This is a genomic window from Paenibacillus silviterrae, assembly GCF_030167925.1.
GTDB lineage: Bacteria > Bacillota > Bacilli > Paenibacillales > NBRC-103111 > Paenibacillus_G > Paenibacillus_G silviterrae.
The window spans coordinates 2,941,248-3,056,590 of the sequence record NZ_JASKUT010000001.1 but is presented as its reverse complement, the minus strand read 5'-3'; the positions used below and the strand labels follow the sequence as shown (position 1 = coordinate 3,056,590).

The window sequence follows — 115,343 nt, the reverse complement described above, 5'->3', positions numbered from 1 at the left end:
GTTACTACTTATCCGCGATGGGATTACGATTGGAGCGGGACATTGTTCGCACCGGCTTGGACGGGCGGCGGACAGATACCTGGCGGCGGAACGCAGACTCCGGGAGGCGGAACGCAAACACCCGGCGGAGGTACACAGACCCCGGGCGGTCAGCGGCCACCTGGGGGCGGCGTGCCGCAGATTCCCACCGGTGCAGGCGGGGGTTGGTCCGGCGGAATGGGCTCCAATCCGGCGGCTCCTGCCGCAGAGGGCACGAGCTTGATCCTCAAGCCTGATGACGGGGTAACCCAAACAACGTCAGGTAATAAGGTGACAGTAAGGTTGGATGAAGGGAAAATCGCAGCTCTACTGAAAGACCAACCGAAGCTGCAAATTCTGGAGCTGCAGGTGGAGGACGGCAAGCAGCTGACCCTGCAGCTGACCGGAGCGATCGCCGAACAAATGCAGGAGCGGGAGGTGCTGCTGCGAGTCGTAGGGAACGGCGGTGTGCTGACCATCCCTCTCCACAAGATAAACCGGGGGCAGGAGGTTCAGGTTGAAATCCTCGCGGACAGCGATGTGTTCCCGCCTCCGCAAGGCTTCACTAGGCCCGGCTCCTCCTGGCAACTGCGGGTTCGGGACGGTCAGGCCAAGCTGTCCGTCGCAGCCGAGCTGCGTTTGCCGTCGGGCGTGTCCGGTGCTCAGCTTTACCGGTACGACGAGGAAGAGCGGCGCTGGGTGCCGGTATTTGCGGAGGTTCGCCAAGAGAAGCTGCATTTCAACATGCTTCCTAATACCGTATATTCCATCCTTAAGCCGGGTCGAACCTTTAGCGATATTCAGTCGCATTGGGCTAAGCATGAGATTGAGCTGCTTGCCGGGAGAGGCATATTGAACGGTACCGGGCCGTCGAGCTTCGATCCCGATCAACATGTGAATAGGGCGGAGTTCGCCGCTATGCTGCTACGGATCCTCATGAAGGGGGAGAAGCAGCAGGAGGACCTTCCCGTTGCCTTTCAGGATGTCAAACCATCGGATTGGTTCTTCGAGGAAATCCGTTTCGGATATGTGAAAAAGCTGGTGGATGGTGTGGAGGCCGAGCGATTTGCCCCGAATGAGCCGATGACCCGCGAGCAAATGTTCGTCATAGCCGCGAGGGTGTACGATGCAAGCAGGAAGGGCCAGGGGCTGTCAGAGCAGGAAGCGTCCGGTCTTCTCTCTCCCCTCCGGGACCGTGAGCGCATCAGCTCGTGGGCAAGCATGGGCATAGCCCGGGCGCTGCAGCTGAAGCTCGCTCAAGGCAAGGCGGATCAGATGATCGAGCCTGCGGCCGGAGGAACGAGAGCCGAGGCCGCCGTCATCACCGAGCGATTGCTCCGAAAGCTGGAATCGCCTTAACATCAGAGCTCCCCGCCTCCGGCGTAGTCATATTGCTGCCGCGGTGCGGGGAGCTTTTTTGGATTATTAAAGAGGTACGGCAGATTGAAGCGCCGAGAGACCCGAAAAGGGCGCTTCATCGTAGCAGGGAGCGGAACTCTCCTCGTGAATTTCTCGCATCGGCACGTATTGCCTAAATGATACAAATTGTATAATATTATCTTGTATACAAATTGTATCATACAAAAGGAGGGACGTGTCCGTGCGTTTACTGTTAGGTGAGTTTCTGCTCTACAGTGCGAATTATTTAGTGAACAAGCTGCCCTTTCACAAGCTCAGATACTTGTTCTACACCAAACTCTTCAACCTGACCGTCAGCTCATCTGCTGCCGTTCATATGGGGCTTAAGCTGATGATCCGCGGAGGAGTCCGTATAGGAGAGCATTCGGTCGTTAACAGGGACTGTCTATTGGATGGCAGAGGGAAGCTTGTCATCGGCCGTAATGTGAGCATCTCCCCGGAGGTCATGGTCCTCACGGCAGAGCATGAGGTGAACGCGCATGACTTTGCCGGGGTGGAGCAGCCCGTTGTGATTGAAGACTATGTCTGGATCGGCAGCCGGGCGGTCATCCTGCCCGGGGTTACTCTCGGGGAAGGGGCGGTGGTAGCTGCGGGCGCTGTCGTGACGAAGGATGTCCCGGCCTACTCGATCGTCGGCGGGGTGCCGGCCAAGCAGCTCGGAACGAGAAGCAGAGAGCTCGCGTACACGTTAAGCTATCAAAGATGGTTTCACTGACCCGGGAGGTCAGGAAACCATCTGCTCATAGAGCTTGATGTGTGCATCGATAGAGCGCTCCCAGGTATAGGCCCGGGCAAGCTCGCGGCCTCTGACCCGCAGCTCTTGTCTTTCCGTTTCGTCCAGCTGCAGCACCCACTGCAGGGCGGCGGCGATTTCCTTGACGCTCGACGGCTCGACAAGCTGGGAATAGCCGCTCGAAATCTCTTTCATGGCTGTATTGCCGGAGGTAATAATCGGGGTGCCTGTCGATGCGGCCTCAATGATCGGAAGTCCGAAGCCCTCCCACAGGGATGGGTAGAGCAGCCCGGTGCTTTTGCTGTAGATAACCCTCAGGTCTTCATCACCGGCTCCGCTAATGATGTGCACTTGAACTCCGAGCTTCTCTGCGTACTGCACCAGCTCGCGCGCGTAGGGGGTTGCATCTCCTGCAATGACCAGCGGCAGCTTTACCGTCATGGCGGATAAAGCTTGGATGGCGCGGTCCATATTCTTACGGGCGGTGAGTGCGCCGACGAAGAGCCAATATGCCTCGGGCAGCGGCTGCGGCAGGCTGCGCTCGGGAAGACCCACCTGCAGGAACAAAGGATCCACGCCGTGAGGAATCACATGGATATTTTCCGCAGGGTAGTTGAAGAAACGGATGACATCCTGCCTCACGGTTTCGGTAGGCGTTATAATTCTGCTGCTTCTTCGTATCGCCAGCTCGGCCGTTTCAATAAATCCGGGCGCTAAGCCGTAAGGCGTTTTGTCGATGCGCCAGCCCACGTCATGTACGGTCAGCACGGTCCTGGTTCCCCGTTTTACTTGACTATATTGATAATTAGGCTCATGAACGACATCCGAGCTGCCGAAGAGCAAGGCATCCCCTGCCGGCATTTTGCGGACAAGCTCCTGCAGTCTGCCTTTCAACGGGTGGGTGCGATAATGAACGCCGAGCTTATCGAAGTTTGGGATCGACTTTAAATTCCGTGCGGCAACCGTATATTCAAAATCCGGGCTCCGCTCCTGCACTCCCTTGGCAAGAGCACGTATGTACCGGGAGATGCCGGAGCTGCTGTTGGCGCTCTCCCCAAATAAAATTATTTTTTTCATAAACCATTCTCCTTATCATCATGATTGATTAGCTCGAAACATATTGTACCACATAAAGGATACAAAGTGTAGCATATTTAAGCCGGAAAGGTAACGGTGATACAAGTGCCGCTGAAAGCGATGAAGCAAGCATATAAGCTTTTTCTTACAAAAAAACGGTTCCCCGGAAGTCTGGTCGAAACCCATCTTATTGACGGTGATGTGCAGATTGCCGAGGGCTGCTACGTGGGCAAGGAGTCCCAGCTGATGAGCGGAGTGTCGCTTGGGGCGCATACGATTGTGGAGAAAGACGTTTTCCTGGGCGAAAAGGTGTCGGTTGGCAGCCACGTCCGTCTATTCAAGCATGTAACGGCGGATCGCGAGGTCAGCATCGGCGACCACACCTATGTGACCTTAAACGGCTATCTGTTCTCAGGACAAATCGGCAAATACTGCTCGATCGGTCCGAATTGCATGATCGGCATGCCGGAGCATCCGCTGCATTATGTATCTACTTCTCCGGCTACCTACGGACCCGGCAACAGACTGCAGCTGCAGTCGCTGTGGAACGATGTATCCCGTCCGCCGAAGATCGGAAACGACGTGTGGATCGGGATTAATGCAACGATTTTGCAGGGTGTCACGGTGGGGGATGGGGCCATTATCGCTGCGGGCTCGGTCGTGACGAAGGATGTGCCGCCCTATGCCATCGTCGGAGGAATCCCGGCCAAGGTGCTCAAGTATCGGTTCGGAGAGGAGCAGATCGATTTCCTGCTGCGCTGGAGATGGTGGGATCTGTCCCGGGAGGAGCTGCTGCAGCATCAGAAGCTGTTTGCCGCCAAGGAGGCTTGGTATGAGGAAGCAAAAATGATTTTGTGAATTATGATACAGTTTGGAGTATAAATCGACATTTTTAAAAAAATGCCCTTGACATGATACAAATCGTAACGTAAAGTAAGAAATGTCAAAGGATACATAACGTATCGGAACAGGAGGACGGCAATGGAGTTCAAAGAATACTTATGCGTCATTAAGAAGCGGTTCTGGCTCATTCTCATTTGTGTCGTGATTTCCACCATATGTACGGCGGCCTTCAGTAGTTACAATTATGTTCCCACATATCAGGCATCCACCAAGCTTATCATCAATAAGACCGTAGAGCTGGATCAGTTCGGTAAGGAAATGATCGATTTCGGCGCGATCGGCTTCAATATGTCGCTCATCAATACATACACCGAGATTATGAAAACCCCCGCTATCATGAACCGTGTGGTTCAGCGATACCCGGATCTGCAAGTCAGCGCGGAACAGCTCATCACCATGGTGAAAATCGGACAATTAAACGGAACTCAAGTGATGACACTGACAGTAGAGGACCGGACATATGAACGGGCGGTGAAAATCGTCAACGCGGTAACCGAGGTGTTTCAAAGTGAAATCCCCAAAATCATGAAGGTGGATAATATTTCACTGCTGAATATGGCGCAGTTAAAGGAGAATCCTCAGCCGATCAATCAGAGAACGAATATTTCGCTCATCATCGGTTTCGTCATATCGCTTATTATTTCTGTCGGGCTGGCCTTCCTGCTGGAGTTCATGGACGACACCTTGAAGAAGGAAGCGGAGCTTAAGCAGCTGTTCGGAGTGCCGGTGCTGGCCAGCGTCCCCAAGCTGAAGAAGGTGCAGCTCCAGCAAACAAGTATGAAGCAGAGGCGAAGCCAGATAGGAGAGGTGGCCAATGTCACAGGCAAGTAATCGGGTCCTGCCGCAGCAGGGAGCACTGCTCCATGAGGAATTCCTGACGCTGCGGGTGAATATTGAATTCGCCACGGCTGGAGAGAGCGTACAAACGATCGCTTTCACCTCCAGCAGACGCGGGGAGGGACGCTCCACCAATGCCAGGCAGCTGGCCGTAGCCTTCGCGAGCTCCGGGAAGCGGACGGTGCTCGTAGATGCCGATCTTAGGGTGTCCACACCCTATGGCGACTTCGGCAGGGAAGCTTCGGGCGGCCTCAGCGCCTATCTGTCAAACACTTGTGAGCTAGAACAGGCGATTGAGCCTACGGCAGTGAACGGGCTCGACATCATCAAGTCGGGACCTATTGCGCAGAACGCTTCGGAGCTTCTGGCTTCTACCCGAATGGAGCAGCTGCTGGCTCAGCTGAAGCAGTCGTATGATATGGTCATCGTGGACGGACCGCCGCTAAGCTTCATCGACGGCAAGGTGCTGGCGGCCAAATGCGACGGTGTCGTGCTGGTGCTGGAATTCGGCCGTGTCACGAGAGCCACAGCCAAGCAAATTCAGGAGCAGCTGACGCAAATTCACGCAAGGCTGCTCGGTACCGTACTGAACAAATCGAAGGAAACGGTGTAATGCCCTTGGGCATCATCACAGGTAATGTCTACTGCACCTGTATCACTGTAGGCACTCGGCCATGCTGTGGGTTTCATGACCTTAGACATTCATTGTCGAGGGTGTGGCGTGAGGATGGGTTCAATGCCCAGTCAGAAAACATAAAAATTCTACTTATACTGTTTTACCCGGGTACGTCCCTGATAAGACAGTATAGTTAGCATTTTTATAACATCGGAATTTATTAGTTTTGAGCGGAGCTCAAGTATTCTGATGTTTCAAAAAAAGCTTCATTATAAGCACGAATGTACTTCCTTGAGATGGCTTCGATAGAAGCTTTTCTTATTCTACCAGACCATATCTTATTCAATCGCGGAGGGACCGTAACCATGAAAAAAGTAAAAAAAGCGATTATTCCGGCCGCAGGACTCGGAACCCGGTTCTTGCCGGCCACAAAGGCTATGCCCAAGGAGATGCTCCCGATTATCGACAAGCCGACCATTCAGTACATCGTCGAGGAAGCGGTAGCGTCGGGGATCGAAGACATTATTATTGTCACGGGGAAAGGCAAACGCGCCATCGAGGATCATTTTGACCATGCCTTCGAGCTGGAGAGCAACTTGGCGGAGAAGGGTAAGCTCAGGCTGCTGGAGGAGGTGCAGCGCCCTTCGAAGGTAGAGATTCATTACATCCGGCAGAAGGAGCCCCGCGGTCTCGGGCATGCCGTCTGGTGCGCGAGAAGATTCATTGGTAACGAGCCGTTTGCCGTGCTGCTCGGTGACGACATTGTCCAGGCGGAGAAGCCGTGCCTGAAGCAGCTGATGGAGCAGTATGAGAACACGGGCTCGTCCATCATCGGCGTACAGCCTGTGCCGGACGCGGAGACGCACCGTTACGGGATCATTGAGCCAAGAGGGATGGACGGCAGACTGTACCAGGTTCGCAGCTTTGTGGAGAAGCCGAAGCCGGGTTTTGCTCCATCGAACCTTGCTATCATGGGAAGATACATATTAACACCGGAGATCATGCAAATTCTGGAACAGCAGGAGACCGGCGCCGGGGGAGAGGTACAGCTGACGGATGCGATCCAAAAGCTGAATCAGCTTCAGGAGGTCTATGCGTACTACTTCCAGGGAAAAAGGTACGATGTAGGGGAGAAACTGGGCTTCATTACAACGACCCTCGATTTTGCATTGCGGGATGAAGAGCTGGGGGTACCGCTCAGACTCGCCATGGAGCAGCTCATGAAGCAGCGGCAAATGCAGCAGGTTATCGGGTAAAGGAGCAAGGAGAACGGGACCATGGACGAATGGAGTCGCGACGTAAAAGTACTCAAGACGGCAGCTTACCATCCGGGAGCGGAAGCACAGGTCATATTCATGGGCCGGCCGGAGCAGCAGAAGGCGTATTTATGGATCAAACGAATATTGGATATCGTAGGGGCCTTCATAGGGCTCCTTCTTCTTTGTCCCCTTATGCTCATTGTGGCGATCCTGCTGAAGCTGGAAAGTCCGATGGGAAGTATTTTTTTCAGCCAAACACGTGTGGGCAAGGACGGAGCCGAATTTACCATGTTTAAATTCCGTTCCATGGTTCCCGATGCCGAGCGACATTTGAAAGACCTGCTCGAGAAAAATGAGATTCAAGGCGCCATGTTTAAAATCAAGGACGACCCCCGGATCACCAAGGTAGGCCGGTGGATCCGCAGAACGAGCATCGACGAGCTGCCCCAGCTGTGGAACGTGCTTCGTGGCGATATGAGCCTGGTCGGACCGAGACCCGCGCTTCCCCGTGAAGTGGCCCAGTACACCGGCTACCATAGGCAGCGACTTGCGGTAACTCCCGGCTGTACCGGTTTGTGGCAAGTGAGCGGACGCAATGGGCTAACCTTTGATGAAATGGTGTTTCTCGACCTGTATTACATTCGGAATCGAAGCATCTGGTTCGACACTAAGCTTGTGCTTCGGACGGTCTGGATCATTTTCTTTCCTAATAATGCTTATTAAGAGCTGGAAACAGGAGACGAACGTTATGAATATTGCGGTTGTCGGAACAGGATATGTAGGCTTGACCACAGCGGTTACCCTGGCTTACTTGGGTCATCGTGTTACGGCGGTTGATGTCAATGCCGAGAAAATCGATCGATTGAGGGCAGGGCAGCTGCCGATCTATGAGCCGGGCTTAAAGGAGCTGCTCGACGCTTCCGGGGAGCGCTTGACGTTTACTACATCCTATGCGGAAGCACTCCTTGAAGCAGATGTCGTCTTCGTTGCCGTCGGAACGCCTTCCCAGGAGGATGGCTCGCCTGACCTGACGTATCTGAATGCCAGCCTCGAGGAGATGCTGGTCTATTTGCGCCACAAAGAAACGACTACGCTGCTTGTCACTAAGAGCACGGTGCCCGTAGGCACGGGAGACCGGATGGAAGAGCGCATTAGGCGGGAGGGTCTTGACGGCAAGGTCACCGTGGCCTCCAATCCGGAATTTCTCCGTCAAGGGCAAGCCGTCGCCGATACGCTGTACCCCGAACGGATCGTAGTCGGGGGGAACGAAACCGCTTGGCAGATCATGCGGGAGGTCTATTCCGCTATTGTCGCACAGAGCTTCTCGATGCCTGCTCTTGTACAGAAGCCTGCCAGGAGGGCCGTCATTTCTTACATCGAAGTGGGGCGAAGAAGCGCGGAGCTGTCCAAATACGCAGCGAATGCCTTCCTTGCGATGAAGATCAGCTTCATCAACGAGATCGCCAATGTGTGTGAACGAGTCGGTGCCGACGTGGAGCAGGTGGCCGATATTATCGGCAAGGATACCCGAATAGGCTCCTCCTTCCTGCGCGCAGGAATAGGCTATGGAGGGAGCTGCTTCCCTAAGGACACGAATGCGCTTCATTATATGGCAGGCACGAACGGATATGATTTCAAGCTGCTGTCGGCGGTCATTGAAGTGAACAATGCCCAGAAGCTTCATCTTGTACATAAGGCCAAAGAAAGATTGGGTACGCTTTACGGCAAGAAGCTCGCTGTGCTGGGACTGACCTTCAAGCCGGGGACGGACGACTTGCGCGAATCTCCCAGCTTGGCCATCATAGAGGCGTTGGCCGGTGAAGGGGCACGGGTGTTCGTGCACGATCCGATCGCGCTTGAGAAAGCGGCCGGTCTTGTGCCGGAGGGTGTGCAGCTGGCAGCTCAGGTAGGCGACGCCCTCGCCGGTGCGGAGGCGGCGCTGCTGATCACCGAATGGGCGGAGTATGTCAATCTGGATCCGGCTTATCTCCGGTCCGTCATGCTGCGGCCTCTTCTGCTGGATGGTAGGAATGCCTGGAACGTAGATAAGCGGACACTGCTGGAATACGACGGGATCGGGACGCTGACGGCTTCGCCGGCCCGTCTTCAGCAGCCGGTCCGATAAGAAGGGATAATCAGGAATGAGGAAAACACGCTTGCGAACGTATCGGAAGGCGCTTCGGCAGCCTAAGCCCTCCCGAATGAAGCTGCTCGCTGTAACGACCGCTTGTCTGGTCATCATAGCCGGGTGTCAGCAAATCGATACGCTCTTGGGTACGGAAACGCCTGTCACCGCCCAAGAGCAGGTGAAGCTTGTTACCACGGAGAAGCTCACACGGCAGAAGATCGGGGATACGCCCGAGGTAGCCGCCGATGTCATGTCCTCTGTGCAGGCCGATATCGTTGCTTCGACCGGCGGGATCGTCGAGCAGATTTATAAGAAGCGGGGAGAATCGGTAAGCAAGGGGGACTTGATCGTAAAGCTCAGCTCTCCAGCCCTTCAGATGCAGCGGGAACGGGCTGCCTTGGCTGTACTGAGCGCGAAGGATGCACTCGATCAAGCGAAGCGTGCTGATGCGGAAGCACGCTCAGAGCAGGCGGCGGGCGTGCTGAAGCAGGAGACCGAGCTGGACCGGCTGACGAAGCAGTACAACCGCACGCGCAACAGCTACGACGCCGGCATTGCTACGAAGGCGCAGCTGGAGCAGGCGAAAGCGGAGCTTCAGGCCCATCAGCTCGAGATGGAGATTGCTAAGAAGAAGCAGCAGGCCTCCGGCGAGTCGAAGTCGCTGACCAGTCTGGAGGTGCAGCTGAGGAATGCCGAGCTGACGCTTCAGCAGGCGGAGGAAGCGATCGGTGCGCTTGAGGTGCGCGCTGCCATCAGCGGCGTTCTTGCAGAGCTGGACCTGGAAGCAGGTATGCAGCTTCAGCCCGAAGTGAAGATCGGGCACATCCTGCTGCTGGACCGTCTCAAGATTAAAGCATCCTTAAATGAGGCGGCTGCGAAGCAGGTAGCCGGCAAGACGGAGCTGTCTTATTATGTGGCCGGGGAAACGGCACCATATAAAGGCAGAGTTTCCTATCTTGCCTCCTTCTTCAATCCGCAAACCAAAGGGTATGAATTGAATGTCGAGGTTGACAATGCGAGCGGTCACCTGAAGCCGGGCATGAAGGTGCGGCTGCAGCTCGCCAGTGAGGCGGATCAAATGGTTCTTACCGTTCCCACGTACAGCGTGATCAAGGAAGGCGACCAGTTCTACGTGTTCGTCTTGAATGGCGGCGTAGCGGAGAAGCGCAAGGTAACCCTCGGTCGGATTAATGAGCCGAATCAAGAGGTGCTTTCGGGGGTACGGGAGAACGAGCTTCTCATTACCACCGGACATTCCCAGCTGACGGACCGGGAGAAGGTTCGGACGGCGGAACCGGAAGCAACGAAGCAGGGGGAGAAACAGTGAGGAATTCATGGTATCGAAATGTGACAGCAGCGCTAGTGGCCGGCTCCTTGCTGGTAGCCGCCGTGCATCCGATGAATGCCGTGCTTGGGGAGAACGCGGCCGTTGCTCAAGGCGCCTCCTTTCAGCTGACGGAAACGGTGGTTGCAGAGGTCAAGAGTGTGGTAAACGAACGAACGGCGGACGGCATGAGGCTAGGGGCTGTCGTGAAGCTGTCCAATCAGGGTAAGCAGCTTACGCGAGTTCCGGACTACGAGGTAAGGCTGCGGTCGAAGGACGGCGTGGAATACATCCTCCAGCCGAGCACGCTGAACCCGACAGCGATTCAGCCGCTGGAATCGGTTGAGCTGCAATATATGATGATGGTAGAGACAACCTCGCTCATATCGTTAGACTATCTTGCGTGGGTGGATTCCGATTGGGACGTGTATCCCAAGGTAGAGAAGGAGAAGCTGCGGATTCCGATCGAAACGAAGGTTTGGACCGGTCTAAGCGAAAGCAACCGGGGGGAAGCATCGGCCTATCCTTGGGGTAAGCCGTTTGCGCTGCCTGAGCTGGCGGACGGCCTGCTCTTTACCCCGATCGGCAGCTATCGTCAGGTCGGTACGCAAGGGCCTGTTACCATCATCAGCCTGTTGGTGGAAAATACGGGCTCTCAGGAAGTCACCCTGCCCAAGCTGCTGCTGGACGGCCGTGCAGGCTCCAAGGTGTACAAAGGTGCCCGGGCGGGCAAAACGCCCGAGCGGCTGGCGCCACAGGGCAAGCAGTATCTGTATTTTGCCATACCTGCAGAGGGTAACGTAGAGCTGGAGAGTGCGGCTGTGCTGACGGAAAATACGTTTCAGTCCGGCGCACAGAAAACCATAACCTACCAAGTGGGATGGCTCACGCTGCAGCTGCCCAAGGCAGAGAGCACGGCGGCATGGTTCGGACGGCTGCCGTCCTATGGCTTGAATCAGCCGATTTTCCTGGACCTGATGCATTCCCTCATTCATCCGAACGTTGAGATGTCCCTGGTGGAGATGCACCTGCTAGAAGAACGGGGCAAAAACTATAAGGCGGTTAATGCCAAGCTTAAATTAACCAATAAGGGAGACAGCCCGCTCCCGCTGCCTTCCTTCCGGGCGGAGCTCGTCAATACGCAGGGGCTGAGCTATACGGGCAACCGGGTCGGGACCACCGCGGAAACGCTGCTGCCGCAGTTCGGATACATCATGAACTATACCTTCGTCATTCCTGCGGAAGAGACGGGGGAAAACCTGGCTCTGCGCATCCTGGATACGAAAGCAGTGGAGCCTTACAGCCTGCCGGTGGGAGGCTTCCGTGCCAAGGTTCAGCAAGGAGGTCTGAACGAGGATTTCGATCTGTATCCATTCCGAATCCGGCTGAAGGATTATTATCTGCAAAGCACCTTTAACACAGGTGTGTTTACCTTAACCATGAAGGCGAAGCTGAATTTAGAGCTGGAGCAGGAGGAGCGGGTGCTGGCCGACCAGGGCTTATCCCATCTGAAGCTGGAGCTTACGGATGCTACAGGCAAAATCATCGGCTCCGGAAGTCTTCCCCTGACAGGGGAGAACCGCATCAGAAACGGTGAGAACATCATCAAGCTCGGTGAGATCGATCATTCGAGCAGCGGTTTGACTCTCCATATCTATGAAGCGGTGGAAACGCCGTTCGGCGAAGCGCTGCGGCTGCTGCGGGTATTGAAGCAATAACGGGAAGCGAGAAATGGAAAGGAGCATCGGCATGCGGATTTTGGCGGTCAGCCACCCTTGTGTCACCGATGTAAACCAGCAATTCTATGCCGAGCTGGAGGCGCTTGGGCATCAAGTACATATTATTATGCCGTCCAACTTCCGGACGGAATATTCCGGGGAGGCGGTTCAAGTCGTGAGATGGCCCGCCTATACGGGGGGGATGGAGACTAGAAGGGTAGGCTTTCCCAAGAGCATCCCCCTTCATTATTATCAATCCAGCCTCAAGCAGGCCATTGAACGCTACCGGCCGGATGTGCTGTTTGTGGAGGAGGAGCCTTATTCGGTGAGCGCTTGGCAGGCTTACTTCGCCTCCCGCCGACTTTCGGTCAAACGAGTCATCTATTCGGCGCAAAATATTATGAAGAATTACCCGGAGCCTTTTCGCTCGATGGAGCGTTACGTGCTCTCCCGTTCGGACATGGCGGCGGTGGTCAGCCGGGAAGTCGGTGAAGTGCTGCAAAACAAGGGCTTTCAAGGAGAGCTGCTGCCCTTTCCGCTTGGCGTGGACACGATGCAATTCCGTCCCATCCCAGAAGAGGGCAAAAAGCTGCGCGAGGAGCTGGGGCTTGGAAACAGCTTTGTCGTTGGTTATGTCGGCCGTTTCGTGGAGGAGAAGGGGATGCATACCCTCATGGATGCATTGCCTCATCTTGCGGGCAGCCGCTTCAAGCTGCTGATGGTCGGGAACGGACCTATGCTCGGAGAGCTTCGTCAGGCTCAGGAGCGGTATCCTGAGCTGCTGTATATCGCCGATCAGGTTACGCACCGGGACGTACATCGATGGATGAACGCTATGGATGTACTGACGCTTCCGTCGCTTACCATGCCGAATTGGAAGGAGCAGTTCGGCCGGGTTATCGTCGAAGCGATGGCCTGCGGAGTGCCCGTACTGGGCAGCGACAGCGGCGAGATCCCCGTGCTCATAGGCGAGACAGGCGGAGGCTGGACCTTTCCGGAGGGAAATACGGCCGCCTTCGTGCAGTCTTTATGGCACATCTCGGGCAAGCCGGACGAATATAAGGCCAGGTCGTCGAACGGTTACGCCGCGGTTCACGAGCGTTTCAGCAAGCGTGCGTTAGCCAAGGCGTTCGTGGAGCGGCTCGAAGCGCTGCTCCAGCCTCACGAGCGGAGGAACGCCCAATGACCTATCGACCGACGATTGTGATCGCGGCTCACGATGTGGGCGGCCGAGGCGGGATGGAGCTCCATCTCGAGGAGATGATTACGCGGCTCAAGAGAGAGGCGCAGGTGATCGTCGTTGCGGCCTCGATGCAGCTAAAGGACAGCGAGGGCGTTCGGTTCATTCGCATACCGGTGATGGATCGTCCGGCACCGCTGAAGATCGCGCTTTTTAGCATTTTGGCATCGCTGCGGCTGTTGTTCCTTAAGAGGGACCTGCTTCATACGACAGGTGCCATCGTGTTTAACAAGGCGGATGTTTCGACGGTACACTTTTGCCATGCAGGCTTCCTCAAGGAAACGGGCGATACGCGCTCTAAGGAGAACGGCTCGTTTCTGCGAAGGCTGAACAGCAGCTTGGCCTCTAAGCTGAGCTTATGGATGGAGAAGCGGATTTACAGGCCGGACCGCACGCGCAAGCTTGTTGCGGTGTCGGGACGGGTACGGTCCGAGCTGCTGGCGGATTTTCCTTACGAAGCCGGAGATATCGAAGTCATCCCGAACGGAGTGAGCATGGATATCTTTCATCCGTATGAGCCGACGGAGAAGCGGGATGCCCGCTTGCGGCTCGGTTTGCCCGAGCAGGGACGGCTGCTGTTGTTCATGGGCGGGGATTGGCCCCGCAAAGGATTGGATCTTGTGCTGAAGGCGTTCACGGAGGTCGCGGACGCTTATCCGACAACCCGGCTTCTGATCGTAGGCAAGGGAGAGAAGGCTCCCTATGAGGAGCTGATCGAAGCGCGGCATAAGGAGCTGGTCGTCTTCGCCGGCAAGCAGCCGCACCCCCAGGATTGGTTCGGCGTCTGCGATGTATTTGCGTTTCCGACCAGCTATGAAACCTTCTCCCTTGTCGTTCACGAAGCGGCTGCGGCCGGGCTTACGATCGTGACCACCCGGGTTGGAGGTGTGGAGGATCTGATCGAGCACAAGGTGAACGGCATGCTTGTGAACCGGGACGCCGCCTCGGTCAGAGCTGCGCTGCTTGAGGTGCTGGCGGAAGCCGAAGCCGGAGAGCTGCCTTACGGCAGAGAAGCAAGGCGGAAGGTGGAGTGCCTGACGTGGGACAACACCTATCGAAGAATGCTCGGACTCTACAGCGGTTTGCTGCAGATTCCGCTGCAAGAAGCTACAGGAAGTAGGGGCCTGGAAATTGAGCACACTCGTTCGTAGGGCACAGGAGCATCAGGCGGTTCGCTGGGTAGGAACGGCACTGCTGTTTATCGTGGCCGGTGTTGCTGCGGGCATTCTGATCACCGTGCCGGGCATGCTGAGGCTGCTGATCTTTGCAGCGCTCTTTTTGTTGATGATGGCTTTGAACGCCAAAAATCCGCGTGTGGTGCTCATGCTGCTGATTTTGTATTTGCCGTGCATGAGCTTTCTGCGGAGGCTGCTTATTCCCCTTTCCGGGTGGAGCTCCTTCGACCCGCTTGTCATCTTACCGTCGCTGGTTGTGCTGTTGATCGGAGCCGGCTGGTTCTACAGGATTTACTTCATGAGAGACCTGCATTTTGACGATTCCCGCATGTTTCGGTTGGTTCGCTGGTTTCTGCTCATTCATGTGTTCCAGGTGTTCAATCCGCTGCAAGGCGGCTTGCTGACAGGCTTTGGCGGCGTCATGTTTTACATAACGCCGTTATTTTGGATGCTGCTGAGCCGTCATTACTTCGATGAGCGCTGGATGAAAGCCATTCTCGCGTCCGTCATGGTGATCGGCGTGCTTGGAGGCTTGTACGGGCTGAAGCAAACGTACTTCGGCTTTTTTCCCTTTGAGGACGATTGGGTACGAATCTCCGGGTATGCCGCCTTAATGGTCGGCAGCGGGTCGCGTTCGTTCTCCTTCTTCACGAGTGCTGCGGAATACGCCCAATATGTCGTCATCGCGATTATCATCGCATGGGTATATACGCTGCGCGGGGGTTGGATGCTGAAGGCGGTGAGTCTTCTTCTGCTCGCCGTGTTATGGTTTGCTTTATTCATGATTTCCAGCCGCGGACCTGTGGTAACGGCTTCCGTCGCTATGGTCATACTGGCCGTCTTCAACAGCCGGAGCTTGGCAACGCGTCTTATGGTCACATTGATCTCCATGGCTATGCTGGTTGCCGTATACGTAGGCATTACGAATATTAACCCCGGCAGCAACGCTTTAATCGCTCATCAGGTGAACGGTCTCGCGAACCCGATGGATGAGGAGCATTCCACGCTGGGCCTGCATTTTGCCATGTTTGCCTTCGGCATGCTCGAGGGCGTGAAGCAGCCCTTGGGCAGAGGACTCGGCAGCACCACGCTGGCCGGAGCCAAATTCGCGAACACGGGAGCGAACTCCGAGGTGGATATCAGCAACATGATGATATCCGACGGACTCATCGGCGGAACGATCTATCTTCTGCTCGTGCTGCGAACGCTGCGAGTGGCTTTTGCCTATAAGAACACGAATACAACCGGGATGATCATGCTCGGCATCCTGATCGCCACGCTGGGCTCCTGGTCGATCGGGGGCAATTATTCCACTTGCGCCTTGATTTGGATCGTCATCGGGTATTTGGATAAGGTCACTCGGGAGCATCCATTAAATCGTATAAAGGAGTCCACCGCATGACGAAAGCAAGAAAACTGTTAATCATCAGCCCGGTTGCCGAACGAGGCGGAGCGGAGAGGGTGATGGAGGACATATTGAAGCATTTGGACCGGGATCAGTATACTCCGATCGTTGTCTTCTTCCAGGAGGGTACTCTGGCACAGGAATTCAGCAAGCAGGGCATCCCTACGTATGTTCTGGAGGCCGGACAGCTGCGTAACCTGTGGAAGTATACGCTCGTCGTGAGACAGCTGAAGCAGCTGATAGCCAAAGAGGGCATCGATGCGGTGATCAGCTGGATGCCGAAGGCACACCTGTACGCCAGTCTCGCCGGAGCTTTATCCGGAGTCACTGTCATTTGGTGGCAGCACTCGATTCCGGATCACCACTGGATGGACCGGTTGGCCTCCAAGCTGCCCGCCGCAGGCGTCATTTGTCCTTCCATGAATTCGCAGAAGGCCCAGGAAAAGCTGACGCGTAAGCCTGTGCTGCTCAATTACCTCGGGGTGGATCTGGAGCAGTTTAACGCCGATTCCGATGAGGGCTCGGCCGTAAGGAAGCAATACGGGATCACGCCCGAAGCGAAGGTCTTCACCTTCATCGGCCGGCTGCAGCGCTGGAAACGGCCCGATGTCGTCATCAAGGCGTTTCAGCGTATCCAGCGAGTCGACCGGGATGCGTATCTGTTTATCCTGGGGGGAGTGCTGTACGGTCTGGATGAGGACTACGAGCAGGAGCTGCGAAGCTTGGCTGCCGAGTGCAGCGATCCGTCGCGTATCATCTTCCTGGGACATCAGCAGAATGTCATGCCGTTCCTGTCCGCAACGGATGTGGTGGTGCATGCCTCAATGCTGGAGCCGTTCGGAATGGTTGTGGCGGAATCGATGGCCATGGGGAAGGCGGTCGTAGCCGTAGGGCGGGGAGGCCCAAGCGAGGTGATAGCGAGCGGTCGCAACGGACTTTTGTATGACGGCTCGGAGCAGGAGCTCGCAAGCGTCCTGGAGAGCATTGTAAGCGGGCGGGTGAATGTGCAGGAGCTCTCCCGTGAAGCTAGAAGAACCGTGCAGGAGCGGTTCACGGTGAAGCATATGACAAGTGCGTTCGAGTCCAACCTACGCAGGCTGCTGCCAGCCGGAGACGGAGTGTTCCGCTAGATGAAACGGTTATTTCTCTCAGGTCTTGCCATCAATCTGCTGGTCATGGTGGTGAATTTCGCCACCGGCTTGCTTAGCGCACGCTACTTAGGCCCGGAAGGAAGAGGCGTGCTCGCCATCGCCATCCGCTGGAGCACCTTGTTCTCCATGCTGTTTACGATCGGGCTTCCGGGGGCTGTCATCTATTTGGGCAAGCAATTCCCGGAGAAGCAGCGGGAGGTGCTCGGAGGGTATATTGTGGTCGGAACAGCCGTCGGACTGCTCGGGCTGCTGCTAGGGGAGCTGCTGCTGCCGGTATTGCTGGGGAATCAGCCGGAGCACGTCACTTTTCTGGCGAAGATCGCCATGATCGGCGTCCCGCTGGGAGTGCTGGCGGACGGGTTCATCGGCACCCTGCAGACGCTGAACCAGTTCCGCCGTGTCATGCTGCTGCGCGTGCTGAATCCGCTGGGCTCGGCCGCCATCATCGGCATATTGCTCCTGCTCGGGCAGTATACGGTCGGCGCCTTTATTGCCGTAAGTCTGCTCTGGTCCGCAGTCATTTTTGCGCTTCCCGTTCTCTGGGTGTTCGGGAGCCTTCGGCCGCGGTTTTCCGATGTCTGGGAGAATACGAAGCAGTTGTTTGCCAAGGGTCTGCAGATTTACGCCGGCTCGTTGGTGTCCACCTTCGGAGGCAATTTGGATCAACTGGTTATGTCCTTCTTTCTAACGACCTACGTGCTGGGGCTGTATTCGGTCTCCGCCAGCATCGGAACGATTTTGCCGTCCGTGGTCATCGGTGCGATCGGAATCTATCTGTTTCCGAAGCTGATGGATATGCCGAAGGAGGCAAGGCAGCGACAGGTCGAGAAGACGCACAGCCTTCTGCTGTACGGTACCGGCTTGCTGGCCGTGCTGGGCATCGCGCTGCTGCCGTTCGTGCTGCCGCTGTTTTATGGTGAGGAGTATCGAAGCGCGGTGTTGATGGGGCAAATATTGCTCGCAGCCGCACCGTTTCAAGTGGTGTATATGGTACTCATTAACTTCACCTCGACGGAAGGCAAATTTCATATCGCCACCTTGTGTGAGCTGCTGGGAATGTCGGCGGGGCTTGGTGCGATGCTGCTTCTGCTGGAGAGTCTGCACGGGACGGGAGCGGCGATCGGCGTACTATCGGCAGCCATGCTGAAGTGGTCGTACATAACGTACCGGGCATCCCGCATGGGTTTGAGCTTCTCCGCTTTGCTGCACCCCGATAAAGAGTCTATGCTCGATTTGCTCGGCAAGGCGAGAGCGCGCATCACGAGAAGCAGACGCAAGCGGTTCGAGCTGGGCGGGTAATATGTTCAAAAATGACGCCATAAGAAAGGATCAAGAACGGATGAAGACGCTGCTGATTGTCACCAGATATTATCTCCCGGTGCAGAATGGATTGTCGCATCATACCGAACTGGTGGCTGAGCTGCTATGCGGGGTGAGCTCGGTTCACGTGTTGTGTGAGGGAGGCCAAACAGACCGTCCCGCGGATAAAGAGGCCCATGCTAACGTAAAGGTTCACACCTACCCGCACGCGTCTTCAATGATACACTATGTAACTAAACTCTGTGATCAAGTGAAGCCTGATGTCGTTTTGTTTCAATATGTGCCTCATATGTGGGGGAGAGCGGGACTCGCGCCGATGCCTTCCCTGCTGCCTTTATGGATCCGTCTTCGTTATGGCGTTCCGACCGTCGCTTTCTTGCATGAGTTATATGTAGATTTCGGCTGGAGGCCGAAGCAAGCGCTGCTTGCACTCTGCCACCGGCTCCAAATGCTTTTGATCGGCTCGGCAAGCCGGACACTGATCGTGACCAACGCCCGGCGTGAAGCGCAGCTGCGGGCGTGGAGGCGCAAGCTTGTGCGAATCCCTGCAGGCAATGTCAGCGGCCGCAAGCCGGAAGAGCTTCGCCGAGAAAGATACCCTTATCCTTATATCACCTGGTATGGCACGTTATCCTTCGATCAGCGGCTTGACTGCTGCCTCGAGGCGTTTGCCAAGCTGGCGGCTACGCACAGGGAGCTGCGGCTCCTGCTTGTAGGAGGCTTTGATGTGAACGCACCGACGATGGCGGCATTGCTCGCCAAGGCCGAAGCGTACGGCATACGCGAACGGGTCATTCCGTTGGGCTACATGGAGGATGACGAGCTGAGCGATATTTTATCCGGCAGTAGGGCGAATTTGTTTCTGGCTGCATCCGGCCCCTCGGGGCGACGCGGTGTCATGGCAGCCTATTTGCGAAGCGGAACGCCGATTATCTCGATTACAGGACACGAAACAGACCCCGAATTTCATAACCATGACAATATTCTTTTGGTGCCGGATTACGATACCAGAGCGCTGAAAGCTGCTATAGAGCTAGTACTGGCCAACGGGGAGGTTGGAGCCAAGCTAACCCAAGGCGCTAAGCGATTGTTCGGCGAGATGTACTCGGATGAAGCGATTGCCGCCAAGCTGAGCCGGGTCTTATTCAGTTGAAGAAACACCTTGAACTGAAGCAAATAGCGTACCAAACACTTCCGCTATTTCGAGTAATACCGACTAAACGGGCTATTAACGCACCAAAATGTTCTCTTAATAGATCAAATCCTTATCCCTTTGGAGAAAATTTCGAAGATAGCGTACCTTTCTATTCCTTTGTTTCTGGAAAATAATGGTACCTATTCTAAATAAGGTAACAACAAGGTTCACTATGAAGGTTACAGAATTATCTTTACGTTGGGAGGGAGAACGAGCATGCGATGCCTGCAAATTGTAGAATCGTATTCCTCGGCAGGCGGAATGGAGCGCTTCGTCTATAACTTTACGAGGCTGTGGGAGGAGCAGGGAGGCGAGTCGCTGATCGCCGGCTTCGAGATTGAAGGGCTGCAGCATTGGGGCAACGCCAAGATCAGCTCCGTTGTACTGCCCGAGCAGATAGAGGCTTGGGTAGAGGCGGCTAACGCCTACAGCCCCGACCTGATCGTTTGGCACATCCAAGGCCCCAGAAGCGCAGCGGTGATCAAAAGGCTCTCGCAAAGCTATCCGGTCTCGGCTACGATTCACGGCGTGATGTGCCCATCCGGCTCACGGCTGTGCCGGGACCGAGACGAGATTTGCTATCAAGCGTCCGGCGCCTCCTGCTATTCGCGCTGGTATTTGCGCAAGTGCGGCACCAGCGCTTCGCCGTTCGCAGCCTATCAGGCGGTGAAGGAGCACAAGCAGGTCATGGAGGCGCTGAAGCGCTGTGAGCGGGTGTATGCCGTCAGTCAGGCCATTCGCGGATTCTTATCCATCGAAGGGGTGTCGACGGACCGGATCACCGTGTTCGACAATACGCTGGGCGGCTTGAAGCAGCTGCCGGCCCTGCAGCTGCCGGCAGCGCGGGGCAAGCTGAGTCTGCTGTACGTTGGCCGCCTCGTGTACGCTAAAGGGGTCCAGTATTTGCTGCGGGCGGTTCGTCACCTGGTCGATCGGGGGCTGGAAGTGGAGTGCGTGATCGCCGGAGAGGGCTGGTATGAACCTGCGCTGAGACAGCTGGCTGAGGAGCTGAAGCTCCCCGAACAACTGGTGCATTTTGCCGGTAAGGTACCGGGTCAGGTGATCGATCGTTACTATGCGGAAGCGGATGTAGTGATTGTTCCGTCGGTATGGCCGGATCCGTCGCCGCTCGTTGTGCCGGAGGCACGCAAGCTGGGGAAGCCGGTCATTGTGTTCGAGGCAGGGGGACTGCCCGAGTGGGCCGAATTTATGGACGGCGTGCTGATTGCAGAGCATGGGCGACCGGACAGTCTGGCGGATACGATTCTTAAGGTTTACTCAAAGGCTGACATCAACCGGAGCAGAACGAAGCAAACCCAGCAGCGTGTCGACTTGATCTCTGCGATGCGCAGCAGTGTGGGAGTACTTACATAAACTCATGAATGAAGGTGTGGTCACGTGTCATCCATCGTGCTGGGGTGCTCCAGCGGCTTCGGGCAAGGCGGGCTGGGGAAGCACCTGGAATTTATATATCAATCGGCGGCATTGCAGGGGAAGGAAGCGGCTGTATATTGCCGGGATGGGGTTCAAAGTACGGGCTTCGTACCGATTCCCGGGCCGGCATGGGAGCGATGGATAACGTATACGCCGATCCGCTGGCTTCCTTCCTGGCACGTTTATGAAGCTGGGCTTCAGTTTGATAAAAGGGTCGAGGCGCAGCTTCCGGCCCGGCCGCTCGTGTATCATGGGTTCCCCGGCTTTGCTGAGCATACCTTCGACAAGGTTCGCAGGAATGGCGGAATTACGGTGCTCGAAGCGGCTACGACCCATGTCGGCGAGCTGTATCCCAGTGTAAGTCAGGAGCACCGCAGCTACCGGATGGGCGGCTCCCCGTTCTCCGCAAGCTGGGTTCGCAAGGTGCTCAGGGAGTATGGGCTCGCGGACCGGATTACCGTCGCATCCCGGCTGCAATGGGAGACCTTCGTCCGGCATGGCGTCCCGGAAAGCAAGCTGGTGCTTGTGCCGCTGGGTGTCGATACCCGGATGTTCTCTCCTGCGCATGAGCAAGCCAGCAGGAAGCCTTATGTACCTATGGATACATTTCGTATCATACAGCTCGGGCAGGTCTCGCTGCTCAAGGGCTTTCCCTATCTGTTAGAGGCTATGGTTCAGCTTCGGGACCCTAAGCTCGAGCTTGTCCTCTATGGTGGCGTCGGATGGAGAGCCGTACGAAAACTAATCGAGCAATACCGCAGCCGCGGCCTGAACATCCGATTGGGCTCCGGCAACCCGCTGCCGGCTCTCCGGGAGGCGCACCTGTGTGTGCATTCCTCGATTAGCGACGGCTTCGGGTTGGCCCCGCTGGAGGCGATGTCGGTCGGGCTTCCGACCATCGTGACGGACGGTACGGGGATGAAGGACGTGATTCGCCATGGCGAGAACGGCTTCATCGTACCGAAGCGAAGCTCTGAAGCGATAGCGGAGTGCATCGCACGGCTGAAGGCCGATAATGCTCTAAGGCTGCAGGTTGGCGAAGAGGCACGCAAGGCCGCATTGGAATACGACATCACGCTGATGACACAACAGTACGGCGAGAGGCTTTTGCCCGTCTGGGAATCGGTAGGTTGAACAATCCTTAAGGAGACGGTGATATGGATTCAAGCGTCAGCAGGGGGAGCGCCCGAATACCTTGGGTGGATCAGGCCAAGGGATGGGGCATTATTCTGGTCATTATCGCACATACACAGCTGGATCAGGGGTGGGTCGGCAAATACATCAACTCGTTTCATATGCCGCTTTTCTTTCTGTTATCCGGCTATTTATTTTCCCTTGATAAATATACAGGCTTCGGGGCATTTGTTCGGAAAAAGACGCAGACGCTGCTCATTCCTTACTTCGGCTTAGCTGCGCTGTCCTATCTCTACTTTCTCTTTCGCTTCCAATTCGGTGATCCGGACTACTACAAGGATTTGGATATAACCAGGCAGCTTCTCGGCGTATTTTATTCGGCAGGCACGAGAGAATGGATGGATTTCAATCTGCCGCTGTGGTTCCTCACTTGTTTGTTTGTGGTCGAGCTGCTGTTCTATTCGCTTCGGCGGTTCGTAAAGAAGACGCCGCACCTGGCTATAACGCTGCTGCTGCTCTCCTTCATCGGTTATGCGGACGGACTATGGAATCCGGTCAAGCTGCCCTGGGGGATGGACGTGGCGGTGACGGCGGTCGTTTTCTACGGTCTGGGTTATTTGCTGAAAAACGGCATTACCGCCCTAGTAGGTATGCCCGTATATGCAAGGCTGATCATCGCTGCCGTCATGATCGGGGTGAATGTGACGTTCATTCAGATGAGGGTGAACCTCAACATGAAGGTGCATGGAGATTACTTGAATTTCTACGTGTGTGCAATAGCCGGAATGACGGCCTGTCTGCTGCTGTCCAGCATATTCCGCTCATCCGCCGTCGCTTTTCTCGGAAGAAACGCGCTTGTCTTGCTAGCCGTTCATATGCCGCTTCTGAATATCGCATCGAAGATCAATACCCGTCTCGGGCTCCTTGCTCCGTTCGGCATATATGCGAATGAGCTTGCCGAGGCGCTGATCACCATTCTTTTGCTCGTACCTGTCATTTATTTCATGAATACCTTCACACCGTTTCTGCTTGGCAAAGGATGGAGCAGGGCCAGTAAGAATAATCTGGAAAAAAGGGTGATTGTATCATGAAAACGATCCTGGTAACGGGTGCCGGCGGTTATGTCGGCTCTACCTTGGTTCCGATGCTTCTCGGCAAAGGCTATAAAGTGAAAGCGGTCGACCGGTATTTCTTCGGCAGGGATAAGCTGGAGGAGCACGAGCATCTCACGATCATTAAAGAAGATACCCGCAGATTAAGCGAGCGTCACTTTGAGGGTGTGGATGCCGTTATCGATTTGGTCGCGATCTCGAACGATCCGAGCGGAGAATTGTTCCCGGTAGCAACCTATGAAATCAACCATATGTCGAGGCTCAGCACCGCCCGAATCGCCAAGCGCATGGGCGTGCAGAGGTACATTCTGCCTTCCTCCTGCAGCATCTACGGCTTTCAGGACGGCGATACGATGGTGGACGAACAGGCGGCCACCAATCCGCTGACCGTTTATGCGAAGGCCAACGAGCGGGCGGAGCAGGATATCCTTCCGTTAGCGGACGCCGATTTCACGGTGGTGGTGCTGCGCCAGGCTACCGTTTACGGGTATTCGCCGAGGATGCGGTTTGATTTGGCCATCAACTCGATGACGATCGGCGCGTGGGAGAACGGCGTCATTCCGCTCAACCGCTCCGGCACCCAGTGGCGACCGGTCGTTCATGTGAAGGATACGGCGGATGTGATGTGTCTGATGCTGGAGGCGGAGCAAAGGCTGATTAACGGAAATATCTTTAATGTAGGCTCCAACAACGGAAACTACCAATTGGGCAAGCTCGCGGAGGAAATCGCCGGCGCACTCCCGGTTCCGGTAAGCATTGAGTGGTACGGGGATCCGGATCACCGCTCTTATCGGGTGAACTTCGATAAGCTCGAGCGAACGCTTCAATGGAAGGCCCAAAGGACCGTCTCCGACGGCGTCAGGGAAATCTACGATGCTTTGTTCCTGGATAAAATCAGCAAGCAGGAGCAGACCATCACGCTGAAGTGGTATCAAGAGCTCATCAAATGGCACAAAATCGTGAAGGAATGTGAAATGTACGGCGGTATCGTGGAAATTTAACCGTTCAAATAATGATCGAGGGTGGGATTTACGTCATGTGCGGAATCGTAGGAGGCATCAATTACAGCTTACAGACCCTATTCAAAGGCTTGCAGCTCATGGAGCATCGCGGACCGGACGATTACGGCTTGGAGGAGGTGGCCCCGGGCCTGATCTTCGGACACCGGAGGCTGTCGATCGTCGATCTCAGCCGTAACGGAAGGCAGCCGATGCAGACGGAGGACGGTCTTGTCTCCATCACATTTAATGGAGAAATTTATAACTTTCCGGAGCTCAAAAAGGAGCTGGCCTCCCGTTACCCATTCCGTTCCACCACCGATACGGAGGTGCTCTTGTACGGATATGCGGAATGGGGAATGGAGGGGCTTCTCCGGCGCGCGCAGGGGATGTTTGCTTTTGCCTTGTACGATCACCGCACAGAGACGCTCTATCTCGCCCGGGACCGCTTCGGCAAGAAGCCGCTCTTCTATGCCAAGGACAACGGCAGGCTGCTGTTCTCCTCCACGCTTCCGAGCCTGCTCGGCTGTCTCGGACGCGTACCGGAAATCAACCCGCATGCGTTGGACGATTACCTAACGTATATGTGCGTGCCTGGGGAGAAGACGATTTTCCAGGACGTTCACAAGCTGCCTCCCGCCAGCTATTTGACCTATAAGAACGGTACCCAAAACATCCGCTCCTACTGGAACCTGTCCTTCGCGAGCAAGGTGAGCATGTCGGAGGAGGAGGTGCTGGATGAGCTGGATCGATTGATGCGCACGGCGGTAAGACGCCGCATGATCAGCGATGTGCCGCTCGGCGCGTTCCTGAGCGGCGGGGTCGACTCCAGCCTGGTCGTCGGCGTGATGGCGTCGTTGTCGGATAAGCCGGTGAAGACGATCACGATGGGCTTCAACGAGTCGCAATTCGACGAGCGGGCCCATGCCCGCGTAGTCAGCGAGCGCTGGGGCACCGTACATCATGAGGAGGTCATTCAGCCGCAGACCTCGGCCATTTTGCCGGAGCTGATCTTTCATGCAGGGGAGCCGCTTGCCGATTCCTCGATGCTGCCGACGTATTACGTCGCTAAGCTGGCGCGTAAGCATCTGACCGTGGTGCTGAACGGTGACGGCGGCGACGAGCTGTTCGCCGGTTACGCGCGCCCGATGGTCGAACGGCTGGCGGCGCCTTACCGCAGCTTCGTTCCCGCGCCGATCCGCCGGCAGCTTCACGCGCTGCTGGAGGGCGGCGGCAAGCCGCGGCTGCGATCGCTTAGCGCGATCAAGCAGGTGATCGGGGCCGGGGCGCGTTCGGCGCGGGAGTCGTTCGTCTTCGACCGGGCTTTGCGGTCCAGCCGCAGCGAGCTGTATACGGCGGAGTTCCGCAGCCAGCTGGCCGGTTATCATCCCGACCAGGTGTACCAGGCGGTATGGGACCGGGCCGACGCGAAGGACAACGTAGATCAAGCGATGTACGGCGACCTGATGACGTATTTGCCCGATGAGCTGCTCGTGAAGATGGATACGATGACGATGGCGAATTCGCTCGAAGCGAGATCCCCGCTGCTAGATACGGAGCTTGCCGAGTTCTCCGCACAGATCCCATCGGCGCTGAAGACCAAAAATCTGCAAACGAAGTATTTGCTGAAGAAGCTGTCGGAGCGGTATGTGCCGAGGGAGGTGCTCTACCGGCCGAAGAAGGGCTTCAATATGCCGATGTCGGACTGGGTGCGCGGCGAGTTGAACAGCCTGGTACGGGAGACGCTGCTGTCGGAACGAGCCAGCAGAAGAGGCTACTTCAACCGCGCGGTCATTCGCAGATGGCTCGAGGAGCATGAACGGGGAGCGGCGGATCACGGTCAGAAGCTGTGGTCGCTCTTTATTCTGGAGCTGTGGTTCCTGATGTTCGTGGACGGCAAGCTGAAGCGCTCGGACGCGCTGATCTCGGAGAAACCGCTGCTGGTGTAATCAAGAGCAGGATGCAGGAGAGGAACAAGCCATGAAAATATTAGCGACTGGCATGGAATGGTTCGAGCATATTCCCGGCGGGCTGAATCAATATTATGCCGATTACCTGAAGGCGATGACGGACTGCGGACATCAGATGGAGGGACTGTTGACGGGAGAGGGCAGAACGCTGCCGCCTGCGCCGGACTACATTCGTGACGTAATGTCGAGAGAGGCGAAGCTGACGACGTTCAGCCGGATACAAGCGTTCTACCGCACGGGGAAGGAGCGCACGACCCTTTTCCAGCCGCAGGTGTTTAACCCGCATTTTGCGTTGTACGCTTCGCTCTTATCCAGATCGGTCATACCGGGCCATATCCCGATTGTGACCCACTTCCACGGACCGTGGGCGCACGAATCGCTCGTTGAGGACGGGAGCCATGCCAAGCTGAAGAACTACGTTCGGTTCACGGTCAAAAAGCGCATCGAGCAGGCTGCCTACCGCCGCTCGGACGCTTTTATCGTGCTGAGCGAGTACTTCCGGGGCATCCTCGCAGGGGAGTTCGGCATCGACCGAAGCCGCATCCATGTCATACCGGGCGCAGCCGATACCGAACGCTTCCGGCCGGCCCGGGACCGCGAAGGCTTGAGACGCCGCATGGGCTTGTCTCCCGACGCCCGTGTCCTCTTCAGCGCCCGCCGTCTCGTCCGCCGCATGGGCATCGATCACCTGATCCGCGCGATGCGCGAGGTGTGCGCTGCGGTTCCCGAGGCGGTGCTGATGGTTGCCGGGGCGGGACCGCTCGAGGAGGAGCTCCGGAGCCTCATAGCCGAGCAAGGCTTACAGCGAAGCGTACGGCTGCTGGGCCGTGTGTCGAACGAGGAACTTGTCGAGTGGTATCAGGCGGCGGATTTCAGTGTCGTGCCGACGGTCGCGCTAGAGGGCTTCGGTCTGGTCACGACGGAGGCGCTCTCGTGCGGTACTCCCGTGCTTGGGACACCCTACGGCGGAACCAAGGAAATCCTGGAGGGGCTGTCCGGTCAGCTGCTGTTCCGTGATCATTCGCCGGAGGCGATAGCCCATAAGCTCGTCTCCGTGTTAACGGGCGATTGCCCGGTGCCTTCGAGAGAAGCGTGTCGTGAGTATGTCCTGCAGCACTACACCTGGCCGCGCATTGCCGCGAGCGTAACGCAGGTGTTCGAGCAGGCAATCCTATTGCGAAAGGAATATGCAGGCTATGAAGGTAGCGTTCTATAACCATACCAGCACGGTAAGCGGTGCGGAGATCAGCCTTTTGCTTACGGCACGCAATATGGTCAAGGTCGAGCCGGTCATCTTCGCTCCGGAGGGGGAGCTGCTGCAGCGGGCCCGGGAGTCGGGGGTGCAGGCGGTGGCTATTCCGAGCTACCGCGCCCGGCTGTCGAAGAACCCGATTAAGCTCCTGTTTCACGTGCTCGGGATGCTGTGGGCCGGCTTGCAGCTCGCCTTCATCATGCGGAAGCACAAGGTGGAGCTGATCCACGCCAACTCGCTGCGGGCCGGCATTATGGCCGCGATGTCCGTCTGGCTGCACCGTTGTCCCCTCATCTGGCACGTACGCGATATTCCGCCGGCCGGGCTGATCGGCAAAGCCATCAACCGGCTGGCGCAGTTGACCGTCACGGCCATGATCGGCATCTCGAACCCGGTGCTGAACGGCTTCGACCGCAGCAGGCTCGAGGACCGGATGTTCCTTGTCCATAACGGGGTGGAGCTGCAGGAGCTGACCGATATGGAGCGCCGCCGGTACCGCAAGCAGCTGCGCGAGGAGCTGCAGACGCCGATGAAGAGCAAGGTGATGATCATTGTCGGACAGATCACCCCATGGAAGCGCCAATCCGATGCCGTATATGCAACCAAGCAGCTGCTGGAGCAGGGCCAGGATGTGTATTTGTGGGTTGTGGGAGAAGCGAAGTTTCGTAAGGAAAACACGGATTACTACCATGCCTTGCGCAGGCTGGCCCAGGATCTGGATATGGAGGACCGGGTCCGCTTTACCGGCTTCCGCAAGGATGTGACGGAGATCTGCTGTGCGGCGGATCTCCTTTTATTATGCTCGGACAACGAGCCGTTCGGGCGCGTGATCATCGAAGCGATGGCGCAATCGGTACCGGTGGTCGCTACCGACGCCGGTGGCGTGCCGGAGATCATCGACGATGAGTATTGCGGCTTGTTATATGAGGTGGGCGATATCGACGGGCTTGCGCGCTGCGCAGGCCAGCTGCTTCGGAGCAACGAGCTTCGTCAGCGAATGGGCAGCCTCGCGAAGGAACGGGCGAAGGAACGATTCACGATTCAAAGCACGGTAGCCAAGGTAGAGAGCGTCTACCAAGCGATTACGGCGACCGCCGGTCGGTACCCCATCTCGCTGGAGGGTAAGGGAAAGGAGATTTCATGAATGAGCCGTCGTCTTAAGGTGGCGATTGTCCATGATTATTTGAATCAGATGGGAGGCGCCGAGCGCGTCGTAGGGGTGCTGCACCGGATGTTTCCCGAAGCGCCGATCTACACGACGATCGCCGACCGACAGAAGCTGCTTCCGGAGCTGCAGGGTGCGGACATCCGCACGACCTGGATGCAGCGCATCCCCGGAATATTGAAGCGGTTCAAGCACTTCTTCTGGCTGTATCCGTTCGGCGTCGGCTCGATGGACCTGGGCGGCTACGACCTGGTGATCAGCTCCAGCAGCGCCTACGCCAAAGGGATTTCGGTGAAGGGAAAGACGATTCATATTTGCTACTGTCATACGCCGATGCGGTTTGCTTGGGATTTCGCCGCCTACATGGAGGGGACGGACACGCCTTCCGCGCTCAAGGCGGCCGCACGGCTGCTAACGGGCCCGCTCCGGTGGTGGGATCGTACCACCTCCAATCGGGTTCATCAGCTGGTAGCCAATTCTACGATCGTGCAGGAGCGAATCCGCAAGCATTACGGCCGGGTCGCTCCGGTGATCTATCCTCCGGTGAACATCTCCCGGTTCGAGGTGTCCGGAGAGAAGCCCGGCGATTATCTCCTTGTCGTATCGAGGCTCGTTTCGTATAAGCGGATCGACTTAGCTGTAGAAGCCTGCACTCGTCTCGGCAAGCGGCTGATCGTTATCGGGGACGGGCCGGATCGTGCAAGGCTGCAATCTTTGGCAGGCCCGACGGTGGAATTCATGGGACGGCTTCCGGACGAGGAGGTCGTGTACTATATGCAGCATTGCGAGGCGTTCCTGTTTCCCGGGCTGGAGGATTTCGGCATCACGCCGCTCGAGATCAATGCCTGCGGCCGCCCCGTGATCGCTTATCAGGGGGGAGGGGCGCTCGATACCATCGTCCCAAGCTTGAACGGCTTATTTTTCCTTGAGCAGACGGCCTCCTCCTTGGAGAACGCAATAAGAGCTTTGCAGAAGATCGTTTGGGATTCCGCCGAAATCCGCCGACATGCGGAACGATTCAGCGAGGAGGTCTTCGTCCGGCGGATGACCTCCATCATCGAGGAGCAGCTCAGCTCCCGCGACGAAGCGGTCAGCCCGATTTTTCCACCCATGGTACATAAGAAAAAAGGAGCGGTGTTATGAAGCTGGTATTATTATCCGGAGGCTCAGGCAAGCGGCTGTGGCCCTTGTCCAATGATATGCGATCCAAGCAGTTTCTGAAGGTGTTACGGGGGAAGCACGGCCGGCTGGAGTCTATGGTGCAGCGCGTGTGGGGGCAGCTGAGCGATGCGGGGCTCGCCCGGGACGCTTATATTGCTACCGGCAGGGGGCAGGCCGACATGCTGCAGAGTCAAATCGGCAGTGAGGTGCCTGTCATCATCGAGCCGGATCGGCGGGATACGTTTCCGGCCATTGCACTCGCTGCCACCTATCTGTACTCCATGGAGGGCGTGAGCTTAAACGAGGTCATTACCATTTTGCCGGTAGATCCCTATGTGGAGGACTCCTTTTTCGAAAAAATGAAGGATTTGGAGCAAATCATCCGGGATACCGGGGCGGAAGTAGCGCTGATGGGAGTAAGGCCGACCTGTCCGTCGGAGAAATACGGCTATATCGTACCGGAGGAAGGAGCTGTTCGGGATGCGGCTTGGAAACGGGTGAGCCATTTTGCCGAGAAGCCTTGCGAGGAGAAGGCGGAGAAGCTGATCGGGCAGCAGGCGTTATGGAACTGCGGCGTATTCGCCTTCAAGCTGGATTATCTCATTAATCTGTTGATAGCCAAGGGATTGCCGATTCAGTACGAGGCCATGGCCAAGGTGTATGACAGTCTGCCGTCGATCAGCTTCGACTATGAGGTGCTGGAAAAGGCAAAGCGGCTTGTAGTCACTGCGTATGAGGGCTGCTGGAAGGATCTCGGCACCTGGAATACCTTGACGGAAGAGGTGCAGGTGGACGTGATCGGCAAAGGGACTATCAGCTCCGATTCGCATGGGACTCATGTGATTAATGAGCTCGACATTCCCGTAGCGGTGCTCGGCGTGTCGAACGTCATCGTTTCCGTTAGCCCTGACGGGATTCTGGTGTCCGATAAGCATGCGAGTCCAAGAGTGAAGGAGCTGATCAAGAACCTCGATCAGCGTCCGATGTACGAGGAGCGCCGCTGGGGCTCCTACCGGGTGCTGGACTACAAGCGTTTTCCTGACGGTCAGGAGGTGCTGACCAAGCGCATCGTCATCTCGGCAGGACGGAATTTGAGCTACCAGCTGCATGAGAAGCGAAGCGAGGTGTGGACCGTCATTTCCGGGTATGGGCAGGTTGTGCTGAACGAGCGGATTCATCCGGTTCGAGCGGGCGACGTGCTCAAGATTCCCGTAGGCACAAGGCATAGCATTCGAGCTACGGAGGACCTGGAGATCATTGAGGTGCAGTCCGGGAGCGAGCTGACGGAGGAGGACATTGTCCGGCTCAGCAGCTCATGGGATGAAATCATCCTGATGCTGCCTTAGATCGGAGCGGAAGCTCGGAATAGGAGATGAGCCAGATTGAAGCGATGAAGTACCCGATCAAATGGGGGATCCGTTATGGAGACCGCACATACTTGGAAGTATACGGAAAAAAGAGGGCTTATGACCTTCTATACAGTCTAAGCAGCTGCGTGAACGGACTTACGGTCGTGCCGCTGCATCCGAAGAAAAAATGGAACAAATACAGCAGGAAGTGAGACTCGCATGAGAAAAATACGCTATGCTCTACCGCTGCTTTGCTGGGTGCTTTTGCTTGCTGTGTTATCCTCACAATCGTATCATAAACAAACGATTATTCCTTATCTGAAGGAAAAGGTGACGAAGCAGGAGCTTAGCGCGAATGTACCCGATCTTCGCTTCCGCTATGGAAGGGATATGATTCTGGCCAAGCAGTCGCCCTATGAGTTCCTAGAATTCGTCTTTCGCAAGGCGGCTCATCTGTTCGTCTATGCCATGCTGGGAGGCTTAGGGTACATCGCGCTGCTTCCCTATCGGCTGCCCAAGGGACTGCGATTTCTGCTCGCCTTCCTGCTTGTGGCGTTTCCGGCCTTCCTGGATGAGCTGAACCAGACTCACAGCACTATGCGTAAAGGGACGCTGCAGGATGTTGGTCTGGACTGCGTAGGAGGACTCATCGGGCTGTTGTTATGTAAGTCGGCGGCACTGTTGTGGCGGAGGACAAAAAGCAAGGCCGTCTCCTCCTAGGGGACGACCGGACGCTTTTTGGAAGCAGTAAATAATATTTAATGAGAATCGACACATTCAACTGAAACTTTTTCCATTCGACATACACAAAACTACAACGTGGAACCGCGAGAACGGTTATAATGTGATTTATTCTTACATATATAAAGGAAGATTGCCGTTGACCTTATTGCTTCTTCTTGCGCTGCTACTTGCCTCTCTCGTCGTCTATTGCCTGTTCATCCTCCCGACCCAATGGCTGAAGATCGAGCGTGTCCGTCATCCGTTGAACCTGCAATTGACCATTCTGCAGATCAGCGACCTGCATGTGGAAATGCTCAGAGTTTCGCCTGAACGCCTGCTGAAGCTCATTCACAAGGAAACACCCGACTTGATTGTTCTTACCGGTGATTTTACCCGCAAAGAGCGTTACCTCCCGCGAGTAGAGCAGTTCTTGACACGGCTCAAAGCATGCGGAATTCCCATGTATGCCGTACTCGGCAACCATGATTATAAAATGAACGATGTTCGTATGCTGCTTCGGCTGCTTGCCCGGCTGGACATTCGCGTGCTGCGGAACGAATCGCTTCAGATGGATGGCTTCCAGCTGGTGGGCATCGACGATTACGGCAGCGGCCACAGTCGTTTACCGGCTGCGTTTCGCAAGGTAAAGCCGAATGTGCCCGCCATCATCCTGACCCATGATCCGAACGTAGTTTGCGAGCTGAGAAAGCCATACAGCTACTTGATGTCAGGTCATTTGCACGGCAAGCAGTTCAACCTGCCCTTTTTCTTTGCAATCAAACGGAAAGGAGCTCTGCCTTCGAAAGGAATTTACAAGGGGCTTCATCAGGGGGACTTCGGGACCTTTTATATTTCGAAGGGAATCGGTCAGGCGGGATTGAATTGCAGATTCATGGTAAGAAGTGAAGTAACACTTCATTATCTTTAAGAAGAATTTATTGTAACTTAGCTGTATTCGACAAAACGAACGGGAATAACTGACAGTCTTTTCCACCATCTTTATATATAATACATACGGAATGAGTAAGTATTCGCCAGAGTAAAGGATGGAGAGTGCAAAATGATGGAAGTTTCAAAAAAGACGATCGATATTCGCAATATATTGACAGGTCTTAACATCAGCATGGAGAAGCTTCTTGAATCGGATGTACTGGATCAACACAGGATCGAGAACCGGATGGCTTACTCTTCCGCAGAATTGTCCCCTCCGTACGAATCCGAGACCTCCTCAGCCGTACCCTCCTGACGAATTCGGTAACGTTCCGTTCCCCGCACAGGCGGTTTACTTCGAATTCAAAGAACGCTCCGCACGAATGAAAGCGATGAAACGTTTGGTTTCTTCCGGCGTCAGGACGTATCCGTCAATCTTCAAGTTCAATTTCTCCATGATCGCCTCGTCGGAAAGCTCCAAATCGTTGACAAAGCCGAGCACATCCTTATCCAAACTGCTGCCTGTTTCGTCGCTGCGCCCCATTAAATAATCAATCGATACTCCAAAAAAATCGGCGATTTTCCGAATCGTATCATAGTCCGGCTCTCTGCGATTATTCTCGTAATGAGATAAGGCAGCACGAGTAATTCCAACTTTGCTCGCCAGTTCCTCTTGTGTCAGCTTTCTGTCATCCCGCAGGCTCGCGATGCGATGTCCGTATTTCATCTGATCCAAATCCTCCCGTGTTAGCTGACTAGTAATGGAAATATTATACCTTATGAAAGTCCTACACGTAAAACAACTTATTGATACAGTTCGTATAATATTAATTGTTTTATGGGGTAGTCAACCGAATTTTCACTTGATATAGTAACAATATGTATAATTTATATGGTTAAAAATGTAAGATATGTTAGATCATATAGGTCCTACTTCCCAAATCTAAAGGCTTCCGGTAGGCTCTCTTTCATTAATTACCCTCTATTTCTTATTGCGAAACAATATATTTTTGATACAAAAAGTATCTTTTTCTTTGGTATATTTTCGTGTCGTTACGGTTACTTTTCGCGCTATCCTTCCTTGCGTTATACTGGAATGAGTGTTCATTCTTAGGAATTGCGGAGGGGAAACGATTGGATACCGTTACACATACGTTATTCGGCTTAACCTTATATGGAGCTGTCGATAAAAGCCGAATGTCCAGGAAGGAAAAGCAATCCTTGCTCTTCACTGCGCTCGCGGGCTCGCAAATTCCCGATATTGACGTGATCTCCGCTTGGTGGGATACGGCAGGGAGATATCAAATGTGGCACCGCGGACTAACCCATTCCGTGTTTCTGGTGCCGGTGTGGGCTGCGCTACTGTCCGGATTGTCTCATCTCTTCTGGAGAACGGGGATGCGGCGTTGGTTTTTGTTCACGATGCTGGCTGTATTCATTCACGACTCCAGCGATCTGTTCAATGCCTGGGGAACAGGCTATTTCGAGCCGTTGTCAACCATGAGAATTACCTTTGGAACGATTCCAATAGTCGATTTGGTATTCTGGGCGCTGATGCTGGGCGGATTGCTTGTCGTTCGCTTCGGACGCGGACGCATGAAATCTCATCAGGTATATCGCGCTGTATGGGGGCTCATGCTGCTGCACGTTGTGCTGCAGTCGGTTCAAGGCTCTGTGCTCTACGAGCAGGCCAAGGGCCAGTATGAGCAGGTTGCGCTGTCTGCCGATTTTGTTCCGGGCGTGTTCACGGTGGTAGGGAAGAGCGGGGAGCAGGTGGTCCTGTCGAAGGGGTCGGTCTGGAGCAAGCCGCAGCCTGTAGCCGAGCTGAAGTCAGCAGAGAACGCGGAGCTGGGGCCGCTATTTGCGCACAATCCTAAGGCGGCTACACTTCTCGAGTGGTCCCCGTTTGTAGTCATCGTAGATGACGAGCAGCGGCTCGGTCTGTACGACCCGCGATTTTACCGTAACGGAGAGTCGTTCTTGTTCGAATATATGAAGAAATCAAACTAGACTGACCAGATAATATTTACTTAGAAATGACGTTCGTTATTTCTTTTGAGCTTACATGGCCGGGAAGGGTTCATTCTTGCCGGTCTATTTGTCCTTTTTTTGCTCCGTAGTCACCACATTAAGCGAATTATGGGCAAGCGAAAGCCACCCTCTCTCTAGGTTACTTTTGGTAAGCCACGAATCAGGAACCCCTGGTTATTTTTCATTGCCTAAACAAGTTCTCCAATTCGACCAACTAAGCCATGAGACGGGAAAACACCCTTGGATTGCCGGCTGGCTGGCGGGCGGGCCAAATGCAACGGATAACGAAATGACCCCCCTTTATCCAGTCATCTTCAATTGCAGGATTGCCCGGACGCATACCTAATACGAATGTTGTTATTTTGGCTGTAGAAATGATCCAATCTCATCCTGCCGAGCAGGGCGAGTGTGTCTACGTACTGGCAAACCAGGGAGAACGACAATTTCAGCATAGCTTCAGCTGCTCTTCAGCGTATTTTCAGGTAAGCCGCTTACTATTGTAGGGGGAATTTCCTACAGATGGGAGTGGTAGTGTTGAAACGTCTGATGCTGATCACGCTGGTGACCATCTTTTGTATGTGTACCGCACTGCAGTCCAATAGGGCTGCGGCTGAGCCGCCGCAATGGACGCAGCATCGAATGATCGCCCATGCCATGGGTGGGATTAGCGGGGCTGAATATACGAATTCCTATGAAGCCTTCGTAGTCAATTACGAGAAGGGACATCGGGTGTTTGAAGTCGATCTGATTTTGACGGGGGACGGAAAGCTGGCCGCCAGACACGACTGGCTTCCCTATACGGCCGATCTTCTGAAGCAGAGTCTGCCGGAAGACCGAATCGGAGAATCGCTTAATCTAAGGGAGTTCAAAAGCGCCCAAATTTTGGAGAAATATAAACCGCTGTCGTTTCGGGATGTAGCCAAATTAATGCAGCAGTACCCGGATATATATATTGTTACCGATACGAAGGAAACGGACGTTGCGCTGGTCCGCAAGCAATTTGAATATATCAGGCAGATTGCCAATGAAGTGGAGCCATCCATTTTGGAGCGGTTGATCCCGGAGATCTATACTCCCCAGATGTATGATGCCGTGATGGAGATTTATGCTTTTCCGAACCTGCTGTACTCGCTCTATTTAAGTGATGAGCCGGTAGCGCAGACGGTACAATTCGTAACCGATCATCAGATTCGGACAGTAGCCATGCCTGTGGAGCGAGTCTCCCTCATTCCGGAGCTGGCCTCCGCTCTGCACAAGGCCGGAGTGAAAATATACACTCACACCGTAAACAGCCAGGAAGAGATTCAAACGCTAAGCGAGAAGGGCGTTTACGGCGTGTACACGGACTTCTTGCCGAACCGAAGCCGGTATTTTACGGGGGCCGTTCAAGCGTTGTCGTCCATAGAATCGGAGACATCCGAGTTTGCGGATTTCTGGAAGGATAGCCGGATGTTTATCATGGTATTTTTGCTGATGCTGGCATTCTTCATGTACCGCAACCGGCAGATGGAAAGGCTCCACTGAAACGCGAACACAGCATAAATCGTATATATCCTTAACGAATTCATGTTGTGGGGTGAGCTATGGCGGCGATAGGAGTTCTGCTTGTTCTAATTGGGCTGCTCATGATGGTCAAACCGTCAGTCCTGTGGGCTGTTACGGAAAGCTGGAAGTCCGGTGATGCCACGGAGCCTTCTGTTTTGTATTTGTGGTCTACCCGACTGGGTGGGGCGTTAATGACCGTAGCTGGCGCAGCGGCAGTCGCTGCCGGGCTCTTGGAATAAGGAGGAGCTGCGTGAATTGGATAGCCAAACAGCCCTACTATAAGGTGGAGAGGAAAGTGGAGGGCTCCGAGCAAACCACGGTCACCGATCATCGTGAAATGGTTCTATATCCCGATAAGCTCGTAACTCGGAACCGGGCTTTTCCTGTTGCGGAAGTGTTCGACGCCTCCTACCGGCATATGGGTGGAACGGACGGGATGTTATATTTATACACGAGCCAAGGCGTATTCTCCTATACGTTGAAGGATCGTCCGGACGCCTTCATTGCTGCATTCAAACAATTAAAAACGCAATGGTAAGGTACGATGGCAGCCCTAGGGCTGCTTTTTCTGCTGGCCTGCTTGCAATAGCGCGAACGGTCGAAACAGGGTAAAATGAAAGGGAGTCTGGGTTAGAGGCTGCAGATTGCAGCCGTACTGCCAATTCACATTATTATGAAGCAGCATGGGGGATCGAATGAAGCATTTATCTGAAGCGCGAAAAGAGCAGCTGGAGTATACCGGCATTACGGACGAAGATTTATCACTTTTGCAAAAGCAAGAACCGGTATTCCAAGCGGTGGTTGACAAGCTGGTGGACGAGCTGTATGACCGAATCATGAAGAAGCCGCAGCTAAGGCAAATTATAGAAAAGCACAGCACAGTAGATCGGCTGAAGGAAACCCAGCGGTGGTACTTTTTATCGCTAACGGCGGGAATCATTGATGAGGAGTTTATTAACAAGCGGATCTTTATCGGGCAAGTCCATTCCCGGATCGGGCTGGACACGCAATGGTACTTAGGGACTTATATGCTGTACTTGGAATTGGCTACGCGATATTTCAAGCAGGCGGCACCGGAGGCTTGGCTGCAGATCATTCACTCGCTGACCAAAATGTTCAATCTGGACTCCCAGCTTGTGCTTGAGGCTTATGAAATAGAAGAGAAGAAGAAGATTCAAACCCTGGCCGATGACCAAGCCCGCTTGCTTAAGGGGATCAACGCAGCCGTACAGGATCTTGCTTCGATGATGGTGCAGCTGAGCAGCAGCAGCCAGTCCGTAGCCGATTCCGCCATCCGGACCGCCGAATCGCAGGAAATTGCCAACGGCATGGTACATTCGCTGTCGAAGGAAGTTGATCACATTGAAGAGATGGGTACGCTGATTAAGGAAATTTCGGATCAGACGCACCTTCTCGGCTTAAACGCTGCAATTGAAGCGGCAAGGGCCGGTGAACAGGGCCGCGGCTTTCAGGTGGTCGCCAACGAAGTGCGCAAGCTTGCCGGGGGCTCCAAGGAAGCGCTCTCTCAAATACAAGAGAAGGTTAGCGTGATCTCTAAGCTCCTTAAGGAAGTTGAGCGCGAATCGGAGAAGACCACGGCGCAATCGCAGACACAGGCAGCCAGTGCGGAGGAGCTTTCTTCTTTTGTTCAAATGATCGAGAAGGTAACTGCCGACCTAGAGCAGCTGCAATAAAGATAAGCCGCCCCCCGAACGTATCGGCAGGGCGGCTTCGGTATGTTACTTGGCTATAATGGTGTAACGTCCGGAGCCCACCTCGAGCTCAACCTGATTGTTCAAGGTGTTAACGCTAAGTACGCCATCGGCTTCAGATGCACTTCGCCCGTTCACCGGAGGGATTTGACTTTCGGTAGACGTCAATCGAATGAGGGCGGTAGTATTGGCAGGGACTTCGAAAGAGTAGGTTATGGAGCCGTCCTCCGCTTTGCTCCATTCGCTGCGAATGGCTCCGTAAAAGCAATCCAAGGCTGCCCGGGCATACGTTAGTCCGGAGTTCGGGTTCGGCTGAAGCACGATCCTTTTGTAGCCGGGGAGCCTCTCATCCAGCTCAATTCCGCATACGACGCGGTACAGCCAGTCTCCGATCGCCCCATAAGCATAATGATTGTAGGAATTCATGTTGTCGCTCCAGAAAGAACCGTCCTCCTTGATTCCGTCCCAATGCTCCCAGATGGTGGTAGCTCCCTGACGCACCGTATACAGCCAAGACGGATAATCCTCCTGCTGCATCAGCTTGACGGCCAGCTCGTGATATCCGTTTGAAGACAAAACATTGCAGAGATAAGGCGTTCCGACGAAGCCTGTAGTCAGATGCACCTTCTGCTCCTCCACATAGGAGGCCAGTGTTGCCGCCAACCGGGCTTTCGTTTCCCCCTGCACCAGATCGAACATCAGCGCAAGGACGTGGGAGGTCTGGGTATGTCCAGCCAATCGACCGTTCGGCGTAATGAATTCACGGGCGAATTCCTCGACGATGCGTTCATGAAGCTTGCCGTATTGCTCAGCCTCCTGCTCATAGCCCAGTACGGCCGCAGTCTTGGCTACAAGAGAGGTGGAGTAGGCATAGAACGCTGTAGCTATGAGGTCCTTCGGCGTCGCCCCGATATAGCTGTTCTCTTTGGCGTCCAGGCCTAACCAATCCCCGAAGTGGAAGCCTGTGTTCCATAACAGCTCGTTATCCCCCTGGCTTCGAATGTATTCCACCCAGCTCTTCATGCTGTCATACTGCTCTTCAAGAATTCTCCGATCCCCGTAGCATAAGTAGATCGTCCACGGACAGATGACCGCTGCGTCCCCCCACGCGGCAGAGGAATGGGAGGTTTCTCCCAGTACGTTAGGAATGACGAAGGGAACTCCGCCATCCGGCCGTTGGTCGGCCTTCAGATCCTTAAGCCACTTGGTGAAGAAAGGGGCGACTCCATAGTTGAAGGCAGCCGTTCTGATAAACACTTGGGCGTCTCCGGTCCAGCCAAGACGCTCGTCACGCTGAGGGCAATCGGTAGGGACATCGAGGAAGTTGCCCCGCTGGCCCCAGACAATGTTGCTTTGCAGCTTGTTGATCAGCTCATTTGAGCATTCGAAGAAGCCTGCGGGCTCCATGTCCGTATGGATGACGCTGCCGACGAACCGTTCCGGATCGATCGGCTCGGGGAAGCCCTCCAGCTTGACATACCGGAAGCCTTGGAAGGAAAAGGAAGGTTCGTAGGTTTCCTCTGCGCCTCCCTTACACATATAAGTTACGGTTTGCTTCGCACTGCGCAGATTGCCCGTATAGAAATTACCTTCCTTGTCTAAGACCTCGGCGTGTTGGAGGATAACCTTTGTTCCCGCAGGAGCCTCAACGGTAAAACGCATGCGTCCGACCATGTTCTGGCCCATATCCAGTACGGTCTCGCCGTTAGGAGTGCGAAGCACCGCAACAGGCTTCAGCTGTCCGGTAACCCGAATCCGCTCGCTTTGCTCTCCGACCAGCTGATCCTTCGGATGAGATACTGAAGCCACGGACGCCCAACGCTTCTCATCGAAGCCGGGCAAGCTCCAGCCGGGATGCTCCAGCCTGGCATCGTATGATTCGCCGTGGTACAGCTCCGACATCAGAATCGGTCCCGCAGCCGCGCGCCAGGAGGCATCGCTTACGAGCATTTCCTGCGATCCGTCCTCGTACCAGACCTGCAGCTGGAGCAGCAGCGCACGTGTGTCCCCGAAGAGCTCCGACTTTCCCTGCCAGCCCAAATTCCCCTTATACCAGCCGTTAGCCAATGTTGCTCCGATGGCATTCGTTTCCTTCAACTGATCTGTGACGTCATAAGCCTGCACCTGAAGCCGATGGCGATAGCTGGTCCAGCCCGGGGTGAAAAGGCTATCGCCGACCTTGGCTCCGTTCAGCTGCAGCTCGTAGAGGCCAAGGCTCGTGGCGAACAAGGCTGCGCGGCGAATGCCCGGCTGTAAGGCAAATTCCTTGCGCAGCAGGAAGGCCGCTTCGGATTTCGGATCGAGAGCCGCCGGGTCCGGCGTAATCCATTCGGCTTGCCAATCCTCCGGAGTTAACAGCCCCATCTCCCAGTGGGCGACTTCGCTCCAGTCTGTGGAATGATGCGAGCGGTCCCATACCTGTACCCGATAGTAATATCTTGTCATGGCTTCAAGCGGTTCTCCCGCATATTCCACATGAACGCTTTGGTCTGAAGCGACGACGCCGCTGTCCCATACGAGGGACGACGGAGCGAAGCCGGCATCCTCCTTTGACACCTGAATGCGATAAGCTCCTTGCAGCACATGGAAAAGGTCGGATGAGAGCTTCCAACTAAAGCGCGGCGCTTTTACCGTCACCCCTAACGGGTTTTGCAGATACTCGCAGCGAAGGCCAACAACATGTAAGGTACTCATGGTTTCATTCCTCCCGGTATGATGGATATTCGTAAGATTACCTTCATTGTAAGCGGTTTGAAGCATTCGAAGAGGGGGTGAAACGGACATTCCTATAGGCCACTATGGACAATAATAGGGGAAATGCTCTACGATAAGGAAAAGATCCATGCTGGCAGGAGGCGGTGAGGTTGGGGATTAAGCGCAAGGTGGAGGAGCTTCAGGGGACGTCTTTATTCTCGCCGGGGGTTTCGTTGTACGTAAACCGCGCACTGGAAACGTTCCAGCTGACGGAGCACCGGCATGACTTCATCGAGCTGACCTACGTCAGTGAAGGCTCGGGAACCCACTATATCGGCGGTGAAGTGATCCCGGTCACGCAGGGGGATGTATTTTTTATCCCGGTTGGTGTGTCCCACGTATTTCGTCCGTCTACGCCGGAGCGGGATAAAAAGCTGGTCGTCTATAACTGTGTTTTCCCGCCGGAATATGTGAAGCAGCTGCAGTCGATGTTCCCTGATGCGGAGAGACTGCTGGCTGTCTATGCGGAGCCGTCTTCCTCGTGGCGGCAGGCTCGCGACCCCGGCGAGTTTCACGGCTGGTTCAAGGAGCTGTACCGGGAATATGCAGCCATGCTCCCCGGCGGCAAGGCGGTGCTGACATCCATTGTGCTTCGCATCTTGATCGGATTTCATCGGCTTCAGCATTCAGCGGAGGGACCGGCGGCTTCCTCAGGCTGGTACCCTTTGGATCAGGCTATAGCTTACATTGACTCGAATTATGCGGGGGATGTGACATTGAAGGAGCTTGCGTCCCAGATGAAGCTGAGCGAGCGGCAATTCAGCCGCTTATTTCTGAAGCAGACCGGTATGAACTATTCCACGTATTTGCAAAATGTCCGCATGGACGCAGCCTGCCGCTTGCTCCGGTCGTCCGACCGCAGCATTCGGGATATTTCGTCCGCCGTAGGCTATGCGGATTTGAAGTTTTTTCACAGGCTGTTCAAGCGGAAAACAGGGGTAACGCCGACAAGTTACCGCAAGAAATGAAACAAAGGACCTGACAGCGCCGATTCAAAGGCCGTCAGGTCCTTCTCTGTTAAGGACTCAAGAAATTTTGCGTGTAGTAAATGTGCATGTCGCCGCCGAAGTATACACCGACGCCAAGCCGCTGATTATCGCTTAGAAGATTCACCCGATGGCCTTCGGAGTTCATCCAGCCATGGTGCGCCTGAATGGCGCTTTGCTGTCCCGCTGCGATGTTCTCTGCCGCCGAACGGTACTCGATACCGTCCCGGTCCATCCGGTCGAAGGGGCTCAGCCCTTGCAGATTCGTATGGTCGAAGTAGCCCTTTGCCGCCATGTCCTGGCTGTGCTTGCGGGCGGTCGCTGCGGCGGCATCATCCCAGACGAAGGCCGGTAGACCGAGCTTCACCCGGTGTGCATTGGCAAGGTCCAAGCTTTGGCGCTCGAAGGCGGAAGCAAGCTCGCTGCTGCCTTTCGGGTAGAAGGCTTTGAGCGATTGCTCGGTTCCCTTTTCAACCACCTGGATGCCTGTCACCGTTTGATCCTTATGAAGATCATAGAAGAACGTTACATAAGCCCCGTCCGCCTCGTAGGTGGCATATTCCCCGCCGCTTTTTCCATAATTGATGATGAATTGCGTATTCCCCTTCAGAATGAACTTCAGCGGAGTGCCGTAGGACTGCGTCACCTCGGCCTTGCCCGAGCCGTCCTTAATGCCGCGATCGGTCGACCAATTGCTCGAAGGCGTATACAGGGCGACAACTTTGCCTCCCTCGCTTACCCCGATCTGCGCGTAGGAAGCGTAATCCTGATTGTAAATGTACCAGGTCATGCCCGGATACTCTGCGGCGTCCTTCCGTGCAGGCTGACCGAGGCGGGCAATGACGGTATCCGCGGAATCTCCGATCGCAATTCCCTTAACCGTAACCGAAGCTTTGGTCGATGCCGGCTCTGTCGGAGGTGCGGAAGTCGCGGGCACTGTGCCTGACCCCGCCGGACTTTGGCCCGGAAGCAGATGAAACTGCTTCTGCTTCAGGTTGCTGATGAACTGTACGGCCTCCGCACGAGTAAGCTTGTCCGCCGCTTCGTAGCCTTCGACGGTTGCTGCCGACTTGCCTTGGGACAAGCCCTGCTCAAGCAGGAAGCGCACGGAATCGCTGACGTTAAGCTGCGTTCCCTTCTGTGAGGCGGCAATCACCCGGGCGACCTCACCGCGGTTATACTTGGCCCGGTCGGTGGAGCGGATCACAGGCCAACGGTGCGCGTCAGCGAAGCTGTAGTAAGGCTCGTACCAAGAGGCGCCGTTTTGGGCCTCGGGGAGCTTAGCCTCCGGGTAGGCACGCAGCAGCATAGCCAAAAATTCCGGCTCCGATACCGCTTGGTCCGGACGGAACGTAGCATCCTCGTAGCCGTCCACAATATGCTGATCCACCGCCCAGCCGATCGCCGGAGCGGCCCAGTGCTTCGCCGTGTCCGTAAAGCTGCCTGCAGCGGCCGCATCTTGAGGTGCGGCACAGGCCAGGGAGGATATCCCCATAACGATGGGGAGCGCGTAAGTGAGAAGTCGTTTCATGTGATGCCTCCTCGTATATTCGTAGTAGGGTGAAAAAATCACTTTACAACTGTGAGCTTTTGCCGAACCCACTCAATTAGAGTGAAAAAATCGCTTTACAGGGTACTCTTCCTGCAAGAAGGAGCACCAACGAACGTTGTTGCGATAAAAAATCACGTTACCTTTGTGACCCCGGTCCGGATCCTCGCTGTTAGATCAAAAAATCACTTTAACAAAATGCCAGCAAACACGGTTACCTCCCGATAATCTTCGTATCTATTTCATGATATGGGTCCCACACGCGCTTGTCTATGACAAATTTTGACATAATTGATTAAGGCGAAGTCATATTTTCAATGCAAAGGGTATATATCTGTAAGAACCGACGCCGCATAAAGGAGGTACCCGAATGATTCGGTTCAGGAAGGTAAACAAGCACTACGGCGCGTTTCATGTACTTAAGGACATTGACCTATCGGTGAAGCAAGGGGAGGTCGTGGTCGTAATCGGACCTTCCGGCTCGGGCAAAAGCACCCTGCTTCGCTGCATCAACCGGCTCGAGACGGTTACGGACGGCGAGCTGAACGTGCTGGGGGTGGAAGTGAACGACAGGAAGACCGATATGAACAAGCTTCGCCGGGAGATCGGCATGGTGTTCCAGCACTTCAACCTGTATCCTCACATGACGGTGCTTCAGAACATTACCCTCGCTCCGATCAAGGTGGGCGGCATTCCGCGCGAGGAGGCCGAGAAGACCGCCTTGTATTTTTTGAAAAAGGTAGGCATCCCGGAGAAGGCGGATTCCTATCCCTCGGAGCTGTCCGGGGGGCAGCAGCAGCGGGTGGCGATAGCCCGCGGACTTGCCATGAAGCCGAAGATCATGCTGTTCGACGAGCCGACGTCGGCACTCGACCCGGAGATGATCGGCGAGGTGCTGGACGTCATGCGCAGCCTGGCCAAGGAGGGCATGACGATGGTCGTTGTCACTCACGAGATGGGCTTTGCCCGTGAGGTGGCGGACCGGGTGATCTTCATGGACCAGGGGCAGATCGTGGAGGAAGGGCCTCCGTCGGAATTTTTCACGAGACCTGCAGAAGAGCGGGCGAGACTGTTCCTGAGCCGGCTGCTTCAGCACTAAACCAAAGGAGAGGGGATAGATAACGATGGTCAAAAGGATACAGACTTGGTGGAAGGCAGGCTTAGCTCTACTGGTGGCATTGTCCGTATTAGCGGGCTGTGCCGGCGGCAAGGAAACCCAGCCGGGAGCTACGCCCGTGCAGGGAGCGGCGCCGGGCAAGACGCTCGAGGAGATTAAAAAGCGCGGCAAGCTGGTCGTCGGAGTCAAACACGATACGAAGCTGTTCGGCCTGAAGGATCCGGCGACGGGGAAGGTGGAGGGCTTCGATATCGACATAGCCAAGGCGCTCGCGAAGAAGATTCTGGGTGATGAGAATAAGCTGGAGCTGAAGGAAGTGACGTCGAAGACGCGCATTCCGATGCTGAAGAACGGGGAGATCGACATGATCATCGCCACCATGACGATTTCCGAGGAACGCAAGCAGGAGGTCGATTTCTCCGATGTGTATTTTAAGGCGGGGCAGTCGCTGCTGGTAAAGAAAGGAAGCAAAATCCAGTCCATCGCCGACTTGACCAAAGGGACGAAGGTGCTCGCCGTGAAGGGCTCCACCTCCGCAGCGAACATCCGCGCGAAGGCGCCGGAGGCAACGACGCTGGAATTCGAGAACTATCAGGAAGCATTTACGGCGCTCAAAGCGGGGCAGGGGGATGCGCTGACCACGGATAACGCGATATTGTACGGCATGACGAAGCAGGATCCGAACTATCAGCTGGTCGGGGGCACGTTTACGGATGAGCCTTACGGGATGGCCATTCGCAAGGGAGATTCGGAGTTCGTACGCTTCGTGAATACGTTCCTGAAGGACATGAAGGCCAGCGGAGAATACGATAAGACGTACGAGAAGTGGATCGGCGAGAAGCCAAGCAAATAACGAAGGTTCTTCGGGTCTACGAAGGAGGTGATCATGCGGGTGAAATGGGACATCATGGTTAAATACTGGGATACGTATTTGCTGGGCTTCGGCAACACCGTTCAAACGAGCTTGATCGCCCTGGCGGCCAGCTTCGTTCTCGGCACCGTGATCGCTGTGCTCCGCATCGCTCCGTTGAAGCCGCTCCAGTGGCTTAGCACCGCGTACGTCGAATTTATCCGCAACATTCCGCTGCTGCTCATCGTGATGCTGTTTTTCTTAGGCTCTCCTGCGCTGGGGATCCCGCTCGACGGCTTTGCGGCAGGCACCATCGGGCTTACCGTGTATACCTCCGCGTTTATCGCGGAGGCGGTAAGAGCCGGCATTCAGTCCGTGCCGAGGGGGCAGACGGAGGCGGCCCGGGCCTCGGGCCTGACCTACATTCAGACCATGCGTTATGTCGTGCTTCCGCAGGCCATCAAGATTGTGATCCCGCCGATCGGCAACCAGTTTCTGAACCTGGTCAAAAACTCCTCCGTTCTGGGCGTCGTTGCAGGACTCGATCTGATGTATTACGCGGACATCATCTCATCAAAGTCGTTCGTGACGTTCGAGGTTTATATTTTTGTGGCGATGTTTTATCTGGTGCTCACAATCCCGCTGAGTATCGGCGTAAGGTATTTGGAGAAGCGGCTGGCCGGACCGGCTTAACGGAAAACGGATACACGGAAGGAAAGGGGGGCTTGGGATGGAACACCTGCTTGAGGCGTATTCTCCGGCTAATCTTCGATTTCTGCTGGAAGGCTTATGGATGACGCTGACGGTGGCAGCGGCGGCGATTGTCGCCAGCTTCTTCATCGGGGCGCTGATCGGGACCCTCCGGTTTGCCAAGGTTCCCGTCGTTTCCCCAGTGCTTGCCGTTTTGGTGGAGGTCGTGCGGAATTTGCCGCTGCTGCTGATTATTTTCTTTACGAAGTTCGCCCTGCCGGAGATAGGGATCAAACTGGATCTCGTGACCGGCGTCATTGTCGCCCTTACAGTGTTCGAGGCGGCCATGGTGTCCGAAATCGTGCGCAGCGGGCTTATGTCGATCGACAAGGGGCAGCTGGAAGCGGCTCGTTCGTCAGGACTGTCCTACGTGCAGGCACTGCGCTATGTGCTGCTTCCCCAAGCGCTGCGCCGGATGGTGCCGCCGATGGTGAGCCAGTTCATCTCGCTGCTCAAGGACACCTCTCTGGCCGTCGTGGTATCACTGCCGGAGCTGATGCATAACGCGCAGATCATTTCCGGGCAAAATATCAACTTCGTTATCCCGATTTTGCTCCTCGCCGCACTCATCTACTTCGTCGTGAATTATTCGTTGTCGCTGGTGGCGGGAAGGCTGGAGGCGAGGCAAGTATAGCGGGCCATCGGGCTTGCAAACGGCAGCGCACATAACAAAGGCTGAACCCCGGACAGCCAATCCGGGTGTTCAGCCTTGTTTGGTCATGTATGGTTAGCGCTTTTCGTTGTTGTCGCAAGCTTCCGCTTGACTTGCGGACACCGTGTCCTCCGCCAGCTTGTCGCCGAACTGATCCAGACGGGACGGCTCGCTGGCCGGTCCGTCGTTCTTGGGCTTGTTATTTCTGCCTGACATGGAAATCACCTCCCGGATTATAGGTTGCCATCATCGGGAGGAGAATATCCATTACGCAGCCGCAGAGGTATGGGCTTGCCTGTTCGAGAGCAGCAGCCACAGGGCGAAGCCGAGCAGAAGCAGGGCAGCCGTCCAAGAGGCATACGCGACGATCGGATCGAGCCGCAGGTTCGCTGCTCCGATGGCAATGAAGGCCCAGACAAAGACCAGTACGTACGCCGGATCGTGATAACGGGAGCCGATCAGCAGTGCGAGAACCGCGGCCACAGCGAGCAGGATGACCGTCCAGACTGTACCGGACCAGCCAAAGCCGTTCCAGCCCGCTGCGGACAAGGCAACCGTACTATTGACGATCGTCGCCACCGAGATCCAGCCCAAGTAAACGCTGAACGGCAGCTGGACAAGCAGCCGGATCACGGGATCGCCGGATATGCCTTGGGGCCGTGTGCCGAGATAGCAGCCGATCAGGGAGAAGAGCAGACCGAGCATAGCGAACACGGACGCGGCAATCTGCAGCTGGTGCCAAAGCAGCAGCCAGCCGATGTTGAAGAAGCAGCTGATCAGGAACCAAGGGTTCGCTCCCAGCACCTCCGGACGGCTGCGTCTTGCGGAGAAGCTTGCACCCAGCCGTAGGCGATCAAGAGAGCATAGATCAGGCCCCAGATCGAAAAGGCATACGGGGCCGGTGTGATCTGCACGGGAAACATAGCGGATATTTCTCCCGTCGTCCTGCCTCCAAGCGGAAGCGCATTCGCAAGTCCGTTCATCACAAGCACGGCAGCCAGCCCTAATAGGTTGAGCCACCGGAATATACCGGCAGTCATGTAACATTCCTCCCCGGAACCGTATGGAAAGTATAGAGTGAATCGGACAACTCCACTACGCTCAGTATATGTTACGGCAGAGAGCGCCATGCTGCTTTGGTTCAGGGGTACTAAAGAAACATAGTACTGTTTCCCGTTTGGCAGTGATGCTACATTGATCTTACACGCTACGATAAAGAATGGAGGCTCCTACGATGAAAATATCCCGAACCTTCACCTTCTGGCTTCTGCTGTTCTCTTCGCTGATTTGTCTCAACCACCTGACGGGCCATGATGACAAAAATATTCCCATTTTCATGACGAACCCTTTAAATATGGCGCTGGAAGGAACAGTCGCAAGGCTGCATGAGACTATGGGGAATGAAGAAGCTTGGCATGCCCTGCTGTATGCTTTGCATTTGGGGTTCTGGTTCGCGGCGGGTCTGCTCGTTGATCTGATCGCCATCAAGGTGAGAGCGGCCAAAAAATAGCCCCACCCGGCGACTGCGCCGAATGGGGCTATGTATGGGTTTATGCTCTCCGGCGGTTCAAGTGAATGAACGTAATCGCCAGTGCGAGCACAAGCACGGTGCCTTTGATGATATCGAAGGCATAGTAAGGCAGGTTGAGCATCGTCAGGCCGTTCAGCAGAACGCCGATCAGCACCGCTCCGAAGAACGTTCCGATCACGTTCGGCTTGCCGGCGCCGAGGACGGAGAAGCCGACGAACACGGCGGCGACCGCCTCCATGAGAAGCGGAGCGCCGGCGTCGATCTGGCCGGAGCCGACCCGTGCGGCGAACAAGATTCCGCCAACCGCAGCGAAGATCCCGGACAGCACATACGCTATCGTTCGAACCTTGTTGACCTGAATCCCTGAGAGACGCGCCGCCTCCTGGTTGCCGCCGGTTACGTACAGCTGGCGGCCGAAGCGGGTATAGGTCAGGAAAATATGCACGGCCACGACCGCAACGATCATTAGGACGACCGGTACAGGCAGGCCTAGCAGCTCTCCCTTGCCGATCCAGAGGAACGACTCGGTGAATTTGCCGGGGGCTTTCGTCCCGTCGGTCATTTGCATGTTGTTATAGATGGAGAAGCCCTTCGTATACGTCTTATGAACGCCACCGATGATATACATGACGGCCAGTGTGGCGAGCAGATCGGGTATACGCACCTTCACGATAAGGAAAGCGTTCAGCAAACCGATAACGATACCGATGAGCAGCGGAACCGTCAATACCACGATAAGAGGCAGCTGGTACCAAACCATCATCGTCGCCACCACCACCGTCGTTAGAGAGACGGTAGAGCCAACCGACAGGTCGAAGCCGTCGACGATCTGAGAGAACGTCACTCCAATCGCGACGAACGTAACGATAGAAATGGAACGCAATATGTCCGCCAAATTATCGTACGAAAGAAAGTGCTCATTAAGCAGGGTAAATGCAACAAAAACAGCGGCGATAATGACCAAAGCACCGTATTTATAGGAATAGTCCAGAAACTTGTCTTTCATGACGAATCACACAGCCTCCCCGCTGCTGGCATAATACAAAATCAGCTCCTGCGTCGCTTCCTCACGAGTCAGCTCCTTCACAATCCTGCCGTAGCTCATGACAAGAATCCGGTCCGCAATGCCAAGAATTTCTGCAATTTCACAGGAAAAATAAACAATGCCCTTGCCTTCCTGAGCGAGCCTGCCGATCAGGCGGAAAATATCGCTCTTCGCCCCGACATCGACGCCCTTGGTCGGCTCATCGAACAAATATACCTGCGCGTTCGTCGGCAGCCACTTGCCCACCGCCACCTTCTGCTGATTGCCGCCGCTCAAGTACTTCACAAGCTGCAGCGCATTCGTCGGCTGAATGCCGAGCTCGCGAATGCGCTCCTCCGCATTCGCCGCCTCCCGGCGGCGGCTCACGAAGCTGAGCTTGCTCAGCTGCTTCAGCAGCGGCAGCGCCAGGTTCGCCTTCACCGACTGCTCCACGAGGATGCCCTGCTTGCGGCGTTCCTCCGGAACGAGCGCAAGCCCGGCATTCACGGCGTCGGAAGGCTCACGCAGCTGCAGCCGCTGCCCGCTGAGCCGCAGCTCGCCCGCGTCCAGCCGGTCCGCGCCGAACAGCACGCGCGACAGCTCCGTCTTGCCGGCGCCGACCAGGCCTACGACGCCGACGATCTCGCCGCGCCGCACGGTCAGGTCCACGCCGCGCACCTTCGTGCCGCTGGTCAGCCCGCGAGCCTCCAGCAGCGGCTCGCCGATCGTTGCCGCCGCCTTCGGGAATTCCTCCTCGAACGGCTTGCCCAGCATTTCCTCCACGACGGCCTTCGCGTCGGTGTCCGCGGCGGGCTTCGTCGAGATGCGCCGCCCGTCTCGCATGACCGTGATGCGGTCGCAGATGCGGAACACCTCGGACAGCCGGTGGGAGATGAAGACGCAGCCGACGCCTTCGGCCTTCAAGCGCTCGAGAATGCGGAACAGCTGCTCGGTTTCCTCGCCGGACAGCGGAGCGGTCGGCTCGTCAAAAATGATCAGCCGAGCCTTCTGCACCAGCGCCCGGGCGATCAGCACCAGCTGCTTCTGAGCAATGGTCAGCTCCGCGGCCGGCCGGTCGACATCGAAGCCGCCGAGGCCGATTCCCTCCAGCGCTCGAGCGGCTTCCTGCTTGAGCCCTCGCCACTGAATCCAGCCGCTGCCGGAGGTAAGCTTGTCGAGCATGATGTTCTCCGCTACCGACAAAGTAGGAACGAGCGCGGTATCCACCTCCTGATAAACGCACTGGATTCCGCTGCGAATGGCATCGAGCGGGCTGCCGATCGACAGCTCCTGCCCCTCCAGCAGGATCCGGCCCCCATCCGGCCGGTAAGCGCCGGACAAAATCTTCATCAGCGTGCTCTTCCCGGCGCCGTTCGCTCCGAGGAGCGCGTGGATCTCGCCCCGACGGACCTCAAAGTCCACCTCCTGCAGGGCACGCACGCCTGGGAACGATTTCACAATCGCCTTCATTTGCAAAAGAGATGCGGCATCTGCATTCTTCATTAACGTTCCTCGCTCCTTCGCCCATAATCTGAAAATCCCACCGGCAGCATAGCGCCGATGGGATCATAACTCAAATTTACTTCTGCACAGGCTTCTCGGCTTGCTTCAACCAATCGGTATAGCCCTGCTGGCTGTTACCCCAGCCCTTCACATGCTCGCTAAGCTGAGCAGTGGAGATTTGCGTTTGCGGCAGCTGGTCGCGGGAAACGAATACCGGATCCAGTACAACCTTCTCAGGCGTTTGCTCGCCCTTGATCTTTTGGTAAGCGTAGCGCACTTGAATGCGGCCGATGTCTTTCGGATCTACGGCAGCGGAAGCGATCCAAGGGTTTTTCGGATTTTGGATCATTTGCAGATCCTCATCGCTCATGTCGATGCCGTATACTTTAATTTCCGTACGGCCTGCTTGCTCGATCGCGCGGGCAGCGCCCTTGGCGAATTCATCCCAGGAAGCCCAAACGGCAGCGATATCGCCTTTGTTCGGATACTTCTTCAGGATCGCTTCCATTTGCGCTTGCGTGTCCAGCGCCGTGTTCTGGGAAGCGGCACCGAAAGCGGCGATTTCTTTAATGTCCTTGTTCTTTTCAAGGAAAGACTTGTAAGCAATTTGACGACGCTCCATCGGGGCGAAGCCGGCAACCCAGATCTTCACGATGTTTCCTTTACCGCCGATATCCTTGGCAAGACGATCCAGCGTCAGTTCCGCCATCTTCTGGTCACCTTGCTCCAATACGGTAACGCCCGGAACCTTGAGGTCCGCATCGAAGGCAACAACCGGAATCTTACGCTCGATCGCTTTCTTCACACCTGCATCCAGCGCTTCAGCCGTACCGTGGTCGATGAGAATCGCGTCGAATTTCTGGTTAATGGCGGCATCCAGGTTGGAGGACATCTTGGCGAGGTCGCCGTCCGCTGTAAATACAGTGACTTTCCCGCCCAGCTTTTCCGTCTGCTCCTTCACGCCCTCAATGTATTGCGCGGAGAAGGTACCGAGGTTAATCTGCATAATGAGTGCGATCTTCTTACCGTCAAGACTTGCAGCTCCACCTGCCGCGGCATTGCCCTCCGGCTTACTTGCTTGCTCTGTCGTTGCCGGCTTGGCGCCGCAGGCGAGCAGTCCGATGGACAGCACCAGCACGAGAAGCATGACAACGGATTGTTTCCACTTGCTCATAATAAATAATTCCTCCCCTATGTATATGTTTCTGATAAACCCAATGGGTTTACTTGGTTATCCGTATTCTACCACCGTTCATGGGAAGCGGTCAATATGTATGTAAGATTTTTCAAGGAAATTCGTCATTGATCGACAAATCTATGGAATAATTGTACATTTTATCACAAGGGTAAATAAATGAAAATAGCCCTCCGGTATCCAAAGTTTGGATTCGCGGAGAGCTTCTGTTATATATGCCTTAGACTACAATGGTTTAACGAATCAGGAAGCCTAACGCTACTACGGCCACCGATATATAATGCAGCAAATCAAGCCAAGGCTTACGCAGCTTCTGCATGCAAGTAAACGCACGGTAACCGGAACGGGCAATAATCAAAATCAAAGCAATCTGAATTAAGGATTGGGGCATTCGGCATCCCTCCAATTAGATAAATGAATCGGCGTATTTCTAATTGTATGCCCGGATTTGCCGCTCATACCGATTTTATTCGCCGGAGCTGCAACCTTTGACGAGGTGCCGGCGTCATGAAGGTAACTCCGGAGTACTTCCCATTTTCGTGATAAAGGTGATGATGATCCTAATGAAAAAAGTAGTAACTCTTCTTACGACGGCTGCGCTGTTATGCTCTGTAACGGCCGGCTCGGTGTTTGCTTTTAACGACATAGACAGCCCTGAGCAGAAGGAATCGATTATGACCTTGAAATCCCGCGGGATCGTAAGCGGCGTCGATGCGGAGAGATTCGCTCCAAAGAACAAGATCAGCTTCGCTCAAAGCATACAGCTGCTGGTGAAGGGTCTGGACCTGAATATCGATAACATCCGGTTTATTAAGAAGCCTGAAGCCTCCGACTATTTTACGACGGTCGCCAATGACGCTTGGTATGCCGAAGCTTTTATCATTGCTCATCTTAATGGTTTGTCGATTCCGAAGGATGTGGATCCGAACGGCACCATTACGAGAGAGCAGTTTGCGCACCTGCTGATTCAGGCTATCGATACGAAGGGAAGCTTCCCGGTGATCAAGATGCTTATCAACCTGAAGGATGCCGATCAGGTGGATCCTCAATATAACTACAGCCTGCAGCGGCTGTTCCTGCACAAGCTCTCGACGCCGATAGATGGAATGGCGTATCCGAAGCGCGAGATCACCCGCGGCGAAGCGGCCGTATGGGTGCACAATGCGATCAAGTTCGTGGAATCCCACACCGAGAAGCCTGCCCCGGCGGAAGAGGTTCAGGTTACCGTGGAGAAGGTGAGCGAGGAGGTCAATAAGGTGACGCTCTCCCGCGGGGAGAAGCCGAGCTCAGGATATGCCATCGCCATTACCGGCATTCGCTTCGAGGGCGACAAGGCCTATGTGCAGTATGCCGTGACGGATCCGAAGCCGGACATGAGCTATTTGACCGTCATTACGGAGCCTAAGGCCGTAACGTACGTCTCAACCAAGTATCAACCGGTGGCAGAGCCGGTAAAATAACAGGCTTAACGCGGCCCGACAGCCTGCACCTTTACGCTCGGTGCATACTGCCGGGCTTTTTTATCATTTTGGCTAGGGTGGGGGAGAAGAGATATAATAGGAGTAAGCATGGAGATTAAGCGGAAGGTTGTGGTCAGAGGATGGACAAGCGATATGCCGATGTAAACGGAGCGAGGCTTGCTTATTATGAAGCGGGAAGCGGACAGCCGGTTGTGCTGCTGCACGGATTTTGCGGCAGCTCGGCGTATTGGGACGAGGTCGTGCCGCTGCTGCAGACAGAGCTTCGGGTGATTGTTCCCGACCTGAGGGGGCACGGGGCTTCCTCGGCTCCCGATACGAGTTCCTCTATGGAGGAGATGGCTGCGGACATTGCAGGATTGCTTGACACGCTGGCGCTGAAGCAGGCGAGTGTCTTAGGGCATTCGCTGGGAGGTTATATTACGCTGGCTCTTGCGGAGCAACATGCCGATCGGCTGACGGCCTTCGGATTGGTGCATTCCACCGCGTTCCCCGATGATGAGAAGGGCAAGGAAGGCCGATTGAAGGGAATGCAAACGATAGGGGAGCAGGGACTGCCTGTGTTCTTGGAGGGTCTGATTCCCCGGCTGTTCGCTCCTAAGCATGTGGAGTCGATGCCGGAGGCTGTGACCAAAGCGCGGCAGATCGGTCTCGGGACTTCCCCCGGCGGGGCGATTCGGACGCTGGAGGGCATGCGAACGCGACCTGACCGGAACCAGGTGCTGTCCGAGGCGAAGGTGCCGGTCCTGCTGGTAGCCGGGGAGGAAGACCAGATCGTGGCTCCGGCTCGAACGTTCTCCGCGTCAGGAGGACACATCCGTCAGGCGCTCATCGCAGGAGCCGGCCATATGAGCATGATGGAAGCGCCGCGGCAGCTGGCGGACGAGATTCTGGCATTCTTCAAGGGCCAGGCGTAGCAGGAGCACGGAGCGGGCGGGTGCTGCCGGGCTTTGGTGCATCATGGTAATTAAGCTATAACGTATTGGGTAATGGAGTTGAAAGCTGCATTTTGCAGAATGGTGTTCAAAGTTTTGGGGGCTGGATACGGGGGAGGCCATAGGGTGTCGCCGTGTGCTTAAACAGACGAAACGGCCAAAAACGCCTGCTGTAACGTTGTGAAATCACCTTAACTTGCCAAACGTGAGTTCGATTAGGCCAGTAGGTGAAAAAATAACGTGGCACCCTATGCCTGTCAAGGTCAGGAAACGGTCGCTGTAACGTTATAAAATCACCTTAACTTGCCAAACATGAGTTCAACTAGGCCAGTAAGGTGCAAAAATAACGTTACCTGGCACCCTATGCCTATCAAGGTCAGGAAACGGTCGCTGTAACGTTGTGAAATCACTTTAATTTGCCAAACGTGAGTTCGACTAGGCCAGTAAGGTGAAAAAATAACGTTACCGCGCGTCCGGTGCCTATCACGGCCGGGAATATTGGGCCAGTAACAACAAAAGTTGCTTAATGGATGTTGACGCTGCTCCAAAAAATGTCTCCGGCCTCTAATTGAGCCTCGAAACGTGCATAATTGGTTGGAAAGACTAATGTTTAGCCATCACTCCCATGCTTAAAAGACCTAGCCGCACCTCGCAGGCTAGGTTTTTCATATTGCGGCATTCTTTCTCAAGGCGAAATATGTATTTCTCGATTAGACTCGGGAGCTTTCATCGAAATTCCTTCGCTATCGTCCAAATTGACGCAAAATGACCCGTAAGAAGCGAAAAAGTTCACAAATGTAGGCCGTACATTCCCGTTCCATCCCCTTATCGCCGGGGAAGACCCGGACGGTTCCTTGTGATTGCTCGTTATTGCTTTATAATGATATATAAGCGATACGACTCTGTATGGCTATCTAAACATACTTCAAGGAGGTGTACCTATTCGCTCAAGAGGAGTGGATAGGAAACTAATTGGGTGATCCTTTACCTGCCTTATGGAACATTGCATTAATACTTGCTTTGGTGCTTGTGAACGGTTTCTTTGTCGCCGCGGAATTCGCGATGGTGAAGGTCCGCAATACCCGGATCGAAGCATTGGTTCTGGAAGGCAACAACAGCGCGAAGTTTGCGCAAAACATTCTTACCAACATTAACGCGTATTTATCGGCATGTCAGTTGGGTATCACTTTAACGTCACTAGGCTTAGGTTGGGTCGGCGAGCCCGCCATTGCCCAAATGCTTGAACCGCTCTTAATCGATTATTTCGGATTAAATGATGTAGCACTGCATACCATATCGTTTATCATCGCCTTTTCCATTATGACCACGCTGCATATCACCTTGGGTGAGCAGTTCCCGAAGACGTACGCCATACGTAAGTCGGAGGAAGTGACGCTGTGGGCGTCGATTCCGCTTCTAGTTTTTTACAAAATTATGTTTCCGTTTATCTGGGTCCTGAACGGACTGTCCAACTGGATGCTGCGCATTGTCGGGATTGAGCCTGCTCAGGAGCACGAAGCGGCGCATACGGAAGAAGAGATTCGCGTTTTGATGAAAGAAAGCCACAAAAGCGGTCTGATTGACAATACGGAGATCGCGCTGGTCGACAATATATTTGAGTTTACGGAAACGAATGCCCGTGAGATCATGATTCCCCGTAAAGAGATGAGCTGCTTGTATGCGAATCTTGATTTTAAGGAGAACATGGACATTGCGATGCGGGAGATGCGTACACGGTATCCGGTATGCGATCCCGATAAGGACAACATCATCGGCTTCGTTCATATAAAGGATTTGCTAAAAGCGCAATTTAATGTATCCGATCTGCGAAAAATGCTTCGTCCGATTATGAAGGTTCCTGATTCCATGCCAATCAGTAATCTGCTGAAGATGATGCAGAAGAAAAAGGTGCAGATGGCGCTGCTGATCGATGAATATGGCGGAACGGCGGGACTTGTTACTCTTGAGGATATTCTGGAGGAAATCGTCGGGGAAATTCAGGACGAATTCGATACGGAGGAGCGCCAAAGCATTGAGAAGAAGGACGACAAAACCTTCTCGATTGACGGCCGCTTGCTGATTGATGAGTTTAACGTTCACTTCGGCTTGAATATTACCTCTGAGGATTATGATACGTTGGGCGGATGGATTTACTCTCAGATTGAGATTCCTCCGAAGAAGGGCCAAGCGATCATGTACAATGACGAGTATGAATTCATAGTGGAAGAAACGGACGATCTGCGAATCTCCCGGATTTTGCTGAGACAGCTGGATCCGCAGGTCCAGACGGCGTAACCATAGATGAAGACTGTACCCTAATTGAGGGGTACGGTCTTTTTTAGTATTAGCAGGAATATTTGACCAGAGGATAGAAATAAAGATCTAGGGAAAGACCGGCAATCGGCAGGGAAATACGATTGGATTATTGCGCTGCGATGGGGGAACTAGGGGATGAGCTTATTGGTGATGAATGAGGAAAGGCTTGCCGCCGCCTTCCGTTTGCTTGACCGAGAAACGAAGCGCAAGGTGACGCCGGGAGCGGTCGCCGTCGTCAGCTTGGCGGGACGTAAATATTTCCATGTTGCGGGACGGGCTGTGGATACGGAGGAGACCAAGATTCCGGCGACGCTCGGGACAATCTACGATACGGCTTCCCTCACCAAGACCGCAAGCACGCTGCCGCTTATCCTGATACTGCTGGAGCAGGGCGAGCTTCGCTTGAAGGATCCCGTTGCTTACCATTTGGCGGAATTCGGAGGCAACGGGAAGGAGGAGGTCACGATTCGGCAGCTGCTGACCCATACGTCGGGCTTGCGGTCCCATGTGAATCTGCACTCCCACGGCTGGTCGGCCGAGCAGATCCTGGCGCATGTGTACGAGCAGGAGTTGGCAGCTAAGCCCGGAGAGCGCATTGAATACAGCGACCTTGGCTATATCGTGCTGGGGCAGCTGGCAGCGTCACGGTTCGGCATGCCGCTCGATGCGGCGGCTCGAAGATATGTTTACGAGCCGCTGGGGATGAGCGATACGATGTTTGTACCTCCAGTGGAGTTCAGGGGACGGATAGCGGCGACGGAGTGGGATGACCAGACTGGGGCTCCGCTTTGGGGCGTAGTTCACGACGAGAATGCCAGGGCAATGGGAGGCGTGTGCGGACATGCAGGGCTGTTCTCGACGGCTCATGACCTGTCGCGTTATGCCGACCTATGGGCAGGGGGCGGTTCGGTGAACGGCAGGAGGCTGTTTTCCGAGGCTACGGTACAGGCGGCAACCCGTTCCTGGACGCACGGTCTTCCGGGAGGCCGGCGCGGACTCGGCTGGTCTCTCAAGGGGGATTACTGGGATGCGTCGGGAGACCTGCTGTCCGAGCGATGCTACGGTCATACCGGATTCACGGGAACAAGCTTGTATATCGATCCGGACCGGGAGCTTAGCGTGGTGCTGCTGACGAATCGTGTGCATTACGGGCGCGGAGTGTCTGTCGTGAGGCTGCGGGATTGCTTCCATAACGCCGTCGCGGCGTGTCTTGAACAACAATAGGGAAGGAAGTGGACGGTCATGTCCGATATGTTAGTTAAGCTGTACGAGCTTCCGGCAGTGGAGCCAGTCCTTGCGGAGCTGGCGGAGCAAGGGGTCGATATTCGCCGCGCGATTGCGCCGGAGAAGCATGTTGTCGTGGCTTGGGTTCGCGAGCACTTCAACGAGGCGTGGGCAAGCGAGTGCGAGGCGGCGTTCGCGAATCAGCCGGTGTCCTGCTACATTGCGGTGAAGGATGGAGCGCTGATCGGCTTCGGCTGTTATGACGCTACGTGCCGTAACTTCTTCGGACCCACCGGCGTAGCCTCCGACGCGCGCAAGCAGGGTGCGGGCAAAGGGCTGCTGTTGGCCTGCCTGCAGGCGATGAAGCTGTCCGGCTACGCCTACGCGGTGATCGGAAGCGCCGGACCTAAGGAGTACTACAGCCGTATTGTCGGCGCTACGGTGATTGAAGGCTCCACCCCTGGGATCTATAGGGGAATGCTGCGGAAGTAATGCGGAGAAAACCTGGCTGTGGCTAGGTTTTCTTTTTCATGCTGCTGCATGATGTCTGTGCTGCAGGATCGCAATCAAAACAAGGATTTAGACTGGTGTAAGGTCGATCGGCCGGATTTACGTTGCATACTGTGCAATAGAGGCGGCTTGATGGGCTTGTTTTGAGCGGTTTCGTTGCAAAAGCTGCAGGGAGTGTTGTTTTCGCCACCGTGAATCCACCCAACAGGAGGTCCGAAGAATTATGGAATGTTTCGGCTGCCGGTTAGCAAACCGGACCATCGAGGCACAGATCATCTACGAGGATGAACATATAACTTGTTTATTGGACATCGCTCCGTTAAACGAAGGACATACGTTAATCCTGCCCAAAAGGCACTACCTGGACTTGGAGGAGCTCGACGAGCAGACCGTTCAATCGGTCTATCAAGCGTCGATCGTTGTAAGTAAGGCGTTAAAGCGACTTTATGAGCCGGATGGCATCACCGTGATGCAAAATGGCGGGCGGTTTAATGACCTCGGTCATTATCATATGCATGTGTTCCCCAGGTACAAGGAGGATGGGTTCGGGTGGCTGGAGCCGGTAAACGATGCTGCGGACAGGCTGAAGGAAACCTGCCGCGCCATGACTGCCGCTGTACAAGAGGTATCGCCTTGAACACTAACATGACCGCGAACAGCATCCGCGGAAAACGTGTTCTGCTGAGGAAACCGACTCCCCGAGACCTCGTCGATTATGTCTCTTATGACTGTGGCAGCGAGCTCATGAGAATGCTTGGACGTGACAGCAGACATCCCTTGATGAACACACATGAAGCCGCCGTTGCCTACTTCGAGAACATCCGTTCAGCCGAGCACAAATGGTGTATCGAATATGAGGGACGTTTTATCGGCAAGGCGGGACTTCGGCAGCAGGCTGCAGACCATCGTGCGAGATACTCAATCAGCATTCTGGATACTTCCTGCTGGGGCAAGGGGATCGGCACAGAAGTAACGGAACTCATTCTACAGTATGCCTTCGAGAAGCTGAGGCTGCATAGAGTGGATCTGCGTGTTTTGGAATATAATCGACGGGCGAGAGCTTGCTACGAAAAGTGCGGCTTTGTCGTGGAGGGAGTAGAGCGAGAAGGGGCGTTCATCGACGGGTGTTATGAAACGGACGTTATCATGAGCATACTGGACCGCGAATACAACGCCCTAAACAAGCTGCGATGATTTGTGCTTGACAACCGCCTCGTCCCCTCGATATAATCGTGAACAATCAAAAGCTTCGATCAAGGACATGAAGCCTTACTGACGCTGTACAGAGAGAGGGGACCTGGCGCTGCAAGCCCCTTCGGCGATCTTGAGGACTTTACCCCCTTGTAGCTGCGTGCTGGAAATCATGAGGTACCCATGAGAGTATAGTTCGCCGGGCACTCCCGTTACAGAGACTGATGAGGATTCGCATAGCGGTCAAGCACGTGCGGATTGAATTAGGGTGGAACCACGAGCGCGCTCGTCCCTTTGCGGGATGGAGTGTGTTTTTTATATACGGAACAATAATCATCAAGCGTTGACCAAGGACATGAAGCCTTATGCGATGCCGCACAGAGAGAGGGAACCCGAGCTGAAATTCCCTCCGGCGATCCTGAGGACTTTACCCCCTTGCAGCTGCAGGCTGGAAATCGTGATATGTCATGAGAGTATAGTCTGCCGGGTGCTCCCGTTACAGAGCTGATGAGGATTCGCCGGTCATGCAAGCCAGGGCGGATCGAAGTAGGGTGGAACCACGAGCGCACTCGTCCCTTTCCGGGAGGACGTGCGCTTTTTGCTGTTCATTTTAAACATATGGAGTGAGTACACATGAATTCGATAAATGATATGTCTATCCTGCGGCACAGCGCCGCTCATTTGCTGGCGCAAGCGCTGAGGCGCTTATACCCGGACGTACAATTGGGCATCGGTCCGGCGATCGAGAATGGATTTTACTACGATTTCGATACTTCGGCGGCCGTGTCCGCGGACGACCTCCCGCGCATAGAAGAGGCTATGAGGCAGATCGCCCGGGAGAATCATCCGATACGTCGGCGGGTCGTAGAAAGGGCGGAAGCGGCGCGGCTGTTCGCGGAGCTGGGAGACGGTTTGAAGCTGGAGCTGCTGGAGGACATTCCGGCCGGCGAAGAGGTATCCCTGTATGAGCAGGGGGAATTCGTAGATCTATGCCGAGGGCCTCACGTAAGCTCGACGTGGGATCTGCAAGCCTTCAAGCTGCTCAGCCTGGCAGGGGCGTACTGGCGCGGGGACAGCAGCAACAAGATGCTGAAGCGAATCTACGGGACGGCCTTTGCCGGGCAAGCCGAGCTGGATGCGCACCTGCATTTCCTGGAGGAGGCGCAGCAGAGAGACCACCGGAAGCTCGGCAAGCAGCTGGAGCTGTTCATGTTCTCGGAGGAAGCGCCGGGAATGCCGTTCTATTTGCCGAAGGGGCAAATTGTGCGAAACGAGCTGGAGAGCTTCTCGAGAGAGCTGCAGCGGCAGTACGGATACGATGAGGTGCGGACACCGCTGATGATGAACCAAAGGCTATGGGAGGAATCGGGGCACTGGGAGCATTATCACGAGAATATGTATTTCACGGAGGTGGACGATCGCAGCTTCGCGCTCAAGCCGATGAATTGTCCCGGACACATGCTGATCTTCAAAAATCGGCTGCGCTCCTACCGGGAGCTTCCGATCCGGATGGCCGAATTCGGGCAGGTGCATCGCCATGAATTCAGCGGAGCGTTAAACGGCATGCTGCGCGTCCGCACCTTCTGTCAGGATGACGCGCACCTCTTCGTGATACCAAGTCAAGTAGGAGAGGAGATCAAGAAGGTCATTCAGCTGATAGATCGGATGTATGCGGTGTTCGGCTTCTCCTATGCGGTCGAGCTGTCGACTAGACCTGAGAAGTCGCTCGGTGACGATGCGCTGTGGGAGCAGGCGGAGGGGGCTCTCCGTCAAGTACTGGAGGAGCTTGGCATCGACTACAAGCTGAACCCCGGCGACGGTGCGTTCTACGGGCCGAAGATTGATTTTCATATCCGGGACGCGCTTCAGCGTAGCCATCAATGCGCAACGGTTCAGCTTGATTTCCAAATGCCGCTCAAGTTCGAGCTTTCTTATGTGGATGAAGATAACCGGAAGGCGCATCCCATCGTCATTCACCGGGCTGTCTACGGCTCGATCGACCGCTTCCTGGCCATTCTGATCGAGCATTATGCCGGGGCTTTCCCGACATGGCTTGCACCGGTTCAGGTGAAGCTCATTCCGGTATCCGAGAACAACGGCGAGTACGCCAGGGAGGTGCAGGAGGAGCTGCTGCAGGCCGGAGTCCGGGTGGAGCTGGATGCCCGCAGCGAAAAGCTGGGCTACAAAATCCGCGAAGCCCAGAAAGACAAGATCCCGTATATCCTCGTTGTGGGAGACCGCGAGCAGGAGCGAAAGCAGGCTTCGGTGCGAAAATACGGGGAAGCCGATGCCGCAGCTATGGATGTCGGCGATTTTATAAGAAGGGTAATAGAGCAAATTCGCAGCCGAAGCTAATCGAATAACAAATCCAAAATGTATCATTCTATTAGAATGGTACATTTTTTTGTCAAAATAAGAAACATATTGTATCAATCTAGCGTCTATACTATGATGTCTGCCTTTTTATGGAGGTGAAGAGAAGGATTGGCAGGCAAGGAAGGGTGAAGCTCGCATTCAGACATAGAAACTATATTCGTTCGGAGGGAAAACATGAAATCGAAGTCAAGGTGGATGACGGCCTTATCGCTGCTCCTTGCGGTCACGTCATGGCCGGTCGGCAGCGTCTTCGCATCCACAGAGGAAAAGCTGGGCAAGGTAGGCGAGCGCGATGGAACGGCAAAAGCGGCGCTAAGCGGTCCGTATGTCAGCCAGCGGGAGCAGGAGGTTCCCTACGGATATCGTTCCTTCTTCCATGCGCCATGGCGAAGCTATATGGATACTTGGGACGGAAGCCGGTTCCTGGAAGCGCTCGGAGTGAACTATAACATGGAGCGCGACGAGGCGGAGGCAACCGCAACGCTGCTGCAGGAGGCGGGCGTTCGTTCCGCGAGGATCGAGATCGGCTGGGACAACCTGGATACTACGATGATTCGAAATTTCGGGAATACAACCGGGAGAGCATGCGCCTAATGCTGGGAGCGCTGAAGCGCCATCACATTCGGCCGATCATTCTGCTCAACCTGAATTCCGGCATGCCGAACCCGAATACGGATGCAAAGGTGGAGCTGACAAGGCCGGCATCGAAAGGCGCAAGAGAAATTTATGTGAAGGATGCTTCGAGCATTCGTCCGAAGTATACGGGCTTTCAGCTGGGAGGCGGCCGGCCGGCTATGTCCCCGATCATTACCGATATCGATGCCGCCACAGGCCGATGCACGCTTTCCGCCCCTTTGCCTCAGGATGTGCCTGCGGGGGAGGTAGTGCTCATTAAGCTGAAGTATCAGCCTTTCTCGGGCTTGGAATATAAGGACGGGACGCCGAATCCGGCTGCGATGGAGACGGTGAACGGCTGGCTCCGCTATGTGAAAACCGTCACAGAGGTAGCCAAGGAAGAGCTGGGCACTCAGAATAACGAAGTTGACGCAGGTTTTGACCTGGAAATTTATAATGAGTACACCTTTGGCTATCATTATCTCGGTATCGAGCATTATTATGATCCGAAGCCGGAATTCCGCAAGCCCATCAGCTTTACCAAGGACGGGAAGACGGTGGAGGGCCACGAAATGCTGCTGCCGCTGACTGCCGATTACGTGAAAAATCCGGAGAACAAGCTGCCCGGCGTAAACGTCGTCAGCGGCTTCTCCAATCAGCGTCCGTTCGATAACGGCAGTACCATGGGGGTGGATGAGGCGGGATTTAGCCGGCATTATTACTCCGGATACGATAAGGTCAAATCTCTGATTACGCCGGAGTCGGCGTCGGATTTCAAAGAATCGACCAAATTGTATTTGAACGCGCTGGGGGGGATGGACGGGACGAAGGTTCTCGATAAGGATCATTCCGTTCCCGGCAGCTATTATATACCTCCGCACGTTGCCGCACTGCCGGAGGAATGGTCCTTTCCCTACCAAACCGAGATGATGATTCGCGATCTGCAGCCCTTCCCGGGGCTGTATCCCGACCATTACCGCTATTCAAGTCCCGGAGGCGGCCGAATTGCCCAGCTCTGGAACACGGAGACGAACTATTCACGTAACGGCTTCTCCGAGATGCTGAAGGATCAGGGGGTGGATACGAAGGATCCCCGCTTTCTTCGCCTTATGCAGCAAATCGGGGCGAAGTCGCTTCTGCGCATGTTTACCTTTTATGCACACAAGGGCGTTCATACGATCAACGCCTATGCCATCAAAAGCGAGGATGTCGGCTTTGGGATCTTGCCGGAGGCCTTCTATGAGGAGCTCCGCAAAAATAAGTACGTGCTGAACGAAGCCGTTCGGGCAAAGGCCGGCTTGCAGCTGCAAGGTCTTAAAGAAGTATCCGATCTGATGCGGAGCGGCAAGCGCGTCGATTCTCCGAGGCCGCTGCAGGTAACGGAGCTGATCGAATATGAGCCGCGTTATGTCTATGAAGGCGATGGAAGCTTGCAGCATCCGAGCCGTTATCATCGGGATGATTTTGCCATTCTTCCTTATCAGCTGGATACCGGAACCTTCGCCATTGGTTATTACGTGGTCACCCGAAACGCCGCGCATGCCTGGGACCCGACTAAGGATTTGCTGGATCCTCAGCGCTACCGCATGCCTCCGCAGACCTTCGAGTTTACCTTGAACAATATTTACGGTACAGGCGCCAAGGTCTCCGCGATGGATCCGCTCACCAAGGAGCGCATTCCAGTCGAAACGGTCCGGGCTGATAAGAACAGTATTACGGTGAAGCTCGATTCGGTGGATTATCCGCGCTTTCTGCTGATTGAAGAAGCCGTGGAGGGACCCGTGATCGAAGTTCCCCTGCTGGAGAAGACGCAGGGCGGTGCCAGCCTATCGTTCACACCCAGCGTGACGGGGATCGTCTATATCACCTACGGCGATTATCCCGTAAGGTCCGGCGGCCGTTTCCGCGAGGAGAGCTTCACCGATCCCCGCTTCCAGCACCGCAAAGGGGATAAAGAGGTCGAAGCGATCAGCTATAAGCTGGGGACTCAGCCGGGCTCCTGGCGATGGACCGGTGTGATTGTGCCGGAATTTACGGAAGAATACACATTCTCCGCCTTTGCCGTAGACCGCAACAATTTCAGCCTGAAGCTGGACGGACAAGAGCTGCTCCCTAACGGTAGCAAAGGAACGGGTACCGCGCCGCTTACGGCAGGAACCGCCTATTCGTTTGAGCTGACGTATTATAACGAGCATCCAGTGGACAGCGGGCTGGATACGGTCAGTCTTTTCTGGTCGAGTGCAAGTCAGCCGAAAACAATCGTACCGGCACAAATCCCCGAGCAGAAGAAGCTTCGGCTGGAAGCGGTAAAGGGGCAGCGTGCAGAGGTGCCGCTTCCCGGGATGACCGTAGGTGACGGTGTGCGGATCACGCTTGTGAGCGAAGCGGGGACCCGGACACGGTATCCGTTCTGGGACTATGATACGAAGGCGGTTCTCTATGAACATACGCCGTCTTATATTCCTCCGACACCCATTCCTCCGCCTCCCCCGCCCCCGCCTCGCGTAACGGGTCCGGTCTTTGCAGGCGGAGGAGGAGGGTTCATAGCGGCCGCCGAGATCGATTATAAAGAGGGAAGGCTGCTCTTGGAGAATGGCAAGGGGATGGAGGTTCGAGAGTCGGGCGAATCTACAACGATCACCTTGCTCGCGGACAAAATCCTGGAAGCCTTGAATAAGCATACTGAGGCGAAGGAGCTTGTCCTGCCGCTCGGAAGTGACTTATCCGATGTGGAAGCAAGTAAAGAGCTGGCACAAGAATTGACCCGGCGTAAGATCCGGCTGGTGCTGCAGCAGGGGGAGGAACGGGTTCAGGTCACGCTTCCCGTCAAGGAAGACAAGGTGCTCCTTCGCGTGAAGCTGGCTGCCGGGCTGCTTCCGCCGCCGGCAGGCTTCACAGCGGCAGGCCCGCAGCTGTCGATTCGGGGCCAGCTGGAAGCGTCATTCCGGCCTGCAGACGGAAGCAACGGAGCGTACTTATATAAATATGATCACGGAATTAAAACATGGGTGTATCAACAATCCCCAATTCTTCGGGAGCCGGGAGACTACGCTTGGCTGAAGTCCGGTCTCAGCTTCTCGGATATTTCGTCACATTGGGCGAAGCAGACGATCGAAGAGCTTGCGGCCAAGGGCTATGTCTCCGGCTACGAGAATAACGAGTTTCGGCCGAATCAGACCGTGACGCGGGCAGAGTTTGCGGCGATGCTGGTCCGCATGCTGATGTCTCGGGAGGAAGCGGCGGAAGTGCCGTTCAAGGATGTTACAGCGGAGGATTGGTTTTACCGGGAGATCGGTTACGGCTACCGGGAAGGACTAATCCAAGGGTCGGAGGAGGGGAATTTCCGCCCGGGGGAGGAAATCTCACGGCAGGAGATGTTTGCCCTTGCGGTAAGAGCAGCGGAGAGGAAGCGTTCCGTAGACTTGACGGAGGCTGACCGGAAGCGGCAGCTGGAGGCATGGAGCGATACGGAGCAAATCAGCGACTGGGCGGAGGACCTGCTTGCCAAAGCGGCTCTGGCAGGTCTGGCTGGCGGTGACGAGGAGGGGAGAATATTGCCTTTGGCATCGGGTACCCGAGCCGAGGCGGCAGCCATTCTTCTACGGGTTCTGCACAGGCTGGAAGAACAATAAATTTCCTTGCGAAAGAGGCAATCCATGGAGTGGGTATCCACGCCGAGGATTGCCTCTCTTTTCATTCGGTCTTTACGCGGAGGATGGTTTTTCCTCCGGTATCTCAGCCCAATTCTTCAGCGTAACATAGTCGGTCTTTCCGCTTCCCAGAAGCGGGAGCTTGTCAACGACACGCACCTGCCCGGGAAGCAATAGCGGCGAGAAGCCGTGGCTGGCCAAATAACTCTTCAGGCCGGTCAGGGTGACCCCGGAGCCGGCGGCGAACAGGACGATCCGCTCGCCCTTGCGGCCGTCAGCGATCGAAACCGCCGCCACTGCACCTCCGGGAGCGGATCTCTCGGCTAATTCCTCGAGGAGCTGCAGCGATACCATCTCCCCGCCGACCTTGGCGAACCGTTTCAGCCGTGCCCGAATGGACACATAGCCCTCTTCGTCGACACTGACGACGTCCCCGCAGTCATACCACTCCGGGCAAGGGACGAAGCCCTGCCCATGAATCAGATAGCCCTTCATAAGGTTCGGTCCCCGGACCAGCAGATTGCCCGCCCCTTCAATTCCTTCAACCGGCTTCAGCTCATACTCAACGCCCGGCAGGAAGCGTCCCACCGTCCCCCGGCGATATGCCAAAGGGGAATTGATCGTCAGCACAGGTGCGGTTTCCGTCGTGCCGTAGCCTTCGAAGATGCGGATGCCGAACTTGGCAGACCACAGCTCAATCACTTCATCCTTCAGCTTCTCAGCACCGGCAACGACATACCGTACGGAGTAAAAGTCGTACGGATGGGCTGCGCGTCCGTATCCGGCCAAGAAGGTGGAGGTGCCGAACAGGATGGTTGCGCTTCGGTCATATACCACCTCGGGAACGACCCGGTAGTGCAAGGGGCTCGGGTACATGAACACACGGACGCCGGTCAGCAGCGGCAGCAGCGTTCCCGCCATGAGGCCGAACGAATGGAACATCGGCATGGCGTTGAACACTTTATCCTTGGCCGTGAAATCAAACACCGAACGCGCCTGCTGAATATTGGCATACAGATTCGAATGGGAGAGCACAACTCCCTTCGGCTTGCTTTCACTGCCGGAGGTGAACAAAATCACCTCGCGAGGCCCGGGCTCCGCCCGGCGTCGAAGCAGGAGCTGCATGAGCCCGCCCAGCTGGTCGGTCCGGCTGACAAGGCTGCGGATGTCCTCCATATACACGATCCGAACCTTGGCCGATAACGCTTCGATCACGGGGGTCAGCTTCGCCTTCTCGACGAACTGCCGGGAGGTCAGCACCGTTTGGACGGAAGCCGTTTCACAGGCATCCAGCAGGTTCTGCGGACCGGCGGAAAAGTTCAGCATGGCGGGGGTCTTGCCGAGACGCAGCAGCGCAAACAAGGCGATAACCGAGCCGGCGGCGTTCGGCAGCAGTACGCCGGCGGTTTGCTGCCCGAGCAGCAGGGGACGAAGCTTGGCGGCAAATACATAGGCGGCGATCAGCAGCTTCCTGTAGGTGAGCGCAAGCGAAACGTCCTCCAGCACCTGCAGCCGGAAGCCGCTGCGCGACGCTTGCTCGAGCAGCTCGTCGAACAGCTGGACCTGCGGCTTGAGCCGGGCACTCAAAAGCTGCCGCTGCAGAGCGCGGAGAATATCATCCGCCGCGCGTTCCTTCTGGAGCTTCATGGGAAGGCCCGGCCTGGATTCAAGCTGAAACGGCTCCCCGATCTCGATGGCAATCCGGGGGAACCACACCGTTCTGATTTTATCGGTTATATAAGAAAGCCTGCTTTGTTCCGCTCCGTTGATAGCGATGGGATACAGCTTCGCGCCGGTCTTCATGGCAACATAGCCCACTCCGGCATACACCTTCATCAAACCGCCGGTTAAGGTCACGCGGCCTTCCGGGAACAGCACCAGCGGGACGCCGCTTTGTACCGTACGGATCATGGAACGAACGCTGTAGGGGTTCATCGGGTCAACGGCAATATGGGGAAAATGCTTCATGAACGGAGCCAGTCTCCGCGCCCAGCCGGTATTGATGACGAAGGCAGCCCCCTTCGGCAGGAACAGGAGGAGCAGCACGCCGTCAAGCAGCGATACGTGGTTCGGCATCAGCAGAGCCGGATGGCCGAGCTCCAGCTTCTCGATCCCGCTAATGCGTAAGCGGAACAAACGTCTCAGCAGGCTGCGCAGTACAAGAAATAAGAAGGACATATCGAATCCGCTCCTCAGAACCGTATCGTTACTAAGATATGAGAACTACTGTTATTGTAGCGCGGTTCGCATATAAAAAAGAGTACTAAATTGAAGTAGTACCCTAATTCGGGCAGGACGGTGTACAATAGGAAAAAACGGAAGGGGCGGTGGGAAGCATGCAACGGGATAGCAGGCCTAGAGTGGGAGAACTCGTTGTGTTCTATGACGGGGAATGCGGTTTGTGCGATAAAGCGGTCCAGTTCATCATCCCGCGCGATCCGCAAGGGCGGTTTCAATTCGCGGCGATGCAATCGGAGATTGGGGGCGAACTTCTGCGGGAGCATGGTTACGATGAAGCGGACATGAAAACCTTCGTCCTTCTGGAATCGGGGCGTGTGTATACGAGGTCCACGGCGGCACTGCGTGTGGCGCGGCGCTTAAACGGCGGCTGGCGGCTGCTCTACGGATTGGTCATCGTACCGAGGCTTCTTCGTGACGGGATATATCACGTAATTGCGAATAACCGCTACCGGTGGTTCGGCAAGGCCGATGCGTGCCGGCTGCCGAAGCCCGGAGAAAGGGGCCGCTTCCTCGATCGTTAGAGCCTGGCGGCCCTTTGCTGCCGTACGCGGGCGCGAAGCAATCGGAAGCGGTAGCGTACCAGAGCGAGGCTCAGGCTCTCCACCGCCAGCAGGAAGCCGATGAGACCGATCAGGGAGACGACGACCGACACTGGAAATACCCAGACCGACGCAGGGTTGGCGAAGAACGGGATCAGGGCGACCGCCATAATCGGAGGCGCCTGGAGATGGTACCGGCGCAGGAGATGAATGGTCAGCAGGGCTGTGGCCAGAAAGCCGAGAATGCCGATATCCGAACGGTATAAGAGGCAGCCCATGAACGAAGCGATGCCTGCGCCCATCACGAGCTTGAGCAGATCCTTGAGGGCGTACGTCCGGCTGACGAATAAGTACGAGAAGGCTCCGAGCGTAGGATAAAATAATGGCTTCAGCACTTCAAAGTGCAAGGAGAGCCAGTAAATGAGCAACAGATACAATGAAATCGTTATGGTCTTGGAGTCCATTTCACTTGATCCTTTCCAATCGGTCATTGTTCGAAAACAAACACCAGAAAATCATACATCGGGACCGTTGGATCGTCAATATGTGAATAAGCTGTGATAAACAATTTAGGCTGGGAGCATCCGCATGTGATGCAGATCACCGCTGCTTCCGGTATTGTCCCGGCGGGACGCCGACAAAACGCTTGAACATGCGGATAAAGTTGGAGTAATCGTTGAATCCGGACTGCTGGCAGGCATCCGTCACGTTGCTGCCCTCTTGAAGAAGCTTCTTGGCCCGGGCGATGCGCTTCAGGACGATGTACTCATGGACCGTACTTCCGGTGCTTCGGCGGAAGAGTCGGCTCAAGTAATAGCGGTTCATATAAAAGTGGCGCTCCAGCGTCTCGAGTGAAAGATCCTCATCAAGGTGGGAATCGATATAATCGAGCACGGGACTCAGCTTCTCATGGACATCGGTAGGGACTGTATCCTGCGAGGACTTGTCCGAGTGAAAGCAGCGGTTAATAAGGACGAGCAGCTCGATCATATAAGCGGTCAGCAGCAAGCCCGATTCGCTCTGAGACTCCGGAGACAGCTGTTCGATCTTGTGAAAAATAGCCTGAGCCTCCTCTAACTGCTGATGACTCAGCCGTATGAGATTGGACTCTCCCTGAGGACGGTTGACATAACAATCGAGCAGTGGGAAATCGGACAGCCCTGTCAGCGCCTCCGAGACCGCAGGATCAAAGTGCACAACGATGTTCTCGTAAGTGGCGTTGGAGCGGAAGGTCGCTTTGTGCAGCTCGCGGTTATTCATAATAAGCAGGTCGCCGTAGCGAAGCGGGTATACCTTCTTTTCTATTAAATAATGAACGTCGCCGGACAGGAAGAAATACAATTCGTAAGAATCATGAAGATGGAAATCCATCCGGGGAGGCTGCTCCGTGCGGCGATGGCTGTAATGAAAATACTGATTCTGAATGCGGAAATGCATGGTGCGTCTCCTCCCGGATAAGAAGTCAAAAAAAGCAAGAAACTAAGCAATTGATGCAAGGAATCTGCTCTAATTATACGGCAAGATGAAAAGACAAGCGAGAGCCTTCTTACGTAGGGAAGGTCACTCGACTACTACATTTTTCGGAAGCTGGGTGAAAACGTGAAAAAGCTGGGGATTGCTATCATTGGCTGCGGCGCCATCTCGGGCGTTCATTTGAAAGCGGTGTCGGGATCTAAGCTCGGAGAACTGAAAGCGGTTGTCGACACGAACCTGGAGCTGGCCCAACGGGCGGCAGAGGAATACGGCTGCGATTACTATAGCGATTATCACGAAATGCTGAAGCGCGAGGACGTTGATATCGTGCATATTTGTACGGCGCATTACCAGCACTCGCCAATGGCTGTTGACGTGCTGAAGGCCGGCAAGCATGTGCTTACAGAGAAGCCGATGGCGGAGAACGACGCGGCAGCCCGGCGTATGCTGGAGGCGGCCAAGCAGTATCCGAACGTGCAGCTTGGCGTTATTTTCCAAAACCGATATAATCCATCCGCCCAGAAAATGAAAGATTACGTTGACTCCGGTGAGCTCGGCAGGCTGCTCGGGATGAAGGGGCTGGTGGCCTGGAGCAGAACGGCAGCCTACTATCAGTCGGAGTGGAAGGGCAAGTGGGAAACGGAAGGCGGCGGCGCGCTCATCAATCAATCGATCCATACGCTTGATCTGCTGCAGTGGCTTGGGGGAGATATCGAGTATGTGAAGGGCTCGATTTCCAATGATTCGCTGGAAGGCGTCATTGAGGTAGAGGACTCGGCGCATGCCTATATTGCTTTCAAGAATGGAGCGAAGGCGGTATTTTACGCAACGAACGCTTATATCAAGAACTCGCCCGTAGAGATCGAGGTCGTATTCGAGCGGGGTACGCTGTATCAGCGGGGAGATTACCTATACCTGGAGCAGGACGGCAAGCAAACCCAGCTCTGCGAGCCTGTGGTGAATGATCTTGGAGTTAAATCCTACTGGGGCGTAAGCCATAAAGTCCAAATCGAGGATTTCTACGAGCACATCGCCGAAGGCAGGAAGTTTTGGCTGGACGGCCCGGAGGGCTACAAAGGCTTCCGTCTCGTCATGGACATCTACGAATCCTCCCGAAGCGGGCAGAAGATCTTGTATTGATAACTATAAAGCGACGCCTCTTTCCTTGTCGGGGGGCGCCGCTTTTTTGCTCTGCTTGGAAAAGCCTAAGGCAGGCTGTTGATCCTTTCATTCTTTGATGTGCCGGAATGTGTGATATTGACGGAAACATTTACATCGTGAAGGGAAATCTCCTTCAACGGAGGGGGGGCGGAAGCAGCCAGGGAACGCCAGAGCGGGGCATTTTTTTTAAATAATTCATGCTCCAGATTCAGAATATCGGTATGCTGCTCTCGCCCCAGCTTGTACACTTCCATAATTTCATCCCTTATGGTTTTCTCCGATTCCCTGGTCAGGTCGGCCAGGTTAGCGAGATCACTGCTCGTCATACTGGTCATATAGCCGGTGGCCCGTATCTCGGCGTCCACTTGTGCCTTACCGTCTTCCGTTCTCAGCTTGAAGTGCGCTGAGGGACGCTCCACAACAAGCTCAACGGACGGATGGGGTACATTCGGTACTGAAATGGCCGCGCGCTCGGTTCCACGCTGCACCCAGCGAAGGCCTTGCAGCTTGGAGACGGGAACATGGCTTTGCAGCTTTCCCTGCTTTAGGAACATGGCCCCTTCGATGGACAACAAAGGCAATGGCTCGCGGTTTTCCTTTAACTGCTTGCTATTGATCGCAAGGGTAGGGATGCAGGCCGTGTAGCCGGGCTCCGTTATCGCTCGAACAAACTCATGGAGCCTGACGGGACGAACCAGAGACGTCTGAGTATACAGGCTGTTGGGCTCGTGCAGGAGCGTACTCAGCGGTGATTGCCCGTATAGTCCTCCTATGGACATAATTTCTTTGATCGGTTCTGTCGTTCCGTAAACCCAAGGGGTGAAGCGGAATTCGGAATAGCGGCTGATGCTTTCATAGACGTTACTGAGGCTTTGCTTCAAGGCGGCTTCACTGAAGACGATGGAGGTTACGTGCGACCAGATCGTTCTCTCTTGGGCCGTTTGATAGATGGTAAAGAGTGCTTGTTCAAAGGTGCTTCCTTGTCCTTGGGTTACATAAGTCGTAGAGCTCTTCCTGCTTGCTTCGGTTGTTTTGGCCACCGAAGACAAGTCAAGAAACTGCACGTAGGCATAATGCTTCCCCTCCTTGAAGTCGGCGCCTATTGCAATAGCGTAGTTCATCCGGTCAATTTCCTTGATATCGCTGCTGCACCCTGCAGCCCCCCAAATACCAACCAAAAGAGAGAGCAATAAAAGGAACCGTTGCAGTGGAATCACCTTTTTCTTTTTAACATAGGTGCTGTGAAGTTCTTCCGCCGAAAGGGATTATACAGAAATGCCGCAAGCCACTCCTTGAAGCGCAAGGAGGAGACGGGCTCCATATAGGGCAGTCCGAACGTTTCCAGCTGACACAAATAAATGAGAATGCCCAGCTGTGCGATGAAGAAGCCGTACACGCCAAGCAGCGCCGAAGGGATCATGATTAGAACCCTTAGAAGACTCACCGTTCCGGAGAGGGACTGATTGACCAGGGTGAATGAGGAGACGGCGGAGATGGCCATGACGACAAGCAGGGTAGGGGAAGCAAGTCCCGCTCGAATTAGCGCATCTCCGATGATCAATCCGCCTACAATGCCGATCGTTTGCCCGACCGCCCTCGGCAGCCGCAGCCCGGCCTCTTTGAGCAGCTCGAACAAGAACAACAGCAGGAAGGCCTCGAACGCCAGGGGCAAAGGCACGCCCTCGCGCGAAAGGACGACCGTTGCGATGAGCTGAATCGGAATTTGGTCCAGATTCACGCTGGAAATCGCCAGATAAAAGCCAGGCAGCAGGATGCTTAGAGAGAAGCCTATCAATCGGACGGCACGTTGGAAAATAACGAAGAAATAAGGGAAATGCGCATCCTCCGGTGTTTTTAACAACTCCAGAAAGTTGCTGGGCCCGATCAACACCATAGGCGACCCGTCCACGATAAGGGCGAATCTTCCGCGAAGCAAGGTTTCTATTACAAAATCCGGCCTTCCGATGTAATCCATTAAGGGAAAGACCGAGAAGGTGCGGTCCGACAGCCACTGCTCAAGCTGCCCGCTGCCGACGATGCACTCCGTTTGGAAAGTTATCAAACGCTTCCTCACCTTGGCAAGCATCTTCGGATCGGCTTTATGCTGCAAATATAGTAAAGCGATTTTGGTTTTGCTTATGCTCCCCACGGTAAAGCCTTCACTGAGAAGAAGTCCGGTAGGCAATCGTTTCCGAATCAGCGAGAGGTTGGTAGAGAGTTCTTCAGTGAAAGCGTCCTTAGGGCCCTTGATGGAAATTTCGGTATTCGATTCCTCCAGCGTCCGCTGAGGAATTTTGGCCAGCTGCACACTCCAGAACCAGCTGCTTCCTTCCATGAAAATAATAAGGCAGCCCGTAAACAGCTTATCCAGCATCGCGGCGAAGGACGAAACGACTTCAATGGGAGGCAGTGCGGCAGTATTCTCTGGAGCTGCCTTTTGCTGACTTACGGAACGGCCGATATACTGACAAACGTTGGTCATATATTCATTCAGCTGAACCTTATCGATCATCCCGTCGCAGTAAAGGATGGTTAACGGCGTTACGCAGACCGAAGGCGGAGCCGTCGGAAATTGTATGTCCGAATAAGACGCAAAGAACGTCTTTAGCTGATCGGGGGTGATCCTGCCGCTGCTAAGTTCCTGATTCCACTTATCGTAAAAGGCTGCTTCCTCTGGCGATAAGTTCATAGCGGAGCTCCTTCCCGGTTCGGAATGCAGCGGATCACCAGCAGACCTATGACGGCGATTATTCCCAAGATCACCGAGTACCTGTAAAAATAATCGTGAACGATCCGTTGAAATGTGATGTCGCTAAGATGAAGTAAAGGCATCGCGGAGAACAGAGCCGAAACCCCAAATAGTACCGAGTGCCGGTAATGAGTAAACAGCTTCCCCGTAAGCTCAGCTGCCAGATACATGCAAAGCGCGCTGCGGATCACGCTGCCGGCAAGCATCTGAAATACCGCCAGGAAATCAATGTGGGAGATATATCTTCCGATCATGACAAGCCTCCACAGCTCGAAGGCGGGAAACCTCATCTGACCGGCTAGGTCCGGACCGAATGCGGCGATGGCTCCCATGGTAGGTCCCATGACCAGACCGACAAGCAGTGTCAGTATCCAGAACAAGGTGCTGTAACGAAGCGGCTTATTTAGCTTGGGAAGTAACAGCAGCAATAAAAGCAAATCCATGCTGCCCCCGAATACTACCTCGAGGCCCCGCAGGGTTGGGGAGATTCCTTCGGAGAACATGGGAAGCAACATGCTGTAATCTTTATGTTCGGACGTCATATAGGCGACCATGAAGCCCAAAAGCCATACGATGGGCAGCAGCACGGTCGACATGTAGACGATCGTTCTCAATCCTGCTCTAGCGGCAAGAAAGACAATCGTCACGAAGGAGAGGACAATAATGGGATTGGGTGTTCTCGGAAGAATATAGATGGACAAGCTTTTGGTCGTATCATACACAATCATAGCCCCCATAAAGATGACGAAGACCAATAGTGTTCCGATGATCAGCAGACTGCCGGTCTTGCCGATACGGCATCTGAGCCAATCGAGAAGAGATGCATTCTTTACGGAGGAGCAAATATGATACAGGGCCAAGCTCCATAGTAATAGCGCCGGGTAAGCGAACAGCACGCTGACCCATGAGTCCCGTCCTGCGCTGCTGATCAAATGAGGAATAATGAGAACGTGATTCGTAATGCCCAAGGAAAGCAGCATAAGAAAGATAAGCTGTGGCCGCGACATAAAGTCTGACATGACGAATCTCCTCCCGATGAACAACTGTATACCTCGATAAATTTTCCATAAATGGTTTCTAATATGTAGGAAGTTCTTGGAACCAGGTATGGTTTCTTCTGGTGGAAATGGAAAACAGCAGCTTCACGGGGAAGCTGCTGCGAATGGCAAGTATTCACTTGCGAAAACGATGGTAAAGCCAGGATGCGGCCACAGCGGCCATTAGCAGGACAGCGGTGCTGCCCCATAATCCCGAGGCAGCTCCCAGAACTGCGGACAGGATCAGAAGAGTCACGCTGTGCAGGAGGAACCGAACCGTTCTGGCCGAGCTCAGCTTCTGCTCCTCCGGGAGCGGGTACAAGTAAGAGCGTTCGGAATGAAGATACTGGCGCTGCAGCTCCCCCAGCTGAACTGCGGTGATGAACGCGAAGAAGCCCCAGAGAACATAACCGAGGACGCCTCCGCCGCTACACGCTGCCAGCACAGCGCCGAGAATCGTCAGCCTCAGAAGAATGCCGAACGATTCCGACCGAAGAAATACAAGCACATACAGGTAAAGATAGGCCCGATTCGGCCGAAATCCGAGCCACTCAGGCAGGCGGCGCGGCACAGGACGCCGTCTGGCGCGTCCCTGCACGGAAGGGACGTCGATAAATAAATTGAGCAGCCGGTAAAGCACGGCCCGATGGTGGCGTTCAAGCTCAATCAGATTCATCCATGGCAGTCGCCGTTCTCCGCGGACCAGGGAAGAGACCGCCAGTAAATAGACGGCGGAGCCCCCGGCAACGGTCAGCACGCCCCACAGATGGGGAAGCTTCAGCAGACCGTAGGTCAGCAGGCCCGCCGTGATCCATCGGACGGCGCCCAGGATCCTTCTGATGCGCGGCTCTGACGCATGAAGCTCAAGCCATTTGCCGTGAAGCAGCACTTTTTTGAGCACGATCAGCAACAGCAATCCGAGGAGAAAATAGCTCTTGATGTCGGCATCCGACATCCGGATCAGGCGCCATACGATGAGCCAGCCGGCAGCTGTTGCGAGAGACTGCAGCCAGAACGCCTTCCGCTGGGCAGCACGGAAGTAATCGGCGAGCTCCGCCTCACGCGGCAGCAGGAAGATGATGTCCGGTTTCTGCAGGTAGGTCCTAATCGGGGTGACAGCCAGCACCGGCAGCATAAGAAGAGAGGCCGTCAGCAGCGTAGGAAACTGCGGCGGGATGCTCCCCAGGAGCTGGTCATACACGTAGGATGACAGGACAATGAGCAGGATGGAGGAAAAAGACAGGCTTTGCAGCGCATATTTTAAGTAAGGAAGGATCTCCCGCATGAAAAGAGAAGATCGATGATGCCAAAGCTTCAATGGATTCATGAGCCAGTCACCAGCCGGAAGAAGACATCATCAAGCGGCGCATTCTCCATCCCGTCTCCGGCTGTTTGGCGAAGCTCCTCCATCCCTCCGCGCGCGATGAGCCGCCCCTGATGAAGCACGAGGAAGCCGTCGCAATACCGCTCAATGGTCGTAAGGATATGGGAGCTGATCAGAATAGCAGCCCCTTCGTCTTTCACCTGCACCATCAGCTCGAGAAGCGAGCGAATGCCGAGCGGGTCGAGCCCCAAGAACGGTTCGTCGATGATATACAGCTCCGGCTTCACCAGAAAGGCGCTCATGATCATGACCTTTTGCTTCATTCCTTTCGACAGGTGGCCGGGCAGCTGCTTGCGGTGAGGCGTCATCTGGAAGCGCTCCAGCAGCTCTTCGGCGCGTACGGCGGCGACGGAAGGCTCAAGGCCGTAAGCCATGGCCGATAGCTCCAAATGCTCCGCTACGGTCAGCTCCTCATACAGCAGCGGGTTCTCGGGTACGTAAGCATAGGTGCGGCGATACTCTCCGATGCCCTCCTCCAGGAGCCGCTCCTTGAGACGAATGTCTCCGCTATGCGGCCGCATCAGGCCGAGGATGTGCTTGATGGTCGTGCTTTTGCCGGCTCCGTTCAGACCGATCAGTCCGATCATTTGGCCCGCGCCGACCTCGAATGAAATGTCGTGCAGTACCGGGCGCTGCAGGCTGTAGCCTCCCGTGACCCGATTCAATTGCAGAAGCTTCTTCATTAGGAATCTCCTTCCGGAGGATAATTTCAAATCATTCCCCAAATTGGTGTTGCCATGCCAATCAAAATGGGTTATGTATATATAACAGAACAATGAACCCAGGTGAATCAGGATGATCCTAGTAGATATCCGAACCGAGGATGATATTTATTATGCGCTCCATTGCGTGCGCTTCCTTATGAGGGACGTACCCTTTAACGAAAGCGAGAAGCAGAGCGTTTCGGTTACCGTACTTGAGCTAGCACGCAACATCATTCAGCATGGCGGTGCCAACGGGACCCTTCGCTGTGAATTGACCGAGGACAAGCTCCAGCTTACCTTCACGGATACCGGTTCAGGCATATCGAATCCGGAGGAAATCTTGCAGGGTCGGTACCGTTCGGCCAGCGGATTAGGTCTCGGACTCGCGGGGGCTAAGCGGCTTATGGACGAATTCACTCTGGAATCCTCTACGAAAGGAACCATCATTCATGCTGCGAAACGGATCAATGGAAATCGAAGAAGAACATCAACATGACAGTCATCTATCCAGGCTCGTATCGGTAGGGCAAGTGGCTGCCGGCATCGCTCATGAGGTACGCAATCCGCTTACGGCGGTGAAGGGCTTCCTCCAGCTGCTTCAGCAGCAGTCTCCCCACCCGTATCTCGATATTGCACAGGGGGAGCTGGAGAATGCCATCACTACGCTGCAAAATTTACTTCAGGTGTCGAAACCGGATTTAGATGATGAACCGACGCAAGAGATTTTTCTGTGTGTGGAGCTGGAATCTATGCTCCAGCTGTTTCAAGATCAGATTTACCGGGTAACGATTAAGAAAGAACTGCACGACGGCGATCAGCCGATCTACGGTAAGAAGAATCAGCTGAAGAAGGCCTTCTTTAATTTACTGAAAAATGCATTCGAAGCCATTCCGGACCGTGGTGTTATCACCATAGAGCATGCTATGCGCGACGGGAAAATCCATGTACTGATCCGCGATACCGGGCAAGGCATCCCGGAGGACAAGCTGGAGCTGATCGGGACGCCTTTTTTTACAACCAAAGAACAAGGGACAGGCATGGGACTCGCCCAAGTCTTCTCTACCATATACCAACATCAGGCAACAATTCAAGTTCGCAGCCGACTTGGACAAGGGACGGAGTTTCAGATTGTTTTTCCGATCGTGAGCGGGGCGGAGTGGGGAGTGACAGAGATGGAATTGACTTACATGGAGAACCAGTCGCTAAGAGATTATTTTACGGTGAATCAGGACAAGTTCGACGAATACCTGTTGCGTGAGGCGGTCAATGTCAGGGGGAAGCTCGATGAGATCAATAACAAAAGCAGTATCAATCTGATTGACAATGCGCATAAGCTGGTGGGCCTTCTGCTGGGAAGGCATGAGCACGAGCTGGTGCAGTTTGCCAAGGACGAGGGAAAGCTGTGGGCTCGCCATTCGCTGACACTGGCCCTCAAGCTGGAATGGCTTCAGGTGTTTCGCAAGGTATTGTGGGATTTCCTGTACCATTACGATTTGCAATGCGGCAAGCCTGCCGACCGGGAAGAGTTTTACCGCCAGGAGCGACGGATCAATGTATCGCTTGATTCCTTCCTCCGTCATTTTTTTATGTCTTACACCCAGTTTAAAGAGGATATACTGCAAGCTCACCGCGAAATGATCGATGATTTGTCCGTGCCGTTGATTCCGCTGGCTCCTACCGTGTCGATTCTTGCCCTGGTCGGGACGATCGATACGTTTCGGGCGAAGAAAATTCAGGAAAAGGTGCTGGCCCAAATCGGTACAACGAAGATCCGCAAGCTGATCATCGACCTGTCCGGTGTCGCATATATGGATACGGCCGTAGTAACGCACTTGTTCCGTATCATCGACGGGATTTCCATGATGGGCTGCCGGGCGGTCGTCACGGGCGTTCGGGCGGAAATTGCCAATACGATGATCAATATGGGGATTACGTTCGCCGACAAGGTTGAGACCAAGGGGAGCCTGGAGCAAGCCTTGGAGGAGTATGGGATGAAAGTGGAAGTGTAAGCGTAAGGGAAACGCCGTTCGATTGATACCTTCGGGTTTCGGTCGGACGGCTTTTTTGTGGATTGAAAAAGCAAGCAGCCCGCTGCTCGGCGGACTGCTATCCGAAGGCAGCCTATCCGATGGCTGCGAATAATGCTCCCTCCCGCTCTATAACGGAAAGGCTCTTTAAGCTTGTCGAAGGCACATTCTCACAAGCGCCGGTCTCTAGGTCGAACGTCCAGCCGTGCACCGGGCATTCGAAGCAATCGTCCGCGGCCTCCACCCGTGCCCCGGCATGAGGACAGCGGCGGGAGAAGAGACGGTAATCGGCCCCATCCTTTACTAAATAATAGGCTTGATTGTCCAGACTCACTTCGGCAGGGAATGAAGTGAAATCCGTTACAGCTCCAATACGAGTTTCGGCCATATGCCCGCTGTGCCCCCTTACAGGAGAAGAGTATACTGCTTTAGCTTCATCATATCATGTCCTGTCGAGAGGACCAAACACAGCAGAAGACCCGGGCAGGAGGCTGCCGGGTCTTCGGATTTTTGTTATTCTACGGATGGCGTCATGGCTGTGCGGCCTTCGTTGACATAAGCAGCATCCGTGACCGGCATTGCCGCTTCCGGCTGCAGGCCGGTGAACTGTTTCTCGCTTTTGGCGATGACCACGGTAGCCACGCTGTTGCCTATCAGGTTCGTAATCGCGCGTGCCTCGGACATGAAGCGGTCTACGCCGAGCAGGAGGGCCATGCCTTCCACCGGAATCGGTGTTCCCGGGATGGCCGTCAGCGTCGCAGCCAAGGTAATGAACCCGGAGCCGGTGACGCCGGCGGCACCCTTGGAGGTAAGCATCAGAATGCCGAGCACGGTAAGAATTTGAATCCACGTCAGCTCAATGCCGTATGCCTGAGCGATGAAAAGAGCGGCCATCGACAAGTAGATGGAGGTACCGTCCAGGTTAAACGAGTAGCCGGTCGGTACGACCAGGCCGACCACGGATTTGGAGCAGCCGTATTTCTCAAGGCGTTCCATCAAGCGCGGCAGGGCGGATTCCGAAGAGGACGTACCGAGCACGAGCAGGATCTCATCCTTGATGAAGCGCAGCAGGTTGAACAGGTTAAACTTATAGATTTTCGCAACCGTACCGAGGATCAGCACGATAAAGAGGAACATGGTAAGGTAGGTGGCTGCCATCATTTTGCCGAGTGAGAACAGAGACCCGAGACCGAATTTCCCGATCGTGTAAGCCATCGCGCCGCCCGCCGCGAACGGAGAGAAACGCATGATAATGCCAACCAGCTTAAAGAACACTTCATTGAGCTTCTCAAAAAATTCGGTAACCGGCTTCCCTTTCGGACCCAGCATGGAAAGAGCGAGACCGAACATGACGGAGAAGAACAGCACCGGAAGCATTTCTCCCTTGGATAGAGCGGCGATAGCGTTATCCGGAATGATACTCATCAGGAAGTCCATAAAGCCGTGAGGAGATTCTGCCGCCTGTTTCGTATATTTCGCTACATCGGCCGCCTTGGCGCCGACCTTGCTCGTGTCGATACCGGCGCCCGGCTGCACGATCATCACAACGGCGATGCCGATCGCCATGGCGAAGGTGGTGATGATCTCGAAATACAGCAGCGCTTTGCCGCCGATGCGCCCGATTTTCTTCATGTCGCCCATACCGGCGAACCCGATGACAATCGTGAAGAAGACGATGGGGGCGATGACCATTTTGATCAGCTTAATAAATATGTCGCCTAGTACCTTCAATTCCACACCGAAGGCGGGGAAAAACTGTCCGACCAAAATACCGATCGCGATGGCGATGAGCACCTGCACAGTCAAATTTTTCAGGTTGATTCTCACCTGGAATCCCTCCGTTTATCTCGTGTTGGTAGTAGCAGCTTGCTTGCGGGCGACGCCGGAATCGTACGCTGCCTGGATGACGGCCTCGCGAACCTTCTCGACGACGGATTGGTTGAACACGCTGGGAATGATGTAATACTCGTTCAGCTCCTCGTCGCTCACAACAGAGGCGATGGCCTTGGCGGCGGCGAGCTTCATTTCTTCGGTGACCCGGGAGGCCCGGCAGTCCAGAATGCCGCGGAAAATGCCCGGGAAACAGAGAACATTGTTGATCTGGTTCGGGTAGTCCGAACGGCCGGTAGCCATGACCCGGACATAAGGCTCGGCTTCCTCCGGCAAAATCTCCGGTGTCGGATTCGCCATGGCGAAGACGATCGGATCCTTGGCCATACGCTGCAGGTCCGTCGTCTTCAGGACGCCCGGACCGGAGACGCCGATAAATACATCCGCGCCGGCAATGACGTCCGACAGCTGACCGGTGAGGCCTTCCGGGTTCGTATGCTCCGCATACCACTGCCATGCGGAATTATCGTAGGACTGGCCGCTTGAGATCGCTCCGGCTTTGTCCACCCCGATCAGGTTGCGGACACCTGCGGCGAGCAAAATCTTCGAGCAGGCGGTGCCGGCGGCGCCGATGCCGCAGACGACGATCTTGCAATCCTCCAGCCGCTTGCCGACGAGCTTCACGGCATTCATCAGACCGGCCAGCAGAACTACAGCGGTACCGTGCTGATCGTCATGGAAAACAGGGATATCGAGCTCCTCAATCAGCCGCTGCTCGATCTCGAAGCAGCGCGGTGCGGAAATGTCTTCGAGATTAATGCCTCCGAAGGTAGGTGCAATCGCTTTCACGATGCGGATAATTTCTTCCGTATCCTGTGTGTCGAGGCAAATCGGGAAGGCATCTACGCCGGCAAACTGCTTGAAGAGAACAGCCTTGCCTTCCATAACGGGCATCGCGGCCTCCGGGCCGATATTGCCGAGTCCCAGCACGGCCGAGCCATCCGATACGACGGCAATGGTATTGCGTTTGATCGTCAGGGAATGGGCCCGCGAAGGCTTCTCATGGATCGCCATACATACTCGGGCTACGCCGGGAGTATACACACGCGACAGGTCGTCGCGGTTTTTGATCGGCGTTTTCGGTGTCGTTTCGATTTTGCCGCCGATATGCAGCAGGAAGGTATGGTCCGAAACGTGAAGCACCTTGACGCCGGGTACGGCGTTGACCGCTTGCACGATGAGGTCGGTATGCTTCTGATCGTAGACGTTCACGGTGATGTCGCGAACGGTGGTCTCCTTATCGGATCGGTTGACGTCAATAGCAACGATGTCGCCGCCGGCTTCTCCGATCGCACCTGCGATTTGGGCGAAGGATGCGGTTGCTTTATTCAGCTCGAGCCGGAGAATAATACTGGTATGTGCGCCTGATGGAATGGACATGGGGTTCACTTCCTAACCTTGTTCTTTGTCTGTGGACCCATGATATCGCTTTCAAGAGGAGAAGGGAATCATTAGAACATAATGGTTGTTTTGATCATTTTGGTCAGGGGAGAGGAGCGGAAGAACCTGCCGAAGCAAATGTCCCTGGTTCGGGTTATAATGGAGGCATAGGATCCGAAGGAGGAACATACGATGCAGTGGACAAAGCGTAAGGTTTCTTTCTGGTTCCCGGTGTTGGCGATGCTTGTCATATTCGCTGATGTTTTCGCGCTGCGAGAGGCAAAGCACCATCCGGAAGGCGATTGGATGCAGCTTGCTGTCGCCTTGGATTGGGTTGTCGTGCTGCCGTTCCTTTTCTACTTACTTATCGTCAGAAGCAACAGGCATTCCTGGAAAAAGGTGCTTGCCGTCATTGCCCTCGGTTGTTTAGCCTCCCACTCTTTTCTAAACTTAGAGCGGTGGCCGTTGCTGCGTTCCCTAGGACAGGGAGTTTTTGTGCTGGAGCTGGCTTTTATCACATTCGAATTGTACTTGGTCTACACCGTCATAAGACGGTTCCTCGCCGTTTCCCGGAAAGTCATAAGTCCTCTGGATAAGCTGAAATGTGCTTTACTGGATAAAGGAAAGCCGAATGTTCTAAAATCCATGATGATTCACGATCTTTCCATGGTTTACTATGCATTCTTCTCCTGGCGTGCCGTGCCTTACGAGCCTAGGGAGGCCCAAGCGTTTACCGTGCATCGTAAATCCAACAGCGTCTTGTGGACGATGCTTCTTCTGAAGCTCTCGCTGCTGGAAGGCTTCGGAGTGCATTTGCTGCTGATGCAATATTCGGAGTGGGCCGCCTGGATCGCGACACTTCTGCACGCGCCTGTTATCGTATGGCTCGTTGCTTCCTGTAGAGCACTTCGTCTGCAGCCCGTTCTGCTGTTGACGGATCGTTTGATCCTGCGGCACGGCTTATCATTGGATGCGGAAGTTCCCATAGCGAGTATCGAGACGGTTGAAACAGCCAGAGAGCTGGAGGTACCGAAGGAGCTTAAGAATTGCTCGGCCGTAACTGCTCTTGATCAGCCGAACCTGCGTCTTCGGTTGTCCGAGCAGGTACAAGTGCGTACGCTTCTAGGCTTATATCGTAAAGTGACGATAATCGATGCTGCGATCGACGAACCCGAGCTGCTGACTATGGAGCTAAAAAAGCGAATGACCCAATAAACGACGAACGGATAGGAGCCAGGGAGAATGAATAAGACAGACTGGATACTTGAGGCGGATATTGCCGAGTTACAGTATGTGATGACGGAGGGAAGGCTTACCTCCGTGGAGCTGGTGCGATTTTATCTGTTGCGGATAGAGAAGTTTAATGGGGCTGTCAACGCCGTTCTGGAATTCAATCCCGATGCCTTGGCGATCGCTCGGGAGCTGGACCGGGAGCGAGCGGAGAAGGGCAGCCGCGGACTGCTTCACGGCATCCCGATTCTGCTGAAGGACAACATCGATACGAAGGACCGCATGCATACGAGCGCAGGCTCCATCGCGCTGGAGGATTCGTATGCCATTCGGGATTCTTTCGTGGCCGGGCAACTGCGTGCTGCCGGAGCTGTGCTTTTGGGGAAGACGAATATGACCGAATGGGCGAATTATATGTCCGATACGATTCCCGCGGAGTCCAGGTCTGCAATCCGTACGGGCCGGGAGAGCTGTTCGTCGGCGGCTCCAGCTCGGGCTCCGGCGCCGCGATGGCAGGGGGCCGTTATTGTCGATCCGGTGGAGCTTCCCTGTGAAGAAACCGAGTGGGACGGGAATGTGATGCTGCATGAGTTCAAAAAGGGAATCAATGACTACTTATCGGCGCTGCCGGAATCGGTTCCGGTGCATTCCTTGAAGGAGCTGATCGCCTTTAATGAAAATGAACAGCATAAGGAGACTGCGCTGCGATATGGGCAAAGCCGTCTGCTGCGAAGCGAGGAGACGAGCGGAACGCTGGAGGAGGAGCTTTACCTTGACAGCAAGAGGAAAAACCATACGCTTGCCGGAGAGCAGGGCATCGATCATGCGCTGCAGGAGCATCAGCTGGACGCTCTGCTGTTTTTAGGGGCGGTGGGCGGCTCGGATTTGGGGGCTCGAGCCAGCGGAATCATTGCGCCGGCAGGGTACACGACCAAAGGTCCGCAGGGCGTCACCTTCGTCGGCAACGCCTACAGCGAGCCGGTGCTGATTGCCATCGCCTGCGCATACGAGCAGGCCACCAAGCATCGGGTGCCGCCGGTGCTTTAAAGGGGCTGTTACCGCCCTGTATACACGTATTTGTTCACAGGGCGGCCCACGCCGTATTGGAGGTCGAGGCGGAAGACGCCGCTTTTCTCCAAATGGTCGAGGTATCGTCTTGCCGTCACGCGGGCGATCCCGACGCCCTCCGCTACTTCCTCAGCCGATAGAGGCGTTCCTTGCTGAACGACGTACTGCACAATCTGCCTCAAAGTGGCTGCTTGCAGTCCCTTAGGCAGATCCGGAAGCAGTGCGGCAGGGTCCGGAGCTGCCGGGGTCAAGCTGGGGTAAAGCCCGGTTGTGTCTTTACCCGTACAGGCTTGTCCAAACAGTAAGCGGTCCAGCTCCGTTTGGGATAAGGTGCTTCCCTCCCGGGGCTCGAGCGCCTCCTTTTTGCTCCGGTAGTGCTCGAGCGCCTGCTTTACCCGTTCGAATTTGAACGGCTTAATGATGTAGTCCACCGCTCCTTGATGAAGCATTCGCTGAATCGTCGTCATATCGTTGGCCGCGCTGATCACGATGACATCGACCGCCAGAGCTTCGCTGCGAATTTGTCCGAGCGTCTGTACCCCGTCCAGCACCGGCATGAAGATATCAAGGAACACCAGCTCCGGCTGCAGCCGGCGGACCAGCTCGATCCCTTCCGCGCCGCTCGAGGCGACGCCGACGATCCGGAAGCCTTCCACCCGCTCGACAAACTGGCGGTTGACCTCCTGCACCATCGGGTCATCCTCGATCAAAATCACATCTATCATTCGCATAGCTTGGTTTCCTCCTAGTGAGCGGATGGATCCGGATTACCGGCTTGATCTTCAAACGGGGAATGCATAGGGAAGGTCAGCATAAACGACGAGCCTTCTCCGGGCGTGGAGTCGATTCGTATCGTTCCGCCGCCTTTTTCCAAGATACCGGCAATGAGGTGAAGGCCGATCCCGCGCCCCGGTCCGCCCTTCGTCGTGAAGCCCCGCTCGAATAGTCGTCCCCTCGTCGTCTCCTCCATGCCGCAGCCGTTATCCTCCACCAGTAAGGATAGCACGTCGTCATCCTGCTCCATACTTACAAATACCCGCTTGTCCCGCTGCACCGTCTGAAGGGCATCGAACGCATTCTCCATCAGATTGCCGATAAGAATGACCATATCATGATGATCCAGCCGTTCCGGGAACTGCTCCAGCCGGCTCTGCGGATCAATTTCCACCTCGATGCCCAGCTCGCGGCCGCGGCTGATTTTGCCCAGCAGCAGCCCTGTCAGGCTGTCATCCTTAAATCTTTGGCTTAGGAAACGCGTCAGCTCCTCCCGCTGCTCTATCACCTCAAATAAATATTCCAGGGCCTTATCCTTATTGCCCAGCTGGATCAATCCGCCGATCGTATGAAGCTTGTTCATGTATTCATGATTCTGTACCCGAAGCGCATCGACGAAAGCCCGGACGCCTGTCAGCTCCTCCGCCATGCGGGTCACCTCGGTGCGGTCCTGGAAGATGGCGACGGCTCCGACCGTATTCGCTCCGACTTTTATCGGGACACGGTTGCTCACGATAAGAGCGGTGCCGATAGTGAGCTCCTGATTATAAATCGGATGGTTCAGCTGTAAAATTTCGGGAAGCCGCGTATCCGGTATGACGTCGCGGATCGGCCGTCCGATGACTTCTCCTTCGACACGGAGCATTTGCTTGGCCTTCTCGTTAAAGACGGTCACCTTCTCGTCCTTATCGATGGCGATGACGCCCTCGTGCATCGCGTTGAAAGTGGCGGTGCGCTCGACGAACAGCCTTGCGATCTCGTGAGGCTCCAGCTCGAACATCTGGTGCTTGATATGCCCGGCCAGCTTCCAGGAGCCCCAAAGCCCGAACAGCAGCGAGAGCAGCAGCACGATGTACGCTTGGCCCGACTGCTCCAGCACAACCTGCCCAAGTGTCGGCATGATGCGCCCGACAAGCGCGACGCCGATTTGCTCATGCTCGGCGTTCATGATCGGCACGAAGGCGCGCAGCGCCGTGCCGAGCTCCCCCTTTGCCTTGGACACGTACGTGTGCTCGGCAAAGGCAGAGCCTTCATCGGCCCCCGTGGAGACGGTGCCGATCATGCGCTCGATCGGGTGGGACAGCCGCACCCGATGCATATCCATCACGACGACATACGTTGCGTCGTTGATGATGCGGATGCGCTCGGCGGCCGCCTGCAGTCCGGCGCGCTTCGCCGGGTCGGCGAGCCCGGCCGTGACCTCCGGCATCGCCGCAACCGTTCGCGCCGTCACGAGCAGACGGCGGCCGAGCTCCTCCTCCTTCAGCTTGACGATGCCGCCGAGCAGGATCGTGCCGCCGATACATAAGGCGAACAGCACGATGCCGAACGAGAGAATCGCAATTTTCCAATTAATTCGTAAACGCTGCAGCATGAGCTGGAGGCTCCTTTATCCTGACGGAATCTTGGTATCATCATACAACAGCATGCGCTCTGTTGAAAATACGACAAACAACCGCCCTTGCCCCTTTGAGGTAGCAAGCACGGTTGTTTATGTGCGACGGCTATCCCTGTTGTTTCCCGCCGCCGGTTTTGTCTTTTTGCTTGGTTTCGCCGCCGCTGTCTCCGCCTTGTCCCCCGCCGCCGGACTTGCCTCCCTCAGCTCCACCACCGCCGCCTGCCGAGCCTTGATCGCCACCCTGTTCCTTGCCGTACATGCTGCCGCTTTTTCCTTCGCCCTTTTGCTGCTCTTCCTTCTTCTCCTGCTCAAATTCTTTTTCCGGACTTCTGCCATAGATCGTGATTCCGCTTTTCGTGCGAACCTTTTCTTCTTCCTCGACCTCGCGCTCCAGCGTCTCCTGCTGATTCTTCAGCATTTGCTTCAGCTGTGCCTTATCGGCCTCCAGCAGCTTTTTCTCCCGCTCCTGCTCATGCTTTTTAATTTCCTGATACATCTTCATATAGAGCTGAAGCTCTTTATTAACGGGGTCTTCGCTGCCGGAGGATTGGCTTTGCGCTTGCTGCCCGCCGCCCCCTTCGGATGCCTTGCCCGAGCCGCCCCCGGTAGTGCCTCCACAAGCTGTCAACAGGAGGAGTAGAGCCAGACTGCTATGGAGAAAAAATAACCGCCGTGTCATGCATCATACGCCCCTTTCATTGCCTTTACTCTTAGGATGGCCTGTTTCTTCGAGAATAATTTATGCGTCTATACCTTGGGGCGATTTGTTGTATACTGATACCACAAGCACACAGACTGCCGGGGAAGGGGGTGGCGACATGAGGCCTTGGGCAGGAACCCTTGTTTTTGTTTTGCTCGGCTTGACCGCAGCCTTATTCATCGGCTTCTATCCTGCATTTACATGGGGATCCGTCCCGCAGGACGATGAGCAGCAAGGGTACGGAAATGAGCTTATCATCAAATTCAGCCATGTTGTTGCCGAGAACACCCCCAAGGGGTTAGCCGCGCAGCGGTTCGCCGATTTGGTCAAGGAAAAAACGGGTAAACGAGTCAAGGTGGAGATTTATCCGAACGGGGTTTTGTATGCGGAAGCCGGAGAGGTGGAAGCGCTTATGCGCGGGGAGATCCAGATGATTGCTCCTTCGACCTCGCACCTGTCCGAGCATGTACCCTCTTGGCTGGTCATGGACCTGCCATACGCCTTCCTGTCCCAAGAGGCAGTGAAGGAAGCAATGGAAGGTCCTATCGGGCAGCAGCTCTTCAGCAGGCTGGAAAAGAAGAACATGATCGGACTGGCCTACTGGGGCAACGGATTTAAGCAAATGACCTCGAACCGGGGTCCGCTGCGGCAGCCGTCGGATTTTCAGGATCAGAGGTTCCGCATTATCCCAAGCCGGGTCATTGAGGAACAATTCAAGCTGCTGGGCGTCAAATCCGTTCCGATGCCGTTCAATAACGTGTACCGCGGCCTGGAAACGGGTCTGGTCGATGGCGGTGAGAATACCATCTCAAATATTTACACTAAAAAATTTTATCAGGTTCAACGATTTATGACATTAAGCAATCACGGCTATTTAGGCTATGCCGTGTTGATGAATAAGAAGTTTTGGGCGCAAATCCCTCCGGAGCTGCAGCGAGGCATCAGAGAAGCGATGGCGGAGACTTCCGCATGGGCGAACGAGAATGCGATTCGGATGAATGAACGGCAATGGAACGATATTAAGGCCTCCGGCTCGGTAGAAATTCATACTTTAACGCCGCAGGAGCGGACGGAGTGGAGAAAAGCTTGGGAGCCACTGTATGATCAGTTTGAGAGGGAGATCGGACGCGAACTGATCGGAGAAATCCGGAAACTTCAGGACAAGTACGAGGAACATTGAACGTTGGGGCGTTTATTTGGGCCAGTTGCCTCGGGCCGATAACGGATTTTGAGGGACTTATTATACGGTGAAAGGGGATGTAAATAGAAATAGCGGATTTTCGAGGAGTTATTCTGGGAAACATCATGAAAATTGTAGTTTGTCGAGCCGTTTGCTCAAGAATAACACCTTCGAAATCCGTTATTTAGCGCGGATGCCCTTACAATGCCCAAATAGAACCTCGAAAATCCGTTATTGTTAATTTTGGAGGGTTTGCCTGAATATTAATAAAAGCTTTTCTTATGAACTCGATAAAATATGCTGAATTGTCGCCTATCTCCTCATCAGGTATAGTACTAATTAATAATGTTACTTAAACTGACATGACAAATCGTCGGATAGAGGAGGGGAACCCGCATGTCCAGACTAGAGGGCAAACGAATCGCTTTGACGGGACCGCGCAAGGCCGCCGAGCTCAGTGTGATTGTAGAGAAGCTTGGCGGAATCCCATTGGTGCGGCCGGCGCAGGGGACGGTCACAACCGAGCAGGAAAAGGTAGCCGCTGAGGTCAGGAAGCTGATCGAGCACGGCGCGGACTGGGTGATTCTGACGACAGGCGTCGGGACGGAGATGCTGGTGCAGACGGCTGCGGCCATCGGCAAGGAAGCGGAATTCATTGAGGCGCTAAGCCGAACGAAGCTTGCCGCAAGAGGCTACAAGACGGTCAAATATTTAAAATCGCTGGGGCTTGAGCCCACAGTCCGCGATGATGACGGTACGACGGTCGGCATTCTCAGAGCTCTGCAGCCTTATCAAGTAACAGGGAAGCGGATTGCCCTTCAGCTTTATGGAGACCATGCGCCGAAGCTGGTAGGCTGGCTGCGGGAGCAGGGAGCGGACTTCTATGAAATCCTGCCGTATGTTCACGTACCGCCGGAGCTCGCCGTTGTAGATACGCTTCTGAGGGAAGTGCTGGAGCATGAAGTGGATGCCGTTACCTTTACCAGCACGCCCCAGGTACGGTTCTTGATGGCTTACGCAAGGGAGAAGGGGTTTGCGGACCGGGTCGTTGCAGCCTTCCGCGACCGCGTAGTAGCCGTGGCCGTAGGGAAGGTTACGGCTGAGGCGCTCCGGGAGGAAGGGATCGGGCGGGTTGTGGCGCCGGAGGAAGAACGCATGGGAAGCATGATCGTTGCTTTAGCCAAATATTACGCCGGAGCGGCGGAATAGCATCAGGCGATACGCTTGGTGCTAACCTTAGGGTATGGTATACTTTTCCTAATCATGGGAAGGAACCATATCCTTTTTCTTTTTGATGCAGGAGGTCTAATGAACGATACTTCTTCAGTGGTAGTATTGCAAGGCGTAACGAAGCGAATCGGCGGCAAAACGATTGTGGACGGGCTCTCCTTCGAGGTCAATCCGGGGGAGGTATTCGGCTTTCTGGGGCCGAACGGGGCAGGGAAAACGACAACCATCCGCATGATGGTAGGCTTGATTACAATGAGCGAGGGCGAAGTTACCATTCGCGGCTTAAGCGTGCGTAACCAATTCGAGCAAGCGATGCGGCATGTCGGTGCGATTGTGGAAAATCCAGAGTTTTACGGCTTTATGTCGGGCTATCAGAACCTGCAGCATTTTGCCAGAATGAACGAAGGAGTTACTCCGGAGCGCCTGGATGAGGTTATCCGCCTGGTTCGACTGGAGAGCCGGATTGACGATAAAGTAAGAACCTATTCCCTTGGAATGCGGCAGCGGCTTGGGGTCGCGCAGGCCATACTGCATAAGCCCTCCGTGCTCATCCTTGATGAGCCTACGAACGGTCTGGATCCGGAAGGCATCCGCGAGCTGCGGGATTATTTGCGCAGACTGGCACGGGAGGAGGGCTTGGCGGTAATCGTCTCGAGTCACCTGCTCTCGGAGATGGAGCTGATGTGCGACCGCGTCGCCATTATCCAGAACGGCAAGCTGCTGGACGTACGCTCGTTCCGGGACGAGCCGGCGGCGGGAGGATTGCAGGAAATCGGCTTCGAGGTGGACCGTCCGGAGGAGGCGCTGGCCTTGCTTTCCGCAGAAGGACGGATTGAGAACGGCTCTGAGCTGGTCGTACTGCTGCCGGACCGTCGGGAGGCGGTAGCCGCAATGAATGAGCAGCTGGTCAAGAACGGCATTCGGGTGTATGCCATTCGCTCCCGAAACAAAACCCTTGAGGATCAGTTCCTTGAAGTGACGAGGGGGAATCAAATTGTCTAGTCTGCTTCGGCTCGTGGTGAACGAGCAGCAAAAAATTTACGCCCGCCTAAGAACCTGGATCATGCTGGCTATTTTGGTCCTTTCGGTCATCTCCTTGGGGGCGCTGCTGAAATTCGTGATCAATGCCGGCATCGGGCATGTATTGACCTTCATGGAAATGGCGGTGAGCTTGTCGTCGCTGGTGTTTATCTTTACGATCATTTTGGCGGGGGACATCGTTGCTTCCGAATTCAGCTGGGGAACGATCAAGCTGCTGCTGATTCGACCCGCATCCCGCAGTAAGATTCTGCTGAGCAAGTATATCGCGGTACTGCTGTTTCTAATCGTTCAGCTGATTCTGGTGCTCGTATTTTCCTACTTTACGGGACTGCTGCTCTTCGGCGTGAGCGGACCTTTGAATCCGAGCTTCAGCGTAGGGGAGCTGCTGGGGAGCTACGGCTTGGAGACGCTCCAAATCGTTATGGCCGCAACGATGGCTTTCATGATCTCAACGGTGTTCCGCAGCAGCTCGCTGGCGATCGGCATCTCGATTTTCCTGATGTTTACGGCAACTACCATTGTGGCGGCTATGGCGAGACTCAACTATACCTGGGTGAAATATGTGCTGTTTGCCAATACGGACCTGACGCCCTATTTCTCCGGGGGCAAGCCGATCGTGCCCGGAATGACTTTGGGATTTTCCGTTACGATGCTGGTCGTCTACTGGATATTATTTTATGCAATTTCCTGGCTGATCTTTACGCGGCGCGACGTAGCAGGCGCCTAACCCCATGAACAAACGAGACCTCTCTCGGCGGCAGCCGGGACAGATCTCGTTTTTCGCATCAGGGGCACTAGCGTATTCACACGGGCTTCCAGCTCGAGGCGCAACAATTGGAGAAGCTGTGAATCGCTCGGCCGATGACTTGACATGATATAAGGGAGAGGTAGCCATGTTAGTCTTCTTTTGGGTGAACGGGGTATGACGGGGCAGCTGCTGATCATCTGCTGCTTAACGGCCGTCATCCATTTGGCTGAAACGTTGGGCTATGCCGTCAGGCTGGCCGGTGTGAGGGCCGGCAAGCTAGCCGTTGCTTTATCGATTACCGGTATTATTCTCATAGTAGCTCGTACGTCGAACATGCTTCAGGGTGCGCTCTCCGGCAGCATCATCGATGATGCAAAAGCCGGCATCGGAATGGACCTAAGGACACAGCTCCATTTTATAATCGGCTCCGCTTCCGTAGGAACCATCCTGGCCATATTGCTTTTTCCTACAGCTGTCTTTATCTCCATGCGGCTGGTTGCGCATCTGGAGGCTGCGGGCTCTATGCCGCAAATGCTGCACGGGGTAACCGTTCGGAAGCTGAGGCACGTGCAGGCTCATCTACGCCGGCCCCGGCTCGAGATGCTGTCCCGTCTGCGCATCGGGGGGATTCCGAAGAGGCTCCTGCTGTTGAATACCCTAGTATCGGGTATTTATACCGTGGGTGTGCTTGCGGCGCTGTACGCATCTTATCTGGTTCCCGCATCCGCTACAGCGGCCTCCCAGTCCTCAGGGCTGATCAACGGGATTGCGACCATCCTGCTGACACTGCTGATCGATCCGCAGGTGGCCCTGCTGACGGACCGGGCTCTGTCGGACCCGTCGCATTTGACCGAGATGAACAAAATGTTCGGGCTATTGATGCTGTCCAGACTGCTTGGAACATTGCTCGCACAAGTGCTGCTTCTTCCCGGTGCCTACCTCATCGTATGGGCCGTCGGATGGCTGTGACTTATGGCATAAAAAGGCAAAGTTAATGTTTAGTAAAGATGTACTGTGCAAAGAGGAAATGTGCGATTCGTGTCGAATCATAGAATGTTGGCCATTTCAATTGAGAAGGGATTCGTACGCTATGATTGAATTTAAGAACGTTTCTAAAGTATATCCCAACGGTACAGTAGGTCTGAAGGACATTAACCTGAAGATGAATAAAGGGGAATTCGTAGTGATCGTGGGCTTGTCCGGCGCGGGGAAATCGACCCTGCTTCGTTCGATCAACCGCCTGCATGAAATAACCGATGGACAAATATTGATTGACGGAAAATCCATCACGGCCGCCTCCGGCGTCAATCTTCGGCATCTGCGCCGGGATATCGGGATGATATTCCAAAATTTCAATCTCGTGAAGCGTTCTTCCGTTCTTCGGAACGTATTGTCAGGTCGGGTTGGCTATCACTCGACCTTGCGAACCCTTCTGGGCTTATTCCCTAAGCATGATGTCGAGCTGGCGCTGAAGGCGCTGGAGCGTGTCAATATCCGCGAGAAGGCATACGCCCGGGCGGATGAGCTGTCCGGCGGTCAGCAGCAGCGGGTTTCCATTGCGCGCGCATTGGCTCAGGAAGCAAAGATCATTCTTGCAGACGAGCCGGTTGCCTCGCTTGACCCGCTTACGACCCGCCAGGTCATGGACGACCTCAAGCGCATTAATCAGGAGCTTGGAATCACGACAGTCGTAAATCTTCACTTTATCGACCTGGCGCGCGAGTATGCCACAAGGATTATCGGTCTTCGCGCGGGACAAGTGGTGTTCGACGGTCCGGTATCGGAAGCGACGGATGAGAAATTCTCCGAAATTTACGGACGCGCCATTAAGAAGGATGAGCTGCTGGGGGTGGAAGCGTGAGCAAGCCTAACGCGCTCTCCTCGTCCGCCCCGCCAAGGAAGCCGCCGCGGACCAAAACCTATGTTACCATCTTGATCCTCCTGGCGCTGATGGTCTGGAGCGCCTTCAAGACGGAGGCGACCCTTACGGATTTGATCACCGGCATGCCGGAAATGGGCAAGCTTCTGGTTGACATGGTTCCGCCCGATTGGAGCTATATTGACGTCATCTTTAAGCCGATGATGCAGACGATCCAAATGGCCGTCATCGGAACGACCTTCGGCGCGCTCCTTGCGATCCCGGTTGCCTTCCTGGCGGCGGGCAATGTGACGAAGGCACTTTGGCTTTACTATCCGGCGCGGTTCATTCTCAACCTGATCCGTACGATTCCGGAGCTTCTGTTCGCGGCGATTTTCGTAGCGATCTTCGGTTTGGGGCCTTTGGCGGGTGTGCTTGCGATCGTATTCTTTTCGTTCGGTTTGATCGCCAAGCTGACTTATGAGTCCATCGAAGCCATTGATCCGGGGCCGCTGGAGGCGATGACAGCCGTCGGCGCCAATAAGATACAGTGGATTCAGTTCGGTGTTGTGCCTCAGGTGCTGGCTCAGTTTTTGGCTTATCTGCTCTATACTTTTGAGGTCAATGTTCGTGCAGCGGCAGTTCTCGGTCTGGTAGGCGCCGGAGGGATCGGTCTGCTTCTCGACCGCTCGCTCAACCAGCTTCGATATGACCGCGCGTCGTTGATTATTTTGGTCACTCTGATCGTCGTCCTTGTCATCGATTATATCAGTACGCGGATTCGCGAATATTTGCTTTACGGCAAATCGACCTCGGCGGCGACGGCAAGCAAGCCTTCCGGCTTTCGCATCCGTTTCTGGCTGGTGGCTGTTATCATCTTCGCCTTGTATGCCTGGTCCTTTACCGGCATTCAATTTGAGGGCATTAAAGAGACGGCCGGACAAATCTCCAGAGCGATCGTCAGAGGGCTGTTCCACCCGGATTGGGCCTATGTGTACATTCCCGAGGGCGAGGATTTGCTGCGCGGCCTGCTGGATACGCTCGCGATTTCTATTCTCGGCACGTTCATTTCGGCGATTCTGGCCGTGCCGTTCGCTTTCTGGGCAGCTAACAATATGAGCAAATTCAAGTCCGTAACCGGCAGCGGCAAATTCATTCTCAGCTGTATCCGTACGTTCCCGGAGATCGTGATGGCGATCATCTTCATCAAGGCCGTAGGTCCGGGCGCTTATGCCGGGGTATTGGCTCTTGGACTTCACTCCATCGGGATGCTCGCGAAGCTGTACTCGGAGGCGATCGAGAACATGGATCTCGGGCCGACCGAGGCGCTGACCGCTTGCGGCGCGAACCGGCTGCAGGTGCTGTGGTTTGCCGTCATACCGCAGGTGCTGCCGGAATTTTTCTCCTTCTCGTTGTATCGTTTTGAAATCAATATCCGCTCGGCTTCCATTCTTGGTATCGTCGGAGCGGGGGGAATCGGTACGCCCCTGCTGTTCGCCTTAGAGGCGCGTGCATGGCCGCGGGTAGGGATCATTCTGCTGGGAATTATCGTAATGGTCACGCTGATCGATCTCATTTCCGGCTATATTCGCAAACGACTTGTATAATAAAGGATAGCTTTCTTCCGGATCCGATCCCGGGGGAAAGCTTTTTTTTCAACATAGTAAGATGACGGAGCACGGAGAATGGAAGACATATGGCTACATCCCCTACAAGAAGCTGCGTAAATGGTAGACAGTCGTATTGAAAATTGATTCGGCAAATGTTAACGGAAAGAGCAGAAAAAACAGGTGCACCCTTGGCTGTTCTTCCTTGGAGTCCCTCCTACAGAAAGGAGAAATAGTCCCATCCCTCCCCATGCGCCAAAAGTATGTGTTTAGCATGCAGAGATTTCAAATAGGACGCCGCAAGGCGGTTTTTCTTAACTTAGCCATCTCTGATGATAGTTTGGCTTCAACTGCTTAAAACATTGCCATATGTAAGCGTTTTAATATATAATAGTAGGACTTCTAACCAAGAGCTATCTGTGAGGGGTTCAACCATCATGCGCACAAAGTGGAAACTGACGGGGCACGTTCCCCAGTACATGAAGCTGCTGCTTGCATTTAGCTTGTTTATCGGAGCCATCCCGGTGATGGCCCTCGGCTTGTATGCTTATTACATTGCGGCGGAGGATGTGGAGCACAAAACGAAGGAAAGCCACATGCAGCTCCTGGCCCAGACGCAGATGAGCATGGAGCAGAATATGAAGCAGCTCGAGCTTACCGCTATGCAGCTTGCCAATTCGCCCTCCATCACAGCAGCGATGGCCGAATCGCTTACGCCTGCCAATTATCTCCGGATTCGTGAACTTCATTCAGGCTTGTACAGCTTGCAGACTCCATTCAGCATTCAAGAAAGCTACCTGATTCACCAGCAGCAGGGCTGGGCATTGAACTACACTTCCTTCAGCTCCTTGCAGGAGCTGGATATTAACAAGCATCTGGGCGATTATGCCTCACACTCGAACAACATGTTCTGGGATACCGGCTACAGTGTGTCCTCCTTGCAAGTAGGAGGGGGAGTCCATCGCACCGATACGCTTCGACTCGTAGTGAAGCTTCCGATTTTACCATACACAATGCAGCCCAAAGGCTTCCTGATCATCGACCTCTTAAAGTCGCAGCTAAGAACCAAGCTGGCTGACAGCACCGAAGGACAATCGGGCCATATTTATATGATGGATCGCAATGGGATCGATTTCCTGGCGCGAAGCGAGGATACGGCCGCTCCCTTCCTGCAAGTCAATGCGCAGATTATCGATAGTATTGCACAGACAGGGCAAACCGTCGGTTTTATCCAAGGCAAGCTGGGGGACGAAGAGATGGTGTTCTCTTACCGTCAGTCCAAATATAACGGCTGGATCTATGTCTCCGTTGCTTCCTTGGATGAGATAACGCGAGAATCCAGGAAAATCGGTACGGGTACCTTGGTCGCCTGCAGCGCGGTGCTTGTTGTTGTCGGCTTCATTGCCTGGGTGGTCAGCCGAAGAATGTACAGACCGATCAAAAGGCTGGCCGAAATGACCCAAGCGGTGCAAACGGAAGGGATGACGGGCAAGGACGAATTCCGATCGCTTGAAGAGCGGTTTCTTACCTTGTTCAGCAACGGACAGAGGCTTCAGCAGCAGATGCAGGATCATCTCTCCCAATTGAAGGACTACTTCATGCTGAAGCTGTTTACGGGGCAGCTGTCGGAGAAGGATATCGCTTCCCGCATCCGGCAGTACGGCTTCCCGTCCGATTGGAAACAATTAGCGGTCCTGACGCTGCAGATCGACACCTTACAGGATACCCGTTACCGGGAACCGGACAAAGAGCTGTTGTTATTCGCTATTCACAACATGGTCGGGGAGCTGATTCCCGCCCATCAGCGGTTCAGTCATGTGTTACTGGAGCAGTCGCAGGTCACTCTGCTGGCCACGAACTTCGAGCAGGAGTCCGATTGGCTGGAGTTCACGTACGAAGTAAGCGAGCTGATTAAATCCAAGGTCTCGGAATTTCTTCAAGTCAGTGTCAGCATCGGCATTAGCCGTCCGTTTCTTAGAGCGTCCGAAGCGCCGCGGGCTTACAATGAAAGCCTGGATGCGTTGAAGAGCCGAATTTATTTGGGGAATAGCTTAATTTTGCACTACGAGGGTCTGCGCTCCGGCATGAGCGAGATGGCTGCTACGGCATACAATCAGCTCAAGTGGACGGAGGATCAGCTGGTTCAGGCGATCCGGCAGGGCAATATGGACAGCGCCGTTCCGTGGCTGGATAAATTTATGAACGAGCTTACGGAAAGCCAACTGAGCGTCAAGGAATATCCGGCCTTATTGATGCAGCTGGTGTCGCGCTTATATCAGATTGTTCAGGAGAAAGGCGGCACAGTGCAGCATGTGCTTGGAGAGGGTGCTTCCTTCAGCAGGCTGCTGCGGATGAGTACGCACGACGATATTCGGGAATGGTTCAAGAGCGAGCTGCTGGAGCCGATTGAATCGTTCCTTCAACTGCAGTCGGAATCACAATACCTCAGTATTGCCCAAAGGGTCATTCAAATGATTCAGGAGCGGTACGATCAGGAAATCACGCTGGAGAGCTGCGCGGCGGAGCTGCATTTTCACCCAGTGTATGTCAGTCGTGTCTTTAAGAAAGAGACGGGCATGACCTTCAGCGATTATGTAACGGATTACCGAATGACGCTTGCCAAGCAATGGCTGGAGTCCACCAGCATGAAGGTGTCGGATATATCGGATAAGCTGAACTACTCCAACACAACCGCCTTTATTCGTACATTTCGTAAAATCGTCGGCATGACGCCGGGACAGTATCGAGAGAGCAATAATCCATATAATCCCTAGATTGGTTTGAAATCCCGTTTAACGGAATAAGCAGCGGCGGCTGCTGTTCCGGCGGGATTTTTTCTTTGTGCGGACCTGGTTATCTTGGGGTAGCTGATGGTTGCTTCCGGTTCATTTCTTGAGAAAAAGCCCGCTGGACAGGCGTTCACGGCGCTTTCGGTCAAGAGGTTATCCCCGGTGTATAGCATGTTACAGCCGGGGACGACATAATGAGACTCAGAAAGCGAAAACAACACATTCGGAAGGAGGCGGGAGGATGAGCACACTCCAAAAAAAATACGTCCAGCCAACGGCAGCCGCACCATCCAGATGGCAAGGATGGGGCAAAGCACTGCTGAAGGACAGGTGGCTTTACTTTATGGCCTTGCCCGGCCTGGCGTATTTTCTAGTATTCAAATATGTGCCGATGTATGGACTCATCATGGCGTTTCAGGACTTTAAACCGCATCTTGGGTTTATGGACAGCCCTTGGGTTGGTATGAAGCATTTCGAACGATTCTTCAGCGAGGATCAGTTCTGGATGCTGTTCCGTAACACGGCTTTGCTGGCCGTCTACAATCTCGTCTTCTTTTTCCCGCTGCCGATTATATTGGCGCTCATGCTGAACGAAGTCCGTTTGGAGCGATACAAGAGATTCGTTCAAACCCTCGTTTACATTCCCCACTTTGTTTCGTGGGTAGTCGTAGTCGGGATCTTCTATATCCTCTTCACTACCGAAGGGGGAGCGGTAAACGAGCTCCTCTTTATGATGACGGGGGTGAAAATCCCTTTCCTGCTCGAGCCGGACTGGTTCCGAACGATGATCGTCGGTCAATCGATCTGGAAAGAGGTCGGCTGGGGCACCATCATCTTCTTAGCCGCCCTTGCGGGAGTCGATTTGCAGCTGTATGAGGCGGCCAGGATGGATGGAGCGGGACGCTGGCGGCAATTATGGCATATTACGCTGCCGGCCATTCGAAGCACAATCGTCATATTGCTGATTCTGAGGCTCGGCAATTTCCTGGATTCCGGGTTCGAGCACATCTTCCTGATGTTGACCCCTACAAACCGCGAGGTTGGGGAAGTGTTCGATACGTATGTGTATGTCAAAGGTCTAACCCAAGGGCAGTTTAGCTACAGCGCAGCCGTAGGATTGTTCAAATCCGCTGTGGGACTGGTGCTAGTTCTATCCGCTAACTGGCTGGCCAAGCGCTTCGGCGAGGAAGGCGTTTACTAATTTATGAAGGAAAGGAGGACGGAACACCATGAATTATGATAAAACATGGGGCAATCGGCTCTTCGATGCTGTGAACTATAGTTTGCTCGGTATCATGGGGATTGTTTGTATTCTTCCCTTCGTATATGTTCTGGCGGTCTCCTTCACGGCACCGCACATCGTAGCGGAAGGCGGCTTTATCTTATACCCGAAGGAAATCTCCCTTGCTGCTTACCAATACATTTTTTCCACGGATACGCTGGTTCGCAGCTTGGGGGTTTCCATCTATGTGACAGTGGTGGGCACCATCATTAACCTGCTGTTTACCTCCCTGCTTGCTTATCCACTTTCTCGTCCTCATCTGAAGGGACGCCGGTTAATGCTCCTTGCCGTTCTCTTCACGATGTTATTCAGCGGCGGGCTGATTCCGACCTATTATGTGGTTAAGTCACTAGGCATGATCAATTCCTTGTGGTCCCTCATGATTCCGACGGCGATCAGCGCCTTCAACCTAATCGTGCTTAAGAACTTCTTCCAGCAAATGCCGGACGGGCTGGAGGACTCCGCCAAAATTGACGGCTGCAACGACCTGGGTATTCTCCTGCGTATCGTTCTTCCGTTATCGCTTCCGGCTATGGCCACCTTCGGACTTTTTTATGCGGTCGACCATTGGAACAAATTTTTTAGCGCCGTAATGTACATCAATGACAATACCAAATGGCCGGTGCAGGTGTTACTGCGAGAGATCGTTATCAATGCCAGCAGCCGGGTGGGTGATGTAAGCGTCGACGAAATGAATATTCAGCCTCTTACCATTAAAATGGCTGTTATCGTTTTCGCTACGCTGCCGATTATCATCGTTTACCCGTTTTTACAAAAGCATTTTGCCAAAGGCGTTATGCTTGGCTCCGTAAAGGGGTAATATCAGAACCATATTATGGGAGGTCATGTCAAATGAAAAAAGTAAAGAAGCGTGCGTTGGTCAGCACGGTGGTTGTCAGCTCCATGCTGTTTACGGTTGCCTGCAGCAGCGGCGGAGAGAGCAAGGCTCCAGCTGCCGGTCAGCAAGGTCAAAGTCAGAGCCAGAATCAAGCTCCGTTAGACCTGAGCGTTGCGATTTCCCAGGTAGGCGACATCCCTTCGAAGGGAAATCCGGTCGAGCAGGCCATCGAGAAGTTTACAAATACGAAGCTGGATATCCAGTGGATTCCTTCCTCCGCTTATAATGATAAAATCAATGTCATGCTGGCATCCAACGAAATGCCGAAGCTGCTTCGCGTGACCCAGGGCCCTACGATCGTGAATGCGATCGAATCCCAGCTGTTCTGGGAGATCGGTCCGTATCTGAAGGAATATAAAAACCTGAGTGCCCAAAACCCTCAATTCTTCGAGAATATATCCGTCGAGGGCAAGCTGTATGGGGTACCGCTCTACCGCAACATGGGCCGCGGAGCCGTTGTATACCGTAAGGACTGGATGGATAACCTGAAGCTCGCTTATCCTAAGACCGTTGACGAATGGTACAACGTCATGAAAGCGTTAACGCAGAACGATCCGGACAAGAACGGGAAAAACGACACCTACGGTATCATCCTTCATAAGAAATATAACGAAGGCGCAGCATCCATGACGACACGTTTTGCCGTTATGCTCGGCGGCGTCAACAAGTGGGGAGTCGATAAGGACGGGAACTTCACACCGGAGTACACCACTCCTGAATTCATGGAGACCTTGAAGCTGTTCCGCCGCTTGTATGCAGAGAACCTGATGAATCAAGACTTCGCCGTGCTTGATGCAGCCGAAGCGGAGAAGTGGATGGATACAGGCCGTGTCGGCTTCCGATTCGGGGTAGCCACCAACGGGAAAAGCCAGCAGGATCGTCTGAACAAGACGAATCCAAGTGCGGTGATCGATGTGGCCAGCTTCGAAGGGCCGAAGGGTATCCGCATCGCCTCCGAGAACGGAAACAACGGATTCTTCGTCATTCCGAAATCTTCCGTGAAGACGGAAGCGGAGATGAAGCGTGTGCTCGGCTTCCTCGATAAGCTGATGGAGCCGGAGATGTCGACATTGCTGCTGCGCGGTATCGAAGGTACGCACTTCGGTAACACGGCGGACGGCAAGACAGAATTCATTGGCGACGGCTTTAATATCTTCCAGCGCGAAGTAAAGCCTTACCGCGATAACCTGACTGTACTTGAAGGCTACAATGTGAAGCCGCTGAAGGACGTGCCGATCGGGGAAAAAGGAACCAAGATGGAATCCGACGGCATCAAGTATATTGTCTCGAACCCGGCGCTGACGCTGAAATCCCCGACCTACTCGGAGCGCGGACAGGAGCTCGACCTGCAGATGATGGATGCTCAAACCAAATTCATCATGGGTAAAATCGACGAAGCCGGCTATCAAGAGGAAGTTAACAAGTGGAAGAAAAACGGTGGCGATAAGGTTATGGCTGAATACAAGGCTGCTTATCAAAAATTGAAAAAGTAAGTGGAAAGGGGCGAACCCTTCAAGCAGACAGACCTGCCTGAAGGGTTTGCCCCTTCTTGTATATCCGTAAAAAATCCCCGAAGCTCAGGAGCTCCGGGGATCGTTGTCGTTCTTATTTTTTACCTGACATCAGCTTGTTAGCGTCGCGTACGACATCGAACTTCTTGTCGTCGGATGCAACATAACCGCGGTGAGAGTATACCTCGAAGATGATCTTGGAGCCTTCCGGATCCTTACCGAGTGCGATGAACGCGTCGGCGATCTTCTTGCGCCATTCGGGATCCATATCGTTACGTACGGAAATCGTATCGTTAGGAATACCGGCAGTGAAGAACAATACGCGAGTTTTGGAGAACACATCCGGGAAGTCCTTCATAACCGTATTACGAGCGTCTTGGAAAATGGCCGCTGCATCCACTTCGCCGTTCAATACGGCGAGAACACCTTTGTCATGACCTTTGACCGTGATGCCTGTAACGTCCTTATCCGGGTCTACGCCATTTTTCTTCATTTCCAGACCTGGGTAGATGTAGCCAGCGGAAGAAGTAACATCCTGCCAAGCGATCTTCTTGCCCTTCAGGTCAGCAATGGACTTGATCGGGGAGTCGGCTTTAACGATAATCATGGATTTATAGCTGTCAGCCAGTTTCGTAGGATCTTCTTTGCCTGTAGCGTCGTCGATCGCATAACGCTGAGCCTGGAGCAGAAGATCTACAGCCTTCTTCTCGTCGTGAGCAAGCACATAACCGGTTGGAGGGAGGAAGCCGATATCTACCTTCTTGGAAGCCATTGCCTCAATAACCGTGTTATAGTTGGTGGATACGGAAACCTTCACAGGAATGCCCAGTTTGTCGCCAAGAAGCTTCTCAAGAGGCTTTGCTTTGGCTTCAAGCGTTTCAGCGCTTTGGGACGGGACGAATTGAACCGTCAGTTCTTTAGGAACATAGCCCTTAGCGGCAGGAGCTGTTTGGTTTTTGTCTCCCCCCGCAGGTGCTGCCGGAGTCGGCTCCGCCTTTTGGCCGCAAGCTGCCAAAATTCCTGCAGACAGCATAACGGATAAGCTGATTGCTGCAAACTTTTTAAACATGTAAATTGACCTCCTGTAGATTACGTTTTCTTTGGAAAATCTTTTCTTACTATAACATAACTTTGCCGGGCGAACAGTAAATTTTTTGTGAAGCAAGGTGTTTTTTGTCGGTTACTGGGTTAACTTGTCGACATTGAATACAGTTAGCAAAGTTGTTACTATGGGAGTATGTTAGGAATGTCCAACTAAAAGTGAAATTATACCAAATATATTGGAGTGATCGGGATGACGCAGGAATATAATCTCACCCTATTGGAGACAAGTGACATTCATGGGAATATGCTGCCCATTCTATATGCGAATCATCAGCCTACTGAAACGGGCTTTGCCAAGCTGGCCACTGTGATACGGGAAGAGCGCAAGAAGGGAGGGCCGCTGCTGGTCATCGACAATGGAGACTTGATTCAAGGCACGCCGCTGGCATACCATCATGCGAAGCTGAACGGGGGCGTAATCAGCCCTATGATCGACAGCTTGAACGAGCTGGGCTACGATGCCGCTGTGATCGGTAACCATGAGTTCAACTACGGCCTCGAGCTGCTGGAGAAGGGAGTTCGCGAATCGGCGTTTCCTTGGCTGTCCGCCAACATTGTGAACGAGCAAACGGGGGAGCCGTACTTCGGCAAGCCTTATCTGGTGAAGGAATTTGAAGGCGGCCTGCGGGTAGGAGTCCTCGGACTGACGACGAAATATATCCCGAATTGGGAAAAAGCGGAGCATATCCGGGGACTGCGCTTCGAGGATGCCGTCGAAACGGCCCGGAAGTGGGTGCGGGTGCTTCGTGAAGTGGAGCGGGCTGATATTGTGGTGGTTTCGTACCACGGGGGCTTCGAGCGGAACCTCGCAACGGGCGTGCCGACGGAGGCGCTCACGGGTGAAAACCAGGGGTACGCGCTCTGTACGGAGGTGGAAGGGATTGACGTGCTGCTGACGGGGCATCAGCACAGGGTGCTATCGGGAATCGAAGTGAATGGCGTCGTTATTGTGCAGCCTGGGGTTGGAGGCGCCCATCTCGGGCGGGTCGAGCTGAAGCTGCATAAGGATGATACGGGCCGGTGGCGCGTAGCGGAAAAGCGCTCGGAGCTGCTGTCGCCCGAAGGCGTCGTACCTGATGCAGCGGTCGTAGAGAAGGTGCGTCCTCATGAGGAGCTGACCCAGGTATGGCTCGACCAGCCGATCGGCAAGCTGACCGGGGATATGCTCGTCCGCGACCACCAGCAGGTACGCCTGCAGGAGCATCCGTTGATCGAATTTATCAACCGGGTGCAGATGGAGATATCCGGTGCGCCAATCTCCAACACGGCATTATTCGATAACGTATCGCCTGGCTTTCCTGAGAACATTACGATGCGGGACATCGTATCCAACTACGTGTATCCGAACACGCTGCAGGTCATTCGCGTGTCGGGACAGGACATTAAGGATGCGCTGGAGCGATCGGCGTCCTATTTTGCCGAGTATCATGGGGAAGGTCCGATTGAAGTGAGCCCCGATTTCAGCGATCCGAAGCCGCAGCACTATAATTACGATATGTGGGAAGGGATCGATTACCGTCTGAATATTTCGCGGCCTGTCGGCGAGCGGGTGGAACGGTTGGAATACGAGGGGAAGCCGCTGGACATGAAGGGCGAGTACGACGTAGTGATGAACAATTACCGTGCGGGCGGCGGCGGAAATTACGCGATGTTCCAAGGAAAGCCTGTAGTGAAGGACATCCCGACGGATATGGCGGAGCTTCTGGCGAACTACATTATGGAGCGAGGCACGATCCAGGCGACGCTGAACAACAACTGGGAGGTTGTGTGGGACGGGAAGTAGAACGTTTGTTTGGGGGTCGGCGATAATACCGGGCAAATGGCGAGAGGTCGGAGTCGGGGAATGTGTGAGCAGTAACGGCACGCGGTGCCGTTAACCGCGCGAGCGAGCGGGGATCCTGGGCAAATAGAGGTACGTAGCTTAGGGACGTTAAAGTAGGGGGAGAGGTCGGGGTCGGGGTCGGGGAATGTGTGAGCAGTAACGGCACACGGTGCCGTAAACCGCGCGAGCGAGCGGGGATCCTGGGCGAAATAGAGGTAAGCAACTTAGGGACGGTACAGGTGGGTGCGACGGTGGAGCCGGATCCGGTTCCATAAGGAGCGATTGGGGTTCACATTAGCATAACGGACTTTGAGGGACTTATTTTGCCGAGATGTGTGCGTTCTGATGAAATAACGGACTTTGAGGGACTTATTCGGTAGAAAATTAGCATGTGGGGCATCTTCTCGCATGCTTCGGCCAAAATAAGTCCTCCAGAATCCGTTATTTTCCGTTTTGGGCGTTATTTGCCCCGCATAACGGATCGAAAATCCGTTATGCTGCCAGCAATCCGCTCACAGCAAAAAGGTTTTATTGTCTATCGCCAGCTGGTAGGAGCGAATTCGCCTGGTTCCGCTCGCCGGAGTGAACCATTGCTTGGAGACCAGCTGGTGGAGCAGCTTATAAGCATACTTACTCTCTATACCCACATGCTCGCATAGATCGCTGGGAGTAACAGGACGGCAGAGCCGGATTGCCAGGGTAACGATATCCTTCTCGATCCGGGTAAGATTCGGCAGCGAACGATCCTCCCCCAGCCATTTGCCCAGAAACTGCTGAATCATTTGCTGACACAAACGGGGTCGCTCACTGACATCATCCGCCGAAAATCGCAGAATGCGCCAGCCGTCGATGACGAGGTGATTTTGCCGCTGCCATTGGTCGGAGAACCGGTGCCTGCTCATATGACGCAGATGCGGACCATAGCCGTCAATCTCCATACACAGCTTCAGATGAGGACGGATGTAAGCAAAGTCAAGAAATCTCGTACCGTCCTTATAGTCATACACCTCATACTCCGGATGCAAATACTGAAATGACCCTGTTGCGGGCCACCACACCTCCTTAATAAAATGCCTTTCCGCGTAGGCATGGCCCTCTTCAAGCCGCCGCAGCCGCTCGCCCCTTCTTGCTATGCGATGCCGGGTTAGCCACTCCTCATACTGTAGCTCGAACGCTGACAAAGACAAATCTCCTACTCCTCCCTAATAGCAAATAAGCCGCTCCCCCGAGAGAATAACCTCTCATGGAGAGCGGCGTGTGCTTCACTGCCGATCGCATTCTCCTTGATTATATTGGAAAAAGGGGTTATGCGCAAACGGAAGATAGTGTATGATCATTTTGTAATTATCCAAGTAACCAATCATTAGGGAGGCTGAATCGATGGAACGCGAAAGACTGCTGTTATGGCCCGAAGGAACACCGAACGCACTAGGGGAAGAGGCAGAGGATAAGCCTACACTGGTTCCCTATCTCATAGAAAGCAAGGAGCCGGCTGCGGCTGTCGTGGTATGTCCGGGCGGAGGATACGCGCGCAGAGCGGATCATGAAGGAGAGCCGATAGCGCTTTGGCTGAACTCGCTCGGCATTTCCGCGTTCGTAGTGCACTACCGTGTAGCGCCTTACCAGCATCCGAACCCGCTCTCCGACGCGCAAAAAGCGATTCGTATGGTGCGCCATAACGCGGCGGAATGGAATATCGACCCGAAAAGAGTGGGGATTTTGGGCTTTTCGGCAGGCGGGCACCTTGCTTCGTCGGCGGGCACGCATTACGACCTTGGACAAGCCGATGCGGCTGACCCGATCGAGCGTCAAAGCTGCCGTCCGGATTTGCTGGTGCTTTGCTATCCCGTCATTACGTTCGGGGAGCATGCTCATGCCGGGTCCAGACGCAATCTGCTTGGCGAATCGGAGCCTGCCGAGCTGGTGGAGCTGCTTTCGTCAGAAAAGCAAGTAACAGCGGATACCCCGTCTACGTTCCTATGGCATACGGCGGACGATGCGTCTGTTCCGGTGGAGAATGCGTTGATGTTTGCGGCTGCGCTTCGCCGCCACGGGGTACCGTTCGACCTGCATGTATATGAAAGCGGGTGTCACGGGCTTGGCCTGGCGAAGGAGCATGCGGAGGCATCGACTTGGCCGGAGCTGTGCGGCAGATGGCTGAAGAAGCGCGGCTTTGCAGGCTGAGTGAGCATGATGAAACAGGAAGAAGCGGGAGAGCGGCTGTACGAGCTGTACCCGCTCGGGGAACAGGCCGTAGTCATTCGCTTTCCGGGCGGTATGGAGGAGAAAACCCAGCGGCTCGTGGATCTAACGGTGCATCGACTGCTCCGCCAAACTCCCGCTTATGTGACGGAATGGATTCGCGCTTATACGAGTGTCACGGTGTTCTATGATCCTTGGATCCTGTATCGGGACATGCTGAAGCGGGGAATCGGAGAGGACTGGTCACCCTATGATCAGATGAGCCAATGGCTGGGAGAGCTGCTGATCGGCATCGGGAGCGAGCAGCCCGACGAAGGAGCGCGAACGGAGGGGCGTATCGTCACGGTTCCCGTCCTCTTCGGAGGGGAGGTGGGTCCGGATCTGGCGGAGGTTGCCGAACGTACCGGATTATCCGAAACGGAGGCAGTCCAGTTGTACTGCGAGCCGTTATACCGCGTCCAGATGATCGGCTTCCAGCCCGGCTTCCCGTACCTCGGCGGACTGCCGGGGCGGCTGTTCAGCCCGCGGCGAAGGGAGCCGCGGGCGCTTGTTCCGGCCGGGTCGGTGGGGATCGCGGGCCACCAGACCGGCATCTATCCGCTGCCCAGTCCCGGGGGCTGGCAGCTGATCGGCCGAACGCCGCTCAGGCTGTTCGGCCCGGACCGGGAGCCGCCGACGCTGCTTACGGCGGGCGACCGGGTGCGGTTTGTGCCGCTCGACGAAGCCGAGTATGCGGAGCTGGAGCGGCAGCAGCGGAAGGAGGCGAGCGACGAGTGAGCATCCTGGTGGAAAGCCCGGGCCTGCTGACGACGGTGCAGGACCTGGGCCGGTATGGCCATCGCGGCATCGGGGTATCGGTCGGCGGCGCCGTCGATACCTTCGCGCTGCGCGCGGCCAACGCCCTCGTCGGCAACGAGCCGCAGCATGCGGCGCTGGAGCTGACGATGCTTGGCGCGACCCTGCGCTTCCGCGAGGATGCGCTGGTCGCGCTGTGCGGCGCCGAGCTGGACGCGCGCGCCGTAGAGGGGCCGCCGCTGCCCGGCTGGCGGCCCGTGCTCGTGCGCAGCGGCACCACGCTGCGCCTCGGCCCCGCGCGCCGCGGCTTGCGCGCGGTGCTCGCGGTGGCGGGCGGCATCGCCGTGCCCGCCCCGCTCGCGAGCCGCAGCACGCTCGTGCGCGCGCGGCTCGGCGGCCTGGCCGGCCGGGCCCTGGCAGCAGGCGACCTGCTGCCCGTAGGCCCGCTGCCGGCCCTCGCCGCCTCGCTGCGCGCGCAGCTCGCTGCGGCCGAAGGGCCGCTCGTGCCCGCCCCATGGGCGCTCGCGGCCCAGGCGCGTCCACCGTATGCGGAGCATCCGGTGATCCGCGTCGTGCGCGGCCGCGAGGCCGAAGCGTTCGAGGCGAGCAGCCTCGAACGCTTCTTCTCCGCAGCCTGGCGCCTAACCCCGCAGTCGGACCGCATGGGCTGCCGACTGGACGGCTCGCCGCTTGCCCTGCGCGCGCCGCTCGAAATGATCTCCGAGGCCGTCGTGCCCGGCACCATACAGGTGCCTCCGGCCGGCCGGCCGATCGTGCTGCTCTCGGACGCGCAGACGACAGGGGGTTACCCGCGGATCGCCCAGGCGGCCGCCGTCGATCTGCCGCTCATCGCCCAAGTGCGGCCTGGCGGAACACTGCGCTTCACGGAAATCTCGCAGGCTGAGGCGCAAGCGCTGTACCTGGCGCGGGAGCTTGAGCTGCAAGCCCTTCAGGCATCGGTACGAGCAAGGATTAATTCGTTATAACCATTCCTTCCCTTGAGGCGGATCGGCGAATATGAGTTAATAAGTACGTAGCCGGCCAGCTGACATTCAAGGAAAGGAGTGATCAGAGCAATGATTACAATGACAGAGGTGGTCTCTGCGTAAGCAGAGATCTCAAGTTACGGGGGCCTTCGGGCCCCTTTATAAATGATCTATAAGAAAAGCTTCTATCGAAGCCCTCTCGGGGATGTACATTCGTGAGCAAGAGGAAGCTTTTCTTGAAACATTAGAATCCTTGAGCTCCGCTCAAAACTTATAAATTCTAATGTTATAAGAAAATACAAACGTCCGATGGACATTTTTCCCATACATAAGGTATAATGAAACAATGAGTCGCAATTTTGCGATATTCCAAATTTCAGGTGAAAGGAGTGTCATCAATGAAGAAGATTGTTGGAGGCACATTTAACGGAGGCACATTGGCAGGAAAAGAGTTTTACGAAACTGAATAGCGTTTTCTCCATTACCGACACCTGATCGTCATGAGAATCATGACACCATATGCGAGGCATTCAGGACACGAGCGGTTGATCGTGTTTTTTTATTTTTATGCCCCCTACAAACGACGAACGACGCACGCTTAGCCCCTAGACGGCGAGGCGTTCAGGAGGAGTGGATGGGAATGCTGTTAACTTTCGAGGCTCTTGCACAAGAAAGCGCGAAAGGAGGCATTCATCAATGGGGTACAAGAACGGAAAGGATATTTTGCCTGCGAATCTGCTGAAGCAGCTTCAGGATTACATCCAAGGTGAGATTATCTATATTCCCAAAAAGGACCAGGTCCGCGCCGGCTGGGGTGAGAACAACGGCACCCGGCAAACTATTCAACGGCGAAATCATGAGATCTTCCGGCTGTATCAGAACGGCTCGACCGTACCGGAGCTCATTCAGCAGTTTCATTTGTCGGAGGACAGCATTCGCAAGATCATTGTTAAAACACGCGGCTTGACCGGTCGCCAAGAAGCAGCCGGCCAGCGGCACTAATATAGAACGAACCGGAGGCCAAGAGCGTGCGCTTTTGGCTTTTATTCTTTGTCCGGCACTTATTTTCACGATGAAGGAGGCCTCTCTCTCGATGACGACAAGCCCAAAACCGATGACCATTGACCTCAATGCCGATATGGGAGAAAGCTTCGGAGCGTACCGAATCGGAGCGGATGAGGCGCTGCTGCCTTACATCAGCTCGGCCAACATTGCCTGCGGATTCCATGCAGGGGACTCGGCGACGATGCGCCGAACGGTGAAGCTTTGCGCCGACAGTCAAGTGGCGATCGGTGCGCATCCGGGGCTGCCCGACCTTCAAGGCTTCGGACGCCGCACGATGCACATTACGCCGGAGGAGGCATCCGACCTGATCCTGTACCAGACGGGAGCGCTTCTTGGTTTTGTCAAGGCTGAGGGTCTTACGCTTCATCATGTTAAGCCTCACGGGGCTCTCTATAATATGGCAGCTGCCAGCAGGCCGCTGGCGGACGCCATCGCGCAAGCCGTTTATCGGCTGGACCCGTCCCTCATTCTGTACGGCCTCGCGGGCAGCGAGCTTGTCCGGGCCGCCGATGCGATCGGGCTGAGGAGCGCATCCGAGGCGTTCGCTGATCGAAGCTACGAGCAGGATGGGTCGCTCACGCCAAGAAGCCAGCCCGGAGCCGTGCTGCATGACCCGGAGGCAGTAGCGGAGCAGGCGAAACGTATTGTGGTTGAGGGCCATGTCTTAGCTAGGCAGGGGCGTGTAATTCCCTTGCAGGCGGATACGCTCTGCCTTCACGGCGATGGGCCGGAGGCACCCCGATTGGCCGAGCGGCTTCGAGCTTCGCTGGGACTGGAGCAGATTCGGATTGCGCCTCCGTACAGTGCATAAGTATGGCTTGAGCCTTATTGGACCGGCTGCCCGGACGCTTTGCGCAGCTCATTGGCCAGCCGGTTGAATTCCTTCCGCGCTTCCTCCGACTCGGTTGTGAAATAGGCCGCCGACAGAAAGCGTATGATTTTGTTAGCATCCTCAGGACTTAGCATCTGTCATCCTCCCCTTTCTTTCTCTCCAGTTTATGTACCACAAAAACAAATGGTGAATCGTCGGCGTGGCAGGTTCTGTGCGAGTCCAGGTAATTATGATATGATGTAGGGGACCGCTAACCAATCGAGGTGAGCCCAAAGCATGCTCCGCGTATTCGTCTATGGAACGCTGTTGACGGGTGAAACCAATCATCATGTGGTATCGCCCTACTTGCTGTCCGTAAGGCCCGGTGCAGTCCGCGGCAAGCTGTACGATGCCGGGGAATACCCTGCGCTCGTCCTCTCCGGTCCCGAGATCCGGGAAACGGTACTAGGGGAATGGCTGGTTGTTACGGAAGAAGGGCTGGCTGCCATGGATCAGCTGGAGGAATATTACGGCGCTGGCTGCAGCAATGATTATGAACGGGTTTGGATTCGCGATAACAGGGAGGAGGAGCTGGAGGGCTGGGTGTACGTTTGGATGGACTCCCGCGGCTGCTCCTGCATTCCATCCGGCTCGTGGAGAGCGCACCGCGATACAAAATAGAAGCCTGGACTCCACCTTTAGAAACGTTTGGCGGAGTACGGCTTCCAGTCTTCTTTTTCCGACTTTTTAATAATTTCGGATATGCGCAAAGCGATGTTGTGGGATTCTTCGTCACCGTAGTGCTTCTTCAGCTGCTCGAATGTCAAATTATCCTGCAGCAGCTTTCGGGAAACCGTGCTTTCCCGATACCAGGCATCGGTGATCGCGAAGAGTCCATCCTTCTTCAACCACACTTCGTGGTAATGATTTTTATCGTCTTCTAAAGCTTTAAGCGACAAATAATAGGCGAGCATGGGGATCCGAGGATCCGACACCCGCTGGGACACGACGGAACCGGAAGCGATCGGCTGGCCGAAGGACACATACTTGGACACCTTGCGAATTAAGTGATCAATGTTGTCCATTCGAATCATCCTTCCTCAATAGGGCGTTTTTCCTAATATTACTAAAATTTAAATCAAGAATTGTTTATGCATTGATCATACCATAGTTCAAAGGGTCTATACATCATACTTTTGGCCCATATGTTTAGGTGTATTTTCACACACACAAGGAATAGGGCCATGACATGCTTTACACCAAAGAATTCATGTAGAGGTCTGAGAATGGGGGCTAGTTGCGTATGGAAAACTATCGGATCCTGCTTGCCGACGATGAAGCGGCACTGCGTTTTTTATTGACGGAAACACTCTCGGACGAAGGGTACCGGATTACGGAAGCTGAGGACGGAGAGCAAGCGAAGCAATATTTGGAATCGGAGCGCTTCGATTTAATTATTTTGGATTATATGATGCCGGAGAGGACCGGGGTCGAGGTATGCGAGTGGCTGCGAAGCGAGGAGAATGCGAATCGGGAGGCTCCGGTTATCCTGCTGACAGCGAAGGCCTTGGATAAGGATCGGGAACGGGCGAAAGCGGCCGGGGTGTCTCAATATATCGTCAAGCCGTTTAGCCCTTTGCAGCTGCTGGACATCGTGGAGGAGCTGATCCGCAAGGGCAGCTAGCGGCGCTTACCGGTAAAGATACGTTATCTATAATGATGAGAGCGGGAAGTGAAGATATTGAGACATGCATCGGAGGAGGAGCGCATTGAACGGGAGGCCCGTTTGCTTAAGGAGGGACGCAGGCGTTACATCGCAGTTCTGCACAAGCAGCTGGCAGAGCTCCAGGAGCTTCATCAGCTTCAAGTAGCGGATGATGCTTTGCAGTATGCGCGGCGCATCTATCGGCTGGTGCACACCTTGAAGGGAAGCGCGCCGATGTTCGGCTTCGAGCGTATCGGTATGCTGGGACAAGCTTGCGTTAAAGTGTGGCAGTGGACGGAAGAGAAGCTCGAGGAGAACTCGTCGGCGGAAGCTCTGCTCACAAAGTATGCATTGAGTATCGAGGCAAGCCTTCCGATCGTGCAGGAGCTTGAGATGGAGACGGACATTTATACCCGCGAGCTGGAGCTTGATGAGCATCAGGTTTTTACGATGACTGCACCGAGTGGAGAGCGACTGCTGATCATCGATGATGATGAAGTGCTTCGCTCCTATTTGGTTCGTTTGCTGAAGCTGGACGGCTATACGGTAGATGAAGCCGCTGACGTCGAAACTGCAGAGCGGCTCCTTCGGGAGCATGTGTATCATCTTATCACTTTGGATCTGATGATGCACCCGCAAAGCGGCTACGAATTGTTCGAGCAGTTGAAAGAGGATCCGACGCTAAAATGGATTCCGCTTATTGTCATATCCGGGCGCAGTGATGTGAACGACAAGGTTCGCTGCTTTCATCTGGGGGCGGATGATTACGTGTCCAAGCCGTTCCAGTATCGGGAGCTCAGCGCCCGGATTTACAGCCTGCTGAAGCGGACCAAAACCTTCGAGCAGATGGCGTTTCGCGACCCTTTGACCGGGGTATACAACAGGCGGTACTTTGACCACCAGATTCAAGCGGAGCTGCAGCGGATTTCCCGATACCCGGCACCGATTTCCTTGGGGTTCATCGATATTGACCGGTTTAAATCCATTAATGATACCTATGGGCATCATATCGGCGATCTGGTTCTTCAGGGGCTGGCGCACATGCTTCAGCATCATCTGCGGGCGACGGATCTCGTTGCGCGGTTTGGGGGGGAAGAATTTGTCGTCGTGCTGCCGAACACCCATGCCTCCGATGCGAGGAAAACCTTGGAGCATATTCTGCAGCTTACGAATCAAGGACCGGTAGCCCAGTATGAGGGACAAGCCTTTCATATCACCTTTTCCGCAGGGGTTTCCGAGTGGATGCCGGGCATGTCCGTCCAGCAATGGATCGAAAGATCCGACGCGGCGATGTACGATGCCAAGCAATCGGGACGCAACCGTGTGCTAGTGAAGGATAACAGGCCTGTCTCCGCAGTCGCGGAGTCCACTGCTTCCATTGAACCGCGTAAAACCGTCTTAATCGCAGACGATGACAAAATCCTGCGTTCCATTCTCATAGCTAAGCTAAAACATCTGCCGATTGATTTCCTTGAGGCGACGAATGGGGAAGAGGCTCTGCGTATTCTCCAGGACAAGCCGGTTGACCTGACCGTCTTGGACGGGGTGATGCCGCGTATGGACGGGTTCGGCGTTCTGGAGCGTTTGCAAGAGTCGCGCACACGCAGCGTGGATACGAAGATTCTTATGCTCTCCGGCCGCACCCGCGAGGACGATGTGAGCCGCGGCTTGCAGCTGGGGGCGCATGCCTTCATGCACAAGCCCTTCTCCATGGTGGAGATGGAGCTGAAGGTGAAGGAATTGCTGGACCTGCCATCATAATAATGTCCAATATAAAAAGGAAAGGACCTTCCGAATGGAAGGTCCTTCCTTTTATAATATTAGAATTTATAAGTTTTGAGCGGAGCTCAATGATTCTGATGTTTCAAGAAAAGCTACCTTTTGGACACGAATGCACTACTTTGAAAGGGCTTCGATAGAAGCTTTTCTTATAAGGCACATAGCCCAGTGACCTACAGGTCGTCCCAGTTCAGGTTGGAGGACTTACTGTAGTTGGTTACCTTTTGCTCGAAGAAGTCGGTCTTCATGCTGTTCATGTTGCTGAAGCTCTCGACCCATTTCATCGGATGGTCTACGACTTCCGGGTATAAAATTTCCAGACCCAGCTTCTTCATCCGCTCGTTGGAAATGTACTTGATGTATTGGTCGATGATCTCGTTGCTGAGACCGTTAATTTTGTTATTGGTGATATACTGGCCCCATTCGATCTCATGCTGTACGGCGGTGCGCATCATGCCGCGCAGATCCTCGATCAGCTGGTCGGTGAACATTTCCGGATTCTCCTTGCGAATTTCACGGAAGATGTTCTGGAACAAGGCCAAATGCGTCAGCTCGTCGCGCTGAATATATTTGATCTCGGATACGGTGCCCAGCATTTTGCCTTGGCGACCCAGGGCATAGAAGAAGCTGAAGCCGCTGTAGAAGTAAATGCCCTCAAGGATGTAGTTGGCCATAATCGTCCGCATCAGGTTTTCCGTCGTAGGCTCATCGATGA

General features: G+C 54.8%; 103 protein-coding genes and 4 pseudogenes (2 of these 107 cut by a window edge). 78 read left to right on the top strand and 29 right to left on the bottom strand.

Annotated elements, in window-relative coordinates:
- Together QMO62_RS13980 and QMO62_RS13975 are read left to right on the top strand one after the other, a co-directional pair.
- A protein-coding gene (locus QMO62_RS13980; protein ID WP_284641766.1) for an S-layer homology domain-containing protein crosses the window boundary here: on the top strand, positions 1-1,377 show its end. The gene continues 2,853 nt to the left of window position 1, outside the view; the window shows 1,377 of its 4,230 coding nt (coding positions 2,854-4,230); the start codon falls outside the window, past its left edge; the stop codon is at positions 1,375-1,377.
- 241 nt (positions 1,378-1,618) lie between these two features.
- Entirely contained in the window at positions 1,619-2,152 is a 534-nt protein-coding gene (locus tag QMO62_RS13975; RefSeq protein ID WP_284641764.1) for an acyltransferase, read from the top strand.
- 9 nt (positions 2,153-2,161) lie between these two features.
- Here QMO62_RS13975 and QMO62_RS13970 read toward each other — a convergent pair whose 3' ends face one another.
- Positions 2,162-3,247, bottom strand: a complete 1,086-nt coding sequence (locus tag QMO62_RS13970) for a glycosyltransferase family 4 protein (RefSeq protein ID WP_284641762.1) — start codon at positions 3,245-3,247, stop codon at positions 2,162-2,164.
- A 120-nt stretch (positions 3,248-3,367) separates the two neighbouring features.
- On the opposite strand from QMO62_RS13970, the gene QMO62_RS13965 reads away from it, so the two are divergent.
- From QMO62_RS13965 to QMO62_RS13835, 27 genes are all read left to right on the top strand, one after another.
- Positions 3,368-4,105: a xenobiotic acyltransferase family protein gene (locus QMO62_RS13965; protein ID WP_284641760.1), complete on the top strand. Its 738-nt coding sequence runs from the start codon at positions 3,368-3,370 to the stop codon at positions 4,103-4,105.
- A 123-nt stretch (positions 4,106-4,228) separates the two neighbouring features.
- Complete coding sequence (locus QMO62_RS13960; protein WP_284641758.1) at positions 4,229-4,981, top strand: YveK family protein; 753 nt, start codon at positions 4,229-4,231, stop codon at positions 4,979-4,981.
- Complete coding sequence (locus QMO62_RS13955; RefSeq protein ID WP_284641755.1) at positions 4,965-5,600, top strand: CpsD/CapB family tyrosine-protein kinase; 636 nt, start codon at positions 4,965-4,967, stop codon at positions 5,598-5,600. Before QMO62_RS13960 ends, QMO62_RS13955 begins: the two co-directional genes overlap by 17 nt.
- Positions 5,601-5,968: 368 nt before the next feature.
- Complete coding sequence (galU, locus tag QMO62_RS13950) at positions 5,969-6,859, top strand: UTP--glucose-1-phosphate uridylyltransferase GalU (protein WP_284641753.1); 891 nt, start codon at positions 5,969-5,971, stop codon at positions 6,857-6,859.
- A gap of 21 nt (positions 6,860-6,880) precedes the next feature.
- On the top strand, positions 6,881-7,585 hold the full coding sequence (locus QMO62_RS13945; protein WP_284641751.1) for a sugar transferase: 705 nt from the start codon (positions 6,881-6,883) through the stop codon (positions 7,583-7,585).
- A gap of 25 nt (positions 7,586-7,610) precedes the next feature.
- Entirely contained in the window at positions 7,611-8,987 is a 1,377-nt protein-coding gene (locus QMO62_RS13940; protein WP_284641750.1) for a UDP-glucose dehydrogenase family protein, read from the top strand.
- Positions 8,988-9,003: 16 nt separating this feature from the next.
- Entirely contained in the window at positions 9,004-10,317 is a 1,314-nt protein-coding gene (locus QMO62_RS13935) for an efflux RND transporter periplasmic adaptor subunit (RefSeq protein WP_284641748.1), read from the top strand.
- Positions 10,314-12,032 carry a hypothetical protein gene (locus tag QMO62_RS13930; protein WP_284641746.1) on the top strand — a complete coding sequence of 573 codons (1,719 nt, stop codon included), beginning with the start codon at positions 10,314-10,316 and terminating at the stop codon, positions 12,030-12,032. The genes QMO62_RS13935 and QMO62_RS13930 overlap by 4 nt, the downstream gene beginning before the upstream one ends.
- Before the next feature lie 13 nt (positions 12,033-12,045).
- Entirely contained in the window at positions 12,046-13,218 is a 1,173-nt protein-coding gene (locus QMO62_RS13925) for a glycosyltransferase (protein ID WP_284641745.1), read from the top strand.
- Positions 13,215-14,423 (top strand): glycosyltransferase family 4 protein, encoded by a 1,209-nt coding sequence (locus tag QMO62_RS13920; protein WP_284641743.1) that lies wholly within the window; start codon positions 13,215-13,217, stop codon positions 14,421-14,423. Before QMO62_RS13925 ends, QMO62_RS13920 begins: the two co-directional genes overlap by 4 nt.
- The gene (locus QMO62_RS13915) at positions 14,404-15,849 is read left to right on the top strand and encodes a hypothetical protein (protein WP_284641741.1); all 1,446 of its coding nucleotides are present in this window, start codon (positions 14,404-14,406) and stop codon (positions 15,847-15,849) included. The genes QMO62_RS13920 and QMO62_RS13915 overlap by 20 nt, the downstream gene beginning before the upstream one ends.
- Entirely contained in the window at positions 15,846-16,982 is a 1,137-nt protein-coding gene (locus QMO62_RS13910; RefSeq protein WP_284641739.1) for a glycosyltransferase, read from the top strand. The genes QMO62_RS13915 and QMO62_RS13910 overlap by 4 nt, the downstream gene beginning before the upstream one ends.
- A complete protein-coding gene (locus tag QMO62_RS13905; RefSeq protein ID WP_284641737.1) occupies positions 16,983-18,302 on the top strand; it encodes an oligosaccharide flippase family protein in 1,320 nt (439 codons plus the stop codon). It abuts the gene before it with no gap.
- A 1-nt stretch (position 18,303) separates the two neighbouring features.
- Complete coding sequence (locus QMO62_RS13900) at positions 18,304-19,476, top strand: glycosyltransferase family 4 protein (protein WP_284641735.1); 1,173 nt, start codon at positions 18,304-18,306, stop codon at positions 19,474-19,476.
- A gap of 258 nt (positions 19,477-19,734) precedes the next feature.
- Positions 19,735-20,892 carry a glycosyltransferase family 4 protein gene (locus QMO62_RS13895; protein WP_284641733.1) on the top strand — a complete coding sequence of 386 codons (1,158 nt, stop codon included), beginning with the start codon at positions 19,735-19,737 and terminating at the stop codon, positions 20,890-20,892.
- Positions 20,893-20,916: 24 nt separating this feature from the next.
- Complete coding sequence (locus QMO62_RS13890) at positions 20,917-22,086, top strand: glycosyltransferase family 4 protein (protein ID WP_284641731.1); 1,170 nt, start codon at positions 20,917-20,919, stop codon at positions 22,084-22,086.
- A 23-nt stretch (positions 22,087-22,109) separates the two neighbouring features.
- Complete coding sequence (locus QMO62_RS13885) at positions 22,110-23,177, top strand: acyltransferase family protein (protein WP_284641729.1); 1,068 nt, start codon at positions 22,110-22,112, stop codon at positions 23,175-23,177.
- The gene (locus QMO62_RS13880; protein WP_284641727.1) at positions 23,174-24,199 is read left to right on the top strand and encodes an NAD-dependent epimerase/dehydratase family protein; all 1,026 of its coding nucleotides are present in this window, start codon (positions 23,174-23,176) and stop codon (positions 24,197-24,199) included. Before QMO62_RS13885 ends, QMO62_RS13880 begins: the two co-directional genes overlap by 4 nt.
- Positions 24,200-24,234: 35 nt before the next feature.
- Positions 24,235-26,145, top strand: coding sequence for an asparagine synthase (glutamine-hydrolyzing) (asnB, locus tag QMO62_RS13875; RefSeq protein ID WP_284641725.1), 1,911 nt, complete (start codon positions 24,235-24,237; stop codon positions 26,143-26,145).
- A gap of 31 nt (positions 26,146-26,176) precedes the next feature.
- On the top strand, positions 26,177-27,382 hold the full coding sequence (locus QMO62_RS13870) for a glycosyltransferase family 4 protein (RefSeq protein WP_284641723.1): 1,206 nt from the start codon (positions 26,177-26,179) through the stop codon (positions 27,380-27,382).
- Positions 27,354-28,562, top strand: coding sequence for a glycosyltransferase family 4 protein (locus QMO62_RS13865; protein ID WP_284641722.1), 1,209 nt, complete (start codon positions 27,354-27,356; stop codon positions 28,560-28,562). The genes QMO62_RS13870 and QMO62_RS13865 overlap by 29 nt, the downstream gene beginning before the upstream one ends.
- Positions 28,563-29,726, top strand: a complete 1,164-nt coding sequence (locus QMO62_RS13860) for a glycosyltransferase (protein ID WP_284641720.1) — start codon at positions 28,563-28,565, stop codon at positions 29,724-29,726.
- Positions 29,723-31,090, top strand: coding sequence for a sugar phosphate nucleotidyltransferase (locus QMO62_RS13855; protein WP_284641719.1), 1,368 nt, complete (start codon positions 29,723-29,725; stop codon positions 31,088-31,090). Before QMO62_RS13860 ends, QMO62_RS13855 begins: the two co-directional genes overlap by 4 nt.
- 26 nt (positions 31,091-31,116) lie before the next feature.
- A complete protein-coding gene (locus tag QMO62_RS13850) occupies positions 31,117-31,305 on the top strand; it encodes a hypothetical protein (RefSeq protein WP_284641717.1) in 189 nt (62 codons plus the stop codon).
- 7 nt (positions 31,306-31,312) lie between these two features.
- Positions 31,313-31,813 (top strand): VanZ family protein, encoded by a 501-nt coding sequence (locus QMO62_RS13845; protein WP_284641715.1) that lies wholly within the window; start codon positions 31,313-31,315, stop codon positions 31,811-31,813.
- Between the two features lie 160 nt (positions 31,814-31,973).
- The gene (locus tag QMO62_RS13840; RefSeq protein ID WP_284641713.1) at positions 31,974-32,744 is read left to right on the top strand and encodes a metallophosphoesterase; all 771 of its coding nucleotides are present in this window, start codon (positions 31,974-31,976) and stop codon (positions 32,742-32,744) included.
- 132 nt (positions 32,745-32,876) lie between these two features.
- Positions 32,877-33,062 (top strand): hypothetical protein, encoded by a 186-nt coding sequence (locus tag QMO62_RS13835; protein ID WP_284641711.1) that lies wholly within the window; start codon positions 32,877-32,879, stop codon positions 33,060-33,062.
- A gap of 36 nt (positions 33,063-33,098) precedes the next feature.
- Here QMO62_RS13835 and QMO62_RS13830 read toward each other — a convergent pair whose 3' ends face one another.
- Complete coding sequence (locus QMO62_RS13830) at positions 33,099-33,473, bottom strand: helix-turn-helix domain-containing protein (protein ID WP_284641709.1); 375 nt, start codon at positions 33,471-33,473, stop codon at positions 33,099-33,101.
- A 407-nt stretch (positions 33,474-33,880) separates the two neighbouring features.
- Between QMO62_RS13830 and QMO62_RS13825 the strand changes: the two genes are divergently transcribed.
- The 5 genes from QMO62_RS13825 (at position 33,881) to QMO62_RS13805 (ending at position 38,016) form a co-directional block, all read left to right on the top strand.
- Positions 33,881-34,756 (top strand): metal-dependent hydrolase, encoded by an 876-nt coding sequence (locus tag QMO62_RS13825; protein ID WP_284641707.1) that lies wholly within the window; start codon positions 33,881-33,883, stop codon positions 34,754-34,756.
- A gap of 540 nt (positions 34,757-35,296) precedes the next feature.
- Positions 35,297-36,301, top strand: coding sequence for a phosphatidylinositol-specific phospholipase C/glycerophosphodiester phosphodiesterase family protein (locus QMO62_RS13820; RefSeq protein ID WP_284641705.1), 1,005 nt, complete (start codon positions 35,297-35,299; stop codon positions 36,299-36,301).
- Positions 36,302-36,360: 59 nt separating this feature from the next.
- Positions 36,361-36,561: a DUF6199 family natural product biosynthesis protein gene (locus QMO62_RS13815; RefSeq protein WP_284641703.1), complete on the top strand. Its 201-nt coding sequence runs from the start codon at positions 36,361-36,363 to the stop codon at positions 36,559-36,561.
- An 11-nt stretch (positions 36,562-36,572) separates the two neighbouring features.
- Positions 36,573-36,860 carry a hypothetical protein gene (locus tag QMO62_RS13810; RefSeq protein ID WP_284641701.1) on the top strand — a complete coding sequence of 96 codons (288 nt, stop codon included), beginning with the start codon at positions 36,573-36,575 and terminating at the stop codon, positions 36,858-36,860.
- Between the two features lie 157 nt (positions 36,861-37,017).
- A complete protein-coding gene (locus QMO62_RS13805) occupies positions 37,018-38,016 on the top strand; it encodes a globin-coupled sensor protein (RefSeq protein ID WP_284641699.1) in 999 nt (332 codons plus the stop codon).
- Between the two features lie 45 nt (positions 38,017-38,061).
- Here the strand turns inward: QMO62_RS13805 and QMO62_RS13800 are convergent, their stop codons facing one another.
- Complete coding sequence (locus QMO62_RS13800) at positions 38,062-40,728, bottom strand: alpha-L-rhamnosidase (protein WP_284641697.1); 2,667 nt, start codon at positions 40,726-40,728, stop codon at positions 38,062-38,064.
- A 170-nt stretch (positions 40,729-40,898) separates the two neighbouring features.
- Here QMO62_RS13800 and QMO62_RS13795 point away from each other — a divergent pair, with 170 nt between their 5' ends.
- Positions 40,899-41,756, top strand: coding sequence for an AraC family transcriptional regulator (locus tag QMO62_RS13795; RefSeq protein WP_284641695.1), 858 nt, complete (start codon positions 40,899-40,901; stop codon positions 41,754-41,756).
- A 49-nt stretch (positions 41,757-41,805) separates the two neighbouring features.
- On the opposite strand, the gene QMO62_RS13790 is transcribed toward QMO62_RS13795, so the two are convergent.
- A complete protein-coding gene (locus QMO62_RS13790; protein WP_284641693.1) occupies positions 41,806-43,305 on the bottom strand; it encodes a CAP-associated domain-containing protein in 1,500 nt (499 codons plus the stop codon).
- Between the two features lie 388 nt (positions 43,306-43,693).
- Between QMO62_RS13790 and QMO62_RS13785 the strand changes: the two genes are divergently transcribed.
- From QMO62_RS13785 to QMO62_RS13770, 4 genes are read left to right on the top strand one after another with little or no spacing between them, the layout of a single operon-like run.
- Positions 43,694-44,422: an amino acid ABC transporter ATP-binding protein gene (locus QMO62_RS13785; RefSeq protein WP_284641691.1), complete on the top strand. Its 729-nt coding sequence runs from the start codon at positions 43,694-43,696 to the stop codon at positions 44,420-44,422.
- Positions 44,423-44,447: 25 nt separating this feature from the next.
- Positions 44,448-45,293 (top strand): glutamate ABC transporter substrate-binding protein, encoded by an 846-nt coding sequence (locus tag QMO62_RS13780; protein ID WP_284641690.1) that lies wholly within the window; start codon positions 44,448-44,450, stop codon positions 45,291-45,293.
- Positions 45,294-45,326: 33 nt separating this feature from the next.
- The gene (locus QMO62_RS13775) at positions 45,327-45,983 is read left to right on the top strand and encodes an amino acid ABC transporter permease (protein ID WP_284641688.1); all 657 of its coding nucleotides are present in this window, start codon (positions 45,327-45,329) and stop codon (positions 45,981-45,983) included.
- Positions 45,984-46,020: 37 nt separating this feature from the next.
- Complete coding sequence (locus QMO62_RS13770; RefSeq protein WP_284641686.1) at positions 46,021-46,674, top strand: amino acid ABC transporter permease; 654 nt, start codon at positions 46,021-46,023, stop codon at positions 46,672-46,674.
- A gap of 93 nt (positions 46,675-46,767) precedes the next feature.
- On the opposite strand, the gene QMO62_RS13765 is transcribed toward QMO62_RS13770, so the two are convergent.
- Together QMO62_RS13765 and QMO62_RS13760 are read right to left on the bottom strand one after the other, a co-directional pair.
- Positions 46,768-46,908 carry a hypothetical protein gene (locus QMO62_RS13765; protein ID WP_284641684.1) on the bottom strand — a complete coding sequence of 47 codons (141 nt, stop codon included), beginning with the start codon at positions 46,906-46,908 and terminating at the stop codon, positions 46,768-46,770.
- A 51-nt stretch (positions 46,909-46,959) separates the two neighbouring features.
- Positions 46,960-47,675, bottom strand: a pseudogene (locus QMO62_RS13760) (TspO-related membrane protein).
- A 251-nt stretch (positions 47,676-47,926) separates the two neighbouring features.
- Between QMO62_RS13760 and QMO62_RS13750 the strand changes: the two are divergent.
- Complete coding sequence (locus tag QMO62_RS13750; protein ID WP_284641678.1) at positions 47,927-48,202, top strand: hypothetical protein; 276 nt, start codon at positions 47,927-47,929, stop codon at positions 48,200-48,202.
- A 40-nt stretch (positions 48,203-48,242) separates the two neighbouring features.
- Here QMO62_RS13750 and QMO62_RS13745 read toward each other — a convergent pair whose 3' ends face one another.
- From QMO62_RS13745 to QMO62_RS13730, 4 genes are all read right to left on the bottom strand, one after another.
- Entirely contained in the window at positions 48,243-49,229 is a 987-nt protein-coding gene (locus QMO62_RS13745; RefSeq protein WP_284641677.1) for an ABC transporter permease, read from the bottom strand.
- Between the two features lie 6 nt (positions 49,230-49,235).
- The gene (locus QMO62_RS13740; RefSeq protein WP_284641674.1) at positions 49,236-50,750 is read right to left on the bottom strand and encodes a sugar ABC transporter ATP-binding protein; all 1,515 of its coding nucleotides are present in this window, start codon (positions 50,748-50,750) and stop codon (positions 49,236-49,238) included.
- Between the two features lie 76 nt (positions 50,751-50,826).
- On the bottom strand, positions 50,827-51,924 hold the full coding sequence (locus tag QMO62_RS13735) for a sugar ABC transporter substrate-binding protein (RefSeq protein ID WP_284641672.1): 1,098 nt from the start codon (positions 51,922-51,924) through the stop codon (positions 50,827-50,829).
- Between the two features lie 256 nt (positions 51,925-52,180).
- Positions 52,181-52,336, bottom strand: coding sequence for a hypothetical protein (locus QMO62_RS13730; RefSeq protein ID WP_284641670.1), 156 nt, complete (start codon positions 52,334-52,336; stop codon positions 52,181-52,183).
- A gap of 172 nt (positions 52,337-52,508) precedes the next feature.
- On the opposite strand from QMO62_RS13730, the gene QMO62_RS13725 reads away from it, so the two are divergent.
- From QMO62_RS13725 to QMO62_RS13680, 10 genes and pseudogenes are all read left to right on the top strand, one after another.
- Complete coding sequence (locus tag QMO62_RS13725) at positions 52,509-53,405, top strand: S-layer homology domain-containing protein (RefSeq protein ID WP_284641668.1); 897 nt, start codon at positions 52,509-52,511, stop codon at positions 53,403-53,405.
- A gap of 140 nt (positions 53,406-53,545) precedes the next feature.
- A complete protein-coding gene (locus tag QMO62_RS13720; protein WP_284641667.1) occupies positions 53,546-54,340 on the top strand; it encodes an alpha/beta fold hydrolase in 795 nt (264 codons plus the stop codon).
- A gap of 990 nt (positions 54,341-55,330) precedes the next feature.
- Positions 55,331-56,653, top strand: a complete 1,323-nt coding sequence (locus tag QMO62_RS13715) for a hemolysin family protein (protein ID WP_284641665.1) — start codon at positions 55,331-55,333, stop codon at positions 56,651-56,653.
- A gap of 156 nt (positions 56,654-56,809) precedes the next feature.
- A complete protein-coding gene (locus QMO62_RS13710; protein WP_284641663.1) occupies positions 56,810-57,898 on the top strand; it encodes a serine hydrolase domain-containing protein in 1,089 nt (362 codons plus the stop codon).
- Between the two features lie 18 nt (positions 57,899-57,916).
- Positions 57,917-58,390 carry a GNAT family N-acetyltransferase gene (locus QMO62_RS13705; protein WP_284641661.1) on the top strand — a complete coding sequence of 158 codons (474 nt, stop codon included), beginning with the start codon at positions 57,917-57,919 and terminating at the stop codon, positions 58,388-58,390.
- Positions 58,391-58,631: 241 nt separating this feature from the next.
- Entirely contained in the window at positions 58,632-59,045 is a 414-nt protein-coding gene (locus QMO62_RS13700; protein ID WP_284641659.1) for an HIT family protein, read from the top strand.
- The gene (locus QMO62_RS13695; RefSeq protein ID WP_284641657.1) at positions 59,042-59,602 is read left to right on the top strand and encodes a GNAT family N-acetyltransferase; all 561 of its coding nucleotides are present in this window, start codon (positions 59,042-59,044) and stop codon (positions 59,600-59,602) included. The genes QMO62_RS13700 and QMO62_RS13695 overlap by 4 nt, the downstream gene beginning before the upstream one ends.
- 624 nt (positions 59,603-60,226) lie before the next feature.
- Positions 60,227-61,954 (top strand): annotated as a pseudogene (thrS, locus tag QMO62_RS13690) (threonine--tRNA ligase); the annotation flags it as partial.
- 195 nt (positions 61,955-62,149) lie between these two features.
- Complete coding sequence (locus QMO62_RS13685; RefSeq protein WP_284641655.1) at positions 62,150-62,569, top strand: hypothetical protein; 420 nt, start codon at positions 62,150-62,152, stop codon at positions 62,567-62,569.
- A complete protein-coding gene (locus tag QMO62_RS13680) occupies positions 62,560-66,222 on the top strand; it encodes an S-layer homology domain-containing protein (RefSeq protein WP_284641653.1) in 3,663 nt (1,220 codons plus the stop codon). The genes QMO62_RS13685 and QMO62_RS13680 overlap by 10 nt, the downstream gene beginning before the upstream one ends.
- Positions 66,223-66,294: 72 nt before the next feature.
- On the opposite strand, the gene QMO62_RS13675 is transcribed toward QMO62_RS13680, so the two are convergent.
- Complete coding sequence (locus tag QMO62_RS13675) at positions 66,295-68,418, bottom strand: AMP-binding protein (protein WP_284641652.1); 2,124 nt, start codon at positions 68,416-68,418, stop codon at positions 66,295-66,297.
- 182 nt (positions 68,419-68,600) lie between these two features.
- Between QMO62_RS13675 and QMO62_RS13670 the strand changes: the two genes are divergently transcribed.
- On the top strand, positions 68,601-69,002 hold the full coding sequence (locus QMO62_RS13670) for a thiol-disulfide oxidoreductase DCC family protein (protein ID WP_284641651.1): 402 nt from the start codon (positions 68,601-68,603) through the stop codon (positions 69,000-69,002).
- Here QMO62_RS13670 and QMO62_RS13665 read toward each other — a convergent pair.
- A complete protein-coding gene (locus QMO62_RS13665) occupies positions 68,999-69,511 on the bottom strand; it encodes a hypothetical protein (RefSeq protein WP_284641648.1) in 513 nt (170 codons plus the stop codon). The two genes, QMO62_RS13670 and QMO62_RS13665, sit on opposite strands and share 4 nt — an antisense overlap.
- 109 nt (positions 69,512-69,620) lie before the next feature.
- On the bottom strand, positions 69,621-70,457 hold the full coding sequence (locus tag QMO62_RS13660) for a helix-turn-helix domain-containing protein (protein WP_284641647.1): 837 nt from the start codon (positions 70,455-70,457) through the stop codon (positions 69,621-69,623).
- A gap of 162 nt (positions 70,458-70,619) precedes the next feature.
- Between QMO62_RS13660 and QMO62_RS13655 the strand changes: the two genes are divergently transcribed.
- Positions 70,620-71,633, top strand: a complete 1,014-nt coding sequence (locus QMO62_RS13655) for a Gfo/Idh/MocA family protein (protein WP_284641645.1) — start codon at positions 70,620-70,622, stop codon at positions 71,631-71,633.
- Positions 71,634-71,698: 65 nt separating this feature from the next.
- Here QMO62_RS13655 and QMO62_RS13650 read toward each other — a convergent pair whose 3' ends face one another.
- The 5 genes from QMO62_RS13650 to QMO62_RS13630 all read right to left on the bottom strand — a co-directional run bounded on the left by QMO62_RS13650 (position 71,699) and on the right by QMO62_RS13630 (position 77,507).
- Positions 71,699-72,871 (bottom strand): Ger(x)C family spore germination protein, encoded by a 1,173-nt coding sequence (locus QMO62_RS13650; protein WP_284641643.1) that lies wholly within the window; start codon positions 72,869-72,871, stop codon positions 71,699-71,701.
- On the bottom strand, positions 72,868-74,343 hold the full coding sequence (locus QMO62_RS13645) for a spore germination protein (protein WP_284641641.1): 1,476 nt from the start codon (positions 74,341-74,343) through the stop codon (positions 72,868-72,870). Before QMO62_RS13645 ends, QMO62_RS13650 begins: the two co-directional genes overlap by 4 nt.
- Complete coding sequence (locus tag QMO62_RS13640; protein WP_284641639.1) at positions 74,340-75,422, bottom strand: endospore germination permease; 1,083 nt, start codon at positions 75,420-75,422, stop codon at positions 74,340-74,342. Before QMO62_RS13640 ends, QMO62_RS13645 begins: the two co-directional genes overlap by 4 nt.
- 154 nt (positions 75,423-75,576) lie before the next feature.
- On the bottom strand, positions 75,577-76,767 hold the full coding sequence (locus QMO62_RS13635; protein ID WP_284641637.1) for an ABC transporter permease: 1,191 nt from the start codon (positions 76,765-76,767) through the stop codon (positions 75,577-75,579).
- Positions 76,764-77,507: an ABC transporter ATP-binding protein gene (locus tag QMO62_RS13630; RefSeq protein ID WP_284641636.1), complete on the bottom strand. Its 744-nt coding sequence runs from the start codon at positions 77,505-77,507 to the stop codon at positions 76,764-76,766. Before QMO62_RS13630 ends, QMO62_RS13635 begins: the two co-directional genes overlap by 4 nt.
- A gap of 112 nt (positions 77,508-77,619) precedes the next feature.
- On the opposite strand from QMO62_RS13630, the gene QMO62_RS13625 reads away from it, so the two are divergent.
- Positions 77,620-78,024, top strand: a complete 405-nt coding sequence (locus QMO62_RS13625) for an ATP-binding protein (RefSeq protein WP_284641634.1) — start codon at positions 77,620-77,622, stop codon at positions 78,022-78,024.
- On the top strand, positions 77,996-79,537 hold the full coding sequence (locus tag QMO62_RS13620) for an ATP-binding protein (RefSeq protein WP_284641632.1): 1,542 nt from the start codon (positions 77,996-77,998) through the stop codon (positions 79,535-79,537). The genes QMO62_RS13625 and QMO62_RS13620 overlap by 29 nt, the downstream gene beginning before the upstream one ends.
- A 112-nt stretch (positions 79,538-79,649) precedes the next feature.
- Here QMO62_RS13620 and QMO62_RS13615 read toward each other — a convergent pair whose 3' ends face one another.
- The 3 genes from QMO62_RS13615 to QMO62_RS13605 all read right to left on the bottom strand — a co-directional run bounded on the left by QMO62_RS13615 (position 79,650) and on the right by QMO62_RS13605 (position 82,825).
- Positions 79,650-79,943 (bottom strand): Rieske (2Fe-2S) protein, encoded by a 294-nt coding sequence (locus tag QMO62_RS13615; RefSeq protein WP_284641630.1) that lies wholly within the window; start codon positions 79,941-79,943, stop codon positions 79,650-79,652.
- A gap of 125 nt (positions 79,944-80,068) precedes the next feature.
- Positions 80,069-81,382 carry a dicarboxylate/amino acid:cation symporter gene (locus QMO62_RS13610; RefSeq protein ID WP_284641628.1) on the bottom strand — a complete coding sequence of 438 codons (1,314 nt, stop codon included), beginning with the start codon at positions 81,380-81,382 and terminating at the stop codon, positions 80,069-80,071.
- Positions 81,383-81,397: 15 nt separating this feature from the next.
- Positions 81,398-82,825: an NAD-dependent malic enzyme gene (locus QMO62_RS13605; protein ID WP_284641626.1), complete on the bottom strand. Its 1,428-nt coding sequence runs from the start codon at positions 82,823-82,825 to the stop codon at positions 81,398-81,400.
- Positions 82,826-83,017: 192 nt separating this feature from the next.
- Here QMO62_RS13605 and QMO62_RS13600 point away from each other — a divergent pair, with 192 nt between their 5' ends.
- On the top strand, positions 83,018-84,040 hold the full coding sequence (locus tag QMO62_RS13600; RefSeq protein ID WP_284641624.1) for a hypothetical protein: 1,023 nt from the start codon (positions 83,018-83,020) through the stop codon (positions 84,038-84,040).
- A gap of 27 nt (positions 84,041-84,067) precedes the next feature.
- Positions 84,068-85,102: pseudogene (locus tag QMO62_RS13595) on the top strand (amidase family protein).
- An 8-nt stretch (positions 85,103-85,110) separates the two neighbouring features.
- On the opposite strand, the gene QMO62_RS13590 reads toward QMO62_RS13595, so the two are convergent.
- The 3 genes from QMO62_RS13590 to QMO62_RS13580 all read right to left on the bottom strand — a co-directional run bounded on the left by QMO62_RS13590 (position 85,111) and on the right by QMO62_RS13580 (position 88,194).
- Positions 85,111-85,848 carry a response regulator gene (locus QMO62_RS13590; RefSeq protein WP_284644944.1) on the bottom strand — a complete coding sequence of 246 codons (738 nt, stop codon included), beginning with the start codon at positions 85,846-85,848 and terminating at the stop codon, positions 85,111-85,113.
- Positions 85,849-85,868: 20 nt separating this feature from the next.
- Positions 85,869-87,491 (bottom strand): ATP-binding protein, encoded by a 1,623-nt coding sequence (locus QMO62_RS13585; RefSeq protein ID WP_284641622.1) that lies wholly within the window; start codon positions 87,489-87,491, stop codon positions 85,869-85,871.
- A gap of 130 nt (positions 87,492-87,621) precedes the next feature.
- Positions 87,622-88,194, bottom strand: coding sequence for a hypothetical protein (locus tag QMO62_RS13580; RefSeq protein WP_284641621.1), 573 nt, complete (start codon positions 88,192-88,194; stop codon positions 87,622-87,624).
- A gap of 139 nt (positions 88,195-88,333) precedes the next feature.
- Between QMO62_RS13580 and QMO62_RS13575 the strand changes: the two genes are divergently transcribed.
- The 12 genes and pseudogenes from QMO62_RS13575 to QMO62_RS13520 all read left to right on the top strand — a co-directional run bounded on the left by QMO62_RS13575 (position 88,334) and on the right by QMO62_RS13520 (position 102,341).
- Positions 88,334-89,395 (top strand): TRAP transporter substrate-binding protein, encoded by a 1,062-nt coding sequence (locus QMO62_RS13575; protein WP_284641619.1) that lies wholly within the window; start codon positions 88,334-88,336, stop codon positions 89,393-89,395.
- 396 nt (positions 89,396-89,791) lie between these two features.
- Positions 89,792-90,604, top strand: coding sequence for a uroporphyrinogen-III synthase (locus QMO62_RS13570; RefSeq protein ID WP_284641618.1), 813 nt, complete (start codon positions 89,792-89,794; stop codon positions 90,602-90,604).
- Positions 90,605-90,703: 99 nt separating this feature from the next.
- Positions 90,704-91,627: an ABC transporter ATP-binding protein gene (locus tag QMO62_RS13565; protein WP_284641616.1), complete on the top strand. Its 924-nt coding sequence runs from the start codon at positions 90,704-90,706 to the stop codon at positions 91,625-91,627.
- A complete protein-coding gene (locus tag QMO62_RS13560; protein ID WP_284641614.1) occupies positions 91,620-92,393 on the top strand; it encodes an ABC transporter permease in 774 nt (257 codons plus the stop codon). The genes QMO62_RS13565 and QMO62_RS13560 overlap by 8 nt, the downstream gene beginning before the upstream one ends.
- A 195-nt stretch (positions 92,394-92,588) precedes the next feature.
- Complete coding sequence (locus QMO62_RS13555; protein ID WP_284641612.1) at positions 92,589-93,383, top strand: lipid II flippase Amj family protein; 795 nt, start codon at positions 92,589-92,591, stop codon at positions 93,381-93,383.
- Positions 93,384-93,504: 121 nt separating this feature from the next.
- The gene (gene phnC / locus QMO62_RS13550; protein WP_284641611.1) at positions 93,505-94,275 is read left to right on the top strand and encodes a phosphonate ABC transporter ATP-binding protein; all 771 of its coding nucleotides are present in this window, start codon (positions 93,505-93,507) and stop codon (positions 94,273-94,275) included.
- Positions 94,272-95,069 (top strand): annotated as a pseudogene (gene phnE, locus QMO62_RS13545) (phosphonate ABC transporter, permease protein PhnE); the annotation flags it as partial. The gene phnC and the pseudogene phnE (QMO62_RS13545), both read left to right, overlap by 4 nt.
- Positions 95,064-95,879, top strand: coding sequence for a phosphonate ABC transporter, permease protein PhnE (gene phnE, locus QMO62_RS13540; RefSeq protein WP_284644943.1), 816 nt, complete (start codon positions 95,064-95,066; stop codon positions 95,877-95,879). The pseudogene phnE (QMO62_RS13545) and the gene phnE (QMO62_RS13540), both read left to right, overlap by 6 nt.
- Before the next feature lie 437 nt (positions 95,880-96,316).
- Positions 96,317-98,653: a helix-turn-helix domain-containing protein gene (locus QMO62_RS13535; RefSeq protein ID WP_284641609.1), complete on the top strand. Its 2,337-nt coding sequence runs from the start codon at positions 96,317-96,319 to the stop codon at positions 98,651-98,653.
- A gap of 256 nt (positions 98,654-98,909) precedes the next feature.
- Positions 98,910-99,869: an ABC transporter permease gene (locus QMO62_RS13530; protein WP_284641607.1), complete on the top strand. Its 960-nt coding sequence runs from the start codon at positions 98,910-98,912 to the stop codon at positions 99,867-99,869.
- 28 nt (positions 99,870-99,897) lie between these two features.
- Entirely contained in the window at positions 99,898-100,770 is an 873-nt protein-coding gene (locus QMO62_RS13525) for a carbohydrate ABC transporter permease (protein ID WP_284641606.1), read from the top strand.
- A 32-nt stretch (positions 100,771-100,802) separates the two neighbouring features.
- On the top strand, positions 100,803-102,341 hold the full coding sequence (locus QMO62_RS13520) for an extracellular solute-binding protein (protein ID WP_284641604.1): 1,539 nt from the start codon (positions 100,803-100,805) through the stop codon (positions 102,339-102,341).
- A 112-nt stretch (positions 102,342-102,453) separates the two neighbouring features.
- On the opposite strand, the gene QMO62_RS13515 is transcribed toward QMO62_RS13520, so the two are convergent.
- Positions 102,454-103,428 carry a phosphate/phosphite/phosphonate ABC transporter substrate-binding protein gene (locus tag QMO62_RS13515; RefSeq protein ID WP_284641602.1) on the bottom strand — a complete coding sequence of 325 codons (975 nt, stop codon included), beginning with the start codon at positions 103,426-103,428 and terminating at the stop codon, positions 102,454-102,456.
- A gap of 225 nt (positions 103,429-103,653) precedes the next feature.
- Here QMO62_RS13515 and QMO62_RS13510 point away from each other — a divergent pair, with 225 nt between their 5' ends.
- Entirely contained in the window at positions 103,654-105,246 is a 1,593-nt protein-coding gene (locus QMO62_RS13510; RefSeq protein WP_284641600.1) for a bifunctional metallophosphatase/5'-nucleotidase, read from the top strand.
- A gap of 188 nt (positions 105,247-105,434) precedes the next feature.
- A complete protein-coding gene (locus QMO62_RS13505) occupies positions 105,435-105,560 on the top strand; it encodes a hypothetical protein (RefSeq protein WP_284641598.1) in 126 nt (41 codons plus the stop codon).
- Between the two features lie 237 nt (positions 105,561-105,797).
- Here the strand turns inward: QMO62_RS13505 and QMO62_RS13500 are convergent, their stop codons facing one another.
- Entirely contained in the window at positions 105,798-106,472 is a 675-nt protein-coding gene (locus tag QMO62_RS13500) for a putative endonuclease domain-containing protein (RefSeq protein ID WP_348651704.1), read from the bottom strand.
- Positions 106,473-106,665: 193 nt separating this feature from the next.
- On the opposite strand from QMO62_RS13500, the gene QMO62_RS13495 reads away from it, so the two are divergent.
- The 5 genes from QMO62_RS13495 (at position 106,666) to QMO62_RS13475 (ending at position 111,144) form a co-directional block, all read left to right on the top strand.
- Positions 106,666-107,469 carry an alpha/beta hydrolase gene (locus QMO62_RS13495; protein ID WP_284641596.1) on the top strand — a complete coding sequence of 268 codons (804 nt, stop codon included), beginning with the start codon at positions 106,666-106,668 and terminating at the stop codon, positions 107,467-107,469.
- 6 nt (positions 107,470-107,475) lie between these two features.
- A complete protein-coding gene (gene pxpB / locus QMO62_RS13490) occupies positions 107,476-108,264 on the top strand; it encodes a 5-oxoprolinase subunit PxpB (protein WP_284641594.1) in 789 nt (262 codons plus the stop codon).
- Positions 108,261-109,268 carry a 5-oxoprolinase subunit C family protein gene (locus tag QMO62_RS13485; RefSeq protein ID WP_284641593.1) on the top strand — a complete coding sequence of 336 codons (1,008 nt, stop codon included), beginning with the start codon at positions 108,261-108,263 and terminating at the stop codon, positions 109,266-109,268. Before pxpB ends, QMO62_RS13485 begins: the two co-directional genes overlap by 4 nt.
- Positions 109,269-109,964: 696 nt before the next feature.
- Positions 109,965-110,270: a CD3324 family protein gene (locus QMO62_RS13480; RefSeq protein ID WP_284641591.1), complete on the top strand. Its 306-nt coding sequence runs from the start codon at positions 109,965-109,967 to the stop codon at positions 110,268-110,270.
- 91 nt (positions 110,271-110,361) lie between these two features.
- Complete coding sequence (locus QMO62_RS13475) at positions 110,362-111,144, top strand: LamB/YcsF family protein (protein ID WP_284641589.1); 783 nt, start codon at positions 110,362-110,364, stop codon at positions 111,142-111,144.
- Between the two features lie 14 nt (positions 111,145-111,158).
- On the opposite strand, the gene QMO62_RS13470 is transcribed toward QMO62_RS13475, so the two are convergent.
- Complete coding sequence (locus tag QMO62_RS13470) at positions 111,159-111,299, bottom strand: N-acetylmuramoyl-L-alanine amidase (RefSeq protein ID WP_284641587.1); 141 nt, start codon at positions 111,297-111,299, stop codon at positions 111,159-111,161.
- A 142-nt stretch (positions 111,300-111,441) separates the two neighbouring features.
- Between QMO62_RS13470 and QMO62_RS13465 the strand changes: the two genes are divergently transcribed.
- Positions 111,442-111,825, top strand: coding sequence for a gamma-glutamylcyclotransferase family protein (locus QMO62_RS13465; RefSeq protein ID WP_284641585.1), 384 nt, complete (start codon positions 111,442-111,444; stop codon positions 111,823-111,825).
- A gap of 17 nt (positions 111,826-111,842) precedes the next feature.
- On the opposite strand, the gene QMO62_RS13460 is transcribed toward QMO62_RS13465, so the two are convergent.
- Positions 111,843-112,229: a hypothetical protein gene (locus tag QMO62_RS13460; RefSeq protein WP_284641584.1), complete on the bottom strand. Its 387-nt coding sequence runs from the start codon at positions 112,227-112,229 to the stop codon at positions 111,843-111,845.
- A 218-nt stretch (positions 112,230-112,447) separates the two neighbouring features.
- Between QMO62_RS13460 and QMO62_RS13455 the strand changes: the two genes are divergently transcribed.
- Together QMO62_RS13455 and QMO62_RS13450 are read left to right on the top strand one after the other, a co-directional pair.
- Entirely contained in the window at positions 112,448-112,828 is a 381-nt protein-coding gene (locus tag QMO62_RS13455; RefSeq protein ID WP_284641582.1) for a response regulator, read from the top strand.
- 57 nt (positions 112,829-112,885) lie between these two features.
- Positions 112,886-114,610 carry a diguanylate cyclase gene (locus QMO62_RS13450; RefSeq protein WP_284641580.1) on the top strand — a complete coding sequence of 575 codons (1,725 nt, stop codon included), beginning with the start codon at positions 112,886-112,888 and terminating at the stop codon, positions 114,608-114,610.
- 191 nt (positions 114,611-114,801) lie between these two features.
- On the opposite strand, the gene QMO62_RS13445 is transcribed toward QMO62_RS13450, so the two are convergent.
- Positions 114,802-115,343 carry the 3' portion of a ribonucleotide-diphosphate reductase subunit beta gene (locus QMO62_RS13445; RefSeq protein WP_284641578.1) on the bottom strand. 496 nt of this gene lie beyond the right edge of the window, so the window shows 542 of its 1,038 coding nt (coding positions 497-1,038); its start codon lies off the right edge, out of view; the stop codon is at positions 114,802-114,804.

What these genes read in the sequence shown, in the direction of transcription:
- QMO62_RS13970 (WP_284641762.1), bottom strand. Translation starts at nt 3,247, where the DNA reads ATGAAAAAAATAATTTTATTTGGGGAGAGCGCCAACAGCAGCTCCGGC.
- QMO62_RS13965 (WP_284641760.1), top strand. Translation starts at nt 3,368, where the DNA reads ATGAAGCAAGCATATAAGCTTTTTCTTACAAAAAAACGGTTCCCCGGA.
- QMO62_RS13960 (WP_284641758.1), top strand. Translation starts at nt 4,229, where the DNA reads ATGGAGTTCAAAGAATACTTATGCGTCATTAAGAAGCGGTTCTGGCTC.
- QMO62_RS13955 (WP_284641755.1), top strand. Translation starts at nt 4,965, where the DNA reads ATGTCACAGGCAAGTAATCGGGTCCTGCCGCAGCAGGGAGCACTGCTC.
- galU (WP_284641753.1), top strand. Translation starts at nt 5,969, where the DNA reads ATGAAAAAAGTAAAAAAAGCGATTATTCCGGCCGCAGGACTCGGAACC.
- QMO62_RS13945 (WP_284641751.1), top strand. Translation starts at nt 6,881, where the DNA reads ATGGACGAATGGAGTCGCGACGTAAAAGTACTCAAGACGGCAGCTTAC.
- QMO62_RS13940 (WP_284641750.1), top strand. Translation starts at nt 7,611, where the DNA reads ATGAATATTGCGGTTGTCGGAACAGGATATGTAGGCTTGACCACAGCG.
- QMO62_RS13935 (WP_284641748.1), top strand. Translation starts at nt 9,004, where the DNA reads ATGAGGAAAACACGCTTGCGAACGTATCGGAAGGCGCTTCGGCAGCCT.
- QMO62_RS13925 (WP_284641745.1), top strand. Translation starts at nt 12,046, where the DNA reads ATGGAAAGGAGCATCGGCATGCGGATTTTGGCGGTCAGCCACCCTTGT.
- QMO62_RS13920 (WP_284641743.1), top strand. Translation starts at nt 13,215, where the DNA reads ATGACCTATCGACCGACGATTGTGATCGCGGCTCACGATGTGGGCGGC.
- QMO62_RS13910 (WP_284641739.1), top strand. Translation starts at nt 15,846, where the DNA reads ATGACGAAAGCAAGAAAACTGTTAATCATCAGCCCGGTTGCCGAACGA.
- QMO62_RS13905 (WP_284641737.1), top strand. Translation starts at nt 16,983, where the DNA reads ATGAAACGGTTATTTCTCTCAGGTCTTGCCATCAATCTGCTGGTCATG.
- QMO62_RS13900 (WP_284641735.1), top strand. Translation starts at nt 18,304, where the DNA reads ATGTTCAAAAATGACGCCATAAGAAAGGATCAAGAACGGATGAAGACG.
- QMO62_RS13895 (WP_284641733.1), top strand. Translation starts at nt 19,735, where the DNA reads ATGCGATGCCTGCAAATTGTAGAATCGTATTCCTCGGCAGGCGGAATG.
- QMO62_RS13885 (WP_284641729.1), top strand. Translation starts at nt 22,110, where the DNA reads ATGGATTCAAGCGTCAGCAGGGGGAGCGCCCGAATACCTTGGGTGGAT.
- QMO62_RS13880 (WP_284641727.1), top strand. Translation starts at nt 23,174, where the DNA reads ATGAAAACGATCCTGGTAACGGGTGCCGGCGGTTATGTCGGCTCTACC.
- asnB (WP_284641725.1), top strand. Translation starts at nt 24,235, where the DNA reads ATGTGCGGAATCGTAGGAGGCATCAATTACAGCTTACAGACCCTATTC.
- QMO62_RS13870 (WP_284641723.1), top strand. Translation starts at nt 26,177, where the DNA reads ATGAAAATATTAGCGACTGGCATGGAATGGTTCGAGCATATTCCCGGC.
- QMO62_RS13865 (WP_284641722.1), top strand. Translation starts at nt 27,354, where the DNA reads ATGCAGGCTATGAAGGTAGCGTTCTATAACCATACCAGCACGGTAAGC.
- QMO62_RS13860 (WP_284641720.1), top strand. Translation starts at nt 28,563, where the DNA reads ATGAGCCGTCGTCTTAAGGTGGCGATTGTCCATGATTATTTGAATCAG.
- QMO62_RS13855 (WP_284641719.1), top strand. Translation starts at nt 29,723, where the DNA reads ATGAAGCTGGTATTATTATCCGGAGGCTCAGGCAAGCGGCTGTGGCCC.
- QMO62_RS13850 (WP_284641717.1), top strand. Translation starts at nt 31,117, where the DNA reads ATGAGCCAGATTGAAGCGATGAAGTACCCGATCAAATGGGGGATCCGT.
- QMO62_RS13845 (WP_284641715.1), top strand. Translation starts at nt 31,313, where the DNA reads ATGAGAAAAATACGCTATGCTCTACCGCTGCTTTGCTGGGTGCTTTTG.
- QMO62_RS13835 (WP_284641711.1), top strand. Translation starts at nt 32,877, where the DNA reads ATGATGGAAGTTTCAAAAAAGACGATCGATATTCGCAATATATTGACA.
- QMO62_RS13830 (WP_284641709.1), bottom strand. Translation starts at nt 33,473, where the DNA reads ATGAAATACGGACATCGCATCGCGAGCCTGCGGGATGACAGAAAGCTG.
- QMO62_RS13820 (WP_284641705.1), top strand. Translation starts at nt 35,297, where the DNA reads ATGGGAGTGGTAGTGTTGAAACGTCTGATGCTGATCACGCTGGTGACC.
- QMO62_RS13815 (WP_284641703.1), top strand. Translation starts at nt 36,361, where the DNA reads ATGGCGGCGATAGGAGTTCTGCTTGTTCTAATTGGGCTGCTCATGATG.
- QMO62_RS13805 (WP_284641699.1), top strand. Translation starts at nt 37,018, where the DNA reads ATGAAGCATTTATCTGAAGCGCGAAAAGAGCAGCTGGAGTATACCGGC.
- QMO62_RS13800 (WP_284641697.1), bottom strand. Translation starts at nt 40,728, where the DNA reads ATGAGTACCTTACATGTTGTTGGCCTTCGCTGCGAGTATCTGCAAAAC.
- QMO62_RS13790 (WP_284641693.1), bottom strand. Translation starts at nt 43,305, where the DNA reads ATGAAACGACTTCTCACTTACGCGCTCCCCATCGTTATGGGGATATCC.
- QMO62_RS13785 (WP_284641691.1), top strand. Translation starts at nt 43,694, where the DNA reads ATGATTCGGTTCAGGAAGGTAAACAAGCACTACGGCGCGTTTCATGTA.
- QMO62_RS13780 (WP_284641690.1), top strand. Translation starts at nt 44,448, where the DNA reads ATGGTCAAAAGGATACAGACTTGGTGGAAGGCAGGCTTAGCTCTACTG.
- QMO62_RS13775 (WP_284641688.1), top strand. Translation starts at nt 45,327, where the DNA reads ATGCGGGTGAAATGGGACATCATGGTTAAATACTGGGATACGTATTTG.
- QMO62_RS13770 (WP_284641686.1), top strand. Translation starts at nt 46,021, where the DNA reads ATGGAACACCTGCTTGAGGCGTATTCTCCGGCTAATCTTCGATTTCTG.
- QMO62_RS13765 (WP_284641684.1), bottom strand. Translation starts at nt 46,908, where the DNA reads ATGTCAGGCAGAAATAACAAGCCCAAGAACGACGGACCGGCCAGCGAG.
- QMO62_RS13750 (WP_284641678.1), top strand. Translation starts at nt 47,927, where the DNA reads ATGAAAATATCCCGAACCTTCACCTTCTGGCTTCTGCTGTTCTCTTCG.
- QMO62_RS13745 (WP_284641677.1), bottom strand. Translation starts at nt 49,229, where the DNA reads ATGAAAGACAAGTTTCTGGACTATTCCTATAAATACGGTGCTTTGGTC.
- QMO62_RS13740 (WP_284641674.1), bottom strand. Translation starts at nt 50,750, where the DNA reads ATGAAGAATGCAGATGCCGCATCTCTTTTGCAAATGAAGGCGATTGTG.
- QMO62_RS13735 (WP_284641672.1), bottom strand. Translation starts at nt 51,924, where the DNA reads ATGAGCAAGTGGAAACAATCCGTTGTCATGCTTCTCGTGCTGGTGCTG.
- QMO62_RS13730 (WP_284641670.1), bottom strand. Translation starts at nt 52,336, where the DNA reads ATGCCCCAATCCTTAATTCAGATTGCTTTGATTTTGATTATTGCCCGT.
- QMO62_RS13725 (WP_284641668.1), top strand. Translation starts at nt 52,509, where the DNA reads ATGAAAAAAGTAGTAACTCTTCTTACGACGGCTGCGCTGTTATGCTCT.
- QMO62_RS13720 (WP_284641667.1), top strand. Translation starts at nt 53,546, where the DNA reads ATGGACAAGCGATATGCCGATGTAAACGGAGCGAGGCTTGCTTATTAT.
- QMO62_RS13710 (WP_284641663.1), top strand. Translation starts at nt 56,810, where the DNA reads ATGAGCTTATTGGTGATGAATGAGGAAAGGCTTGCCGCCGCCTTCCGT.
- QMO62_RS13705 (WP_284641661.1), top strand. Translation starts at nt 57,917, where the DNA reads ATGTCCGATATGTTAGTTAAGCTGTACGAGCTTCCGGCAGTGGAGCCA.
- QMO62_RS13700 (WP_284641659.1), top strand. Translation starts at nt 58,632, where the DNA reads ATGGAATGTTTCGGCTGCCGGTTAGCAAACCGGACCATCGAGGCACAG.
- QMO62_RS13685 (WP_284641655.1), top strand. Translation starts at nt 62,150, where the DNA reads ATGAAATCGAAGTCAAGGTGGATGACGGCCTTATCGCTGCTCCTTGCG.
- QMO62_RS13680 (WP_284641653.1), top strand. Translation starts at nt 62,560, where the DNA reads ATGCGCCTAATGCTGGGAGCGCTGAAGCGCCATCACATTCGGCCGATC.
- QMO62_RS13675 (WP_284641652.1), bottom strand. Translation starts at nt 68,418, where the DNA reads ATGTCCTTCTTATTTCTTGTACTGCGCAGCCTGCTGAGACGTTTGTTC.
- QMO62_RS13665 (WP_284641648.1), bottom strand. Translation starts at nt 69,511, where the DNA reads ATGACCGATTGGAAAGGATCAAGTGAAATGGACTCCAAGACCATAACG.
- QMO62_RS13660 (WP_284641647.1), bottom strand. Translation starts at nt 70,457, where the DNA reads ATGCATTTCCGCATTCAGAATCAGTATTTTCATTACAGCCATCGCCGC.
- QMO62_RS13645 (WP_284641641.1), bottom strand. Translation starts at nt 74,343, where the DNA reads ATGAACTTATCGCCAGAGGAAGCAGCCTTTTACGATAAGTGGAATCAG.
- QMO62_RS13640 (WP_284641639.1), bottom strand. Translation starts at nt 75,422, where the DNA reads ATGTCAGACTTTATGTCGCGGCCACAGCTTATCTTTCTTATGCTGCTT.
- QMO62_RS13635 (WP_284641637.1), bottom strand. Translation starts at nt 76,767, where the DNA reads ATGAATCCATTGAAGCTTTGGCATCATCGATCTTCTCTTTTCATGCGG.
- QMO62_RS13630 (WP_284641636.1), bottom strand. Translation starts at nt 77,507, where the DNA reads ATGAAGAAGCTTCTGCAATTGAATCGGGTCACGGGAGGCTACAGCCTG.
- QMO62_RS13625 (WP_284641634.1), top strand. Translation starts at nt 77,620, where the DNA reads ATGATCCTAGTAGATATCCGAACCGAGGATGATATTTATTATGCGCTC.
- QMO62_RS13620 (WP_284641632.1), top strand. Translation starts at nt 77,996, where the DNA reads ATGGAAATCGAAGAAGAACATCAACATGACAGTCATCTATCCAGGCTC.
- QMO62_RS13615 (WP_284641630.1), bottom strand. Translation starts at nt 79,943, where the DNA reads ATGGCCGAAACTCGTATTGGAGCTGTAACGGATTTCACTTCATTCCCT.
- QMO62_RS13605 (WP_284641626.1), bottom strand. Translation starts at nt 82,825, where the DNA reads ATGTCCATTCCATCAGGCGCACATACCAGTATTATTCTCCGGCTCGAG.
- QMO62_RS13600 (WP_284641624.1), top strand. Translation starts at nt 83,018, where the DNA reads ATGCAGTGGACAAAGCGTAAGGTTTCTTTCTGGTTCCCGGTGTTGGCG.
- QMO62_RS13590 (WP_284644944.1), bottom strand. Translation starts at nt 85,848, where the DNA reads ATGATAGATGTGATTTTGATCGAGGATGACCCGATGGTGCAGGAGGTC.
- QMO62_RS13585 (WP_284641622.1), bottom strand. Translation starts at nt 87,491, where the DNA reads ATGCTGCAGCGTTTACGAATTAATTGGAAAATTGCGATTCTCTCGTTC.
- QMO62_RS13580 (WP_284641621.1), bottom strand. Translation starts at nt 88,194, where the DNA reads ATGACACGGCGGTTATTTTTTCTCCATAGCAGTCTGGCTCTACTCCTC.
- QMO62_RS13575 (WP_284641619.1), top strand. Translation starts at nt 88,334, where the DNA reads ATGAGGCCTTGGGCAGGAACCCTTGTTTTTGTTTTGCTCGGCTTGACC.
- QMO62_RS13570 (WP_284641618.1), top strand. Translation starts at nt 89,792, where the DNA reads ATGTCCAGACTAGAGGGCAAACGAATCGCTTTGACGGGACCGCGCAAG.
- QMO62_RS13565 (WP_284641616.1), top strand. Translation starts at nt 90,704, where the DNA reads ATGAACGATACTTCTTCAGTGGTAGTATTGCAAGGCGTAACGAAGCGA.
- QMO62_RS13555 (WP_284641612.1), top strand. Translation starts at nt 92,589, where the DNA reads ATGACGGGGCAGCTGCTGATCATCTGCTGCTTAACGGCCGTCATCCAT.
- phnC (WP_284641611.1), top strand. Translation starts at nt 93,505, where the DNA reads ATGATTGAATTTAAGAACGTTTCTAAAGTATATCCCAACGGTACAGTA.
- QMO62_RS13535 (WP_284641609.1), top strand. Translation starts at nt 96,317, where the DNA reads ATGCGCACAAAGTGGAAACTGACGGGGCACGTTCCCCAGTACATGAAG.
- QMO62_RS13530 (WP_284641607.1), top strand. Translation starts at nt 98,910, where the DNA reads ATGAGCACACTCCAAAAAAAATACGTCCAGCCAACGGCAGCCGCACCA.
- QMO62_RS13525 (WP_284641606.1), top strand. Translation starts at nt 99,898, where the DNA reads ATGAATTATGATAAAACATGGGGCAATCGGCTCTTCGATGCTGTGAAC.
- QMO62_RS13520 (WP_284641604.1), top strand. Translation starts at nt 100,803, where the DNA reads ATGAAAAAAGTAAAGAAGCGTGCGTTGGTCAGCACGGTGGTTGTCAGC.
- QMO62_RS13515 (WP_284641602.1), bottom strand. Translation starts at nt 103,428, where the DNA reads ATGTTTAAAAAGTTTGCAGCAATCAGCTTATCCGTTATGCTGTCTGCA.
- QMO62_RS13510 (WP_284641600.1), top strand. Translation starts at nt 103,654, where the DNA reads ATGACGCAGGAATATAATCTCACCCTATTGGAGACAAGTGACATTCAT.
- QMO62_RS13495 (WP_284641596.1), top strand. Translation starts at nt 106,666, where the DNA reads ATGGAACGCGAAAGACTGCTGTTATGGCCCGAAGGAACACCGAACGCA.
- pxpB (WP_284641594.1), top strand. Translation starts at nt 107,476, where the DNA reads ATGATGAAACAGGAAGAAGCGGGAGAGCGGCTGTACGAGCTGTACCCG.
- QMO62_RS13480 (WP_284641591.1), top strand. Translation starts at nt 109,965, where the DNA reads ATGGGGTACAAGAACGGAAAGGATATTTTGCCTGCGAATCTGCTGAAG.
- QMO62_RS13475 (WP_284641589.1), top strand. Translation starts at nt 110,362, where the DNA reads ATGACGACAAGCCCAAAACCGATGACCATTGACCTCAATGCCGATATG.
- QMO62_RS13470 (WP_284641587.1), bottom strand. Translation starts at nt 111,299, where the DNA reads ATGCTAAGTCCTGAGGATGCTAACAAAATCATACGCTTTCTGTCGGCG.
- QMO62_RS13465 (WP_284641585.1), top strand. Translation starts at nt 111,442, where the DNA reads ATGCTCCGCGTATTCGTCTATGGAACGCTGTTGACGGGTGAAACCAAT.
- QMO62_RS13460 (WP_284641584.1), bottom strand. Translation starts at nt 112,229, where the DNA reads ATGGACAACATTGATCACTTAATTCGCAAGGTGTCCAAGTATGTGTCC.
- QMO62_RS13455 (WP_284641582.1), top strand. Translation starts at nt 112,448, where the DNA reads ATGGAAAACTATCGGATCCTGCTTGCCGACGATGAAGCGGCACTGCGT.